This window comes from Massilia agri (genome assembly GCF_024753255.1).
Lineage (GTDB): Bacteria > Pseudomonadota > Gammaproteobacteria > Burkholderiales > Burkholderiaceae_D > Telluria > Telluria agri.
In genome coordinates this window covers 56,078-169,559 of sequence record NZ_JANUHA010000005.1, presented here as the reverse complement: position 1 = coordinate 169,559, position 113,482 = coordinate 56,078, and the positions used below count along the sequence as shown (strand labels likewise).

Below are 113,482 nucleotides of genomic sequence, written 5' to 3'. Positions count from 1 at the left end.
CGGAAGCCCATACTCAATGGGCGGAAGCGCATACTCAATGCGCGGAAGCCCATACTCAATGGGCTTCCTCCCAATTGTTCCCCACTCCCGTCTCGGCCACCAGCGGCACCTTCAGCTCGGCCACGCTCGCCATCAGTTCCGGCAGCTTCACACGCACCAGTTCCAGTTCGCCTTCCGGCACTTCCAGCACCAGTTCGTCGTGCACCTGCATGATCATGCGCGTGCCGAGCTTTTCGGCTTCCAGCCAGCCCTGCACCGCGATCATGGCCAGCTTGATCAGGTCGGCCGCCGTGCCCTGCATCGGCGCATTGATCGCCGCGCGTTCGGCGCCGGCGCGGCGCGGGCCGTTCGGCGAATTGATTTCCGGGAGCCAGAGTCGGCGTCCGAACACGGTCTCCACATAGCCGCGCGCCTTGGCCTGCAGACGGGTCTCGTCCATGTACTGCTTCACGCCGGCGAAGCGGGCGAAGTAGCGGTCGATGTAGTTCGCGGCGGCGGCGCGTTCGATGCCCAGGTTCTGGGCCAGGCCGAAGGCGCTCATGCCGTAGATCAGGCCGAAGTTGATCACCTTCGCGTAGCGGCGCTGCTCGCTCTGCACTTCCTCGGGCGGGATGCCGAAGATCTCGGCGGCGGTGGCGCGGTGGATGTCCTCGCCTTCCGCGAAGGCCTTCAGCATCGCCGGGTCGCCCGAGATGTGCGCCATGATGCGCAGCTCGATCTGCGAATAGTCGGCAGAGACGATCACGCTGCCCTTGGGCGCAACAAACGCTTCGCGGATGCGGCGGCCTTCGGCGGTGCGTACCGGGATGTTCTGCAGGTTCGGCTCGTTCGAGGACAGGCGGCCGGTGATTGCCACCGCCTGCGCGTAGTTGGTGTGCACGCGGCCGGTCTTCGGATTGACCATCTTCGGCAGCTTGTCGGTATAGGTCGACTTCAGCTTGGACATGCCGCGGTGCTCGAGCAGGATCTTCGGCAGCGGGAAGTCCTCCGCCAGCTTCTGCAGCACCTCTTCGTCGGTCGAGGGCGCGCCGGTGGCGGTCTTCTTGATGACGGGCAGGCCGAGCTTGCCGAAGAAGATCTCGCCGATCTGCTTGGGCGAGCCGAGGTTGAAGGGGCCGCCGGCCGCTTCATACGCCTGCTGCTCCAGTTCCTGCATGCGCGCGCCCAGTTCGCCCGACTGCTTCTGGAGCAGCTCCGCATCGATCAGGACGCCGTTGCGCTCGATCTTCTGCAGCACTTCCATGGTCGGCATCTCGATGTTGCGGTAGATGTAGGTGAGCCCTTTGTCGGCTTCGACGTGGGGCAGCATGGTCTGGTGCAGGCGCAGGGTGATGTCGGAATCCTCGGCCGCATATTCCGTGGCGCGGTTCAGCTCGACCTGGTCGAAGCAGATCATGTTCGCGCCCTTGCCGCATACGTCCACAAAAGGAATCGTGGTGTAGCCGAGGTGGCGCATCGCCATGGTGTCCATGTCGTGCGGCTTGTGCGACTCGAAGACGTAGGATTGCAGCAGGGTGTCGTGCACGATCCCCGCGAGCTTGACCCCGTGGTTCTCGAAGATGTGCATGTCGTACTTCAGGTTCTGGCCGAGTTTCGGCTTGGCCGGATTCTCGAGCCAGGAACGCATGCGCTCCAGCACGTGTTCGCGACCCAGCTGGTCGGGCGCGCCGGCATAGCGGTGCGCGACCGGGATGTAGGCGCCCTTGCCCGCTTCCACGGACAGCGAGATGCCAACCATTTCAGCCGTCATCGGATCCAGCGACGTGGTCTCGGTATCGACCGAGGTGAATTCCGCCGCGTCGACCAGCGCCAGCCATTTGTCGAGCTGCTCGTCGGTGAGGACGGTCTCGTACTCGCCCTTGATGATGGGCATGCCCGGCAGGGTGCCGGACGCGCCTTCCGGGGAATTGAGCGGCGCGCCGCCCGGACCGGCGCCGCGCGCAGGCGCCACCGCGCCGTCGGCACGGCCATTGCCACCGCCGAGTTCGCGCAGCATGGTCTTGAAACCGTAGCGCTGGAAGAAGTCACGCAGCGCTTCCGCGTTTTCCGGGCGGCCGACCAGGGTTTCTTCGAAGGAGACCACGTGGTTGACGAGGTCGCAGTCGGTCTTCACGGTGATCAGTTCGCGGCCCTTCGGCAGCCACTCCAGCGCGGCGCGCAGGTTCTCGCCGACCGCGCCGGTGATCGCATGCGCATTCTCGATCACGCCGTCGAGCGAGCCATGCAGGGTCAGCCACTTCACGGCCGTCTTGGGGCCGCATTTGTTCACGCCGGGGACGTTGTCGACGGTGTCGCCGATCAGGGTGAGGTAGTCGATGATGCGGTTCGGCGGCACGCCGAACTTGGCGATCACGCCGGCTTCGTCGAGCTTGTCGTTGGTCATGGTATTGATGAGCATGACCTTGTCGTTCACCAGCTGGGCCAGGTCCTTGTCGCCGGTCGAGATGACGGTCTTCATGCCGCGCGCCGCGGCCTGCACGGCCAGGGTGCCGATCACGTCGTCGGCCTCGACGCCTTCGACCATCAGGATCGGCCAGCCCATGTGGCGCACCACTTCGTGGATCGGTTCGATCTGCTTGCCCAGGTCTTCCGGCATGGAGGCGCGGGTGGCCTTGTATTCCGGATAGAGGTCGTCGCGGAAGGTCTTGCCCTTGGCGTCGAACACGCAGGCGATATAGGCCGCCGGGTAGTCGGCGCGCAGGCGGCGCAGCATATTGACCATCCCGTGCATGGCGCCGGTCGGGAAACCGTCCGGGCTGCGCAGGTCGGGCAGCGCGTGGTAGGCGCGGTAAAGATAGCTGGAACCGTCAACGAGCAGCAGGGTATTTTCCATAGAGGCGAAGAATCGAAAGTAGGTGCGCAAGAGTATTCGTCATTATCGCAGAATCGGCCCCTCCTCTCCCGGCTTGCATGTCGGACACGGCGGGGAGATTAAGTGCACTTTTCACAGGGAACGGTGCCTGTTTGTTACAATGGACTAAACGACACAAGGTGACCATCATGTTGCGCACATCTTCCCGCCTCAAACTCTTGACGCTGTCCCTGTTCATTCCCGCCGGACTGGCCCTGGCCCAGCAGCAGATGCCCGCGCAGCCGGGCCAGCAACCGGGTCAATCGACCGGTTCACAACAGACCCAGCAGCAGACCCAGCCGCAGCAACGCCCCAGCCAGCAGCCGCCCCAGCTCGAGCGCATCGAGCCGGGCAGCGACACGCCGGCCACCACCATCCCGCCGAAAGAACGCACCCGCATCACCGAAAAGCGGGACAACCGCGGACAGGTGACCGAGGTGGAAGTGGAAAGCGGCCCGAGCCGCTACACCCTGAAGCCGAACACCCAGGTCGGCACCGCCCTGCCTGGCGACGCCATGAGTTCGCAGCGCGGCCCGCAGTGGACCGTCAAGGAATTCGACTTCGGCAATCCGAAGAAGCAGCCCCCGGCCGATGGAAGCGTCTCCCCTGCCCCGGCCAAGCCGGGCGTGCCGCCCCGTGCCGACGCGCCGCCGCCGCCGCCCCTGGAACCCGTCGAGAAAAAATAAACCCGGTGCCGCCTGATTGGCGGCCGACCCTCACCTTTGTTGCTAGCACATGGCAGTTTTCACCGCGGTCTCGCTGGACGACCTTACCCAGTGGATCAAGCAGTTCCCCCTCGGACGCGCCCTGGCGCTCGACGGCATTTCTTCCGGCATCGATAACAGCAACTTCTTCCTGACGACGGAAAGGGGCGAATACGTCCTCACCATCTTCGAGAACCTGCGTTTCGAACAGCTGCCCTTCTACGTCCAATTGATGCGCCACCTGGCGCAGCAGGGCATCCCCGTGCCGGCGCCGGTCCCGAACGGGGACGGCGAACTGGTCGTCACCCTGCACGGCAAGCCGGCCATCATCGTCAGCCGCCTCTCCGGCGCTTCCCAGCTCGACCCGCAGCCGGTGCACTGCGCCGAAGTGGGCCGCATGCTGGCGCGCATGCACCTGGCCGGCCGGGATTTCGAACTGCATCAGCCGAATTTGCGTGGCCTGGACTGGATCCTGGCCACCGCGCCCGAGGTCCAGCCATTCCTGAGCATCGAGGAAGCCGCGCTGCTGCGCACGGAGACGGCTTACCAGGCGGACTTCGCGGCCGGCGCCACCTATGCCGCCCTGCCGCGCGGGCCGGTGCACGCCGACCTGTTCCGCAACAACGTCATGTTCGAAGGCGAGCGCCTGTCCGGCTGCTTCGACTTCTATTTCGCCGGCGTCGACACCTGGCTGTTCGACATCGCGGTCACCGTCAACGACTGGTGCATCGACCTGGCCACGGGCAGGCTCATTGATGCGCGCGTGCGCGCTTTGCTGGACGCCTACCACGCGGCGCGGCCCTTCACGCAGGAAGAAGGCGCCGCCTGGCAGCCGATGCTGCGCGCCGGCGCCCTGCGCTTCTGGCTCTCGCGCCTGTACGACCTCCATCTTCCCCGTGCGGCCGAACTGCTCACGCCGCACGATCCGACCCATTTCGAACGCATCCTGCGCGAGCGCATCGAACGCGCCGCGCCCCAGCTGCCCTTATGAACTCTATTCCCGCAATCACCGGCTGGCACTGGCTCAAGCAAGGCGCCGGCCTGTTCCGCAAGCAGCCCGCCGCCCTGACCACCCTGCTGTTCGCGAACATCCTGATCAGCATCGGCATCAGCGCCGTGCCCCTGCTCGGGCCCATGGTCGCCGTGGTCCTGATTCCTTCCTTCTCGATGGCCTTCATGAAGGCCTGCCTGATGATCGAGAACGGCGAACGGGTCACGCCCGGCGTGCTGCTCACCGGTTTTCGCAAACCCGTGCTGCCGGAGCTGTGCAAGGTCGGCCTGATCTACCTCGGCGTGTCGCTGCTGATGGCGCTCCTGATGCGCTTCGCGGTCGACCCGGGCTTCTGGGAACAGATGGCGCGCCAGGGCCGCGAAGGCGGCCAGCCGCAGGTGGCGGCCTCGGACCTGTTCGGCATGTTCGCCGTGTTCGGCCTGGACGTGATCATCCTGATGTCGCTGTGCTTCGCGGCGCCGCTGACCTACTGGCAGAAGATGACGCCGGGCAAGGCGATCTTCTACAGTTTCTTCGCCGTGCTGCGCAGCGCGCGCGTGTTCATCGTGCTGCTGCTGGCCTGGTTCGCGATTTTCCTGGGAATCTGCATGGTGATCACCCTGCTGCTGGGCGCCTCGAACATGACGCGCGTGGTGATCATGTGGCTGATCTTCCTGTTCGTGCTGCTGCTGCAGTGTGCGATGTATGCGGGCTACCGGCAGATTTTCGGCAAGCCGCAGGATGGCGGCGTGAACCTCGCAAAATAACGGTCGTGCGGGCGGCATTGCCGCCCACATCGATGCCAATCAACGCCCGACGCGTTCGAGTTTTGCGACGGACAGATCGAGCACTTTCATCCCCGCCGCGCCGAAGTTGATCTGCGCGCGCGCCGCCCCCGCCCCGCCTTCGATATTCACGATCACGCCCTCGCCGAACTTGGCGTGCGCCACCGTCTCGCCCACGCGCCAGCCGGTGCCGTTGCCGGCGGCCGACTTGTTCGTGATCTGCTGCGCGATGCGGTTGTCGGTGCCGTTGCGGAATTCGGCATCGTCCCAGGCGGTCTGCGATTTGCGGCCCGCGAACCAGTTGGTCTGCACCCGCGGCGACAGCCACTTGATCGACTCTTCCGGCAGTTCGTCGAAGAAGCGCGACTTCATGTTGAAGCGGGTCTGGCCATGCAGCATGCGCTGCTGGGTAAAGCTCATGTACAGGCGCCGGCGCGCGCGCGTGATCGCCACGTACATCAGGCGGCGCTCCTCATCGACCCCATCGAGCTCGCGCGCGCTGCTCTCGTGCGGGAACAGGCCTTCTTCCAGGCCGGTGATGAAGACCGCGTCGAATTCCAGGCCCTTGGCCGAGTGCACGGTCATGAGCTGCATGGCGTCCTGGCCGGCCTGGGCCTGGGCGTCGCCCGCTTCCAGCGAGGCGTGGGTCAGGAAAGCCGACAGCGGCGACATCACGCTCGGCAGCGGCGCGCCGCCTTCCAGCACCTCGATGCCGTCTTCCATCACGATCGCGTCGCCTGCCTGCGGCAAGGAAGGCGGCCCCAGGTGCGCGGGCGCGGCGATGCCGAAGCCTTCTTCCTGCACGAACTGGGTCGCCGCATTGACCATCTGCTCCAGGTTCTCGATGCGGTCGGCGCCTTCTTTTTCTTTCTGGTAGTACTCGAGCAGGCCGCTGCGCTCCAGCACCACGCGCACCAGTTCCGGCAGCGGCAGCTGCTGGGTTTCGAAGCGCGCCGACTCGATGATCTTCACGAACGCCCCCAGCGAGGAGCCCGCCTTGCCCGTCATGTAAGGCACGGCCGCGTACAGCGAGATGCCATAGGAATCGGCCGCCATCTGCAGCTGCTCGATCGAGCGCGCGCCGATGCCGCGGGTCGGGAAGTTCACCACGCGCAGGAAGGCCGAATCGTTGTGCGGATTGTCCATCAGCTGCAGGTAGGCGATCGCGTGCTTGACCTCGGCACGCTGGAAGTAGCGCAGGCCGCCGTACACGGTGTAGGGAATGCCGGCCGCGAACAGCGCATGCTCGATCACGCGGCTTTGCGCATTCGAGCGGTACAGGATCGCGATCTCGCTGCGCGGCACGCCCTCGTTCATCAGGCTCTTGGCTTCCTCGATGATCCACTGCGCTTCCTCGAGGTCGGAGGCGGCCTCGTAGACGCGCACCTGCTCGCCCTGGCCCGCGTCGGTACGCAGGTTCTTGCCGAGGCGCTTGCTGTTGTTCGCGATCAGGTAGTTGGCGCTGTCCAGAATGTGGCCGAAGGAACGGTAGTTCTGCTCCAGCTTGATCAGGTTCTTGACGCGGAATTCGCGCTCGAAGGCCTGCATATTGCCGACGTTGGCGCCGCGGAAGGCGTAGATGCTCTGGTCGTCGTCGCCCACCGCGAAGATGGCGCCGCCGCCCTCCTCGTCGTGGCCGGCGAGCAGCTTCAGCAGGTTGTATTGCAGGTCATTGGTATCCTGGAACTCGTCCACCAGGATGTGGCGGAAGCGCATCTGGTAGTGGTGGCGCAGCGGTCCGTTGCGCGCCAGCAGTTCGTAGGAACGCAGCAGCAGCTCGGCGAAATCGACCACGCCTTCGCGCTGGCACTGGCCCTCGTAGAGTTCGTAGAGCTCGATCATGCGGCGCTCGATCGGGTCGTTCGGCTCCAGCCGGTTCGCGCGCAGGCCCTGTTCCTTCGCGTTGTTGATGAAGTACATCAGCGCCTTGGCCGGGTACTTCTCGTCGTCCACATTGGCCGCCTTGAGCATGCGCTTGATCAGCGAGAGCTGGTCTTGCGAATCCAGGATCTGGAAGGTCTGCGGCAGCGCCGCATCCTTGTAGTGGGTGCGCAGCAGGCGGTTGCACAGGCCGTGGAAGGTGCCGATCCACATGCCGCGCGTATTGATGGGCAGCATGGAAGACAGGCGCGTCAGCATCTCCTTCGCCGCCTTGTTCGTGAACGTCACCGCCATGATGCCGGCCGGCGAGACCTGCCCGGTCTGGATCAGCCAGGCGATGCGGGTGGTCAGCACGCGGGTCTTGCCGGAGCCGGCGCCGGCCAGAATCAGCGCGCTCTGCGACGGCAGGGTGACGGCGGCGAGCTGTTCTTCGTTCAGGTTGTGGAGGAGATCGGTCTGCATGCGGCCATTATATACCGCCGGATTTACTGTATGTCCATCCAGTATGCTGCCGCGCTCAGCCTCCCTGGGCTGCCGTACGCGTTGTCTGGTATTCCGGCAGGCCGTCGGCCAGCTTTACCCAGTGCAGGCGGCTGCGCACGAAGGTATGGTCGCCAGGGGGCACGCTTGTCGGATCATCGAGGGAACAGGTCGTGATGTCGAGTTCCTCGGGCCAGCGGCCGTCCTCGAAGGTGAGCGTCGTGCCGCAGTGCGGGCAGAAGCCGCGCAGCACCTGTTCGCTGGAAGAAAAGCGCGCAGGCTCGCCTTGCGTGTAGCGGAAATCGGCGCGGCGCGCGCTGAACCAGGCCAGCGCGGGGGCGCCGGAAACCCTGCGGCAGTCCGTGCAATGACACAGCGTGCTGTTGAAGATCTCGCCCTTGACCTCGAAGCGAACTGCACCACAGAAACATCCTCCCTGCAAATCCATGCTCCCCCCTTTCACGCAGAAAACAAGCGTAGCCATGCGTACTCGGCAGTATAGGCGGCCCATCGTTTCGCGCGCCGCATGATTGTCTTTTCGCTTATTTTAATAACAGATTCGCGACAGATTCGCGTGGCCCGTCGTGCCAGTACCTCACGAAGCCATCTTGTCCGCATGCCTCGCTACGGGCCCATGTCACCACACATGCGGGCGGCTTCCATCCAAAGGAGAAACTTATGCTGAATCGCGTTGTTACCGTTGCCGCGCTCGCCGTTGGCGGCATGATGCTGTCGAAAAAACTCAAACAGAACCGTGGCTTCGGCGCCAGCTCCTCGGTGTCGGAATCGATCGAGATCAACGTCCCGGTCAAGACCGCCTACAACCAGTGGACCCAGTTCGAAGACTTCCCGCAGTTCATGAAGAGTGTCAAGGAAATCCGCCAGCTGGACGACAAGCACCTGCACTGGCGCGCCAACGTGGCCGGCGAAGAGAAGGAATGGGATGTCGAGATCACCGAACAGGTCCCGGACAAGCGCATCGCATGGCGCAGCATCACCGGCGTGAAGAACGGCGGTGTCGCTACCTTCCACAAGATCTCCGACAACTGCTGCCGCGTGATGGTCCAGATGGACTATGAACCGGAAAACGCGATCGAGTCCGTGGGTGATGCCATGGGCGCCGTGCGCATGGAACTGCGCGGCAACCTGCAGAACTTCAAGGAACTGCTCGAGAAGCGCGGCTCGGAAACCGGCGCATGGCGCGGCCAGATCGCCCAGCACTGATCCAGCCTGGCGGAGACCTTCCCCGCCATTGAGGCAAGCCCGGCCGCTCAGGCAGCCGGGCTTTTTTCGTTCAGCCCGCGCGCGGCACCGGCTTGGCCAGCCCCTTCTCCTGCGCCTCGCGGATCAGGGCGCGCACGGTCCTGTCGGCCGCATGGGTTTCGCGCTCCATGTCCTTGCCGAGGGCGCCCATCTTCTTGCCGATGGCATCCATGGGCTTGCCGGCCTCGCTCATGCGGCGGCCGATCTCGTCCATGGACTTCTGCGCCTGGCGCACACCCGGCGCCTGCCATTCCTGGCCGATGCGCTGGCCTTCCACCGACATCTGCTTGCCGAGTTCGCTCATGCGGCGGCTGAGGCGCTCGCGCTCGGCGTCGTCGGCCTTGGCAAACTGGGCGCCCAGCTCTTCCATTTCCTTGCCCAGTGCCTTCATGCGGGCCTCCGCGGCGCGGGTCTTCGACTCGTCGACCTTGATGCCGCGCGCCGCGACGTCCATTTCCTTGCCGAGGGCATCCATGCGCTTGCCGTGCACGTCCATCTCCTTGCCGTAGGCATCCATCTGCTTGCCCAGTTTCGTCACCGGCGCCCAGGCCGCGTCGACCTTGGCCATCAGGGCGGCGTCCTGGATGAAGTAAGCCTGGCCGTTTTCGCGGAACCAGAGGAAGTCGCCGCCGATCCGGCGCCTGGCCTGCTCGATCTCGTCCCAATCGTCGCTGCTGCCGCTCATGGACACGCCCTTGTCGCCGGCGCGCACCACGGCGTAGGGATGTTCGCTGCGCGAGGTATTGATGGTGACGTCCTTGTGCCTGGTAACGACGCGATCCGCATGCACTGTTGCCGTGGACTTCTCCTGCGGCTCGGCGGCGGCGTGGGCGGGACTCGCCCAGGCATAAAAGGCGGCGCTGACGGCGAGGCCCAGGATGGGAAGCGCGAGCTTCCAGTTCAGGGCTTCGGCTTCGGGGCGAACCAGGCGTTTGATACGGGACATGAGATTTCCTCCATGGGCAGCTGGAACAACTGTTGGGGTGAACTGGAACAGGTCCAGTTCGGACAATGCAAGTGCCAGGCGCCGCGGTTCGCCGAGCGTGCTTGCGGCTACATCATCTGCAATCTGTTCGCGCTCTTCGCGGATCCGGTTCGACAGCCACCACACGGCCGGGTGGTAGAACAGCAGGATCTCGATCGCGCTCTGGATCAAATTCACTACGTAATCGCAACGACGGACATGGGCCAGCTCGTGCGCCAGCAGCGCTTCCAGCAGCTGCGGCGGCATGCCCGACACCAGGCTTGCGGGCACCAGCACCACCGGGCGCCACCAGCCGGCCGTCACGGGGCTTTTCAAATCACCGACCAGGCCCAGCACGACACGGCGGCCGATGCCCATGCGGCGCGCCAGCTCGTCCAGCCGCGCCTGCCATACCGCATCGACCGTATAGCGGCCGGGACGGCTGCGCTGCCGCACCCAGGCCAGGCCCAGCATCATGCGCAGGGCCAGCAGGCCGGCGCCGGCGGCCCAGAACAGCACCACCAGAGGCAGGCGTTCCTGCAGGGCCGCCTCCCAGCCGGCGAAGCGTCCCGCCTCCAGCACCATCGACTGCACGGCGGCCGGGGCGGCATCCGCCCCCGCCACCGCCAGCGGCAGCAGGGTCGTCACGTTTCCATCATCCACCTGGGCGAGGCGCTGGACAGTGCCGGCCAGCGGCAGCGCCGCGCACAGCAGCAGCGCGCCGCAGGCCACGGCATAGCGGGCTTGCGGCCGCGCCTTGCGCATCGCCGCCAGCAGCAGGGCCGCCGCCCAGCCGACCAGCAGGCCCTGCCACAGGAAATCGATCAGCGCCCAGGCCAGGGCCGGCGCGGCACTCGCAAGCAGTTCGTTCAGGTTCATCAATGCTCCATCGTTGGCAACTAGATTAAAAGTTCTAGATAAAATTGTCTAGAACTTTTTTTCTACTTTCAGCCGAACCTCGCCGGCGATGATGGACTCTAGGCGCACACGGCAAAGCCGGCCAGCCCCGTGCGACAGGCGGCAGGAATCGCGGTACAGATGGAAAAAAGCGGGGAAGGAGGACTGGACGGGCCGGGCGGCCCGTCCGGAGGTTTTTTTAGAACACGACCACCGAGCGGATCGACTCGCCGGACTTCATCAGGTCGAAGCCTTCGTTGATGCGCTCGAGCGGCAGGTGGTGGGTGATCAGGTCGTCGATGTTGATCTTGTTTTCCATATACCAGTCGACGATCTTCGGCACGTCGGTGCGGCCGCGCGCGCCGCCGAAGGCGGAGCCCTTCCACACGCGTCCCGTCACCAGCTGGAAGGGACGGGTCGAGATTTCCTGGCCGGCCGCCGCCACGCCGATGATGATCGACTGGCCCCAACCCTTGTGGCAGCACTCCAGCGCCTGGCGCATGGTGTTGACGTTGCCCACGCATTCGAAGCTGTAGTCGGCGCCGCCGTCGGTCAGCTGGACGATGGTGTCGACCACGTTCTCGACCTTGGTCGGGTTGATGAAGTGGGTCATGCCGAACTTGCGCGCCATCGCTTCGCGTTCCGGGTTCAGGTCCACGCCGATGATCTTGTCGGCGCCGACCATCCTGGCCGCCTGGATCACGTTCAGGCCGATGCCGCCCAGGCCGAACACGACCACGTTGGCGCCCGCCTCCACCTTGGCCGTGAAGATCACGGCGCCGATGCCGGTGGTGACGCCGCAGCCGATGTAGCAGATCTTGTCGAAGGGCGCGTCCGAACGCACCTTGGCCAGCGCGATCTCCGGCACCACGATGTAGTTCGAGAAGGTCGAGGTGCCCATGTAGTGGTACAGGGGCTGGCCGTCCAGCGAGAAGCGCGAGGTCGCGTCGGGCATCAGGCCGCGGCCCTGCGTGGAACGGATCGCCTGGCACAGGTTGGTCTTCTGCGAGAGGCAGAATTTGCACTGGCGGCATTCCGGCGTGTACAGCGGAATGACGTGGTCGTCCTTGCGCAAACTGGTCACGCCCGGGCCCACGTCGACCACCACGCCCGCGCCCTCATGGCCGAGGATGGCGGGGAACAGGCCTTCGGGGTCGGCTCCCGACAGGGTGTAGTAGTCGGTGTGGCAAATCCCGGTGGCCTTCACTTCGACGAGCACCTCGCCCGCCTTCGGGCCCTGGAGCTCGACTTCCTCGATCGTGAGCGGGTGGCCCGCCTTCCATGCAACTGCTGCCTTGGTCTTCATGTCTTCCCTTCCTGAACCATGAGCGATGGGACGACGTCGCTCTTGCTACGCCGTAAAGTTTGAAATGATAACAAGGACCGGGCTCGCGCGTGGAAGATGGGGCAGATTGCGTGCCGGAATGACGATCTGGTGGGTTTGGGCGGCGAAAACGCCATCGGTCTCCGTGGATGTTTGGGGACAAAGATAGCACGACAGTCTCTTACTTTTTGAAGAGATCGCAAACGAATTGTGCTTCATCAAAAATTTCCTGCGCACAGTTGACGCGTAACTACATCCATAGATGTTTATGAAATACACTTAATTTTCCGCATATGCATGCGGGATAAAAAGCGCACAGGGCCAGCAGAGTCCCGGCGTCATCTATTTTCAAACGGAGAATATCAATGGTAGACAACAACACTCGCGCAACTTCTCTTCGCGTATGCCTGGCCGCCATGCTGGCTGCCGGCGTCTTCGGCCAGGCACAGGCCGCCGCACCCGGCACCACCCGCGTCATCGTCGCCTTCAAGCCCGGGGCAGCCGCCGCGATGAAAGCGGCGGTCACCCAGGCCAAAGGCGCGGTCAAGCACGAGATCTTCGGCATGAACGCCATGGCGATCGAGGTGCCGGCAGTCGCACTGAAGGGGCTCGAGCACAATCCCAACGTCGAGTACGTCGAGGAAGACGTGGTGCGCAAGCCCTTCGCGCTGACCAGCCCCTCGACCGGCACGCCCTACCAGAGCGGCCAGCTGGTCCCCTACGGCATCAAGCAGGTGCAGGCCGACCTGCTGTCGGACGCGAACGCCGCCAACCGCAAGGTCTGCATCATCGACTCGGGCTACGACCGCGCCCACGAAGACCTGTCGGCCAACCCGGTCACCGGCGAGTACGATGCCGGCACCGGCTGGTGGTACACCGACGAGAACCACCACGGCACCCACGTCGCCGGCACCATCGCCGCCATCAACAACAGCGGCACCGGCGTGGTCGGCGTGAACCCGAACCAGCAGCTCAAGCTGCACATCGTGAAGGTGTTCGGCAAGGACGGCTGGGCCTATTCCTCGACCCTGGCCTCGGCCGCCAACAAGTGCGGCGCCGCCGGCGCCAACGTGATCAGCATGTCGCTGGGCGGCGGCCGCAAGAGCGTCACCGAGCAGCGCGCCTTCGACAGCCTGTATTCCAAGGGCGTGCTGAACATCGCCGCGGCCGGCAACGACGGCAACACCGTGGTGTCCTACCCGGCAGGCTATTCCAGCGTGATCATGGTCGGCGCCGTCGACGAGAACAAGCAGTGGGCCACCTTCTCGCAGTACAACAGCCAGGTCGAGCTGGCCGGCCCCGGCGTGGCCGTGCTGTCGACCGTCCCGATGGGCGGCGGCCAGGAAGCGGTCCTGAACGTGGGCGGCGTGGCCTATGCGCCGGGCGCCATGGAAGGCTCGCCGGTCAAGACCGCCACCGCGCCGCTGGCCGACTTCGGCATCGGCGACAAGGTCAATACCGCGGTCTCGGGCAAGGTCTGCCTGATCCAGCGCGGCACCGTGGACTTCGCCGTGAAGGTCAGCAACTGCCAGAACAGCGGCGGCGTCGGTGCGGTCGTGTACAACAACGTGGCCGGCGCCTTCGGCGGCACCTTGGGCACCACCGTCACCAACATCCCGTCCGTCACCGCGACCGATACCGAAGGCGCGGCGCTGAAGGGACAGCTGGGCCAGAGCGCGACGGTCGGCATCAAGACCAGCAACTACGCCTACTACGACGGCACGTCGATGGCGACGCCGCACGTGTCGGCGGTGGCGGCGCTGGTGTGGAGCTACTTCCCGACCTGTACCGCGGCGCAGATGCGCGCCTCGCTCACCAAGAGCGCGCTCGACCTGGGCACGGCCGGCCGCGACACCAAGTACGGCTTCGGCCTGGTGCAGGCGAAGGCCGCGCGCGACCGCATCGCTTCGCTGGGCTGCGGTAACTGATCCCCTGCCCTGCATGAAAGACGGGACGCCGCGTGGCGTCCCGTTTTTTCATGGCGCTGTCACTATCAGGTGTGGAAAATTCCGATTGCCGCTCTCAGGAGACGCTCAGGTGATGCGATCCGTTCCCCATCCAGCGCCCAGCGCCAGCCGAGGTAGTTCGGCAAGTAGCGCGAGGCCACGCCGTGAAAGCGCGCCAGCCAGCTGCGCAAACGCTGGTGATAGGCATTCACGTTTTGCACGTGCACGGCGCCGCGCACACGCTCGCCCAGGCGCAGGTCGACGAAGGCGTGCGCGATCCGCGCTTGCCTGGCGAAGGTCTGGTAGGCCCGGTGTCCGTCCGTCACCAGAAGGACGTCCGGGTCGAGCACAGGAAGCAGATGCCGGTACAGCTGCCTGGCGGTGACGGCAGCCCGGCCGGTGACGAAGGAGCAGGTCTGGCCGCCGCGATCTCGTGCGACGAGGATGCAATCGTGTTCACGCGAGATTCCCCGGCTGTGTGCGACGCCACCACGCTTGCGGGCGGGCCTGTCCAGCTTGCGTGAACCCTTCTGTGATTCGAGCAGGAACAATTCGTCGGCTTCGGCAATGCCCGTCAGGCGCTCGGGCTGGTCACGCCGGATGCCGCCGAGAAAGCGATGGCGCCAGCGAAAGCTCGTATTGCGGTGTATTTCCACTGATTTCGCGGCCGCCCGCACGCTGCGCGAGTCGAGCATCTCTTTTGAAAAGTCGAGCCACTTTTCCCGGTGGCGCAGGCGCGCCAGCGGGGTGCCTGTCAAGGCGTTGAAAGTTCGGTGGCAGGCCCGGCAGCGGTAGCGTTGCAAGCCGCGGTTCACGCCATGTCGGTAATGGCGGCTGCCGCCGCAGTCCGGACAAGACAGCGGCGCTGGCCTTACCTGCTCGATCGTCTCGCATACGCTGTCCAGTCCGAGGGCCGGCCGCAGTGCCGCCAGCAACTGCGAGCGTTGCTGTCTGTTGAGCATGGGCACTTGCCGAAGCAAGCGGACAAAGCCTGGCGAGCGCATGATCCCTCCTGACGGTCCAGCTTGGACATCCGCTCAGCTCAACAGTTCAATTTCTACATCTGACGGTGACAGCGCCTTTTCATTCGCCTGCCGTGAGAAGCAGGCGCATCTGCTGCTCCATATTCGAAGAACCCTCGCGCATGGGTCGCGGCGCGCCGATCGCCTCGAAGCCGGCGCGTTCGTACAGCCGGACCACGTGGGTGTTCGCGCGATTCACGCCGAGGTGCACGGCGCGCGCTCCGCGCGCCCGCGCCCAGGCCAGGGCCTCGTCCAGCAGGGCGGACGCCACGCCGCGTCCGCGGCATTCGGGCGCCACCCAGACCTGGAACAGGTTCACGCGGTCCGGATGGTCCGCATCCACCTTCGCCCACAACAGGCCGACCGGCGCCCCGTCCTGTTCGGCCGCCAGTGGGCAGTCGATGCCGGACGTCGCCGCCCGCTCCAGGCGCGCCGCCCATTCCCCGATGTCCCAGGCCTGCGCTTCCGCCAGGGTCGCGCAGAACGCATCGGGCGCCTCCTCCAGCGCGCGCAGGCGGATCGCGCGATAGGCCTGCCACTCCTGAGGCTGCAGCCGGCGAATCACATACGCGTCCGCCATCATTTGGCGGACGCCGCGCCGACCTTCAGCTCGCGGCCCTTGGCGGCGTAGTTGGCCGCCTTCGGGACGGCCGTCCACTCGGGACGGACCGCATCGTTGGCGATGTCGTACACGCCGCCCGCCAGCATGCGCGTCACGCGCGCCATATTGTCGTAGTCGAGCTTGTCCCAGGTGTCATCCTTGCCGTGGTAGTCGGGGAAAGCGTAGGCCACCGACAGGGTGTGCGCCGGCACGCCGGCGTCGGCCAGGGCCTGGTTATCGGCGCGCGAGAAGAACATGTCGCTGAACGAGGCGTGCTTCCACAGGCGCACGCCGCTGCGTTCGGCGCTCTTCTTCATCATCTCGCTGACGGTCGAGTAGTCGAAGCCGGTCATCGCGACCGAGTTGATCTGTTTGCCCTCGCTGTCGTCGGTGCGGCCGGTCTGTTCCAGGTTGATCATGGCCACCGTGTCCTTGAGCGGGAACACCGGATGGCGCGCGTAGTATTTCGCGCCCAGCAGGCCGAGCTCCTCGCCCCACATGGTCATGAAGGCGATGCTGCGGCGCGGGCGTTCCTTGTTCGCGGCCAGGGCCCTGGCGATCTCGATCACCGAGACCACGCCGCTGGCGTCGTCGTTGGCGCCGTTGTACACCTCGCCGTCGCGGATGCCGACGTGGTCGTGGTGGGCCGTGACCAGCACGTAGCTGCTCTTCAGGCTCGCATCCGACCCCGGCAGCACGCCGATCACGTTGCGCAGCTTGACCGGACGCAGCGAAGCCGCGGCCACGCGCGCCGTGACCGTCGCACCGCCCTTCTCCAGCGCCTGCGCGGCGTCAGGCGCGTGCAGCACCAGCACCGGCACCGCCCCCTTTGCCGGCGGCTGCTCCGGATCGACCAGCCAGCCGCCGGTCCCGGCGCCATGGCGCTTTTCCTTGTCGAGCAGGATCACGAGCGATGGTTTACTGGTCAGCTTCTGCTGCAGCAGGCGCGCGGCGCCCGGCACCGGACCGGCCGGCACCACCAGCACCTTGCCGTCGGCGGCGGCGTTGTTCGCCAGCGCGTCCTTCCAGGGCATGAAGACGGTGGCGGCGCCGGCGACCGAGACCGCGTCGAGGAAGTTGCCGGTCACGCCGCCCGCGGGCACCTCGATGGCCGCGCCGCCGGCCTTGACGCTGAGGACGACGTCACCTTCCTTGCGCTCGGCGTACTGCCAGGTCGCGGTCTGGAAGTAGCCGTCGTCACCGGCCGGCTCCAGGCCCGCGGCGCGGAACTGGGACGCGATGTATTCGGTCGCCACGTCCTGCCCGCGCGAAGGCGTGCCGCGGCCTTCAAGCAGGTCGGAAGCCAGGAAGGAGACGTGGCCGCGCAGGACCTGCGGCGAAATGGTGTCGAGCTGGGTCGGGACGGAGGCGCAGCCGGCGGTGGCGAGCGCAAGGACGAGGGCAGTGACGTAAAGACGCATGCGATTGCTTTCGGTGATAGATGGCAAGAAAAGCAATATCGCATGGCGGGGCGAAGCGGTCAACGAAGGGCACCCCGGGGCATATGCATACATATTGCGTTTTACCCACACCGTATAAAAGCGGGACAGCCCGGCCACCGTCCCCGACTTGGCGGTAAGATCGTCCGATTCACCTGCACACACTAGAGGAAAACGATGATCGTCGGGATCGACCTGGGCACCACCAACAGCCTGATCGCGGTATGGGAGGACGGCGCCGCACGCCTGATCCCGAACAGCCTGGGCGAGGTCCTGACACCATCCTGCGTCAGCGTCGACGAGGACGGATCGATCCTGGTCGGCCGCGCCGCGCGCGAACGCCTGCAGACCCACCCGCAGCACAGCGCCGCCAACTTCAAGCGCCTGATGGGCAGCGACAAGACGATCTTCCTCGGCAAGCGCGCCTTCCGGCCGGAAGAACTGTCCGCGCTGGTACTGCGCTCGCTGAAGGAAGACGCCGAGGCGGCGCTCGGCCGGCCAGTCGAGGAAGCCGTCATTACGGTGCCCGCCTACTTCTCCGACGCCCAGCGCAAGGCGACGCGCGCCGCCGGCCAGCTCGCCGGCCTGAAGGTCGAGCGGCTGCTCAACGAGCCCACCGCGGCGGCGCTGGCCTATGGCATCCACCTGCGCGAGGGCGAATCGAAGTTCCTCGTGTTCGACCTGGGCGGCGGCACCTTCGACGTCTCGGTGCTCGACCTGTTCGACGGCGTCATGGAAGTGCGCGCCTCGGCCGGCGACAACCACCTGGGCGGCGAGGACTTCGTGGCCGTGCTGGTCGAGCGCTTCTTCGAGACCAGCAAGGCGCCTGCTACCCTGCGCCACGACGCCGCTTTCATGCAGCGCCTTGGCGCGCAGGCGGAACTGGCCAAGCGCGCGCTCAGCGACAGCCCGCGCGCCGAGATCGTGGCCGGCGACGGACGCCAGGACTACCGCATGGAGCTCGACGAAGCCACGCTGGAGAAAGCCTGCTCGCTGCTGTTGGCGCGCCTGCGCAGTCCGGTCGAGCGCGCCCTGCGCGACGCCAGCCTGCCCCTGGCGGAACTGGACAACATCGTGCTGGCCGGGGGCGCTACCCGCATGCCCATCGTGCGGCGCATGGCGGCGCGCATGTTCGGCCGCTTCCCGTCCTGCGAGATCAATCCCGATGAAGTCGTGGCCCTCGGCGCCGCGGTGCAGGCGGGCCTCAAGATGCGCGACGCGGCGCTGGACGAAGTGGTGATGACCGACGTGGCGCCCTATTCCCTGGGCGTGAGCACCACGGTGCGCATTAGCGGCGATCATTTCTCGCACGGCCACTTCGACCCCATCATCGAGCGCAACACGGTGGTGCCGGTCAGCCGCGTGAAGCGCTACTTCCCGATCCGCGACGATCAGCAGATCATCGAGCTGGTCGTCTACCAGGGCGAAGCGCGCATGGCCGGCGACAACATCAAGCTGGGCCAGCTGGAAGTGCGCCTGCCCCAGGGCGCGGCCGACCATGGCGTCGACGTGCGCTTTACCTACGACGTCAACGGCCTGCTGCAGGTGGAGGCGACGGTGGTCGCTACGAAAGAAGTGCACAGTCTCGTCATCGAAGGCAATCCCGGCCTCTTGAGCGAACAGGAGATAGCCCAGCGCTTCGTCGCCCTTTCCGAACTCAAGATCCACCCGCGCGACCGGATCGAGAACCGCACCCTGCTGGCGCGCGCCGAACGGCTCTACCAGCACCTGCGCGGCATGCCGCGCGAGCAGCTGGGCCGCGAGATCACCAGTTTCGAGACCGCGCTCGAATCGCAGGACCAGCGCGTCATCGTGCCGGCCGCGAAATCCTTCCGCGACGTGGTCGACTACTTCGACCACCAGAGCTTCCTGCTGCCCGACGCCTGAAGCATGGAGACTACCTACGAATTCCTCGAGCTGCTCGAGCTGGACGAAAGCGCGCAAGAACGCGACATCCGCCGCGCCTATGCGCGCAAGCTCAAGCGCATCGACCAGGAGGCGGATCCGGACGGCTTCCAGGCGCTGCGCACTGCCTACGAGGTCGCGCTGGACTGGGCGCGCTGGAAGCTGGCGCAGGATGGCCCTCAGGCGGAACCGCCCTCGCCCGCCATGCCGGCTCCGGCGGAAACACCGGTGCAGGAAGAGCGACCGCCTGTGCAGGAAGAGGAGCCGCCCGAAGCCATGCGCCTGGGCGGCGAAGTCTTCGGCCGTCTTGGCGAGAGCGCCAATGCCCTGGCCGCGGCCGGCAAGCTCGGCGACGTCGATGCCTGGCGCGCCGCCATCGAGGCGCGCTTCGCCGACGAAGAGCTGATCAACATCGACGCCCGCATCTACTTCGAGGCCTACGTCGCCTCGATGCTCGCTTCCGGCTGGCGTCCGGGACACGAAGCCCTGTTCGTGGCGGCGAAGGACGCATTTGCCTGGGACGGCGACCGGCGCCGCCTGTGGCAGCTGGGCCAGGGCGGTCGCTTCCTCGACCAGGCCATTGAAGAGCGTCACGTCTTCGACGCATTGCCGGCGGAAGAACAGGTGCGCATGCGCGAGCTGGCCAGGATGCTGCGGCAGCCGGACATCCCCGCCACGCGGCGCATCCAGGCGGCGATGCCGGACACGGAACGCATGCTGGCGCGCTTTCCGGCCCTGATGGCGGTCGTCGCCGACATGGAGAAGGTGGAGCGCTGGCGCACCGTTTACCGGGAGTCGGGCGGCGCCCCGACATCCTTCGACGTCCAGGAACCGCTTCTCCAGGCAGCTGAGCCGAAGCGCACGTTCACGACCTGGCAAGGCATCGTCCTCTTCCTGGCCCTGAGCGTCGTGCTGCGCTCGGTCTTCAACCATTCAGGCGGCGAGCAGGAGAGCGGCCGCGGCTTCGTTCCGCCGGCGTCGCAGCAGGCGTCGGCGCCCCAGCCACCGCCCGCCGTACCGCAGGCTGTCCTCGACCGCGTCGTGCCGCCCCTGCGCTATACCCCGCCGCCAGGCGCGCCATCCGGCAAGCTGGAAGTCGTCTACAAGGTGTTCCTGACCGAGGACAGGAAAGTGGAGCGGGTGCAGAACTGGCAGACCTCGGGCGAGCCAGGTTTCGATGCGGCCGTCGGCCTGGCGCTGCGCAATGCCGCCGCCTTCCCGCCTGCGACGCCCCGTCAGTTCGAAGTGCGCTACACGGCCGATATCGTCGGCGCGGCTGCGCCGGCCGGCGCGGGCAAGCGCACGACGCCGCCCGGGCCGGTGACGATCCCGGTGGAAACGCTGCGCGCCCATATCCCGCCGGTCCAGTTCCATCCAGCCCGCTCCGCCAGGGAGGGCAAATACACCGGACGTTACCGGGCCATGCTGGATGCCGGCGGGCGGGTGAAGGAGGTCAAGGTCATCGCGTCTTCCGGCAACCTCCTGCTCGACATGGCCGTGGAAAAGGCGGTGCTCGATGCCAAGCCTTTCCCGGGCGGGCTGCAATCGTTCGAGTTCACCTATTCGAGCTCGGTCGTGCGCAAGCAGCGCGATCTCGGGAAAGAGCCGGGGCAGGACGCACCGGACGACCCGCCGGCGCCGCCGGCGGAATGATCAGTCCTTCTCCCATTCCTCGCGCGGCGCGCCCGGACGGCGCCGGTGCACCCTGCCCTGGGTGGTGAAGCCGATCAGGCGCGCCACCACGGCCGCCAGGTACATCACGCCGACCAGCATCTCGATGCTGCACAGGGCGCGCGCGTGCACGGTCAGGGGAATCACGTCGCCGATGCCGGTGCTCGACAGCAGCGCGAAGCTGAGGTAATTCAGCTCGCTCCAGGAGCGTGGCGCGGAGGCGTTGACGGCGGCCGCGAAGGTCCCGGGGTGCAGTTCCTGCACCATCATGTACAGGTGGGTGAAGGCCCAGGCCAGCAGGGTGAAGGTGGCGCCGGCGGCGAACAGCTCGTCGGTGGTGGCCTGGCGGTCGCCCATCATGTAGGCGATCAGGCTGCCGGCCGCATAGAAATAGAACAGCGCCTCCAGCGCCGAGGACCAGGGCAACAGCGTACCGCGCAGGTCGAAGAAAGTCTGCAGGGCCAGCAGGACGACGATCGGCACCGCCAGCGTGGCGCTGATCCAGGTCTCGCCCGGCGTGCGCCGCACCATGCGGATGGTCAGCACCAGCACCGCCACGCCGAAGACATTGAAGGCCCCGTGCCCGGCGGGCTCCTGCTCGATGAAGGGATACAGCAGCATCCCGAGCAGCTGCACCAGCAGCAGGATGGCGGACGGGTGGCGGCGGGTATGGATCCAGAGGCGCAGCGGTCGCATGATGGGGTGGCGAAGTGGACGACGCCGCTATTGTAGGATCACCTGCCCGGGAACAGCGCGCAGAACTGGCGTACCGCGGCGTCCGGGTCGCTGGCCGCGTACACGCTCGTGATCGCCGCCACCATCGCCGCGCCGCGCGCCACCAGCGGGGCCGCGTTCCGCGGGGTCATGCCGCCGATGACCACCATCGGCAGGTCGACGCGGTCGCGCCAGACGTCGATGAGCTCCGGCGGCGTGACAAACGTGTACTTCTTGACCGGTGAAGGATAAAAGCCGCCGAAGGCGACGTAGCTCGCGCCCTGCTCGCGCGCCGATTCCGCCAGCTTCAGTTCGCCGTAGCAGGAGGCGCCGACGATCTTGCCGGGGCCCAGCAATGCGCGCACCTGCGAGACGGGTGCATCGAGGCCGCCCACGTGCACGCCGTCGGCGTCGAGCTCGCGGCACAATTCGACGTGGTCGTTGATGATGAGCGGCCGCCCGTAGCGCCGGCACAGGCCCAGCAGGGCGAGCGCCTGCTGCCGGCGCAGTGCGGGGCTCGCGCTCTTGTGGCGGTACTGCACGAGGGCGGCGCCCGCCGCCAGCGCGGTGCCGGTGACGGCCAGCAGGCAGTCGGTATCGTCCCAGTCGGGCGTGACGAGGTAGAGTCCCCGCAGATCGTGTGGTTTCAATGCTGTCCTTTCAATGCGTGTGCAGGATACGGCGCGGGATGCGCTGTCCCGGCGCGATCCAGAAGGCATGCGCCAGGGTCTGGTGGCAGTAGTCCTGGGCGTGCTCGAGCGCGTCGCCCATGCCGTCGCCCAGGGCCAGGCGCGCGGCGATGGCGGCGGCCAGGGTGCAGCCGCTGCCGTGATAGTCATGCGGCAGACGCGGCAGGCGCCAGCTGCGCTGCTCAAGGCCGGCGCTCAGCCAGCGGTTGACGATGATGTCGCCCTCCCCGTGCCCGCCGGTCACCAGTACGTGCTCGCAGGGGATCTCGCCGATCGCATGGAGCTCCGGCAGGTTGGGCGTGACGATGGTGGCCAGCGGCAGCAGCTCGGCGAGCGCCGCCAGCGCGTTGCCCTTGCCGAGCGCATCGCCATGGCCGCTGGCCAGCACCGGGTCCAGCACCACCGGCAAGCGGGGGTCGGCGGCGCGCAGCTGGCGCAGCAGGCGGGCGATCGCCGCGGCGTTCTCGCGGCTGCCCGGGATGCCAATCTTGACCGCGTCGATGCTGCAGGTGTCGATCAGGGCGTCGGCCTGGCGCGTGACGAGGCCGCAATCGACGGGCTGCACCTCGTGCACGCGGTTGTTGTCCTGCACCGTGAGCGCCGTCGCCACCGGCAGCGCGTGGCCGCCGAGGGCGCCGATGGCGGCGATGTCCGCCGCCAGCCCCGCGCCCCCGCCCGGATCGAGCCCGGCGAACACGAGGACGGTGGGCACCATCAGGTCGCCAGGCCCGTGGTCGGCGAAGATGGCGAACCGGCGAAGCGCTTCGGCATGCGCCCGGCCAGGTGGGCCTCGCGTCCCGCGATGACGGCGTGGCGCATGGCGCCCGCCATCCGCACGGGATCGCGCGCCGCGGCGATCGCGGTGTTCATCAACACCCCGTCGCAGCCCAGCTCCATCGCGATGGCCGCGTCGGAGGCCGTGCCGACGCCGGCGTCGACCAGCACCGGAACGCTCGCCTGCTCGATGATGAGCGAGAGATTCCAGGGGTTCAGGATGCCCATGCCCGAGCCGATCAGGGAAGCCAGCGGCATCACGGCCACGCAACCGATCTCCTGCAGGATGCGGGCCTGCACCGGGTCGTCGCTGCAGTAGACCATCACGTCGAAGCCGTCGCGCACCAGGACCTCAAGCGCCTTGATCGTCTCCGGCATCTGCGGGAACAGGGTCTTCTCGTCGCCCAGCACCTCCAGCTTGACGAGCTTGCGCCCCCCCAGCAGCTCGCGCGCCATCTGCAGCGTGTAGACGGCATCCTTGGCGGTGTAGCAGCCGGCCGTATTGGGCAGGATGGTGAATTCGTCGGGCGGCAGCACGTCGAGCAGGCTCGGGGCGTTCGGGTCCTGGCCGATGTTCACGCGGCGAATCGCCACCGTGACGATCTCGGCGCCCGCCGCCAGGGTGGCCTCGCGCGTCTGCGCCAGGTCGCGGTACTTGCCGCTGCCGACCAGCAGGCGCGAGGCGTACTGGCGGCCGGCGATGGTCAGAAAGTCGTGTTCAGCAATTGCATTCATGTCGTCTTCTCCTTGTCAGCCGCCACCGATGGCGCGCACGATGTCCACCTTGTCCCTGGCCTGCAACTGCCGCTGCGGCCACTGCTGGCGCGGCACGACTTCGCGGTTGACCGCGACCGCCACCGCCTGCTCCGCCAGGCCAAGCTGGCCAGCGAGTTCGTGCAGCGAGGCCCCGGCCGGCAAGAGATAGGGTGAGCCGTTCAATTCGATCTCCGTCATCACACCTCCCGGTACAGCTTGGCGCCGCCGCGCACGAACTCGATCGCCTTTTCCTGCATGCCCTGCCTGAGCGCCGTCTCTTCGCCCACGCCGCTGGCGGCCGCGTACTCGCGCACCTCCTGGGTGATCTTCATCGAGCAGAAATGCGGGCCGCACATCGAGCAGAAGTGGGCCACCTTGGCGGAATCCTTGGGCAGGGTCTCGTCGTGGAAGGCGCGCGCCTTGTCCGGGTCGAGGCCCAGGTTGAACTGGTCTTCCCAGCGGAACTCGAAGCGGGCTTTCGACAGGGCGTTGTCGCGCAGCTGGGCGCCCGGGTGCCCCTTGGCCAGGTCGGCCGCGTGGGCGGCGATCTTGTAGGTGATGATGCCGTCCTTGACGTCCTGCTTGTCCGGCAGGCCCAGGTGCTCTTTGGGCGTGACGTAGCACAGCATGGCGGTGCCGTACCAGCCGATGGTGGCGGCGCCGATACCCGAGGTGATGTGGTCGTAGCCGGGCGCGATGTCGGTGGTGAGCGGGCCCAGGGTATAGAACGGCGCCTCGCTGCATTGCTCCAGCTGCAGGTCCATGTTCTCCTTGATCAGGTGCAGCGGCACGTGGCCCGGGCCCTCGATCATGGTCTGCACGTCGTGCTTCCAGGCGATCTGCGTGAGTTCGCCCAGGGTCTTCAGTTCGGCCAGCTGGGCTTCGTCGTTGGCGTCGTAGATCGAGCCGGGACGCAGGCCGTCGCCCAGGCTGAAGGAGACGTCATAGGCCTTCATGATCTCGCAGATTTCCTCGAAATGCGTGTACAGGAACGATTCCCGATGATGCGCCAGGCACCACTTGGCCATGATCGAGCCGCCGCGCGAGACGATGCCGGTCAGGCGCTTGGCCGTCATCGGCACGTAGGCGAGGCGCACGCCGGCGTGGATGGTGAAGTAGTCGACGCCCTGCTCCGCCTGCTCGATCAGGGTGTCGCGGTAGATGTCCCAGGTGAGTTCCTCGGCCTTGCCGCCGACCTTCTCCAGCGCCTGGTAGATCGGCACCGTCCCGATCGGCACCGGGGAATTCCGGATGATCCACTCGCGGGTCTCGTGGATATGCTTGCCGGTGGAAAGGTCCATGACGTTGTCGGCGCCCCAGCGGATCGCCCAGGTCATCTTCTCCACCTCTTCGCCGATCGAGGAAGTGACGGCCGAGTTGCCGATGTTGGCGTTGATCTTCACCAGGAAGTTGCGGCCGATGATCATCGGTTCGATTTCCGGGTGGTTGATGTTGGCGGGGATGATGGCGCGGCCGCGGGCCACCTCCTCACGCACGAACCCGGGCGTGATTTCAAGCGGGATGCTGGCGCCGAAGGACTGGCCCGGGTGCTGGCGCCCCAGCAGGCTGGCCACGCGCGCGCCCATGGGACCGGAATCGACGAGCGAGGCCAGGTATTCCTTGCGGCGCAGGTTTTCGCGCAGGGCGATGAATTCCATCTCCGGCGTGATGATGCCCTGCCGCGCGTAGTGCATCTGGGTGACGTTGCGCCCAGGCTTCGCGCGGCGCGGGGTGCGCTGCAGTTCGAAGCGCAGGGCGGCAAGCGCCGGGTCGGCCAGCCTCGCCTTGCCGTAGTCCGAGGTGGGGCCCGGCAGCTCTTCGGTGTCCCCGCGTTCGAGAATCCAGGGCAGCCGCGGCGTATTCAGGCCGCGGCGCACGTCGATGCTGGCAGCCGGGTCGGTGTAGGGCCCCGAGGTGTCGTAGACGAACAGCGGCGGATTCGGCTCGCCGCCGAAACTGTCGGGTGTCGGGGATTGCGAGATCTCGCGCATCGGCACGCGGATGTCGGGCCGGCTGCCTTCGATATAGACCTTGCGCGAGTTGGGGAAGGGTTCGATCGCCGCCTGGTCGACCGTGGCGGTCGCAGCTTCGAATTTGAGTGGTGCGTTCATGTGGCTCCTTTGCGGAGCCAGCAAAGGAGTGTGCCAGATACGAGGAGGCGCGCGCGGCTGCGCACGACCATGCTTCTGACTGCTTCCCTTCGCTGGCATTATCCAGATCAGGTTCGGAGGGTATTTCTCACCCGCGTGTCGCTTTTGCGACAGCAGGACCCCTAGCGTGTGCCGCCCTGGAAGTTCCAGAAGCAGCGGGCCGGATTATAGCGCCATCTACTCTATAATGGTTCTTTTCGCAAAACGCTTTGTGCGTTTTTAACGCATTTAACACCCCTTTCACTGACCACACCATGGAACTTGCCAAGTCTTTCGAGCCCGCAGACATTGAACAATACTGGCGCACCGAGTGGGAACAGCGCGGTTACTTCACCGCCACCATGGAAGACGGCAAGCCGTCCTTCGCCATCCAGCTGCCGCCGCCGAACGTCACCGGCACCCTGCACATGGGCCATGCCTTCAACCAGACCATCATGGATGGCCTGACCCGCTACTACCGCATGCGTGGCTACAACACCGCCTGGGTCCCGGGCACCGACCACGCCGGCATCGCCACCCAGATCGTCGTCGAGCGCCAGCTCGACGCCCAGAAGATCTCGCGCCACGACCTGGGCCGCGACGCCTTCGTCGAGAAGGTCTGGGAATGGAAGGAAAAGTCGGGCAGCACCATTACCGGCCAGATGCGCCGCATGGGCACCTCGCCCGACTGGAAACGCGAATACTTCACGATGGACGAGCCGCGCTCGAAGACCGTGACCGAAGTCTTCGTTCGCCTGTTCGAACAGGGCCTGATCTACCGCGGCAAGCGCCTGGTCAACTGGGACCCGGTGCTGGGCACGGCCGTGTCGGACCTGGAAGTCGACTCGCAGGAAGAAGACGGCTCGATGTGGTACATCAAGTACCCGCTCGCCGACGGCTCGGGCCACCTGACGGTCGCCACCACCCGTCCCGAAACCATGCTGGGCGACGTCGCCGTGGCGGTCGATCCGACCGACGAGCGCTATACCCACCTGCACGGCAAGCTGCTCACGCTGCCGCTCACCAAGCGCCAGATCCCGGTCATCGCCGACAGCTACGTGGACAAGGAATTCGGCACCGGCTGCGTGAAGATCACCCCGGCCCACGACTTCAACGACGCCGCCGTCGGCCAGCGCGCCGGCCTTGCGCCGATCAACATCTTCACCCTGGACGCGAAGATCAACGAGAACGGCCCGGCGCAGTACCAGGGCCTGGACCGCTTCGCCGCGCGCAAGCAGATCGTCGCCGACCTGGAAGCGCAAGGCCTGCTGGAGCAGGTCAAGCCGCACAAGCTGATGGTGCCGCGCGGCGACCGCACCGGCGTCGTCATCGAGCCGATGCTGACCGACCAGTGGTTCGTCGCCATGAGCAAACCGGCGCCGGAAGGCACCTTCAATCCGGGCAAGTCGATCACCGAAGTGGCGCTGGAAAAAGTCGCCAGCGGCCAGATCAAGTTCGTGCCGGAGAACTGGACCACCACCTACAACCAGTGGCTGGGCAACATCCAGGACTGGTGCATCTCGCGCCAGCTGTGGTGGGGCCACCGCATCCCGGCCTGGTACGGCGAGAACGGCGAGATCGTCGTCGCCCGCAACGAAGAGGAAGCGCAGGCCAAGGCCGCCGCGCAGGGCATCACGGGACAGCTGCGCCGCGACGACGACGTGCTCGATACCTGGTTCTCCTCGGCCCTGGTGCCTTTCTCGACCATGGGCTGGCCGGAAGAAACCCCGGACATGAAGCACTTCCTGCCTTCGTCGGTGCTGGTGACGGCCTTCGACATCATCTTCTTCTGGGTCGCCCGCATGGTGATGATGACGACCCACTTCACCGGCAAGGTGCCGTTCGAGACCGTGTACGTGCATGGCCTGGTGCGCGACTCGCAAGGCCAGAAGATGTCGAAGTCGAAGGGCAATACCCTCGACCCGATCGACCTGATCGACGGCATCGACATCGAGTCGCTGGTCGCCAAGCGCACCACCGGCCTGATGGACCCGCGCTCGCTTGATAAGATCGCCAAGGCGACCCGCAAGGAATTCCCGGAAGGGATCCCGGCCTTCGGCACCGATGCCGTGCGCTTCACCATGGCGAGTTACGCTTCGCTGGGCCGCAACATCAACTTCGACCTCGGCCGCTGCGAGGGTTACCGCAACTTCTGCAACAAGATGTGGAACGCGACCCGCTTCGTGATGATGAACACGGAAGGGAAAGACTGCAGCGCCCCGAATCCGGAAGACCTGTCGCCCGCCGACCGCTGGATCATCTCCCTGATGAACCGCGCCGAGCTGGAAGTGGCGAAGGGCTTCGCCGACTACCGCTTCGACAATATCGCGAGCAGCATCTACAACTTCTTCTGGTACGAGTACTGCGACTGGTACCTGGAACTGGCCAAGGTCTCGGTCCAGCAGGGTACGGAAGCGCAACAGCGCGCCACCCGCCACACCCTGCTGCGCGTGCTGGAAGTGGCACTGCGCCTGGCGCACCCGATCATTCCGTTCGTGACCGAAGCGCTGTGGCAGGCGATCGCGCCGCTGGCAGGCAAAACCGGCGACACCATCATGCTGCAGCCCTACCCGCTGGCTGATACCTCTCTCGTGAGCGAAGAAGCGGAAAGCTGGATGGAACAGCTCAAGGCCCTGATCGACGCCACCCGCAACCTGCGCGGCGAGATGTCGTTGTCGCCGTCGGTGCGCGTGCCGCTGATCGTCGAGCCGGGCAATGAGGAAGACCGCGCCCGCATGGCCGTCTTCGCGCCCTACATCCAGGCGCTGGGCAAGCTTGCCGAAGTGCAGATCGTCGATGCGCTGCCGGAGTCGCCGGCCGCCGTGTCGATCGTCGGCACCACCAAGCTGATGCTGAAGGTCGAGATCGACGTCGCCGCCGAGCGCGAGCGCCTGTCGAAGGAGATCGCCCGCCTGCAGGGCGAGATCGCCAAGGCCAGCGGCAAGCTGTCCAACGAGAGCTTCGTCGCGCGCGCCCCGGCCGCGGTGGTGGAGCAGGAGAAGGAACGCGTCGCGAACTTCTCGGCGACGCTGGCCAAGATGCAGGAACAGCTGGCCAAGCTGCCGGCTGCCTGATCCGGCACGGCTCCATGAAAGACGCGGCTCTCGAGCCGCGTTTTTTTATTTGGCGCTTGCGGCATGCGCCTTGCGCAGCCGCTCCACCGACGCCAGCACTGCCGTGCGCGCGCTCGCGCAATCGAGCTTCGCCATCTGCTGCATGCTCATGGTCTTGCCGATGTCTTCCGCCACCAGATAGCCCAGGTAATAGCCGCGCCGCGCCGGCAAGCCGGTGTCGTCGCCACCGCGTCCCTGGAACAGGCCGGCATAGGCGGTGCGATCGTCGCTATCCAGCTTTCCGTGCAGGTCCTCGAAGGCGCGCCCCAGCTGCTTTTGCGTGTCGGCCACCAGGTTGCGCGGTATGTCGAGCAGCAGTTCGCTATTGTTCGCCGCCGGATTCATGCGCTTGGCCACATAGGTGGCCAGGCCCTCGTTCCACAAGGATGCCCAGATCGGCTCGCCGGAGCATTCCATCTCGTGGTAGTCGTGAAACAGCTCGTGGTGGAAGAAAGCCGCTTCATCGCCGTCCCCGTGGTACTTGACCATCGCATCGGCGCCGAACACGAAGTAGGTTTTTCCATCCAGGGTGCGGGTGCCGCCGTCCATCTCGCCGAGCGAGTGCAGGAACCAGATGTCGGTCTTGGCCGCGTAATCCGGAAAGCTCGCGCGGAAGCTGGCGATGTGGCCCGGCAGTTCCTGGGTGAAGCGCGCCACCTTCTTCTCGTAGGCCGCGCGCATGGACGGGAATTCGGCGCGGGCCTTGACGATCATGTTCTCGTACTGGGCCGGGGTGAACATGCCACTGAAACGCTGCGCGTCGTAGAAGCCCGGGAAGCGCGCGCCGATCGTGGACCTGAAGTCGCGCAGGAACTCGGCGTCCGGCTTGCCCGCGTTGCGCTCCCACACCTGCACGAAGGGGGTGGCCAGATCATGGACCTGCATGCTCAAGCCCTTCACCTCGGTGGCGCCGGCAGAGGCGGACAGCATGGCGGCCAGCAGGGGGAGAAGTACGGGACGGAAAAGACGCTTCACTGGGTGTTACCTCTATAAAAGGGAAAAGGTATCGACATAAAAATCGGCAACATGTCATCAGAGTGACGCAGGATTGTCAAGATGACCAGCCCATGGAGCGATCCCGGATTGGAAGAAGTCCTCGGATTCCGCCGTCCACTTGGCGGGAAGGGTTTGCTACACTCTGCCATACCAATAACGATTCTGGAGACCCAAGATGCGACACTTGAAGAAGGCTGCCCTGATTGCCACGATGCTTGCGATGCCCCTGGTGGCGATGGCGCAGAACGCCTCGCCGGTGGGCGTGTGGAAAACGATCGACGACGAGACCGGGAAACCGAAGTCGCTGGTGCGCATCACCGAGGAAGGCGGCGCCCTGACCGGCAAGATCGAGAAGCTGTTCCGCCCAGCGGACCAGGACCAGAACCCGAAATGCACCTCCTGCGAAGGCGCGCGCAAGGACCAGCCGATCATCGGCATGACCATCCTGTGGGGCCTGAAGAAGGACGGCAACGAGTACACCGGCGGCGAGATCCTCGACCCGGCCAAGGGCAAGACCTACAAGAGCAAGGCGACCCTGAAGGACAACGGCAGCAAGCTCGAAGTGCGCGGCTACATCGGCGCGCCGATGTTCGGCCGTTCCCAGACCTGGGTCCGCGAACAGTAAGCACGGGGGGACGGCAGCCATGATCCACAAGCATATGTTTGTGCTGGCCGTCCCCGACCTCGATCGCTCGGCAGGCTTCTACCGCGACGTGCTGGGTTTCACCATCCACGAGATGGGCGACCCGGGCTGGCGCATGTTCGAGCGCGACGGCTGCCGCATCATGGCGGGCGCCTGTCCCGACGCCCTCCCGGCGGCCCAGCTGGGCGACCACAGCTGGTTCGCCTACCTCGAAGTCGACAACGCCGACGCCTGGCATGCCCGCGCCGCGGCCTGCGGCGCCGAGATCACCAAGCCGCTCGCCACCGAGCCCTGGGGCATGCGCGAGTTCGGCCTGCGCACCGTCGACGGCCACCGCATCATGATCGGGCACGCCCTGCCCGAGGGATGAATCCGCCGGCGTGCGCCTGTATCATGGGAGCATGACCCAGACCCAAGCCTACCTTTATCTCGCCTTCGCCATCGGCGCCGAAGTGATCGGCACCACCGCGCTCAAGGCGTCCGACAGCTTCACCCGTCCCTGGCCCAGCCTGCTCACCGTGGGCTGCTACGCCCTCTCCTTCTACCTGCTGACCTTCAGCCTGCGCGTGCTGCCCACGGGGATCGCCTACGCGATCTGGTCCGGAGTCGGCATCGTCCTGATTTCCGCGATCAGCTGGGTGGTCTACGCGCAGCGCCTCGACCTGCCCGCGATCCTCGGGCTGGGCCTGATCATCGCCGGTGTCGCGGTCATCAACCTGTTCTCTAAAAGCGTCGGCCACTGAGCGCGTTCAATTGCGCGACAAGAAACTTGTCATTCCGATATCGTCACTCCTTACTGCTGAGTCAACCCCTTGCGTAAGGAGGAAGTCCCCGTGCTTTACCTGCGTCTTGCCTGTCTGCTGGCCGGCTTCCTCGTGCTGCTCGCGCCGCCAGCCATGCTCTACCCGACGGGCGCATCGTCGAATGAGCTGGCCCCGGCCGCCGGGATGCTGATCGCGCTGCTGCTGGCCGCCGCGAGCTTCTTCCATATCGCCCTGACCGGCCACCGCATCCGCCACTCCCCGGCCCTGCGCCGCCTGTGCGCCCTGCTGCTGTGCGCCCCCTTCCTGGCCGGCGCCGCCGCCCTGTGGCGCAGCGCCACCCCACCCGCCCTGTGGCTGAGCGGCCTGCTGCTCGGCTTCACCCTGATCGTCTCGGCCATCCTCGCCTATCCCCTGCTGCGCGGCCCCAGCCCCCGCCGCATCCGCGCCCGCGAAGTCCGCCTGCACCGCCGCCAATTGGGGGCAGAGTCGAATTATTTGCCAATATCCCACCACCAAGGCGCACCGCGCAATTAATCCTTATCCTGACCAATTGATCGGAAGACCGTACCCAACAATTCGACTCTGACCCTCATTTTTCTCCCCGGCAAGCGAGGCAAAACTAATGAGGGTCAGAGTCGAATTATTCGCCAAGAACTTCACGTCAGCTGAGCTGAGGCCATGTTTTGTGATCGAAGGACAGATCGCAAAGGATATTGGCAAACAATTCAACTCTGACCCTCATTGGGGGTGTGGTGTGCTATTGTCGGGACATGTCCAGCCTGGATCGTTAGCGTACCGATGAGCGTTCCGAATCCGGCGCGGCCCGTCGTGCGGGGGCGTGCCTTGCGTTATCTCCGCCTGTTCAGCCTGTTTGCGGGCGTGCTGGCGCTCATCCATCCGCCCCTGCTGCTGCGCTCCATCGCCCACGTGGTGCCGGACATGGCCGAGCCTTTCGTCATGCTGGGCGGGATGCTGCTGGCGGCCGGGGGGTACTTCGTGATCGGGCTGGCCGGGCACCGCATGCGGCGCTCGCCGGAGCTGCGTTCGCTGGCGGCGCTCCTGATGATGATGCCCTTCGCGGCCAGCGCCACCGTGGTCTGGCATGGGGTCAGCAGCCCGACCCTGATGCGCATCTGCGGCTTCCTGCTGGCCTTCACGCTGGTGCTCTACATGACCTTCATCTACCCGCTGATGCACACGCCGAAGCCGCGCCAGGCCAAGGACTACAGCCAGCCGGCGTCGCGCGCCATGCGGTAGGCTTCGACGCGGTTGCCGGCACCCAATTTGCTGATAGCCTCGGACAGGTAGTTGCGCACCGTGCCCTCGGACAGGTGCACCTGGCGCGCGATCTCGGCGCTGGCGCGGCCCTCGCCTGCCAGGCGCAGCACCTGGCGCTCGCGTTCCGTGAGCGGGTCCGCGCCGCCGCTCCAGCTTTCCATGGCCAGTTCGGGCGCGATCGCCCTGCCGCCACCGTGCACGGCGCGGATCGCCGCGGCCAACGCATCCACCGGCGCATCCTTGAGCAGGTAGCCACGCACGCCCGCCTCCAGGGCCCGCCGCAGGTAGCCGCTGCGCCCGAAGGTCGTCACCACGACCACCTTCGCCGGCGAACGCTCTTCCTTCAGCCGGGCCGCCAGTTCCAGGCCCGTCATCAGGGGCATCTCGATGTCGGTCAGGACGATGTCCGGCGCCAGGCTCGCACACAGGGCGAGCGCCTCGCGGCCGTTGGTGGCGGTGCCCACGACCTCGAAGTCGGGCTCGAGCCGCAGCAGCGCGGCCAGGGCGCCCAGGACGAGGGTCTGGTCTTCAGCCAGGAGGATACGGATCATGCGGTGGCCCCGAGTGGAATGCGCAGTTCGAGTTCGAGGCCGGCGCCTGCGCGCAGCGCCAGCCGGCCGCCGACCGATGCCACCCGCTCGCGCATGCCCGTCAAGCCGTTGCCGTGCTTGAGGTCGGCGCTGTTGCGCGCCCGGCCATCGTCGGCGATGCGCAGCACGGCCACGCCGTGTTCCAGCGCCAGGGACACGCTGCAGCGCTTTGCGTCCGCATGCCGCACGACGTTGGTGACGGCCTCGCGCAGCGCCAGCGCCACCACGTTCTCGGCGGCCGGCGCCAGCGCGAAGCGTTCGACCTGCTCCTCGAAGGCCACGTCGGCCGCGGCCAGGCTGGCGCGCGCGCTGGCCAGGGCGTGGGCCAGGCCACTCTCGCGATAGCCGCTGACGGCGGCGCGCACTTCGGCCAGGGCCTGGCGCGCGCTACGTTCGATGTCGGCGATTTCGCTCGCGCAGGCGTCGGCGTCACGGTGCACGAGTTTGCGCGCCAGTTCCGCCTTCAGGGCGATCAGCGACAGCGAGTGCCCCAACAGATCGTGCAGGTCGCGCGAGATGCGTTCGCGCTCGGCGATGGTGGCCAGGTGCTCGACCTCTTCCTGCTTGCGCAGCAATTCCTGGCGCGAGCGGCGCAGGCGCGCGTCCATGACGGCGCCGAGACCCACCGGCAGGCTCACGCACAGGATCGGCATCAGGAAGGTGAATTGCATATTGCCGCCGACCTGCAGGGAGGCCAGCAGCGCCAGCACGACCACGCCGCCGATCGCGAGCATCGCATGCTTCATGCGTGTGATGCCGGCCGCCATCGCGCAGGCGAAGATGAAGAAAACCGCCGCACCCGGATTCCAGCTTACCCAGGCCGCACCCAGCAGGCAGCCTGCCAGCATGCAGCCGACCGACCGCCAGCCGCGCGCCCGGTAGCTCGCAAAATACAGTGGCAGGAATACCAGGAGTGTGAGCGCCAGCATGGCCGCTTCCAGCGGAGAAGGTGCGACGTAGGCGTACTTCCAGCCCATGTAGCCGAGGCTCAGCAGCCAGAAGTACGGCATCCTGCCCTGTTCCGGCGGAAGCCACGGCCCCGCCAGGATGTCCCTGATCCTGTTCATCGCTCTCTCAATCCGAATGGAAGACCGGCTTACTTGTCGAGCAGGCGCACGTCGGCGATCTCGAAGCGGTAGTCGCCGGGTTCGGGACCGGCATTGAATCCTATCATGGTGAGCAAGGCCGGATCGATGCCGGGGAACCTCGACAGCGGCACCGACACTTCCTTCCATTCAGGACCGGCGATGAAGTGGACGGTGGCGGGGATCGTCACGCCGCGCGACATCATGCTGAGGGCATAGCGCTGGCCGTCGCCGCGCACGCGGAACGCGATCGTCTTGACCGCGCTGAGGTTGGCCGGCTGCATGGGCTGCGCGCCCGGTCCGAAGGCCAGGCCGGCCCATGGATAGGGGAAGTTCGCCTTCACGACGCGCGCACGCACCGCCAGCGCCGCCGGCGCTCCGGCGTCAAGGGGCAGCAGCTCCAGCGTCGCGCTCGAGGCGCCGCCCATCATGCCATCGTGGGTCGGGCTCCAGCCCATGCCGAAGGGGCTGGCGAGCTTCTCCTTCGTGAACAGGCTGATGCGCCCGTCCGCCGGCAGTGTCACAGGCGCCATGCCCGGCTCCGCGTTTTCCCGGGCTACCCGTTCGCGCTGGCGCACACGGAGCGGCTCGGTGCTCTCGCCGTCTTTCCACACCTCGACGATGCGCCGCGTGCTGGCGATATCGACCAGCGGGTTCCCCTCCACCAGCACCAGGTCGGCCTTGTAGCCGCTTGCGACTCTTCCGCGCTTGCCGAGCCCGAAAGCCCTGGCTGGCGCGCTCGTGGCGGCGGCCAGCGCCTCGCCGGGGCGCATTCCGGCCGCTACCAGCGCCGCGAGTTCCTGGTGCATGCTGATGCCATACTGGGTGCCCGCATTGCCGGCATCGGTCCCGGCCAGCACCGGCACGCCGGCACGGTGCATGGCCGCGATGACCGCCTTCGGCGCCACCAGCTGCTCCGGCATCGGCGACTGCCCGTAGCTGGCGCGCAGCGACTGCCGCTGCTCGCGGTCCAGCAGGCCGGCAAGCGCAGGATCGGACAGCACACCGTCCGTCTTCACGCCCGCCATGCTTTCCAGGACCACCCAGGTCGGAATCACGAAGGCGCGCTTGGCCTTGGCCAGCCGCGCCAGCGCATCGGCGTCCGCGGCGGCGATGTCCTTGCCGATGAAGAGGTGGACCAGCCCGTCCGCGCCCATCTCGAGCGCCGCACGCGCATGCGCCAGGGTGCTGATGTGCACCACGGCCAGCTTGCCGCGCCGGTGCGCGGCCTCGATCAATGCCGTGACGGTGGCGGCGTCGAGGCTGTTCATGCGATGCGCGCCATGTCCCTCCTCCCAGGCGATCTTGATGAAGTGCGAGCCTTCGGCGATGCGCGCGTCGACGAAGGCCTGGGCCTCGCCCGGCGTGGCCAGCGTCGGAATCGGCATGCCGAACTGGGTGCCATGGCCGCCTTTCGCCGTCGCCAGGGTGCCGGCCGAGAACATGTCGGCGCGCCCGCCATTCTTCCCGGCGGTCATGGCGGTCTTGAGCTCCTGCATGATCTGCACGCTGTTGAACATGTCGACCTGGGTGGTGACGCCGAACAGCAGCGGCAGCTCCAGGTAGCGGAAGGCGTGGACGTGCGCATCGATCAAACCCGGCAGCAAGGTACGCCCGGCGCCGTCGACGATGCGGGCGCCTGCCGGCGGGGCGCCGCGGAAATCGGCATCGACGATGACGGCCCCGTCGAACAGGACCGAGCGGCGTTCGTGCACGCGCTCGCCGTCGAAGACGCGCGCGTCCCGGACCAGGGTCGGAGCGGCGTGGGAAGAAGCGGCCATCAGGAGGACGGCGGCGGCGGCGACTGCTTTCAGGACGATAACCTTCATGTGTTCCTCGCATGGATTAGTGTGAAGCCAGTATGCGAAAAACACGATGGCGGCTGTAGACGCAGGCGCCATTAAATTAAGATGACATTTGTCATGCGGTCAGTGGAAATGCCCAATGGACGTGACTGAAATCTCAGGGGTGGGGCGGCATGCCATTAAGCGCACAATGTGCTGCTTAGTATTGGGTTGACCATTGGGACGTAAAATGCCCTACACTTTTCGGTATCGAACTCAACAAGCTGCAACAGGTACCGGACTGTTGGGCTTCAACGATAGCAGTGGGCCAGTCTGGACAGAAGCTACGGCTCTCGAGCATTGCGAGACCTTCTCTATGGAGCGTCATCACTGCCGAAAACTAAGGTTCAAGGGGTCAATAGAATTTCGTGCAGGCAGAGTAAAGCGCTAATCTTGCGGCCGCTGATCGCATACGTCCCAAGTGACTGCTTTGGGTCGGCGGTTACCTATGCTAAACGGCCCAGATGGGCCAGAAGCGGACAATGAAACGAAAGGAGCGCTAGGTGGCTGTAAAACTTGTCGCATCGATCTCAGGATTTCTATTCATTGCTCTCGCGGTCATGTTCGGTGAAGCGTTTAGCCCCGACGCATCAAACGATCTCATGACCGTAGGCTCGATATGCGGTTTTGTAGGCGGCACTGCCTTTGTGCTTGGTGCCGTATTCGGCCGTACGGGCCTAATCGCCGCATCGATTTCCGGATGTATTGCGTTAGTAGTAGTCAGTTTGCCTCTACAGCTTTACTACGCAACGACTGCGTCATTGGGCAAGTACGCGGCTGTTCTATTGCTCCTTTTCGCTCTGGTGAATACGGCAATTTTCTTGGGAATGCGTCTCCGCAAAACGGAATCGAGCTGATATCGAACGCCCGTTTTTGTTCGGGTCCTGCCCTTTGTGACAGTCCGGGATTTTTCAGTCTTGACGACCTGCTATGCTGAGCTCCAACGGCGGCGTTCGGCCAGGAGCAGACGTTCCGATAAATTACAAGAGAGCCAGGTCAATGAGTAGAGAACTTGTGGCGAACAAGGTGTCGTTCGAGGAGGACGACGCCACGGCGGTTTTTGCATTCTGCGCTGATGATGGACAGTCTTCGGAATACCTAATGCTTCAGTATCCTCTGCAAACAGACGAGCAAGACAGGCGTCTTGGCCTGGACGGTCTGTACATCGAACGAGATGACCAAGCGTTCGGGTGCTACCGCGGTGTCAAGTCAATACGGAGGATCGGTGATCGCATCGAAATCGATCTCAATGCGGAAGGCAAGCGGCGGCTGAAAGTGGAGCGAATGGTCATCGTTCCTGTGCATTGGAGCTCTACAATCGATCAAGGACTTGACCGCCTCGCCGCATTGTCAGATGGCGAATACGACGTCCAGGTACAGTGAGGATACGAACGTCCGCTTCGGGTCCGATCTCGGCCAGTCCTGACAGTCGCTGATTTTCCGCGCTGGCAACATGCTATGCTGGCTCCAACGGCAGGGTTCGGCCAGAAGCAGACATACAAAATAATGGTGGAGTATGGAACCAGATCTGTCGCAGATATCGAGGGGCCTTGGGTGGAACCGGCATTCGAGTCAAGTTTGATTCAGCGGTGTCGCGAAAACTGGTCAATACCTATTCACCAGGTCACAAACCATGTTCTTGCCACTTTCCTTCGTCAGCGTGCAGGCCTTTCGCTTGTGGTTCCGGAAGCAAATCGCAGGATCATGGCTCAGTACTGCGACGGAAGCGAAATGTACGACGAAGAGTTGTCCGTAGCCTTAGCTGATCTAGCCTGATTGTTCAGTTGCAATACGCACTGCGCCACTCTTGACCGTCTGATATCGGTCGGTTCTGCTGGTCGTGACAGTCTGCGAATTTTGCAGAGCGACAATCTACTATGCTGGGTCGAACGGCCGCGTTTGGCCAGGAACGGGCATCGGAAACAGCTATTTTTATCGTTGAAAACTACGTGAACTTCAGCTCGCTACCACTTCATGACGCCTCACTCGCAGCTATCTACATCAGCTGGGAGGCGGCACGATGTGATTTGCGCTTGAGGCCTGTCGGCTTGCCATCTCACCTGCTTGTGTTTGAGGGGTTCACGAACATTGAGCTTCCGCGACGTGAAAGTTGGGGACCGTCTTCTTCGGTTAATTCGTTAGCGCAGCTGCACGAGGTCCTATTCGAAATAGAACTGCAATCGGGCGACACGATCCGGATCGAGGCTTCCCACTGGACATTCCGTCCAGAGAGCGCATAGGCCTGTTTTCGGCAGTTGCTATCTTGGTCCGCTTTAAGTCGCTTCGCGCCTGCGTGATAGTCCACGATTTTCCACGCTGACGACCTGGTATGCTGAGCTCAACAGTCGACCCCCGGCCAGAAGCGGCCTCTCATGAATTCTGGGTGACGCAATGACGCATGAAGTCCGAACGCTTTCGGAACCTCGTCTGCTCAGCCCTGCAGAGCGCGAGCTTACGGCTTGGTTACTAAACCATGGATGTAGCGACGCACCACAGTTTTTGACTCAGCTCGATCGGGCAGAAGTGGTGGCGCATTGCCAATGCGGCTGCGCAAGCGTCGATTTCTCCGTCGCCGGACGGCAGCCACTGACGTTTGCGATGCGTGTGCTTTCGGACTATCAGTGGAAAGACGATAGAGGTTATCACTTCGGGGTAATGGTCTTTGAACAAGACGACCTACTGGCTGGCTTGAATGTCTGGTCGATCGATGGGCAGGCCACTCCACATGAACTCCCACCCATCCATTTACTTGTGCCCTACGGCACTCCAAACGAGTAACTCAACGAAAGACGGCGATGGTCCGCTTTGGCTCGATAGCGCACGCATACTGTGACAGCGCGAGCATCAAGAATCCGCGGATACGCAGACGAGCCCATACCCAAAACACACCCACATTCGTGTCCTCCCAGCGCCTACAGCAGCGCAGTCCTTCGCTACTCGCTTGGCATCCGGCGTAGCAAAGGCATATCGAGATATTGAACCAGACGCTCAGGCAGGCGGCAGGTTGTCCCAGAGGTCCCCGGTCGGGCTGATGCGCGGCGCGGTGACGCCGAAGTGCTGGTAAGCCAGCGGCGTGGCGATGCGGCCGCGCGGGGTGCGCTGCAGATAGCCCTGCTGGATCAGGTAGGGCTCGAGCACGTCCTCGATGGTGTCGGCCGCTTCGCCGATCGCCGCCGCCAGGTTGCCGATGCCCACCGGGCCGCCGGCGAACTTGAACAGCACGGCCTCCAGCAGCTTGCGGTCCATGACGTCGAAGCCGACCGTGTCGACATCCAGCATCTTCAGCGCGCGGTCGGCCATGTCCTTGGTGATCTCGCCATTGCCCTTCACTTCCGCATAGTCGCGCACGCGGCGCAGCAGGCGGTTGGCGATACGCGGCGTGCCGCGCGCGCGCTTGGCGACCTCGCGCGCGCCCTCCTCGTTGATCGGGGCCTCCAGCAATGCGGCGCTGCGGCTGACGATCTTGGTCAGCTCGTCGACGTTGTAGAACTCCAGGCGCGCCACGATGCCGAAGCGGTCGCGCAGCGGATTGGTCAGCATGCCGGCGCGGGTGGTCGCGCCCACCAGGGTGAACGGCTGCAGGTCGAGCTTCACGGAACGCGCGGCCGGGCCTTCGCCGATCATGATGTCGATCTGGTAGTCCTCGAGCGCCGGATACAGGATCTCCTCGACCACCGGGGATAGACGGTGGATCTCGTCGATGAAGAGCACGTCGTTCGGCTCGAGGTTGGTGAGCAGCGCGGCCAGGTCGCCCGGGCGCTCCAGCACCGGGCCGGACGTCTGGCGCAGGTTCACGCCCATCTCGCGCGCGATGATGTGGGCCAGCGTGGTCTTGCCGAGGCCCGGGGGGCCGAACAGCAGCGTGTGGTCGAGCGCCTCGCGGCGCTTGCGCGCGGCGCTGATGAAGATCTCGAGCTGGTCGCGGATCTTGGCCTGGCCGACGTACTCGTCCAGCTGCTTGGGGCGCAAGGCGCGCTCGATCGCCTCCTCGTTGGGCGAGGCGGGCGCGGCGTCGATGACGCGGTGCTCGGTGAAGTTGTCGGTCTGGATGCTCATGGTTTATCAGGCTTTGGAGAGTGCCTTCAGTGCGAACTTGATGCCGTCGGAAACGCTGCTACCGGCCGGCACGTTCTTGATCGCGAGGAGCGCTTCCTTGTCAGAATACCCCAATGCGAGCAGCGCGTTGAGCACGTCGGCCTGGGCGTCGTCGCGCGGGCTGCCTCCGACCACGCCGATGTCGGCGCCGAGCTTGCCCTTCAGTTCCAGCAGCAGGCGCTCGGCGGTCTTCTTGCCGATGCCGGGGATCTTGACCAGGCGGCCGGTTTCCTGCAGGGTGACGGCCTGCGACAGGTCGGCCACCGACATGCCCGACAGGATGGCCAGGGCCATGCGCGCGCCGATGCCGGTGATCTTGATCAGCTGGCGGAACAGGGCACGCTCCGAGGCGGTGCCGAAGCCGAACAGCAGGTGCGCATCCTCGCGCACGACCAGGTGGGTGAACAGCACCACCTTCTCGCCCGTGTGGCCCAGGTTGTAGAAGGTGCTCATCGGGACGTCGACTTCGTAGCCGACGCCGTTGCAGTCCACCAGCACGTGCGGCGGCGCCTTTTCGAGCAGGATTCCAGAGAGACGACCGATCATCGGTTTATTCCTTATTAAACGAGACGGCTGCGTTTCATGCGCAGCGTGGGTGCGCCCGGCGTCAGGGCGCCGATCATCGACAAGGTGTCGAGGCTGTGGGCATGGCAGATGGCGACGCCGAGCGCATCGGCGGCGTCGGTGCCGGGCAGGCCCGGAAGCTTCAGGAGGCGCGACACCATGTCCTGCACCTGGGCCTTGGCCGCCTTGCCGGTGCCGACCACGGCCTGTTTCACCTGCACCGCCGTATACTCGGCCACGTCGAGGTCGGCGCCGACCAGCGCCGTGATCGCGGCGCCGCGCGCCTGGCCGAGCAGCAGGGTCGACTGCGGGTTGACGTTGACGAACACCTTTTCGATGGCCGCGCAGGCGGGCTGGTAGGCGGCGATGATCTCGCCGACGCCGTTCAGGATGACCTTGAGCCGCGGGGGCAATGCGCCTTCCAGGCCGGTCTTGATGGTGCCGGACGCGATGTAGCGCAGTTTGCTGCCGTGTTTTTCAATGACGCCGAACCCCGTCGTACGCAGGCCCGGGTCGATGCCGAGAATAATCATTGTGGAATGATATACGGCGGGAGGCTATTCGTGGGAAAAATACTGTGCAAAAACACAGTAGGGTGGGCGATCCCTCGTCCACGCGTTCAAATCATGTGTGAAAATTGTTGCGCGTTCATACCTAGACTGGTTGAACGCGTGGGCAGGAGACCTGCCCACCCTACAAAGTCAACAGCAGCTTAGTGACGGAAGTGACGGGTGCCCGTGTACAGCATCACGACGCCGCGCTCGTCCGCCGCGTCGATGACTTCCTGGTCGCGCATCGAGCCGCCCGGGTGGATGATGCAGGTCGCGCCCGCATCCACCACCACGTCGAGGCCGTCGCGGAAGGGGAAGAAGGCGTCCGAAGCCACTGCCGAACCGCTGAGCGACAGGCCGGCGTTCTGCGCCTTGATCGAGGCGATGCGCGCCGAGTCGATGCGGCTCATCTGGCCCGCGCCCACGCCCAGGGTCATGCCGTTGGCGCAGAACACGATGGCGTTCGACTTGACGAACTTGGCCACGCGCCAGGCGAACATCAGGTCCTGCAGCTGCTGCTGGGTCGGCTGCTTCTTGCTGACCACGCGCAGTTCGCCCAGGCCCACGTTCTTGGCGTCCGGCGCCTGCACCAGCACGCCGCCGCCCACGCGCTTGAGGTCATAGGCGTTCTGGCCTTCGCCCAGCGGGATTTCCAGCAGGCGCACGTTCTGCTTGGACGACATGATGCGGCGCGCTTCTTCGGTAAAGGATGGCGCGATCAGCACTTCCACGAACAGCTTGGCCACCGCTTCCGCAGCGCGGGCATCGACTTCGACGTTGAAGGCGATGATGCCGCCGAAAGCCGAGGTCGGGTCGGTCTGCAGGGCGCGCGAGTAGGCGTCCAGGGCGTCGACGCCGATGGCCACGCCGCAGGGATTGGCGTGCTTGACGATCACGCAGCCGGCCGGCTGGCCCAGGCCACCCAGGGACTTGACGCATTCCCAGGCCGCATCGGCGTCGGCGATATTGTTGTACGACAGTTCCTTGCCCTGCAGCTGGCGGTAGTTGGCCAGTGCGCCCGGGGTCGCGGTCAGGTCGCGGTAGAAGGCGGCGCCCTGGTGCGGGTTCTCGCCGTAGCGCATGTCCTGGACCTTCTCGAAGCTCATGTTCAGGGTCTGCGGATAGCTCGAACGGGTTGCGTGCAGGCGGTCTTCGCCCAGGCTGGTCAGGTAGTTGGTGATCGCGCCGTCGTACTGCGCGGTGTGCGCGAACACTTTCTTCGCCAGGCGGAACTTGGTTTCATAGCTGACCGGGCCGGCGGCAGCGCCCGTGCCTTTCATTTCCGCCAGCACGACGCCGTAGTCGGCCGGGTCGACGATCACGACCACGTCGCGGTGGTTCTTGGCCGCCGAGCGCAGCATGGTCGGGCCGCCGATGTCGATGTTCTCGATCGCGTCTTCCAGCGAGCACTCATCCTTGGCGACGGTCTGCTGGAAGGGATACAGGTTGACCACGACCATGTCGATCTGCGGGATGCCGTGTTCGTCGAGCTTGGCGACATGTTCCGGCAGGTCCCGGCGCGCCAGGATGCCGCCGTGGACCTTCGGGTGCAGGGTCTTGACGCGGCCGTCGAGCATTTCCGGGAAACCGGTGTAGTCGGCGACTTCGGTCACTTGCACGCCGTTTTCCTGCAGCAGCTTCGCAGTGCCGCCGGTGGACAGGATGTTGACGCCGAGGGCAGCCAGGGCCTTCGCGAAATCGAGGACGCCGGTTTTGTCGGAAACGGAAATCAGTGCTTGTTTGATCATGGTGAGGCCTGTTGTTGAAGAATTCGGGCGTCCGGGCGGACGGACGGCGTACCGGCCGCGCCCCAGACGCACGGCCACGCCATGCGATCGTTTAGAGCAGACCGTGCTCTTGCAGCTTCTTGCGCAAAGTATTCCGGTTGATGCCCAGCATCTGCGCCGCGTGGGACTGGTTGCCGTCGGCGCGCGTCATCACCACTTCAAGGACCGGTTTTTCCACCGTGAGGACCATCATGTCGTAGATGTTCGTCGGTTTCTGCTCGCCCAGATCGTTGAAATAGTCCTCGAGGCTCTTCTGGACGACTTCCTGGATACTTTCTTTGCTCATGTTCTCTGCTGCTTCATCCTGGTTAATGATTGCCGCTGCTAGGCAGCGTGTCCCCGATAATTCTTATTATTCTGCTACTGCCATGTGGTCCGCTTCATGCCGCCATCGCCTCTTCAGCAGAAAGCGCGGGCCGGTATTGTAACCGCTCGCCATGCCGGAGTTGCGATTTGAAAAAGGCGTCGACCGCGTTTAGTTGTTCGGCAGTCGACTCCAGCAGGTTCATGCGCTGGCGGAATTCTTCGCCGCCGGGCAGGTCCTGCACATACCACCCGATGTGCTTGCGGGCGGTGCGCACGCCGACGTACTCGCCATAGAAGGCATAGTGCGCCGGCAGGTGTTCGTTCATCAGGCTGCGCACTTCTTCGACCGTCGGCGCCGGCAGATGCTCGCCAGTACGCAGGTAATGGTCGATCTCGCGGCAGATCCAGGGGCGGCCCTGGGCGGCGCGGCCGATCATGACGGCGTCGGCGCCCGTGTAGTCGAGCACGAACTTCGCTTTTTCCGGGGTGGTGATGTCGCCGTTGGCGACCACCGGAATGCCGACCGCCGCCTTGACGGCGCGGATGGTGTCGTACTCGGCCTCGCCCTTGTAGCCGTCGGCGCGGGTGCGGCCGTGCAGGGTCAGCATCTGGATGCCGGCCTGTTCCGCCATGCGGGCAATCGTCAGGGCATTCTTGTTCTGGCGATCCCAGCCGGTGCGGAATTTCAGGGTGACGGGCACGTCGACGGCCTCGACCACGGCGTGCAGGATGCGCTCGACCAGGTCCTCGTGCTGCAGCAGCGCGGACCCGCACCAGCTGTTGCACACCTTCTTGACCGGGCAACCCATATTGATGTCGATGATCTGGGCGCCGCGCTCGACGTTGAACCTGGCGCAATCGGCCAGGTCTTTCGGGTCGGCGCCGGCGATCTGCACGGCCTTCGGTTCCATTTCCCCGGCGTGGTCGGTGCGGCGCGAGGTCTTTTCGCTGGCCCACAGGCGCGGATTCGAAGCCGCCATCTCGGATACGGCGTAGCCCGCGCCGAGCTGCTTGCACAGCTGACGGAACGGGCGGTCCGTCACCCCGGCCATGGGGGCGACGAAGACATTGTTACGCAGGATATAGGGGCCGATTTGCACAGCGGAAAATCTCGAAAGTTTCTCGGGGAACCTATTATTTTACCTCATTCGCTGCTCAAAATAGCGGCAGAATTTTTTCGGATTGTTGCGCGTGTGATATTGGCAGGGGGTGGGAGTGGGGGTAGGCGCCGCATGCGGCACGGGGGATTGCGTAAAAAACGCTCAGCCCAGGTCATCCAGCACGGCGGGTTTCAGGTGCTCCACCTCGCCCCAGCTCAGCAGGCGCAAACCGCCCTCCTCCACCACGAAACGGTTCACGCTCGCATTGAGCACCTTGAAGTCGCGCGGCGTCTCCAGCGGCAGCCCCACTGCCTTCCGGTAGGCGCATTCCAGCACCCCGCCATGCGCCACCAGCGCGATCGTCTTGCCAGGATGCGCCGCCGCATGCTCCAGGATTGCGCCGGTCGCGCGGTCGTAGAATTGGCGGAAGGTCTCGCCCTGGTTCGCCCCCGCCGGCAGCACGGCATCGACGTCGCGCGCCTGCCAGGCGGCGAATTCGAGCGGGAAGCGCGCCGCGATCTCGCTGTACAGCAGGCCTTCGAAACCACCGTAGCAGCGCTCGCGCAGGGCCGGATCGATGCCGACCGTCATGCCGCGCGAGGCCGCGATGGCCTCGGCGGTCTGGCGGGCGCGCAGCAGGTCGCTGGAAACGACGTAGTCGATGCGTTCCGGCGCCAGCGCGGCGGCCAGCAGCGCGGCCTGGCGCGCACCCTCGGCGTTGAGGGCGATGTCGAGATGCCCCTGGAGCCGTCTTTCGGCATTCCAGGCGGTCTCGCCATGGCGGATCAGGAGGATGTTGGTGGTTCTGTTCTTGTCGTTCGATGGCATGAGGTTCGTTCGCGCCCGAACCTCGGGGCGGTATGTCCGTGCTTGATTACTTGTCCAGGGTGGCCGCGACGGCCGGATTGAGCGAATACACGCCGAAGGTGCGCGCTTCGTCCAGGATGTGGCCGCGGATGGCCAGGCGCAGCTCGGCGCCGGTAAAGCGGCCTTCGAGCGGCAGGCGCGGGATGTCGAGTGCGTACAGCGTGAAGACGTAGGTATGCACCCGCTCGTCATTCCACGGCGGACAGGGGCCGTCGTAGCCATAGTATTCACCGGCCATGTCGGGGTCGCCCGCGAACCAGCCGGTATAGTCGTTGACGCCCTGGCGCAATTGGTGTTCGGTGCCGTTCTTGATGGTGAAGGGTACCAGCGGGCCGGGCTTGCCGTGGGGCGTAACCATATCCGAGAACATGCCCTCGCTCAAGGACTTGAGGCAGACCGGGATGTCGACCAGCAGCCAGTGGAAGAAATCGACACGCGGCAGGGAGTCGGGCACCGTGCGCCCTTCCTGGTTCACGTCGTCGCCCTTCGACGGGACGTCCGGATCGTGGCAAATCAGGACCAGGGACTTGGCGCCCGATGGCACGTCGTCCCAGGCGATATGAGGACTACGGTTGCTGGACAGCTTGACGTGGCTGGCCGGGTCGCTGACGGCAAACGCACATCGGTCCGGGACCACCCCGCCTTCCTTGAATGAATCGCTCCAGATACGCATACGTCCTCCCATCCCCTGCTCCTATTGACTCTCGTTCAATCCAAGAAATTCAGTGGATTTCAGCGCACAATGCCGATCGGATCAACCTGCAGCCAGAAAGTCACCGGACCATCGTTGACCAGGCCAACTTTCATGTCGGCGCCGAATTTGCCGGTCTCGACAATGCCATGGCGGGACCTGGCTTGTCGCACGACATGGTCGAACAGGCGGCGCCCGTCTTCCGGCGCGGCCGCCGGCGAAAACGAGGGCCGCGTGCCCGATCTGGTGTCCGCCGCGAGCGTGAACTGCGGCACCAGCAGCAGGCCGCCCTGGGTATCGGTGATGCTGCGGTTCATCTTGCCGGCCTCGTCCGAAAACACCCGGTAGCCGAGCAGCTTGGCCAGCAGCGCATCGGCTTCGCGCTCGGTATCGCCCTTCTCGGCGCATACCAGCACCATCAGGCCGGCGCCAATGGCGCCGACGACTTCGCCGTCGACGCTCACGCTCGCTTCGCTGACCCGTTGCAGCAAGCCAATCATTGCGAACCGGCCAGGGTCACGCGAGCGAACTTGCGCTTGCCGACTTGCATCACGAAAGTGCCGGCTTCGACCTGCAGGCCCTTGTCGCTGACCACGGCGCCGTCGATGCGCACGCCGCCCTGGTCGACCATGCGCATCGCTTCCGAGGTGGAAGCGCACAGGCCGGCCGCCTTGAGCAGCTGGGCCACGCCCATCGGCGCGCCCGCCAGGGCCACTTCCGGCACCTCGTCCGGGATGCCGCCCTTGGAGCGGTTGACGAAGTCGGCCAGCGCATCGTCGGCCGCCTGGGCCGAGTGGAAGCGCGTGACGATTTCCTTGCCCAGCGCCACTTTCGCGTCCCGGGGGTTGGCGCCGGCTTCCACCTCGGCCTTGAGCTTGGCGATGTCGGCGATCGAGCGGAAGGACAGCAGGTCGTAGTACTTCCACATCATGGTGTCCGAGATGCTCATCAGCTTGCCGAACATGGTGTTCGGCGCTTCTGTGATGCCGATGTAATTGTTCTTGGACTTGGACATCTTCTCGACGCCGTCCAGGCCCTCGAGCAGGGGCATGGTCAGGATGCATTGCTGTTCCTGGCCATAATCTTTCTGTAATTCACGGCCAACGAGGAGGTTGAACTTCTGGTCGGTGCCACCAAGTTCAAGGTCCGCCTTCAAAGCGACCGAATCATAGCCCTGCATCAAAGGGTAAAGGAACTCATGCACGGCAATCGGGGTCCCACTCTTGTAGCGCTTGGTGAAATCGTCGCGCTCCATCATGCGGGCCACGGTGTAGCGCGAGGCCAGCTGGATCATGCCGCGCGCGCCCAGCGGGTCGCACCATTCGGAGTTGTAGCGGATTTCCGTGCGCGCGGCGTCCAGCACGAGGGATGCTTGGCGGAAATACGTCATGGCGTTTTCCTCGACCTGCTCGCGGGTCAGGGGCGGGCGGGTGGCGTTGCGGCCCGAGGGGTCGCCGATCATCGAGGTGAAGTCGCCGATCAGGAAGATCACCTGGTGGCCGAGGTCTTGCAGCTGGCGCATCTTGTTCAGCACCACGGTGTGGCCCAGGTGCAGGTCGGGCGCTGTCGGGTCCAGGCCCAGCTTGATGCGCAGCGGCGTGCCGCTTTGTTCGGAACGCGCCAGCTTCTGGGCGAATTCGCTTTCGATCAGGAGTTCATCGACACCGCGCTTGGCAATGGCCAGCGCCTCCTGCACCTTGTCCGTCAACGGCAGAGGGGCGGAAGAATTCACCGGGGCGCCGTTACCGGACGAAACAGTAGAGGTCATAAAATTCGTGTAGGAAATTGGCTAAAGCGGTTGTAGGACCACATCTTTTGGTATAATTCACGATCCTTGTTCTGTTGCCTGTAGAAAACTTTGCACAACGATAAGAAGCAAGGGCCCTGAAAGTTCAGCCGCAAATTTTAACTGATTGCATGAACCCTATACAGAAAATCACCCGTCAGAGCCTGCTCCAGCTGCTGCCACGAACCCGCAAGGCGCGCATCGTCAGCGCCGGCGCCGTGTTCATGAGCGTGTGCGCCTTCGGAGCCATCGGCGTGTCGCCGATCGCACCGGATGCGTCCGATCTTCCGGTCAAGTCGATCGAGCAAGACCTGGAACTGCCGAACCTGGCAGACCAGATCGCCGCCCTCCAGCAAGACGAGCAGCAATTCATCCGCGAAGAGCGCATCCGCCCCGGCGATTCGCTCGGCTCCCTCTTCACCCGCCTTGGCGTCGACGATGCCGATGCCCAGAAATTCTTCCGCTCCGATAAAACCGCCCGCCGCCTGCTGTCGCTCAAGACCGGCAAGCGCGTCCAGGCGGAAACCGACGAGAATGGCCTGCTGCTGTCGATGCGCGCCACGATCACGGACGGCAAGGGTGGCGAAGCGCGCCAGATCACGGTCGAGCGCGAAGGCGACAAGTTCGTCGCTTCGGACGCCCCGGCCAAGCTGGAGCGCCGCGTCGAAATGCGTTCGCGCGAAATCAAGAGCTCGCTGTACTCGGCCACCGACTCCAACGTCGACGGCGGCAGCATGCCGGATTCGATCGTGAGCCAGATGATCGAGATGTTCTCGACCAATATCGACTTCCGTTCGGACATCAGGCGCGGCGACCGTTTCAACGTCGTGTACGAAACCTTCTGGCTGGATGGCGAGCTGGTCAAGACCGGCCGCGTCCTCGCCGGCGAGTTCGTCAACCGCGGCGTCGCCTACCAGTCGGTCTGGTACGAAGACCCCGTCACCAGGCAGGGCGGCTACTACACCCTCGACGGCAAGGCCATGAAGAAGGCCTTCCTGAAGTCGCCGCTGGAATTCTCCCGTATCTCCTCCGGCTTCTCGATGCGCGTGCATCCGATCTCGGGCAAGTGGAAGGCGCACAAGGGCGTCGACTATGCCGCCTCGACGGGCACCCCGATCCGCGCCGCCGCGGACGGCGTCATCGATTTCGCCGGCAACAGCGGCGGCTATGGCAACCAGGTCGTCGTCAAGCACTGGTCGAAGTACAGCACCGCCTATGCCCACATGAGCCGTATCGCGCCGGGCATGCGCAAGGGCGCCAAGGTCAGCCAGGGCCAGGTGATCGGCTACGTCGGCTCGACCGGCTGGTCGACCGGACCTCACCTGCACTACGAGTTCCGCGTTGCCGGCCAGGCCCAGGATCCGAACAAGTTCAAGTCGCTGGCCCAGCAGCCGCTGACCCCGGCCGAACTCTCGCGCTTCCGCATGGCGGCTGCCGAGATGAACCACCGCTTCTCGCTGCTCGCCCCGAGCGGCAATGCGATGGCAGCCCGCTGAGCCAGGCACGTCCCTTCAACGCCCCGCCGCATCGTCGATGCCGCGGGGCGTTTGCTTTTCCGCCTCCCCTGATTCATGCAGTAGGAATAACTTCCACAGGATAGCAAAATTTTTGCCACAAAACAGCAATCCTAATGCTAGAGTGATTACAACAATCACAGCATAGGGAGGCAATCTTGTTCAGGCTTATCGCGGTTTTCCTGCTCGTCTTCTTCAGTAGCTCGGCCGGCGCCCAGCAGGCCTTCCCCTTCCATAACAAGCCGGGCGCCTACGCCGTGGGCTTCCGGACCGTCCAGCAATCCGACCCCAGCCGCAGCTATAAGGGCAAGCCGCGCCCGATCCAGACCGCCATCTGGTACCCGGCCCAGAAAGACGGGCAGCCGATGCGCTACGACGACTACCTGCAGCTGTTGGGTTGGGACGACGATTTCACGCGTCCGCCGGCCGAGCGCGACAAGGTGCTGGCGGAGTGGCTGAAATTCGTCAACGAAGATAAGCCGGCTGCGGAAGTCGCCGCCGAACGCAAGGCCGTGCTCTGGGCGGTACGCGATGCCAAGGCGCTGCCGGGCAAGTTCCCGGTGGTGATCTACTCGCCTAGCATCAGCAGCAATGTGTTCGAAAACGCGGAGATGATGGAATTCCTTGCCAGCCATGGCTACCTCGTGATCGCCAGCCCGGCGCTGGGCGTCGACGAGCGCTGGCAGAAAGACGATCTGGCCCATGCCGAACTCCAGGCCGCCGATATCCGCTTCCTGGTCGGCTACGCGCAGACACTGCCCGAGGCCGACCCTTCCCGGCTCGCCGCTGCCGGCTTTTCATGGGGCGGCATGGCCAATGTGCTGGCCGCGGCCCAGGACGATCGCATCAAGGCCCTGGTCTGCCTGGACGGCACCGTGCGCTACCGCCACGAGATGCTCTCGAAAGTCCCCTACCTGAAGCCTGAGCAATTGCGCACGCCCCTGCTCTACCTGGCCCAGCGTCCGCCGCCCTTCGAGCGCGGGCTGAAGTTCAAGCCGGACCACTCCGGCAGCATCCTGTTGAAGATGACAGGCGCCGACGTCTATCTGCTGACGATGTATGCGATGGAGCACGTCCATTTCGGCACCAGCTACCTGCGCCTCGATCCGCTGACCTTCGAGGAATACAGCCGCGAAGAAGTGGCGCAATCGTATGCCTTGAGCGCGCGCTATGTCCTGAACTTCCTGAACGGCGCCCTGAAGGGGGACAAGGCCGGCTTCGACTACCTGTTGAAGAAGCCCGGCCAGGTGGGCGTTGCGCCGCACACCGTCCACAGCCAGCACTTCCCGGCCAAGCTGTGACACGCCCGCCACCCGCCATCCATATATGGAAAGTAGATCGATGAAACCCGTCCTCGCTGCCGCCGCGCTGTGCCTCGGCCTGTTGGCCGCCCTGCCCCAGCCCGCCCTTGCGGAAAACCCGGCCGAAAGCCGGCAGAAGATCGAAGCGGTGGTCAAGGCCTTCGGCAAGGCCCTCGCCGAGAAGGACAAGGAAGGTTTCCTGCGCCTTTTCCTCCGTGAAGACATCACCTGGGTCGGCGTCTACACGGACGGCAGCGTGGCGCGTTACCGCGCCGGCCTGAAGGATCCGAAAGAGCCGACGCCCAAAACCTCGGGCGGCACGCCGCGCATGTTCATCGAATCCATGGCGCGCAAACCGGAAGCGCGCACCGAGACCTTCGAGAACGTGCGCATCGATACCGACGGGGAGATGGCCCAGGTGCTGTTCGACTACAGCTTCATGATCGGAGACTACCGTAGCAGCTGGGGCAAGGAAAGCTGGCAGATGGTACGGACCGAGAACGGCTGGAAGATCGCCGCGGTGGTGTGGTCGGCGGAAGAGAATCCGGAACCGCGGCCTAAACAGTGAGCCGGCGGGCGGCGCCTGCATCGTGGGGCAGGCGCCGCCGAGGCCTTGATCTATGTGCTAGCGAGCGACAGGCGCGTCGCCTCCTGGCCGCGCAGGCGGGCGGGCGCGCCCTGGGCCTCACCCACCACCTTGAAGGTGCTCACCAGCTGCGACAGGACGGCGGCCTGGTCCTGCATGGAGGCGGCCGCAGCCGCCGCTTCTTCGACCAGGGCGGCGTTCTGCTGGGTGACGCCGTCCATCTGGGTGATGGCGGCATTCACCTGCTCGATACCGACCGCCTGTTCGGCGCTGGCGGAGGTGATCTCGGCCATCACGTCGGTCACGCGGGCGATGCCCTGCACGATTTCCTGCATGGTCGCGCCGGCTTCCTCGACCAGGCGTCCGCCCGCATCGACCTTGGCCACCGAGTCCATGATCAGGGTGCGGATTTCCTTGGCCGCGGCGGCCGAGCGCTGGGCCAGGTTGCGCACTTCCGAGGCCACCACGGCGAAGCCGCGGCCCTGCTCGCCGGCGCGTGCGGCTTCCACCGCAGCATTGAGCGCGAGGATATTGGTCTGGAAGGCAATGCCGTCGATCACGGCGATGATGTCGCCGATCTTTTTAGAGGATTCGTTGATCGATTCCATGGTCGACACCACCTCCGACACGACACTCCCGCCGCGTGCGGCGATTTCGGAGGCCGATTGCGCCAGGGTATTGGCCTGGCGTGCATTGTCAGCGTTCTGGCGGACCGAACCGGTCAGCTCTTCCATCGACGAAGCCGTTTCCTCGAGGGCGCCGGCCTGCTGCTCGGTGCGGGCGGACAGGTCGAGGTTGCCGGTGGCGATCTGCTGCGAGGCGGTGACGATGGTTTCGGTGCCGGCGCGCACCTGGCTCACCGTCGTGAGCAGGCTATCGTTCATGCGCTTGAGCGCGGCGAGCAGCTCGCCCACTTCATCCTTCGAGGCCGCCTGGATGTCGGCGGTGAGGTCGCCCGAGGCCACTTGCTGGGCCAGGCCGACGGCGCGGGCCAGTGGACGGGTAATGCTGCGGGTCAGCAGGAAGCCGAATACGGCGCCGCAAGCGAGCGCGATGGCCCCCAGCGCCACCAGCAGATTACGGGCGCTTGCCTGCAGCGCGTCGATGCGCTGGTCGGCTGCGGCGAACAGGCTTTCCTGGAACGCCACGACCTCTTCCACGGTCTGCACGTATTTTTTCATTGCGGGCAGCAGCTTGTCAGCCAGCAGCGCCTTCAGCTCGGGGTGATCGACCTCCAGCGCTTCCTTGCGCTTGAAGAAATCGTTGCGCACGCCCGTATACGTCTTGCGTTGCTCGGCCACCGCAGCGAGCAGGGCCCTGCCCTGCTCGCTGGTCGCGCGCTCCTCGAGTTCCTTCTGCAAGCGGCTGACTTCCGCGCTCACCGCCTTCATTTCTTGATCGTAATAGGCTTCATCGAGCGGATCTGCGCTCTTCGCCTTCGCCAGCGTGCGGACGCTGTTGGTCGCAATGCCCTGCAGCCAGCTTGCCGCCAGCTTGGCCTTGTGACTGGTTTCAGCCATGGTGTTCTTGGCCTCGGCGATCCGGCCGAGCTGCCAGAGCGCCGTCGCCAGCATGATCGCCATCAGGACGAGGATGGCAGCAAAGGCGCTGCCGAGACGGGTGCCGATCTTGAAGTTACTGAGGTTCATATTGTTCTCTAATCAAAAAGTCGGGAGCAAGCTTGACCTGCGACAAGGTGTCTTCCGAAACTCGTCAAGGTCTTAGAAACTTTACTCTAGAGAAGAATATTTGCCCTCAATAAATAAATTTAAATAGGCTCCGGATTAATCGTTCGATAACATAAAGACGTTTATACACAACGGCTTGTTAGCATTTCCTTAGCTTAGTTGGCGGGAAAATACTGCCTGTTGAAATAATTGAACGGTCTCCTCAGGCCATGAAATCGAAGGCCGACATCGGCGGCCCCTGCAGCATGCCGAACAGGGAGCTGGCACCGCTGCCGGCCGCCGAATACTGCTGCATCAGCAGCATGGCCTGGCGGCTGGCCGTCTCCGTGATCTGGCTGCGCTGCGCTGCCAGGGTTTCCATGTCTTTTTCGAGCGCATCGGCTTGCTTGTAGAGGGCGCTGCCGGAGGCGAACTGGCCCGCTATCGCGCCCGACAGCTGATCGGCCACGCCGTCCGTGCCGTTGCTGAAGAATGTGGCTACACCTTCCGGATCGGCGGCGATAGCGGCTTTCAGTTTCGTCTCGTCCAGTTGCAGCTTGCCGCCCTTGAAAGAAAGGCCCATATCGGCCAGCTTCGTGGCATCGAGCTTGTCCAGCGCCTTGCCGATCTGCCCCTGCACCTGCTGCACGGCCGCGCTCGCATCCGCATCCTTGCCGCCGAGCTCGGCCAGGCTGGCGTGCATGACATTGAAGGTCTCGACCACGCCCTTGACGTTGCGGGTAATAGCGTCATTGGAACGCGTCACCGTCACATCCACCTTGCCGGTGGCTGCCAGCGTCAGCGCGACGCCGGGGATGGCGGCGTCCACATTGTTCGTGCTGCTGGTGATGGACTTGCCGTCGACCGTGAGCTTGGCGTCCTGGGCGGCCACCTGCTGTCGCATGCCGCCGCCGCCGCCCGGCTCATAGCCCAGCAGCGCCTGCAAGGCGGGGTCGCCCGCCACCTGGACCCGCATGCCGTTGGCCGCCCCCGGCTTGCCGGACAGGCTGAGCGAGTAGCCCTTGCCGTCCTGGACCACCTTGGCGTCCAAACCCGCTTCGCGCATGGCGGCGGCGATGCCCTCGAGCGTGTTATCGCCGGGACCGATCTTCACCGTGGTCGTCAGCGCATTGCCGCCCTGGCCCGACTCGATGCGGATCAGGGTGGTGCCGCCGGCGCCCAGCGGCGTGTCCTTGCCCGGCAAGGCCCGGGTCGCCAGTTGCTGGGCCTGCGCCAGCTGCGCGACATCGATGCTGTGCACGCCGGGCGTCGCCGTCCCCGATGCCAGCCGCGCGCCAACGCCCTTGCCGCTGCTCGTTGCCGCCATGTCGAGGGCGCCCGCGGCCACCTTGCCGGCGGAAGCGGCGAAGCCGTCGAGTGCCTGCGCGATCTTGCCGAGGTTCGACAGGCGCGCCTCGTCGCGGCGCCACTGGGCGTCGATGGTTTTCAGGGCCGGGTTCTGGTTCATCAACGATTTGGCCGCGGTGGCGTACAAATCGGACACCTGGGTGCCGGCCTGGGACGTGAACAGGGATGAGGGAATGGTCGTCATGCTGCAAAGTATGCCGCCAGCGACCGCCGGTTATTCGGCGAAGCACACCGGTTTTCGCAGCCCAGTTTCCGCTTTTGCAAATCCCTGGCAAGCTTTCTCTTTTCCGCCCGGCGGTTTAGACTGCCTTGCTGCAATCTATGGACCACGAGAACCCATGCGCGACACTTCTTCCCTGATCATCGGCCTGATGTCCGGCACCAGCCTCGACGGCGTCGACGGCGTCGTCGCCGATTTCTCCGGCGGCGCCATCCGCACCGTGGCGGCGGCCTTCACGCCCTTCCCGCCTGAACTACGCAGCGAACTGATGGCCCTGCAGGCCGCCAGCGAGAACGAACTCGAGCGCGAAGCCCTGGCCGCCAACGGCCTGGCCCTGTGCTACGCCGACTGCGTGCGCCAGCTGCTGCCCCTGGCCGGCGGCCCGGTAGCTGCCGTGGCCGTGCATGGCCAGACCATCCGCCACCGCCCGGAGCTCGGCTTCACGCGCCAGACCAACAACCCTGCCCTGCTGGCCGAACTCACGGGGATCGACGTCATCGCCGACTTCCGCACGCGCGACATCGCGGCCGGCGGCCAGGGCGCGCCCCTGGTGCCGGCCTTCCACGAGGCCGCTTTCGGCAAACCCGGCCTGGCGCGCGTGGTGGTGAACATCGGCGGCATCGGCAACATCAGCGTGCTGCACGGCGACGGCCGGGTGACGGGCTTCGATACCGGGCCGGGCAATGTCTTGATGGACTTGTGGATCGGCCGCCAGCTGGGCAAGGCCTATGACGAGGGCGGCGCCTGGGCTGCAAGCGGCAAGGTCGACGAGGCCCTGCTGGCCGCCCTGCTGGACGAGCCCTATTTCCGCCAGCCGGCGCCCAAGAGCACGGGTCGGGACCTGTTCCACGAACAATGGCTGGATGCGAAGCTGGCCCGCTTCGGCGACGTGGCGCCGCAGGACGTGATGGCCACCCTCACCCGCCTGACGGCCACGACGATCGCCGATGCGATCCGCGACGAACATGCGGGCGTGGAGGCGGTGTATGCCTGTGGTGGCGGGGCCTATAACACTACCTTGCTGCGCGGCATTGGGGACGCGCTGGGCGGCGTGAAGGTGGAATCGACGGCGGCGCTGGGGATTGCGCCGAACCGGGTCGAGGCGCTGGCCTTCGCCTGGCTGGGCTACCGCTTCATGCGGCGCGCGCCGGGCAATCTGCCGGCGGTGACCGGCGCGCGCGGGCTGCGCATCCTTGGCGCACTGTATCCGGCATGAACGCGGGGCCCGAAAAGGAACGGCCCGGATCAACCGGGCCGTCGACTGCCCGGCTTGTCCGGGCTGCCTGGGGGAGTGATTACCGCACGGAGGGCATCACGCGGAGAACGAGGAACCGCAACCGCAGGTCGAGGTGGCGTTCGGGTTCTTGATCACGAACTGGGCGCCTTCGAGGTCGTCCTTGTAGTCGATCTCTGCGCCCACCAGGTACTGGTAGCTCATCGAGTCGATCAGCAGCTGGACGCCGTTCTTTTCCATCGTGGTGTCGTCTTCGTTGACGATTTCGTCAAAGGTGAAGCCGTACTGGAAGCCGGAGCAGCCGCCACCCTGCACGAAGACGCGCAGTTTGAGGTCGGGGTTGCCCTCTTCCTCGATCAGCTGTGCAACTTTCTGTGCGGCGCTGTCGGTGAAGTTGATCGGGGTGGGGATCGTGTCGAGGTCTTGGACTTCGGCGACTGCGGTCATGGGAATACTCCTGATGAATTTCGAATTGCGCCCATTATAGACCGTTAGCACGAGTCATGCTGCCGACCCGATCTCGGCGTCGGCCAGATGAAACACCGGCTCGCTGGCTGGTTCGTGGGTCAGTTTCCCGGTTACCAGGGCGCCGCCGTGCATTTCAAGCAAACGGTAGTGGACATCACCATGTATGCGGCCTTTCGGCTGTAATTCAAGGAGTTCCGAGGAATAGACGGAGCCGGCGATATAGCCGTTGACCACCAGGCTGGCGCAGCGCACCTCGCCCTCGATGCGCGCGTGCTCGGACACGATCAGCATGCTGTCGGCGCCGTCCGCCGCCACCACATTGCCGTGCACCTCGCCGTCGATGCGCAGGCCGCCGGTGAAGCAGAGGTCTCCCTCGATCCGGGCCGAGATCCCGACCAGGCTGTCTATTTCGCTCTTGGCTTGTCGACCGAACATGATTTTCCCCCGTCAAATGAGCCCCCGCCCATTGATCAATTTACCGTGCTCAACAATGGTGGCCTTGATCTAGATCGGGTCGGCAAGAAGCAAAACGGCCGCTTCGAAAGCGGCCGTCGTGTTCCGAGGCGGAAAGAAACTTAAGGCAGCAGGGCAACCTGCTTCAGGCCGGTGGCTTCGTCCAGGCCGAACATGATGTTCATGCACTGCACGGCCTGGCCGGATGCGCCCTTGACCAGGTTGTCCTGCACCACCAGGATGACGACCGTATTGCCGCCTTCCGGACGGTGCAGCGCCAGGCGCAGCATGTTGGAGCCGCGGGTCGAGCGGGTTTCCGGGTGCGAGCCGAAAGGCATGACATCAACGAACTGGCTGTCCTTGTAGGTGTCCTCGAACAGGGCCTGCAGGGCCGCGTCGTCGATGTCCCTGGTGAGGCGCGCGTACAGGGTCGCGTGCATGCCGCGAATCATCGGCACCAGGTGCGGGGTGAAGATCAGGCCGACTTTCTGGTCCGTGTAGCGCGCCAGCTGGGCCGAGGTTTCCGGGGTGTGGCGGTGGCCGTGCACGCCGTAGGCCTTGAAGTTGTCGCTCGCTTCCGAGAACAGCGTGCCGATCTCGGCCTTGCGGCCGGCGCCCGAGACGCCCGACTTGCAGTCGGCGATCAGGCTGCCCGCGTCGACCAGGCCGGCCTTGAGCAGGGGCACGAAGCCCAGCTGCATGGTGGTCGGGTAGCAGCCCGGGTTGGCGATCAGGCGCGCGCCCTTGATGTCTTCGCGGTTCAGTTCCGGCAGGCCATACACCGCTTCTTCGATCAGCTCGGGCGCGGTGTGCGGGATCTTGTACCACTTTTCGAAGGTCGCCTGGTCCTTCAGGCGGAAGTCGGCCGCCAGGTCGATCACTTTCACGCCCGCCGCCAGCAGGGCCGGGGCTTGCGCCATGGCGACGCCGTGCGGGGTGGCGAAGAACACCACGTCGCATTGCGTCAGGTCGGCCTTGTCCGGGCTCGAGAAGGCCAGGTCGACGACGCCGCGCAGCGAGGGGAACATGTCGGCCACGGGCAGGCCGTCTTCCTTGCGCGAGGTGATCGCGGTCAGCTGCACGTCGGGGTGCACGGCCAACAGCCGCAGCAATTCCACGCCCGTATATCCGGTTCCGCCAACGATACCAACTTTGATCATGTTCTGTTCCTCGTGATGTAAGAATGACCTTTTCAGGACGAGGCTGCATTTTAACAGCGGTGAAAAATGCGTGCGCCCATGGGGTATTCAGGGAGCGTGCGCCTTCACGTACTTGGCGGCGTCGGCGTGCTGTGGGTCGATGGCCAGCACGCGGCGGTAGTTCGCCAGGGCTTCTTCCTTCTGGCCCGTCTTTGCCTGCATTTCCGCCAGCCCCTCGACCAGGAACGCCTTGTCCGGATACAACTGTGCCCCCAGGCGGAAGATCTCGCGGGCACGCACGAAGGCCTCTCTCTTCAGGAGTTCCAACCCCCAGGAAAACAGCTCGTCCGCGCTCAGCCTGAAGCCGGGATGCTGGGTCGTGAAGCGCGCGTAGCTGTCGATCGCCTTCTCGAAGCCCTCCTGTGCAAGAAACCGCACGAAGCTTTCCAGGGTCGGCGGGACCGCATCGGTCTTGCGGCGCACGTCCAGGCTCAGCATGCGCGGCGGCGCGCCGTTCGCAGCGGGGGTATTGTTCAGGAAAGCCAGGCCGGCCGCATCGTTCTTGAGGTAGGCATCGAGGAAGTGGCGGGTATAGCGCGCCGCCCAGCTGTGCGCCACCGACACCTCGGCCCGCGTGTAGTCGCCGAACCAGTCGTCAGGCACGGTGCGCATGCCGAAGGAAGAGAAATTGGCATGGCGCATGGACTGGAAGGACACGATGTAGACGTCGGAATACTTCATCTCATTCATGAACGAGTAGTTCAGGGGGTTGGGCATGCGCAGGTTCTCCTCGACTGTCCTCGGACGCGCACCCAGGTAGAGCAAGGGCACCGTTACGCGTGCCGGCGTCACGTAATGGGCCGCCTCCCTGCTGCCGTCAACCAGCTTGCTCCAGTAGCGCAGCGAGCCGTCCAGGCTCACCAGGGCCTTGATGCGGGCGTCTTTCGCCGCGGCGAACACGTTGGTCAGGCCGCCCCAGCTGAAGCCGACCACCCCTACCCTGCCCGTATCGGCCTGCGGCAGGGTCGCGGCAAAGCCGATCAGCCAGGCGATGTCGGCGGCCTGGGCCTCCGCGCCTTCCAGGTCGACGGTCATCGACCGGGTGCGTGCACCGATCGATGCGCTGGAGAGCACGATATATCCGTGGCTGGCGAGGTATTCGCACAGGTCGGCGTTTTCCATGGCATTGGCGGAATAGCTTGGCGCATAGATCACCACGGGGAACTTGCCCTCGACGGGACGCGCATCACGCACGGCGCGCATGGCGCCGGCCATCTCGCGCAGCACGGCCTCGCGGCGGCCGCCGGCGTTGCTCTCGATGCGCGCATCGGTCAGGCGCTTGATCTCCGACGCGCCGAGCGTGAAGCTGTCCTCGGTCGCGGCCGTCTCCAGGTATTGCCGGTAGTTCAGCGGCTTGCCGCCGCGCGCTGCCGGATACCATAACAGGGTCTGGATCGGCCGCGCACGCTCGCCCTCCACCTTATCGCCAGTGGCGAGGTCGATATCCGCCTTGTAGAGGCGGCTGTGGTCGTATTGCTGGATGAGCTTGAGCCCGACCGCGTGCGGGCCCGGCGCATTGGAGAAGACAAAGGTGTCCGAGGCATGGCTGGCCGTGCTCGTGACGAGTAGGAGGGAGAGGAAGAAGCGTTTGAATGGCATGGCAGGAATCATGTTGTCCAGGGAAAGGACATCCTGCCCGCCGATTGTGGAGAAAATATGGTGGGAACCGGGTGAAGGATATTTGCATGCAGGGCGAATAATGCAAATATCCTTTGCCGCGGCTGCGGCGTCAGCCCGCCTTGCCGGGTATCGCGGCCAAGGCCTGCTCGGCAACCGCCTCCAGCATCTCGCGACTGAAACCCGCCTTGGCCTGCACGGCGATCCCATGCATCACCGCCATGAGGAAGGCGGCCAGCGCGGCCGGCTTGCTCGAGGCCGGCAGATCCCCCTCCGCCAGCGCACGTTCGAAGCGCTCGCGCAACTGCGCCTCACCCTGGGCGCGAAATTCGATCAAGGCCTGGCGCACCGGTTCCGCGCTGTCCGATCCCGCCAGCACGCCATTCACGCCGAGGCAGCCGCGCTGGTCGTCGAACATGGTGTTCAATTCCACCGCCCGGCGCAGGGCGTAGGCCGCGACCTCGCGCGCGGTCGGCAGGGCCAGCGCTTCCGGAATATAGGAGAGGAAGCGCTCGTTATAGCGGGCCAGGGCCTGGCGGAACAGGGCTTCCTTGTTGCCGAAGGCGGCATACAGGGCCGGCCTTTCCACGCCGGCGGCGTCGGTCAGGTCGACATAGGACGTGCCTTCATAGCCCTTGCGCCAGAACACGCACAGGGCCGCGTCGAGCGCCTTGTCCACGTCGAATTCGCGATGGCGTCCCATCTCAAGTCCCTTTTTTCATAATGGTTGTTACAGAAAATCCTTGACAGGCCTGCAGGGCAAAATTATATACTGATCGTTATCGTAACGCTCGTTACGAAAAACTCGCACATTGAAAGGAATATCATGACCGGAGCATTGAAAGGAAAAGTCGCACTCGTCACCGGCGGCTCGCGCGGCCTGGGGGCCGCCACGGCGCTGGCACTGGCGGACCAGGGCGCAGACGTCGCGATCAGCTATGTCGCCTCGAAAGACAAGGCCGAAGCCGTCGTGGCGAAGCTGCGTGAAAAAGGCGTGCGCGCCCTCGCCGTCCAGAGCGACCAGGCCGACACGGCGGCCGCCTCACCGCTGGTCGGGCAGGTAATGGAAACCTTCGGCCGCCTCGACATCCTGGTCAACAATGCCGCCATCGCGGTGCAGGGCCAGACCGTCGACGACCCGGCCCTCGACACCGCCAACCTCGACCGCCAGTGGCAGGTCAACGTGCTCGGCCCGGTGGCCCTCACCCGCGCCGCGGCCCAACGTTTGTCAGAAGGCGGACGCATCATCTACATCGGCTCGCGCCTCGGCACCGTGGTGCCCTGGCCCGGCGCCGCCGACTATGCGGGGACCAAGGCCGCCCTGATCGGCTACGCGAAAGGGGTTGCGCGCGACCTCGGCCCACGCAACGTCACCGCCAACGTGGTCCAGCCCGGCGTGATGCCGACCGATATGTCGGCCGCCGTCCTGGGCGAAAACGTACCGGATGCCGTGCTCGGCCAGCATCCGATCCGCCGCATCGCCACCCTCGAGGAGGTGGCGGGCATGGTCTGCTTCCTGGCCGGCCCGCAGGGCGGCTACATCACGGGGGAAGTGATCAGCATCTCGGGCGGCATCGGGCTCTAATACGCTCTACAGACTGGCGGCGGCGCTTTCGAACACCTGAATCAGCGCGTTGGCCGTCGTCCGGATGCGGGGCGAGCGCCGCACATCCTCGTGCATGACAAGCCAGAGTTTCCTGGCGATGTCGCACTCGATAGGCAGGCGTACCAGGCCTGGCGCATGCATGGCGACGTAGGAAGGCAGCAGCGCCACCCCATGGCCCGCCAGCGCCGCCCCGGCCAGCGCGCACAGGTCGTTGGAACGCATGACGACGCGGCGCCCGTCGGCAAAGCGATCCAGCCAGAGCGCGTGGGGCAGCTCGGCCAGGCTGCTGTCGAAACCGAGGAATTCCCATGCGCCGGCAGGACGTGTCGCCTCGTAGCCCGGGCAGGCGTACAGCGCATAGCTGACCGTGGCAAGCATCTTGACAGCGACCTGCGGCGAGTCCGGACGGCGAAAGCGCAATGCGATGTCGGTTTCGCGCCGCAGTATGTCCGTATTGTGGGCTTCGCCGATCATCTCCAGCGCGATGCGCGGATAGGGAGCAAGCGCTGCAGGCAGGACGCGGGACAACAGGCAGGACGCAAGGGCCGGCGGGGCTGATACCCTCACCGGCCCCGCCAGCGGGACTTCGGCGTTCGCGGCGCGCAGCAAGGCGTGCAGCTCGGACTCGATGCGCCGCGCCGGATGGACGAGCGCCTTCCCTTCCTCGGTCAGCTGCCATCCGCGCGGCAGGCGGTCAAAGAGCCGCAAGCCGAGATTCTTCTCGAGGGCGTCGATGCGCCGTGCCACGGTCGAATGTTCGACCGCCATGGCGCGTGCGGCAGCCGAGACCGAGCCGGCATCGATCACGCCCAGGAAAAACCGCAAGTGATCCCAGTCTTCAATTTGCATAACGCAATTATGCATGCCGATCGCGCATGGCCCTGGTTTCATGCACAGGCATGGTCCCGGCCGGGACCGCTGTCAAGGCCGCGCCGCCTGCCCCGCCAACCTGCGCCATACGGATACCGGGACGGTGCCGTCCGAGCGCGCCGGCACCAGGTAGCGAAGCTGCTCTCCCGTGAACTCGAAGTTGCGCTTTTGCACCGTGCCCTCCCAGTTCGGGAACGATGCGCCTTCGATGTGGAAATGCAGCTGTCCCCCATCGAGCCGCATCTGGCCGCAATGGGTGCTCGATCCGAGCACGGCCGACCTGAACTCGGCATCCGTGCCGGCGCCCTTGTCGGCGCTGGCGAAGTGGACGCGCTCCGCCTTGAAGATCTGGAGCGAATAGCGGCCGCCGGAATCGATGACGAGCAGGCCCTTGGGCGCATTGCCGTAGTCGCGGACGACGCTGCCATCGGTCTTGATGAGGTCGGCCGCCACCAGGGTCCAGGTACCGGCCAGCTCGTCGATGCTGGACAGCTGCGCGGGGGCGGCAGCCACCGAGGCGGCCAGCATGGCTGAGGTGAATACTTCGTGCATGGGTTCTCCCAGTTCTTGATGGAGACCAGACGATACGGGCGCCGCGCACGGCCGGGAACCCTGAAAAAATGCACCTGTCCGGGGCGCCGATGCAAGCGGGCGCTGCCGCTTCAGCTTTTCATGTCGGGCGTGATGGACCTGGTCACCTTGCCCTGCTCGTCGAGCATCTGGATCTCGGCCTTGCCGTCGGCGGACACCAGCAGCATCATGCGCACCCGCCCTTTTGCGTCCTTGAGCTGGAGGCTCGAGGCTTTGCCGGCGGTATTGCCGAGCCAGATGCGGTTCTGCATCAGGCGTGCGCCATCGGCCAGCTTGTCCCAATAGGCGCGGCGCTCGGCTTCCGGCAGCTTGCGGCTCTCTTCGCGGAAGCGCTCGCCATCTTTCAGGGAGGCGAGTCCGTAATACGGCACGTCGTTGATCTTGATGCCCGTCATCTGGTGCTCGGCGCTGTCGTTATTCATGAGCTGCAGGGCCTGGTCCTGGCGGAAGCGGTCGAAGGTCAGCGACAGGCCCGAGGAGATCTTGCCATCCGGGCCGATGCTGCCCTTCTGGATCAGTCCGCCGTTTTCCGTGCCTTTTTCATTGATGAACAACATGCCGGCAACGCTGCGCCGGTCCGGACGCGCACCTTCCTTGCCTTGCAGGAAATCACCGGGGAACTGGGCTTTATTGGACACGATGATGCGCTTGGTGCCGTCCGGCTCCACGATATTGATGCGGCCGACGGTGATCTCGTCGAAGGTTTCGTGACGCGCGGGGCCCTTGGCGCCGGTCAGGGTGACGATGGCGGCCAGGGCGGCAGCCATGGTGGTGGCGCCGGCGAGGAAGGTGCGAAGCTGAGACATGTTTTCCTTTTTATTGGTGAATCAAGGCTTGGACTTCAGGCGGCGCAGCCGCCACTCGATGAACAGGGCGGCGAAGCCGGAGACGAGCACGACCGCTCCCAGGTATTGCAGGATGCGGTTGCCCGGCGCCTGGACATATTCTTTGCGGACCAGCTCGAAACGGCGGTGCCCGCCTTCGGCCGGCTCGGCATAGGCCGCACCGCGGCTCTCGGGCCATTCCACGCTGCTAGGGCGGGCCCGCGTCGACTGGAACTCGGCCAGCTCGCGGGCCGCCTCCTCGTCGGTGATGACCTTCGCGGCCTGGCGCAGCATGACGATCTCGCGGTGGGTCGCATGGATGTTTTCCGCCTCGCCGTCGCGGATCACGCCGGGCGATTGGTAGTGGTAGCGCCATTGGGAAAAGAAGATGCCGTCGTTCGCCGCCAGCATCATGGCGAAGCCCAGCACCCAGGCCCCGGCCGCGCCGAACAGCCAGCGCTTGCTGTGGTTCGCCTGGGTCACGGCCACCTGGGTGGTGAACTGGCTGACGGCAGGGATATGGCGCAGCGTGGTTTCCAGCACCTCCCGGTCCACGTCCTGCAGAAAGGTTTTTTCATCCATGCCGATGCCGGCCAGGATGGTGGAGAACATCTCGGCCGACGGGACCGATTTGTCGTTCTCCAGCTTGGACAGATAGGACTGCTCGATACCCGCCATCTGTGCGAACTGCGGCTGGGTGAGCCCTTTATCCAGCCGAACCTGCTTGAGTCTTTCGCCAAAATTCATGAGAACTTTCCTGAACGTCAATGGAATGACCGTATTCTTCGGCATTCATGCAGGAATCGGAAGATGAATATGTGCGAATAACAATGAATTTGACGGGATGGGCGCAAAAACTGGTCCGGAAAAACAAAAAGCCGCCCACCTTGCGGAGGACGGCTTTCCTGCAGCAGCGCCCGCAGGCGCTGACCGGTAGAAACGAATTAACGCTTTGAGAACTGCTTTGCGCGACGTGCTTTACGCAGGCCGACTTTCTTACGCTCGACTTCACGGGCGTCACGGGTGACGAAACCGGCACGTGCCAGGTCGCCCTTGAGGCCTGCGTCGTAGTCGATCAGAGCGCGGGTGATGCCGTGACGGACGGCGCCAGCCTGGCCCGACTCGCCACCGCCGTGCACGTTGACCTTGATGTCGAAACGCTCGACGTTGCCGGTCAGTTCCAGCGGCTGACGGATGACCATCAGGCCGGTTTCGCGCGAGAAGTATTCCGATGCCGGCTTGCCGTTCACGATGATCTGGCCGGTGCCGGCCTTGATGAACACGCGAGCGACTGCACTCTTGCGACGGCCGGTGCCGTAGTTGTAGTTACCGATCATGTCAGTTCCTTAGAGGGTCAGTGCTTGGGGTTGCTGTGCTGCGTGCGGGTGGGTGCCTTCCGCGTACACTTTCAGCTTCTTGATCATTGCATAGCCCAGCGGGCCCTTCGGCAGCATGCCTTTGACAGCCTTTTCCAGGGCACGGCCCGGGAAGCGCTGTTGCATTTTCAGGAAGTTGGTTTCGTAGATACCGCCCGGATAGCCCGAGTGACGGTAGTAGGTCTTCTCGGTGGCCTTGGTGCCGGTCACGCGGAGCTTGCCTGCATTGACGACGATGATGTAGTCGCCGGTATCGACGTGCGGAGTGAACTCCGGCTTGTGCTTGCCGCGCAGTCGGAGTGCCACTTCGCTGGCAACACGTCCGAGGACCAAGTCCGTCGCGTCAATCACAAACCAGTCGCGCTGGACTTCATGGCCCTTAGCGGAAAAAGTTTTCATGTTGACTTCCTAATAGGTTAAGTGCTCACTGTGGTGGTTCCGCCCTTGCTGCAGCGGACTCTGCCTTATTGTCTTCCCCGAGCAAAGGGAAAGCCCACGATGATAGCCGAAGAGCAGGGTCCCCGTCAATGCGCACTGACCCTTGCTGTCGCATTTTCCGTTCTTCATCAGGCCGCCTGTCATTCCGCATGAATAAGAACGTCTCCCGGTCGCATAATTTCGTGCTTCGTCGCAATTAATCCGTTGACCGCCAAAACGATGCCACTCTAGTATGGAACTATCCATCGAGGAGATTGTGTGAAGACAAGATCAATGTTCCGCGTTTCATTGCTTCCCCTTGCCGCGCTCTGGCTGTCCACCTCCGCGGCGAGCGCCGCTCCCACCGCCGCCACCCGCAGCTGCCACCTCCCCGGGGCGGTCGATGCCCTGCGCTGCGTCAACATCGACGTTCCGCTCGACCATGCCAAACCCGAAGGCGACAAGCTCAAGCTGCACGTCACGGTCGCCCCGGCGCACCGCGCCGGCACGCGCGGCGACCCGCTGTTCGTGCTGGCCGGCGGACCCGGCGAAGCGGGCAGCGACGTGGTCGGCGTGCTGTCGACGGCCTTCAGCCGCGTGCGCGCCACCCGTGACATCGTGTTCATCGACCAGCGCGGCACGGGCCGCTCGGGCAAGCTCGATTGCAAGAACAAGCCCGAACACGAACACATGACGGAAGACCAGCTCGAGGCCGAGCTGTTCGCCTGCATCGGCGCCACCAAGGCCTCCTGGGGCGCCTACACCACCGAGGCCGCCGCCCGCGACACCGAACTGGTGCGCCGCGCGCTCGGCTACGGCGCCGTGAACGTCTTCGGCGGCTCCTACGGCACCCGCCTGGGCCAGGTCTATGCCCGCCTGTACCCGTCCAGCGTGCGCAGCCTGATCCTCGACGGCGTGGCCGCGCCCGACCAGGTGATCCCGGCCGCCGCGAAGGACGCCCAGGCCGCGCTCGAGAAGCTGTTCGCGCAGTGCGAGAAGGACGCCGGTTGCAGGAAGGCCTTCCCGCAACTGCGCGCGGAATACGACGGCCTGGTCGCCAGGCTCGAAGCGGGGCCGATCAAGCTGTCGATGGCCGACCCGCGCACCGCCCAGCCGATCACCCCGACCATGACCTCGGCGCGCTTCCTCGGCACCGTGCACAACATCCTGTACTCGCCGGCCGACGCGCGCCGCCTGCCCTTCCTGATCCACAACGCCGCCCAGGGCCGCTGGCAGCCCTTCGTGGCGCGCCAGAACCTGGCGGGCGACTTCGGCATGCAGGGCAGTATCGCGATGCTGCTGCACTTCGCCGTGGTCTGCGCCGAAGACGTGCCGCGCATGACGCCCGAACTGCTGGCGCAGGACGCCGGCAAGCTGACCAAGTCGCTGGCCGACCAGATGCCGCGCATCTGCAAGACGATGCAGGTGCCGGCGGTCGCCTGGAAGGCGCCGACGCCGATCCAGGCCCCGGCCCTGCTGCTGTCCGGCGCCCTCGATCCGGTCACGCCGCCGCACCGCGCCGAGACGGCGGCGAAGTTCATGCCGCGCGCCCAGCACCTGGTGGCGGAGAACGTCGGCCACGGCGTCTCCCAGCTCGGCTGCGCGCCGCGCCTGCTGCGCAGCTTCCTCGACAAGCCACAGGACAAGCTGGACGCCAGCTGCCTGAAAGAGATCCCGCCCCCGACCTTCCAGCTCGGCAGCGCCGGCCCGCAACCATAAGGCAAAGAACATGATTGAAGTCCACGATGTACGCAAGAAGTTCGGCGACGTCCAGGCGCTGGGCGGCGTCACCTTTACCGCCCGCGACGGCCAGATCACCGCGCTGCTCGGTCCCAACGGCGCCGGCAAGACCACCCTGCTGCGCACTCTGGTGGGGCTGCTCAGGCGCGACCACGGCAGCATCTCGATCGACGGCGTCGACCCGGAAAAGGACCCGATGACGGTGCGCCGCTCGATCGGCTTCCTGACCGACCAGTTCGGGCTCTACGAGCGCCTCAGCACGCGCGAATACCTGGCCTACTTCGGTGAGCTGAACGGCATGGACCGTCCCGCCATCGGCAAGCGCATCGACGAAGTCTCGGAGCTGCTCGGCATGGAAGAGATCCTGGAGCGCCGCAGCAAGGGCTTCTCGCAGGGCCAGCGCATCAAGGTGGCCCTGGCCCGCACCCTGCTGCACCGTCCGCGCCACCTGCTGCTCGACGAACCGAGCCGCGGCCTCGACGTGATGAGCACCCGCGCCCTGCGCACCGCCCTGAACGCCCTGCGCGCCGACGGCTGCTGCGTGATCATGGCGACCCACGTGATGCAGGAAGTCACCGCCCTGTGCGAGGACGTGATCGTGATCGCCGGCGGCCACACCGTGGCCCAGGGCTCGCCCGAAGAACTGTGCCGGCGCACCGGCATCGCCAACCTGGAAGACGCCTTCGTGAACCTGGTCGGCACCGAGGAAGGGATCGCATGAAATCGAAACTCTGGATCGTCCTGCGCAAGGAATTGCGCGAGACCCTGCGCGACCGGCGCACCCTGGGCATGCTGGCCCTGGTCTCCCTGCTCTACCCGCTCATGATCGGCCTGATCCTGCACCAGCTGATCGACAAGAGCACCAAGACCGAACGCGAAGGCATCGAACTGGCCGTGATCGGCGCCGCCAAGGCCCCGACCCTGATGGCCCAGCTGGGCCAGCGCAACATCACGGTGAAGGACACCGCGCCGATGGACGAAGACGCGATCGGCCAGCTGCTGCACGCCAAGAAGACCGTGGCCGTGCTGCGCCTGCCGGAGGACTTCGTCGAGAACTACCAGGCGATGCGTCCCGCGCGCGTCGAGGTGTGGTTCGACTCGGCTTCCGAGAACGGGGCGCAGCGCCGCGAGGTCGAAGAGGTGCTGGACGCCTACAGCAGGAACGTCGCCAGCGCGCGCCTGCTGGCGCACGGCGTGTCGCCTGCGGCGCTGGCGCCGGTGGTGGTGCAGCGCTACGACACCGGCACCAATGCCTCGCGCTCCGCGGTCCTGATCGGCAGCCTGCTCGGCCTGCTCTTCCTGCCCGCCTTCATCATGACCATGTCCGGCGCGGTCGACAGCACGGCCGGCGAGCGCGAACGCCGCTCGCTCGAAGTGCTGATGGCCCAGCCGGCGACGACCTGGGAGCTGATCGGCGGGAAGATCCTGGCCATCAGCCTGCTGGGCGTCGTCGGCGTCACCGTCGAACTGCTGCTCGGACACGTCGTGCTCAAGTGGCTGCCGCTCGAGGAGATCGGCATGTCCTGGAGCGTGGGCTGGGGCCATCTGCTGCTGGTCTGCCTGGTGACCGCGCCGCTGTCCCTGCTGGCTTCCGCGCTCTACGTGACCCTGGCCATGAACGCCAAGACCTTCAAGGAAGCCCAGACCATCCTGAGCATCGTGATGCTGGTGCCCTTCATTCCGAGCATGGTCGTGTCCTTCATGGACCTGAAGACCGCGCAGTGGATGTACCTGGTGCCGATGCTGTCGAACCAGACCCTGGCCAAGGAACTGTCCAAGGGCGGCGACATCGGCTCCCTGCCCTTCCTCTTGACCTTCCTGTGCTCGGCGATCCCGGCCCTGCTGCTGGCGGCCTTCGCGAGCTGGCGCATGAAGACCGAGCGCTACGTGCTGGCGGTCTGACCCTGCCAATGCCGGGGCGCCAGCGAAGGCGCCCCGCCTGCCTTACAATCTTCGCTATTCAAGTCAACCGCGGAGTATCCAATGGAAGTGAAAGTCAGCTGGAACGGCCCCTCGGGCATGAGTTTCCGTGCCCAGACCGGCAGTGGCCACATGGTGTCGATGGACGGCGCGCCCGATGGCGGCGGCCATAACCTGGCGCCGCGCCCGATGGAGATGGTCCTGGTCGGCACCGGCGGCTGCACCGCCTACGACGTGGTCCTGATCCTCAAGCGCGGCCGCGAGGACGTGCGCGGCTGCGACGTCACGCTGCAGGCCGAGCGCGCGGAGACCGAACCGAAGGTGTTCACCAAGATTAACTTCCACTTCACGGTCACGGGCCGCAACCTGAAACCGGCGGCGGTGGAACGCGCGGTGACCCTGTCGCACGACAAGTACTGCTCGGCGTCGATCATGCTGGCCAAGACGGCGGAGATCACGCACTCGATCGAGATCGTCGAGGTGTGAGAGGTAGTCCGGTTGGCGTTCGCCCGGAAGGCTGTGCTCGTCATAGTACGCTTTCGAGGCAACCGCCAGCAGATACGCAAGGCTTCGGCGTCTGATCAGCGCCGTCACCTGGGCTGGTTCGCCAGGGTGCGCGCAAGACGCGCAATCATTCCCAATTCCCCGTCATGTCGACGTGCAAGCGCTCTCCAAGGATAGCGCGACGCCGCCGCATGCTCCCCATCGGCTCAGTCGTCAATTTCATCAAATGTTGCATCAAGGCAACCAACTGCGTTAAATCTTATTGATGATTATTTAAAGAAATGTAGGAGGGGTCTTACTTGACAGTAGTATGAATTGTAGAGGCACACCTCGCTCCGCGACTGGATGCGGGTTCAATATGGTCGTCGGCGGCGTATCAGGTCCTGTCAAGCCGAAGGCACGCCGACCATGAAGAACAGTGGCGGCCTCCGCTTTTTATATGAATGGATTAGAAATGTTTGCGAATATGAAAGTTGGCACCAAGTTGATCGCCGGATTTCTCACACTGGCGCTGATCGGCGCCATCGTGGCGGTCATCGGCATCCTCAATATGAGCCGGATTAACGATCTGGCTGACGCGATGTATGAAAAAGAGCTGCTTGGCCTTTCACACATCAAGGAAGCCAACATCAACCTCATCTATGCCGGACGCGCACGCGCCAACTTCTTGCTGTCCACAACTGAACAGGAGCGCGAAACAAACCGCAGTAACATCCAGAAGTACGTTGCGGCTATCAAGGAACACCTCGACATCGCAAAGCCTTTGTTCGTCAGCGCAGAGGCCAAGAGACTATTTGGCGAGTTCGACACGGTTTCGGCGCTTTACCATCAAGAGCTTTCCCGGACGATCGCCCTGGCTGGCAAGGAACCCCTGTCTCAACGCAGTGAGGAACTGAATGCTGCGTTGATCGAAGCCCGCAAGCATGCGAATACCTTGGACGACCTGCTTACCGCCTTGTCCAGGCAAAAGGAAGCACGCGCGCAGACTGCGTCCGTGGAGACGACTCAGCTATTCGAATCGAGCCAGTCCCTGATGATCATCCTGACGATCGGCAGCGCCCTTGCCGGCGTGGGACTGGGTGCGTTCATCACACGAAACCTGACTCGCCAGCTGGGCGGGGAGCCGGGCACGGCGGCGAGCATCGCCACCAGGATCGCCAGCGGCGACCTGGATGTGGCGATCACGACCAGGCCGGACGACCGCTCGAGCATGCTGTATGCCATGAAGAAGATGCGTGACAGCCTTGCAATGATTGTTGGTCAAGTCCGTACCGGGACGGAAGCAATCGCTACGGCATCCGCGCAAGTCGCCGCCGGCAGCATGGACCTGTCCTCGCGCACCGAGCAGCAAGCCAGCTCGCTCGAGGAAACCGCTTCCTCCATGGAAGAGCTGACCTCGACCGTCAAGGAAAACGCCGACAATGCACGGCAAGCCAACGCGCTCGCGGCGAAAGCATCGGTGGTCGCCGTCAAGGGTGGCACGGTGATCGATGAGGTTGTCGAAACAATGGTAGAGATTAATGATTCGGCGAACAAAATCGTGGACATAATCGCAGTCATCGACAGTATCGCCTTCCAGACCAACATCCTGGCGCTGAATGCAGCGGTCGAGGCCGCGAGGGCGGGCGAGCAAGGCAGAGGATTTGCTGTGGTGGCGTCGGAAGTACGTACCCTGGCACAGCGTTCGGCCAGCGCTGCAAAGGAAATCAAGCAACTGATCGGCAATTCGGTCGAGAAAGTCGAAGCCGGCAGCAAGCTGGTAACGAATGCCGGTGCAACCATGCACGAAATCGTGGAAAGCGTGCAGCACGTGACCAATATCATGGCCGAGATTTCGTCGGCGAGCCAGGAGCAGACCATGGGAATCGAACAGATCAACCAGGCTGTCGCCCAGATGGATCAGGTCACCCAGCAAAACGCGGCGCTGGTGGAAGAAGCGGCAGCGGCGTCCGAATCCATGCAAGAACAGGCAGCCCGCCTTGCCAGCGTCGTCAGTGTATTCAAGCTTGCCCCTGTGAAGCAAGCCGCAGCCCCTGCCAGCGTCCAGCAGGCGGGAACCACGCCAGTCAAGCAGTCCGGCGGGACTGCAAGGGCCGCCCTCCAGCGCCCGGGCAAGCCCTCCGGCAAGCCGGTCGTGGCTGCGGCTGAAGAATGGGAAACCTTCTAGAGTCGCGCTGCCTTGCAATGCATGCCGGGCGGCTTCAGCGGAGTGCGGCTCAACGAAGGCCTCAGATCCGATACGCCGTCGTCGTCATCACCTTCGACATCGCCGTCATCAGCATCCTGACGGGCAGCGGCGTCTCCGCCGCGCCCAGCGCCTGCGCCGATGCGCCGTGCGCGATCTCGTCCACCCGCATCTGCTCGACGATGGCGCGCGACTTGGCGTCCTGGGGCGGCAGGGTCGTGAGGTGGCTGTTCAGGTGGGCCTCGACCTGCCGCTCGGTCTCGACCACGAAGCCGAGGCTCTGCGGATCGCCCAGCTTGGCGGCGATGCTGCCCAGCACGTAGGAACCGGCATACCACAGGGGATTCAGGACGCTCGGCTGCGAGCCGAGTTCCGCCAGGCGTTCGGCGGTCCAGGCCAGGTGGTCTTCTTCCTCGCGGGCCGACTTCTCGAACTGGGCGCGGATCGCCGGGCTCTTGCCGAAGCGCGCCTGCGCGTCGTACAGCGCCTGGGCGCAGACTTCGCCGACGTGGTTCACCCGCATCAGGCCCGCGCTGTGGCGGCGTTCTTCATCCGAGAGTTCGCAGTCGGTCGCGTGCGCGCCGGGGTTCGGGCGCGAGGACGATGCCACGCCGCCGACCACGCGCAGGGCCTTGTCGAAACCGGTGATCAGGCTGTCAAAAGGAGTATGGGAACGGTAAGCGCTCATGGGATGGCCAATTCGATATCGAAAACGCCATTATAGGCCTTGCGCGGCCTTGCGCTGCGCCACCCAGTCCGCCAGGGGACCGGAAGGATCCAGCCCCGAAATGTTCTTCGCCACGCCCAGGTTCAGCTCGAGCAGAAAAGGGATCGACTCGGCCGGCACTTCCGGGCAGTGGCGCCCGAAGGCTTCCTGGAAGCGGCTTGAGCTCACCGTCGGCATCACCTTCTCCCCGCTCATGAACTGCAGCACGCTGGCGATGCTGTGGCCCTTGCCCAGCGTGTGGTAGATGAAGCGGTTGAAGGCGCGGTCGACCTTCTTGAAATCGATGGTTTCCTTGGTCATCAGGCCGGCCAGGTAGACCAGGCCCAGGCCGACCCGGAACCAGTCCGTCGCCTCGGCCCGGCTATGGGCCTCGCGCATCAAGAGCAGCAGTTTGTCCTGGAGGGCCTCGTTCATCCTGCCATTATCCATGTTTCCGCCTATGTTTCCACAGATAAACTTCTGAATATTTACAAGGGGCAAATGCTGATGCGTTCTGTCACCGGATTATGCAGTCCAGCCCATCAAACCTCCCGTGCGTCGCAGAGTCGCCACAGCTTGCGTGACAATTTAATACAATGCAAGTGTTGATAAGGCTGACACGGGAGGACCGACGGGTCCGCAGGAGCATGGCATGGAACTGAAAATACGCAATCTGTCGAAGACCTACGCCAATGGCGTGGTCGCCCTCGACCGCGTCACGCTCACCATCCCGGCCGGGATGTTCGGCCTGCTCGGCCCCAACGGCGCCGGCAAGTCGACCCTGATGCGCATCCTCGCCACCCTGCAGGAATGCGATTCCGGCTCGGTCTTCCTGGACGATATCGACGTCCTCGACGAAAAGGACGAGGTGCGCCGCATGCTCGGCTACCTGCCGCAGGACTTCGGCGTCTACCCGAAAGTGACCGCTTACGAACTGCTCGACCATTTCGCGCAGTTGAAGGGTCTGTCGCACAAGCACCGCCGGCGCGAAGTGGTCGACGGCCTGCTGCAGCAGACCAATCTCTGGGAAGTGCGCAACCAGCGGCTCGGCACCTTCTCGGGCGGCATGCGCCAGCGCTTCGGCATCGCCCAGGCCCTGCTGGGCGACCCGCGCCTGATCATCGTCGACGAGCCCACCGCGGGCCTGGATCCGCAGGAGCGGGTGCGCTTCCACAACCTGCTGTCGGAGATCGGCGAGGACAAGACCGTGATCCTGTCGACCCACATCGTGTCCGACGTGGCCGACCTGTGCTCGAACATGGCGATCATCAACAAGGGCCACGTGCTGCTGTGCGGCGACCCGCAGGAACTCACCTACGAGATCGAAGACTATATCTGGGCGCGCTTCGTCACGCGCCAGGAACTGCCGGTGTTCCAGAAGCGCCACCAGGTCATCTCCACCCGCCTCCTGACAGGTAAAACCCTGATCCACGTGTATGCCGAGAGCGATCCGGGCGACGGCTTCGAGCCCGCCCGCGCCAGCCTGGAAGACGTGTACTTCGCCACCATCGCCGGCCGCTTCGCCGACCGCGCCGAATCGGCAGGGACCTGCTAGTCCATGCGACTGCTCTTCGCCATCGCGCGTTTTGAGGCGGGACAGCGCCTGCGCCTGCTGTCCACCTGGATCTACTTCGGCATGTTCCTGGCCCTGGCCATGCTGTGGATGGCGGCGGCGGGCGGCGTCTTCCGCGACGCCATGGTGACCTTCGGTGGCCTCCTCCTGATCAACGCCCCGCGCCAGATCGCGCTGACCGCCTCCTTCCTCGGCTGCTTCGGCGTGGTGGTGGTGGCGGCCGTGATGGGTCGCTCGGTGCAGCAGGACTTCGAGTACGAGACGCAGCACTTCTTCTTCAGCGCCCCGATCCGCAAGCACCATTACGTGCTGGGGCGCTTCCTCGGGGCCTTCGCCACGCTGGCCGTGATCCTGTCGAGCATCGTGCTGGGCACCTGGCTCGGCACCCTGATTCCCGGCATCGAGCCGGACCGCCTGGGGCCGACGCCGCTGGCGACCTGGATCCTGCCCTACCTGTTCACGCTGCTGCCCAACACCTTCATCTTCGGCGCCCTGTTCTTCGTGCTGGCCGCGCTGTCGCGCCGCATGCTGCCGGTCTACGTGGCCAGCATCGTCATGATGGTCGGCTACATCGTCGCCCCCTCGCTGGCGCGCGACCTCGACTACAAGACCCTGGCCGCCCTGATCGACCCCTTCGGCACCACGGCCCTGATCCGCCTTACCGAATACTGGCCGATCGCCGAGCGCAATACCCGCCTCGTGACCCTGGAAGGCGTCTACCTCGTCAACCGCCTGCTGTGGATAGCCTTCGGCCTGGTGGTCCTGCTGCTCGGCTACTGGCGCTTCCAGACGGTCGGCAACGTCGATCCGCGCAAGCGCCAGGGCGCGGCGCCCATCGCCGACACCCCGCCGCCCCTGTCGCACGCCGCCGTCGATACCCGCGAGGCCCCGGACTTCCAGCACCGCAGCCTCACCGTCCTGCTGGCCAAGTCGGCCTGGTACAACCTGCGCGAAGCGACCAGGAACGTCTACTTCCTGGCCCTCGCCATCGCCGGCGCCCTGATCCTGGCCGCCAGCTCGATCGACCTGGGCAGCATCTACGGCACCAATACTCAGCCCGTCACCTATATGGTGCTGGACCTGATCCGCGGCGTCTTCGAACTGTACATGCTGGTGGTGACGACGCTGTTCGCCGGCGAGATGATCTGGCGCGAGCGCGAGGCGCGCATGGCGCAGATGCTGGACGCCATGCCGGCGCCGACCTGGCTGCCGCTCGCCGGCAAGTTCCTGGCCCTGGTCGGCCTGCAGGCCGTGCTGCTCTTCATGGCCATGGTGGTGGGCATGCTGGTCCAGCTCTTCAAGGGCTACTTCGGTCTCGAACCCGGCCTCTACATCCGGGTGCTGTTCACGGTGCTGCTGCCGCAGTACGCGCTCCTGGCGGCGGTGGCGATCGCCATGCAGGTGGTGGTCAACAACCGCTACCTCGCCTACTTCATCCTGATCGCCCTGTATCTGGTCGCCGGCACCGCGCGCGGCTACGGCTACGACCATCCCCTGCTCAGCTACGGCGTGTGGCCGCAGACCACCTACTCGGCGATGAACGGCTTCGGCCACTACCTGGTCCGCGAGCGCCTGTTCCAGCTCTACTGGTCGGGCCTGGCCCTGATGCTCCTGGTGTCGGCGCGGGTGCTGTGGGCGCGCGGCGTCGACGACACCTGGCGCGAGCGCCTGCGCCTGGCGCGCCGCAACCTCTCGCGCACCGTGCTGGCCGGCTTCGCCCTGGGCATGCTGGTGTTCGCGGGCACCGGCGCCCTGCTGGCCTGGGAACTGCATGCCGGCGACTACCAGACCAGCGCCCAGGTCGAGCGCCAGCGCGCCGAATACGAGCTGCGCTACCACCGCTACGCCAGGCTCCCCCAGCCGCGCATCACCGACGTCAACCTGCAGGTGTGGATCGAGCCCGAGCGCCGCTCGCTGCAGGTGAAAGGCTTCTACCAGCTGGAAAACCGGAGCGGCGTGCCGCTCACCGACATCGTGCTGTACCAGCAGCGCGGCGCCACCTTGACGGCCCGCTTCGCACAAACCGCGCGCCAGGTGAAGGCCGACCCGGCCCACGGTTTCTATCATTACCGCCTGCTGCAACCCCTGCAGCCGGGCATGCGCACCGCCCTCGAATTCGATCTCGCCTACAAGCCGGGCGGCTGGCTCGGCATCGGCCGCGACACCCCGGTGGTGGGCAACGGTAGCTTCTTCACCAACGAGGTCCTGCCGCGCATCGGCTACCAGCGCAGCATCGAACTCACCGATGACCGCGACCGCAAGCGCTTCGGCCTGGGCCCGAAGGACCCGCTGCCCGCGCGCGACGACCCGGCCGGGCGCACGCGCAACTTCCTCGGCCAGGACGCCGACTGGATCAATTTCGACGCCGTCGTCGCCACCAGCCCGGACCAGATCGCGATCGCCCCCGGCACCCTGGAACGCGAATGGATGGACCGGGGCCGGCGCTACTTCCACTACCGGATGGACAAGCCGATCCTGAACTTCTACGCCTTCCAGTCGGCCAGGTACGAGGTGCGCCACGACCGCTGGGAAGACGTGACCATCGACGTCTACTACCACCCGGGCCACGACTGGAACGTGGAGCGCATGATCCGCGGCGCCCAGGCCAGCCTCGACTACGCTTCGCGCCGCTTCGGCCGCTACCAGTTCCGCGAACTGCGCATCGTCGAATTCCCGCGCTACGGCCAGTATGCCCAAGCCTTCCCCGGCACCATCCCCTTCTCGGAAAGCGCCGGCTTCATCGCCCGCATCGACGACGATTCGCCGAAGGACATCGACTATCCCTTCTACGTGAGCGCCCACGAGGCGGCGCACCAGTGGTGGGGGCACCAGGTGGTGGGCGCGGATACCCGTGGCGCCACCGTGCTCTCCGAGAGCCTGTCCGAGTACACCGCGCTGATGGTGATGAAGCGCGCGGTCGGCGCCCAGAAGATGCGCCGCTTCCTGCGCTACAACCTGGACGCCTACCTGATGGGCCGCGCCGTCGCGCGCCGCCCCGAGCTGCCGCTGGCCGAGAACGAAAACCAGGGCTACGTCCACTACCGCAAGGGCAGCCTGGCCCTCTACCTGCTGCAGGACCTGCTGGGTGAGGACGCGGTCAACGGCGTGCTGCGCAAGCTGGTGGCGGAGCATGCCTTCCAGGGCGCGCCCTACCCCACCGTCGACGCGCTGGTGGAGGCGCTGCGCGCGGTCACGCCGCCGGACAAGGCCTATCTGATCGATGACCTGTTCGAATCCATCGTCCTGTACGAGAACCGTGCGGTCGGCGCCAGCGCGCGCCAGCGACCGGACGGCAAGTACGAGGTGACGATCAAGGCCCACGCCGGCAAGGTGCGTGCGGCCGCGGCGGGTGAAGAGCAGCCGATGGCTTTGCGCGACTACATCGAATTCGGCGTCGACGACCGCAACGGCAAGCCCCTGGTGCGCGAACGCCGCCTGGTCGACAAGGCCGAGCAGAGCATCACCCTGGTGGTCGACACGCGTCCCGGAAGGGCCGGGATCGACCCCGACAATAAGCTGATTGATAGAAAACCAACGGATAACATGGTTCCTGTCGACAACCTTTAATTCCCAAGCTATTATTTCAAAAATATTACTGGGGGGACCACCATGTCGAATCAGGTTGCCGAGATCGCCGAGAAGATCCAGCTGCTGAATGCGGACGACAAGCACGCGCTGCTGCGCATGCTGCTCCAGGATATCGATGGTCCCGACCAGGATGCCGACGAGGCCTGGCGCAACGAAGTGGTGCGCCGCGTCAAGGCAATCCGCAATGGAGAAGCGGCGATCCGCGCGCTTCAGGAGTGGCAGGGGTAAATACGGAACGGCGCGTTTCGCGTCACCCAAAAAGAACCGCGGCTCATCCCGCGGTTTTTGCTTTTCAGGCCACCAGGATTCTTCATGAAACGACGCTCCCTTTTGCTGCTACCGCTGTCCTTCGGCCTGCCCGCGCTGGCCGGCGGCCCGCCGCCGCCGCCCCTGACCGACAGGCTCGCGGCGCTGCAGAAGCGCTCGCTGCTGCCGGGCTTCGCGGTGGCCGTGGTATCGCGCAAGAAGGTGCTCTACCAGCACGGCTTCGGCCAGGCCGATGTCGCCGGCCAGCGCCCCTATACCGAGGACACGCTGCAGAACGTCGCCTCGGTCAGCAAGACCGTGGTCGGGGTCGCGCTGGTCAAGGCGATCGAGCTCGGCTACTTCGGCCTGGACACCGAGATCGAGCGCATCCTGCCCTTCAAGGTGCGTAATCCCCACGTGCCCGGCGCGATCACGGTGCGGCACCTGGTCACGCACACGTCCTCCATCGTCGACGACGAGGACATCTACGGCCATTCCTACACCCTCCTGCCGGACGCGGACAGGAAAGGCCCGCTGTACAAGGCGTTCGAGCGCGACGCCACGGTGCCGGGGCGGCTCGACGCCTCGCTGGGCGCCTTCCTGAAGAATTACCTGGCGCCGGGCGGCGCCCGCTACCGCAAGAGCAACTTCGCCAAGGCGGCGCCGGGCAGCGCCTACCGCTACTCGAACATCGGCTCGGCGCTGGCCGCCTACCTGGTCGAACTGAAAAGCGGCATGGGCTTCGACACGTTCACCAAACGCCACATCTTCGAGCCGCTCGGCATGCATGCCACGCGCTGGCACGCCGACCCGGCGCTCGCGCATCGCCAGGCCAGCGTCTACAACCGCAAGGGACAAGCCTATCCGCGCTACGGCCTGGTGACCTATCCGGACGGCGGCCTGACGACCTCGGTGTCCGACCTGGCGCGCTTCCTCATGGCGATGGTGGATGGCTTCCACGGCGGCGCCGGCATCCTGAGCAAGGCCGGTTTCGCCCTGCTGTTCAAGCCGCAGTTCGCACCCGATGCCCTGCCGGCGGGCAGCCCGCCGGGAGAGCCGAACAGCGGCGTGTTCTGGCGCATCCGGAAGAATGGCCAGGTCGGCCACACCGGCGGCGACCCGGGCGTCGCGGCCTTCATGTTCATCGACCCGGCCAAGGGGACCGGGCGCATCCTGATGACGAACACCGAATTCAGCGGCCCCGGCGAGGACGACGATCCGCGCATGGTGCAGCAGGTGCGCGAAATCTGGTCCGCACTGGCCGGGGTGCGCTGAGCAGGGAGCGGCTGCTCCGTTCGCTGGTTGAGCATTTTTGTTCAATACGTGGCGGCGGCATCCCGGTACGCTGGGAGCTTTCTACTTCATGGGGAAAGCAGGCATGCACGAACAAGGAATCGCATTGGCCAGCCAGGCCGCCGACGCGCTGCGCGCGCTTGCGCTGGACGAAGCCGCGAAAGAGCGCATCCTCCACGATCCGCTGCTCGGCGCCTTCGCCAGGCGGGTCGCCTCGCGCTATACGGCCGGACGGACGATCGACGCGGTACTGGAAACGGTACGGGGCATCCACCTGCGCGGGCACGCCGCCTCCGCCGAATACATGGGCGAGAGCTGCCGCGACCCTGCCCTGGCCGACGCCGAGGCCGGCGTTTTCCTCGACCTGATCGAGGCGCTCGATGCCGCGCGCCTGCCCTGCTCGATCTCCTTCGACCTCTCGCATGTCGGGTCCCTGGTCAGCCCGCAGCAGGGCTTCGCCAATGCCCGGCGCATCGCCGCCGCAGCAGCGAAGACCGACCGGGAAGTGATGATCTCCATGGAAGGCTCCGATCGCGCCGACGACATCTATGCCATTTACGCCCGCCTGCACACCGAGGCGGGCCTCGCCAATGTGGGCATCACGGTGCCGGCAAGACTGCATCGCACGGCCCGGGACCTGCCGCGCCTGCTGCAGTATCCGGGACGGATCCGGCTCGTGAAGGGTGCGTTCGCGGAGCCGCGGGAGGTGGCATTGCACCGCGACGATCCCGAACTCGCGCAGCGCTACCGCGACCATGCAAGGCTACTGATCGACAGCGGACACCAATGTTCGATCGCGACCCATGACCGGAGCATCCAGCGCGACCTCACCGATTACCTCGCCGGGGCTGGCGCGCGCTGCGGGCAGGTCGAATTCGAGTCGCTGATGGGCCTGGGGACGGACCGGATCGACGATCTGCGGCGCCGCGGTTTCCAGACACGCGAATATGCGGTCTTCGGGGAAGAGTATTTCCTGTACGTGCTGAACCGGATCGCGGAAGAGCCGGTGCGGCTCTTCCAGGCGGTCATCGACCTGCTGGCGCCAGGGCACGCCGGTACTGGCCCGGCGTAGCGGCGACATGGCGCTTGAAGGCGCGCTGGAAGTGCGCCTGGTCGGCAAAGCCCGCGTTCGATGCCACCTCGGCGATCGGCAGGCCGCGCCTGAGCTGGCTGCGGCCGACCTGGATGCGGCGGTTGACCAGGTAGGCATGCGGCGTCATGCCGAAGCGGCGTTTGAACGACCTGATGAAGTGCGCGGGGGATAATCCTGCCGCTGCGCTGATCTCCGCAAGACTGAGGTCAAGGGAGAAGTTATCGTTGATGAACTCCGCGGCACGCGCGAGTCTCGGGTCCGCAGCCGGCGCAGTCACCTGCCCGGGCGCCAGCGCCGCCAGCATCCCGGAGAAAAACCCGATGGCCGCGCCCTGCTTCTCCAGCTGGCCTGCTCCTTCGTCGACCAGGACCGCTTGCAGGGCTTGCAGCCCGCTGAACAGCGCCGTCGTCGCCGTCTCCGCGAAGGGGCGGAAACTGCCGTCGACGCTGTATCCAAGTTCATCCTGGATAGCGGCGAGCCACGCCGCATCGACGTGGAGCATCGAGTACGACCATGCTTGCGCATCGGTGGGGTTGCAAGCGTGCATATCGCCTGGGTTCATCAGGGCCACCGTTCCCGGACCGACCAGCTGGCTTGCCCGGCCATTGAGATAGCGGGTGCTTCCTTGCGTGATGGCGCCGATCGAGAAGGTCTCGTGCGCGTGCCTGGCGTAGCAGACGCCCTGGCCACGGCTGACCGACCGCAGTTCCAGGAAGGGCAGCGCCTCGTCGCGCCAGAAGCTCGGCATGCCGGTCGCCATGGTGCGGACAGGTCTAGGACTGCGCCAGGTAGTCGAGCACCAGCGAGCGTTTCAGGCAGCTGCCCAGCGTTTTCACGAAGGCTTCGTGCGCCGGGTGCACCAGGTAGCCGTCGCGCTCCTCCTTGCCCGCAAACGTCAGGGTGAAGCAGTGGGTGAAGCCGTCGTTCAGGCCCTCCGGGCTGACGTTGGTGCCCCATTCGTAGGACACGATGCCCGGGATCTGGCCCGGCAGCTTGCCGAAGTCGGCGACGACCTTGTCGACCGCCTCGGTGCTGGCCTCGTCCTTGAACGAGAACAGCACCACATGACGTAGCGGGGTCTTGGCGGAAGCGTTGGATGACATGGGACTCCTCGTGAATGGTTGGGCTCAGCGCGCCCAGGCGAGCGCCTTGATGTAATCGGGGCTATTCGAGATCGTATTATGCCCCGCTCCATCGATCACCCGCATGGTCGCGACGTTCGGAGAAAATCGCGTGAGCAGCTGGTCCGCGCTGTCGCGCGGGATGAGTTCGTCGTTTCCGGCGACCAGCAGGAGCGTGGGCGCCGTCACCTTCGGCGCGTGGCGCCAGGAATCGTAGCGGTCGCGCAGCAGCCAGCGCACCGGGAAATACGGGAACTGCCGGGCCGCCAGGTCGCGCAGGCTGTCGAAGGGCGTGACCAGCACCAGCCGGCGCACCGGGCGCTGGGTGGCCAGCTGCACGGCCACGCCCGTGCCCAGGCTGCGCCCGACCACGACGATGTCCCCATGCTCGGGCGCGACCTTGTCGAACAGCGCCAGCGCGTCGTGCACCAGCTCTTCCTCGGCCGGCTTGCCGGTGCTGCCCGCATAGCCGCGGTAATGCAGCAGGTAGAGGGCCCGGTCCGGATAGGCGGCGTCCAGCAGCGGCAGGCTTGCCGTGACGTCTTCCGCATTGCCGCCCAGGTAGATCACGGCGCCATGCCCTTTTGCGGGCCGTTCCGACACCTTCAGGGAGGCGCCGGGCACCTCGAGCGTCGAGGTATGCGGCGCGGGAAAGGCCGCGCTCGCGGGCGGGTAGTAGATCAGGGAGCGCTGCATGACGAAGAGCGCGAGACAGGCGGCAGCGTAGGCGCCGAGCGCCAGCATGACGAGGAACACCAGGAACTTCTGCATCGGTGGGGGCTGCTCCTTCAGCCAAGGCGGGTCATGCGGTGCACGTACTGCTGCTCCTTGCCCTCGGCCGTCCAGTACTGGGCGGTCTCGAGGGTGTCGTCATCGACGCGGCGCCAGATGAAGCGGCTCGGCGCATTCACCGGTTCGAATTCCGCGAAGTCGGACGCGATGCGCGAGGCGCGCCAGCTGTATTCGTTCCACTGCGAGACCACCTCGCCGTCCTGGAACGAAATGGTGGCGCCGTCGCTATGCCCAGTGAAGCTGGCGTCGTGAAAGCTGCGTAACTTGAACACGCCGGGCTCGCGACGCTCGTACTGCTCGAACAGGGCCTTGCCCTGGGGGGTCTCGCCTTGCCAGCGGCCTTCCAGGAACTGCAACTGCGCAAAGTCGTCCATGCTGAACATCGCAAACCTCCGTGAAAAGAACAGGCGCTCTCGATAGCAGAACGGAGCATACCTTTCTTTTCGGCGACGTGCGCTGCTTGCGTCAGGCGAATCGCGCCATCCTGCGCACGTCCAGGGTCACGCGGCTTCTTCGCTGACCGATTCCACCGTGCTCGCCGGCTTGCGCGCCGCAGGCTGGCGAGGACCGGGGCGCTGCGCCAGGGCGGGCCGCCTGGGCAGCGCCAGCGCGGTGGATGGCGGCGCCGAGGCCAGCTGGAAGGTGCCCACCAGCCGCGCCAGCGCGGCCGCCTGCTCGCGCATGGCTTCGGCGGCGGCGGCCGCTTCCTCCACCAGGGCCGCGTTCTGCTGCGTCCCCTGGTCCATCTGCACGATGGCGCCATTGACCTGCTCGATGCCTTCGCGCTGCTCTTCGCTCGCCGCGGCGATCTCGCCGATGATGTCGGCCACCCGCTTGACGCTCTGCACCACCTCTTCCATGGTGCTGCCGGCCTGGTCGACCAGGCGCGAGCCCGTGTCCACGCGCGCCACCGAGTCCTTGATCAGTTCCTTGATCTCCCTGGCCGCGTTGGCCGAACGCTGCGCCAGGTTGCGCACCTCGCCCGCCACCACCGCGAAGCCGCGTCCCTGCTCGCCGGCGCGGGCCGCTTCCACGGCCGCGTTCAGGGCCAGGATATTGGTCTGGAAGGCGATGCCGTCGATGACGCCGATGATGTCGCTGATCTTGCGCGAGGCTTCGTTGATCGAGGCCATCGTCGTCACCACCTCGGCCACCACCGCGCCCCCGCGCAGGGCGGTGTCAGCGGCGCTGGCGGCCAGCTGCTTGGCCTGGCGCGCATTGTCGGCGTTCTGGTTGACGGTCGAGGTCAGTTCTTCCATCGAGGATGCGGTTTCCTCCAGCGCGCCGGCCTGCTCTTCGGTGCGCTGCGAGAGGTCCTGGTTGCCGGCCGAGATCTCGTGGGCGGCGGTCTCGATGGTCGTGGTGCCGGCGCGGACCTGCGACACGATGTCCACCAGGGAGGCGTTCATGGTCTTCAGCGCCGCCATCAGTTCGCCCGCCTCGTCGCCCGTGCGCACCTTGACCTCGGCGGTCAGGTCGCCCTGCGCGACGCGCCCGGCCAGGGTGACGGCGCGGCGCAGCGGAATGCTGATGTTGCGGCCCAGCTGGTAGGCCATGAAGACCGCCAGCACGGCCGCGATCAGGCCGCCGCCGACCAGGGTGCGGCGCATGGCCGACTTGCGGGCCAGGACGTCGGCCTCGCGCCCGGCCAGCAGTTCCTGCTCGCGTGCGCGCAGCTGCTCGACGAGGCCGCGCATGGCGTCCATGCCGGCCTTGCCTTTGCCGGCCTGCACGGTCGCGACGACCTGGGACAGGTCGCCATCGACCGCCGCGCGGCGCTGGGCGATCACGGGATCGATCGCCTGGGCCAGCCAGTTGCGTTGCTGTGCGAGCAGTTCGCGCAGGCGGGCCTGCTGGGCATCGTCGCCCGCCGACAGCGCGAGCGCCTTGTCGACATGCTGCTGGAAGGCCTGCTTGCCCGCGGTATAGGGATGGAGCATCGCTTCCGTGCCGGTCAGTGCGAAGCCGCGCTCGCCCGTCTCGATATCGGTGAGCGCCTGCATGGCGGCGTCGACTTCGGCCAGCGCCTGGTGGCTGCGCGCGTTCAGGGCATTGGCCGTGTCCAGGGCGGAGAAGTTGGCGTAGGCGATGGCGACGACGATGCCGGTGATCCCGACGAGGATGCCGTAGCCGAGGTAGAGACGGGTGGAGATCTTGAGATCGGAAAGCTTCATGGTGTCCAGACGGGCGAATTAGTTATAGGTATGGCCGGCAGTGCCGGGCGGGCCGAATGACGAAACTTGTTCGATTATTACCGGAAGTTGTGCTTAATGAAAAGCAATTTGTCATGCACCTGAAAAAGGCATGCGGCAGGGATAGACGATGGGCGAAAAAAAACGCGAACCCGAGGGTTCGCGTTTTTCACTGGAGGCCGGTCGGCTTACTTCTTGTCCGCCGCCGATGCGATCTTCTTCGCCGCAGGCTTGCGCGCCGCCGTCTTGGCGGCCGCCTTCCTGGCCGGCGCCTTCGCCGCGGCTTTAGCGGCTGGCTTCGCCAGCCCCTTGCGCGCCGCCTTCACCGGTTCGGCCGCGCCGTCGGCGCCGTCGGCGCCGTCGGCGGCGCCGTCAGCCGCCTTGCCTTTCGCGGCCGGCTTGCCCTTGCGCTCCTCGAACTCGAAGCTGATCTTGCCGTCCTTGCCGCGCACCAGGAAGGCCTTGAAGGCGCGGCGGGTGCGCTGCGAGACGAAGCCCGGCAGCAGGTCGGTCTTGCCCTCGTTGAGCAGCTTGGCCATCTGCTCCGGCAGGATTTCCTGCTGCAGGATGATGCGGCCGCTGCGGAAGTCGCAGGTCTTGGGCTTGGCGACCTGGTGTTCGCATACATAAGCGAGACCCATCTCGTAGACGCCGCCGTTGCACTTCGGGCAGGGTCCGAGCGGGGTCTGGCCGGTGAAGTCCACGCCCTCGCCTTCTTCGCCTTCGTCCTGGTCCTGGCCGAAGTCGAATTCGAGCTTGAAGTTCTTGATCTCTTCGTCGCGCACGATGCGCAGGATCGCCGCGAACGGACGGCCCATCTTCGAGCGGAAGCCCTGCAGCGGACCGATGGTGCGGTTCTTCAGGAGCTCTTCGACCTCTTCGATCTCGAACTGGCGGCTGCCCGGCGTCTTCGACATCGAGAAGTCGCACTTGGTGCAGGCGAAGCGGCGGTAGTTTTCCTTGACCATGCCCGAGCAGTTCGGGCAGGGGGTCTGCAGGGTCGCGTAGTCGCCCGGGATGGTCTCGTTGTCGTATTCCTTGGCGCGCTTGACGATCACCTGGGTCATCTGCTGGATCTCGCGCATGAATTCGTCGCGCGAGATCTTGCCCTTCTCCATCTGGGCCAGCTTGTATTCCCATTCGCCCGTCAATTCAGGCGCGGTGAGTTCGTTCACGCCCAGGCCGCGCAGCAGGGTCATGAGCTGCGACGCCTTCGCGGTCGGGATCAGTTCGCGGCCTTCGCGCACCAGGTATTTTTCGGTCAGCAGGCCCTCGATGATGGCCGCGCGCGTGGCCGGGGTACCGAGTCCCTTGCCGGCCATGGCATCGCGCAGCTCGTCGGAGTCGACCAGCTTGCCCGCGCCTTCCATGGCCGACAGCAGGGTCGCTTCGGTATAGCGTGCGGGCGGCTTCGTCACCAGGCCGTTCGGCGTGACCTTGTCGGCCAGGACCTTCTCGCCCTTCTGCACCGGCACGAGATTCGCGCCGTCCTTGTCGTCCGTCTGCGACTCCTTGCCGTAGATCTGCAGCCAGCCGGGGTTGGTCATGACCTTGCCCTCGGTCTTGAACTGGTGGCCCGAGACTTCGGTGAAGCGGGTCGTGACCAGGAACTCGGCCGGCGGGAAGAACACGGCCAGGAAGCGGCGCGTGACCAGGTCGTAGAGCTTCTGTTCCGGCTCGGAGAGGTTCTTCGGAATCACACCGGTCGGGATGATGGCGAAGTGGTCCGAGATCTTGGTATTATCGAAGATGCGCTTGTTCGGCTTGACCCAGCCGTTCTTCAGCACCTGCTTCGAGAACTGCTGGTAGTTGTTGGTGTCGTTCAGCGCCTCCATCGTGCTCTTGACGGTGCCGATGTAGTCTTCCGGCAGGTGGCGCGAATCGGTACGCGGGTAGGTCAGCACCTTGTGCTTCTCGTACAGCGCCTGGGCCAGGCCCAGGGTGTTCTTGGCCGAGAAGCCGAAGCGGCCGTTGGCCTCGCGCTGCAGCGACGTCAGGTCGAACAGGGCCGGCGCCATCGAGGTGGTCGGCTTCGATTCCTCGGTGACGACACCCTGCTTGCCGCGGCAGGCGGCGACGATGGAGTCGGCCGCGGCGCGGCTCCACAGGCGCTCGGCGCGCTTCTCGGGGTCGTTCTCGTCCTTCTTGAAGTTCTGGTCCAGCCAGCGGCCTTCATAGACGCCGGCGGCGCACACGAACTCGGCGCGCACCTCCCAGTAGTCGCGCGGGACGAAGCGCTTGATCTTCTCCTCGCGCTCGACCACGATCGACAGGGTCGGCGTCTGCACACGGCCCACGGTGGTCAGGTAGAAGCCGCCCTCCTTCGAGTTGAAGGCGGTCATGGCGCGGGTGCCGTTGATGCCGATCAGCCAGTCGGCCTCGGAGCGGCAGCGCGCGGCGTCGGCCAGCGGCAGCATCTCTTCGTCGCTGCGCAGGTGGGCGAAGCCGTCGCGGATCGCGGCCGGGGTCATCGACTGCAGCCACAGGCGCTTGACCGGCTGTTTCGCCTTCGCGTTCTGGGCGATCAGGCGGAAGATGAGTTCTCCTTCGCGTCCCGCGTCACATGCGTTGATCAGGGTGGTGACGTCCTTGCGCTTGATCAGCTTGTTCAGCACCTTGAGGCGCGATTCGGTCTTGGCGATCGGGTTCAGCGCGAAGTACGGCGGGATCATCGGCAGGTGGGCAAAGCTCCATTTGCCGCGCTTGACGTCGTATTCTTCCGGCACCGCGATCTCGAGCAGGTGGCCGACCGCGGACGACAGGATGTATTCGTCGGACTCGAAGTACTCATCGTGCTTGGTGAAGCCGCCCAGCGTCTTCGCGATGTCGTTCGCGACCGACGGCTTCTCGGCGATGATGAGGGATTTGGTCATAGTGATTCTCGGGTGCTCTATATATAAGTGGCTTTTTCCCGCGCATCATACATGCTTGCGGGCTCGACGGTTTTAAAAGCCGTAGTGTCTGAAGAGTAACAGTCTGGATTAAGCGGCCAATGATAAGCGCGATGACCGGCGCACTGCAAGTGTGCGCGCCTGCACTGTCGTTGTCTTCCGGAACTATCCGCATGGTGCGTGACGGGCTCTCGATATGCGGGGTAAATATGGCGGCCAGCCTGGATGCGCAGCTGCCCTATCCGCTCTCGAGTACGCTGGCCAATGCGATCGAGGCCCTGGAAGCCGAATCGTTCGGCGAGCGGATCCGCGCGGCTAATCGCATTCGCGCAGCCAGCGTGTGAAGGCCTGAACGCGCGGGTCAGCTTCCAGGTGATGGGGATGGACGATCCAGAAGGCATAGGGATTGTCCAGGCTGTGCGGGAAGGGTGCGACCAGGCGCCCCTGCCGCAGGTCGTCGCGCACCAGCGGCTCCGGCGCGAGGGCAAAGCCCTTTCCCGCCCGGGCCGCCTCGAGCGCCAGGTAGACGCTGGAATAGCGCAGGCAGGGGTGACCCGGGGGAAGCGTCAGCTGTTTCCGCCTGAGCCATTCCTCCCATCCCGGCGGCTTGCCCGGAAGGTGGATGGTACTGTCGTGTATCAGCGTGTGCTCCAGGACGTCCGCGGCAGGCAGCAGGGCCGGGCTGCAAACAGCGAGGACCTGGGCGCGCATCCAGGGATGGACGGCGACGCCGGGATAGTTCCCGTCCCCGTAGCGCAAGGCGATATCGAATGCGCCGTCCCCGAAGTCGACGACGCGGTCATCGTCACTCAGCTCGACGGGAAACGCCGCCTGCAAGGCATACTCCGCCACCCGATGGGCCAGCCATTTCGCCGCCAGGGAAGGCATGGCGGTGATACGCAGCGGTTTCGCTTGCGCAAAGGCGGCAGGGTCGAGGGTCTGCTCGAGCGCGGAAAACAGCTCGCCCAGCCTGGCGCACAAGGCCTGGCCATCCTCGGTCAGCGTGACCTGCCGGTTCTTGCGGACGAAGAGCCGGGTGCCCAGGTACGCTTCCAGGCGCTTGACCTGGTGGCTGATCGCCGTTGGCGTCACGTTGAGTTCCTGCGCCGCCCGCTGGAAACTGGCGTGCCGGGCCGCCGCCTCGAAACTGCGCGCGGCGATCAGGGGTGGATTCGCTCTGGCTTTCATGCCGCCATCTTATCAGCTGAATTCCATTCATCCGAACCGCAAAAGCTTTCGTTTGTCCGGCTGCCGCCTGCTCCCTAGACTCCAGCTTCGAACCAAACGGAGACACAATTGGACACCCTGCTCAGAAGCGCCGCACCGAGCGATGCGCCCGCCATGCTCGCCCTCTTGCAGTCCACCTCGGACGAGGGCGATGCCCTTCCCTTCCTCGGCCCCCTCGACCAGGAATTCATCCGGAACCAGTGGCTTGGGGCGCAGGGCTGCGTGCTCGCCTGCCGGGACGGCGAGGTGCTCGGCATGTACCGCTACGGGGCCAACATGCCTGGACGCGGCGCCCATGTTTCGACCGCCACCTTCGTCGTGAACCGGCATGCGCGTGGACAGGGAATCGGCCGCGCCCTCGTCGCGCACTGCCTCGCCACCGCGACGGCGGCGGGCTATCGGGCGATGCAGTTCAACCAGGTGGTGAGCACCAATCTCGCCGCACTGGCGCTCTACCGCAGCCTGGGATTCACCGAAGCCGGCTGCATCCCCGACGCGTTCAGGCACGACCGGCTCGGCTATCTATCGGCCTACATCCTGTTTCGCAGGCTCGCCTGAAAAAGCATCGTCATGCTCGCCGCGCCGCACGACCTGCAGGGACAGGATGGTCACGGGCCCCGCGCGCAGCAGGTTCATCGACGAGACCAGCATCTCGGCAGCGCGCGCCGGAGCGACTTCAGGGCCCGGCAGGTCGAGCAGGAAGTCCTTGCCCGCGAGGTAGCCGCCGTTGGTGAAGGCCATGCGGAAGGCCAGCTTGACGCGCCAGGTGGAACGCGGGTCGGCGACATAGGGCGCGGCATCCTCGGCCGGCAGGAAGCAAAGCGGCAAGGCGGCGTTCATTGGCGCGCTCCCACCAGGCCGACGTACAGGCGCGCACCGAACAGGTTGATGCACAGCCCCAGGATCACGAGGGCGAAGGCGATCAGCTTCCAGGGTTGCAGTTCCTCACCCAGCACCAGGCTCGATGAACTCATGCCGAACAGCGGCACCATCAGGGTCAGCGGCGCCACGCTGGCGGCCGGGTAGCGCGAGAGCAGCCAGTTCCAGACCGCGAAGCCCAGCAGGGTGGACATGTAGACCAGGTAGGCGATCGCCGCCACCGTTTCCCAGCGCAGGAAGGACAGGCTGGCCACGATGCGCGCCGGGCCCTCCACTGCGAAGGACAGCGCCAGCATGGGCCCCGCCGCCGCCAGGCTGCCCCACACGACCAGGGCGAACATGTTCACCCGCCCCATGCGCTTGGCCAGCAGGTTGCCCGCCGCCCAGGCCGCGGCCGACAGGATCACCAGCCCCAGGCCGACGGCCGTCACGTCCTGTCCGAGATGGGCCGCCACCACGAGGATGCCCGAGAACGCGACCACGGCGCCGAACACCTGGAAGCGGGTGGGACGCTCTTTCAGGAGGAAGGCCGCCAGCGCGATGGTCATGAAGGATTGCAGCTGCACGGTGAGCGAGGCCAGGCCGGGCGAGACGCCCAATCCGATGCCGGAAAAGAGCAGGGCGAACTGCAGGCCGAACATGACGAGGCCGTAGAGGGCGATGTGCCGCAGGGGTACGTCGGGACGCTTCACGAAAAAGACCGCGGGCAGCGCAGCCAGCGTGAAGCGCAGCGCACACAGCAGCAAAGGCGGCAGGTGGTTCAGGCCGAGCTTGATGACGACGAAGTTAAAGCCCCAGACGGCAACGATGCCGAGGGCCGCGAGCAGGTGCAGTGGATTCACATTGACTCCTTGAACATGGTGACTTTATACCTGCGAATGCGGGGCAGGAAAAACGCTTTATACTCACAGCTACTTGAATGTCATTCACATGTCCCTGCCACCCCTCCATACCCTGCGCGCGTTCGAAGCCATCGGCCGTCTCGGCAGCTTCACCCTCGCCGCCCGCGAGCTGCACCTGACCCACAGCGCCGTCAGTCACCAGATGCGGGCGCTGGAATCGTCGCTGCAGACGACGCTGATCGACCGCTCGCGCCGCGAGGTCGCGCTCACGCCCCAGGGCCGGCAGTTCCTCGCCACGGTGCGCCCGCTGCTCCAGCAGTTGTCCAGCGCGGCCGAGGCCCTGCGCCAGGCCGGGCGCCGGCGCCTTCGCATCAATGTGCTGCCCTCGTTTGCGGCGCGCTGGCTGCTGCCGCGCCTGGGCGACTTCTTCCTGCGCCATCCCGACATCGAGGTCGAAGTCGCCGCCACCCAGGCCGTCGTCGACCTGCATGCGGCGGGCGCCCACCTGGCGATCCGCACCGGCCGGGGCCAATGGGCCGGCGTGCACAGCGAGCTGCTGTTCGAGGAAGACCTGTTCCCGGTGGCCAGCCCGGCCTACCTGCGCGAACACGGCATCGCCACCCTGGCCGACCTGGGGCGCGCCACCCTGCTGCGCGACGACGACAACGACTGGGACGCCTGGCTGCACATAAGCGCGCTGGACCCGGCCCCCGCCAGTTTCGGCGCCGTCTACCGCGATTCGGCGCTGGTGCTGCAGGCTGCGGAAAGCGGCCAGGGCGTGGCGCTGGCGCGCAGCTGGCTGGCGCGCGATGCACTGCGCACGGGCCAGCTGCGCCGCATCGGCGAGCTGGCGATTCCCTCGCCCGCCTCCTACTTCCTGGTGACGCCGCGCGAGGCCCCCGTGAATCCCGAGGTCGGCGAATTCGCCGCGTGGATACGCGGCTGCGCGGCTACACCAGCTTGATCGACACCACGCCGGCCAGCAGCACTGTCGCCCCCAGCAGGCGCGTGCGCGAGACCGCGCCGCCGGGCAGGCCGAACAGGCCGAAACGGTCGACCAGGATCGACACCAGCTGCTGGCCGGCGATCGTGAAACCGACGGTGGCGGCGGCGCCGATGCGCGGCATGGCCGTGAACACGCTGGTCACGTAGCAGGCGCCCACCAGGCCGCCCAGCCAGCCCCACCAGGGCATGCCTGCCAGTCCCGCCGCATGCGGACGCTCGGCCAGGCCAGCACCCCGCGCCACGAGGAAGACGGCCAGCATCCCGAGCGCCGCCACGGCGAAGCTGGTGAACGCCACGGCCAGCGGCGCTTGCAGCACCTGCATGAAGGAAGCGTTGACCGCGCCCTGCACCGGCAGCAGCGCGCCCGACAGGGCCGCCAGCGCCATCCAGCCGGCGCGGGACTCGCGCGCCGCAGGCGCGCCTGCCTGCCCGCGCACGATCAGCAGGATGCCCATTGCGACAGCGGCGGCGCCGATGCAGGCCTGCAGGCCGTAGTCGCGCGCGGCGATGCCGAGCAGGCCGAAGCCGTCCAGCAGCAGCGAGGCGCCGGCCTGGCCCGCGATGAAGAGGCCCACGGTGACGACGGCGCCGAGCCGCGGGAAGAGCACGATGCCGGCCACGACGTAGGCTGCGCTGGCCAGGCCGGCCGCGGGCTGCCACCATGCGGCCTGGCCGAGCCGCTGGAGCGCGCCCAGTTGTCCCGTGGCGCTTGCAGCCAGCAGGAGCAGGACGGCGGCGATCAGGAGCTGCACGGTCGCCGCCGCGAAGGGGCTGGCCAGGGCGCGGCTCAGGCGTGCGTTGGCGGCCGCCTGCAGGGGCAGGCCGCAACCCGCCAGGAAGGCGATGAGGATGTGGAAGGCGTTCATGAGCAAAAAGCGGATCAGGGTGGAGACAGGGCTTTCAGGCCCGCGATGCCGGCGAAGACCAGCGCGATGCGAGCGGCGCATTCACTCAGCGTTCCTCCATCCTGCGCAGGGCCTCCCGCAACGCCGGGCGCGCCGCGATGCGATCCAGCCAGTCCTTGATGCGCGGATAGGCCTGCAGGTCGATGCCGAGTTCCGCGTGCGTTTCCATCCAGGTGTACCAGGCGATGTCGGCTACCGTGTACTCCTGCGCAGCGACCCAGGGCGACTCGGACAGGCGCTGTTCAAGCACGGCATGGATGCGCAGCGCTTCGCGCGTGTAGCGCTCCAGCGCCTGCGGGTTCGGCGCCGGGGCCGCATGCCTGAACCACCACAGCTGTCCCAGCATCGGGCCCGTGCTGGCCGCCTGCAGGAACAGCCATTGCAGCACCAGCTCGCGTCCCTGCGTATCGGCGGGAATCAGGCGGCCGGTGGCGCAGGCCAGGTGGTAGAGGATGGCGCAGGATTCGAACAGGCTGAGGCCCGTGTCTTCGTCGACCAGCACGGGAATCTTGTGGTTGGGGCTGAGGCGCACGAAGTCGGGCTGGTGCTGTTCGCCCGCGCCGAGGTCGACGTGGCGCAGGCGGTAGTCGAGGCCGAGTTCTTCGAGGGCGATCGGGATTTTCTTGCCGTTGGGGGTGCCGGCGATGTAGGCGGTGTACATGGCAAAAGCTCGCAAGTTGAAGGAGCTTCAGCGTAGCTTGTGCAAGAATGGATGAACATTCGACGTTTTCGCAAAACCTTTATCGATTTTTGGACAGGCCATGGATTGGGATGATTACCAGTACTTCCTCGCGGTCGCGAGCGGCGGCTCGGTATCGGCGGCGGCGCGCAGGCTGGGCCAGAGCCACTCGACGGTGATCCGGCGCCTCGACAAGCTGGAGGCCGCCCTCGACGTGCGCCTGTTCGAGCGCTTCCAGAGCGGCTATGTCCTCACGCCGACCGGCGAAGAGCTGCTTGCCCTGCTCGGCCCGATCGACGAAGGCATGCAGGACGTGGCGCGGAAGATCGCCGGGCGCGATGCGGCGCTGCAGGGCAGCATCCGCGTCACCACGACCGACACCCTGCTCGACAAGCTCGTGCTGCCGGCGGTCGCCGCCTTCCGCCTGGCCTACCCGGGCGTCCAGATCCAGCTCACGATCGACAACCGCTTCGTCAACCTGTCCCGGCGCGATGCCGACGTCGCCATCCGGCCCTCGAATGCGCCGCCGGACAACCTGGTCGGACGCAAGCTGGGCAGCCTGCGCACGGCGCCGTATGCCGCGCAAGCCTATCTGGCCAGGCGCGAGGAAGACGGTAATGCGTGGGACAGCTACGACTGGGTGGCGCCCGACGAAGCCCTCGGCCACCTGCGCCAGGCCGCCTGGCTGCGCCAGCACGTGCCGCCAGAACGCCAGGTCGCCAGCGTGGATTCGCTGCTCGGCATGGCGGGCGCCGTCGAGGCGGGCATGGGCGCCGGCATGCTGCTTTGCCTGCTGGCCGATGGCCGTCCCGGCCTCGTGCAGCTGGCGCCGCCCGACGCCGCGCTCGATACCGAGCTGTGGATTCTCAGCCACCCCGACTTGCGCCGCGTGAAGCGCATCCGCGCCTTCACTGACTTCCTGCACGGGGAACTGTCGCGGCACCCTGCCCTCACCTGAACCAACGAAAGGCACACATGACCGTTGTCGATCCACGCATGTTCGATGCGATGCAGCTGCGCGAAGCGGGCCGCTACGAGGAAGCATTGACGCTGCTCGGGCAGCTGTTCGACGAAGCCGACAGCGAGCCCGCGCCGAGCAGGAACCGCTACTTCATGACGATGCTCGAGTGGCAGTTCCTGCTCGAGGTCCATCCGCCGGCGCAGGCGCCCCTGCGCGCGCGGCGCGATGCGCAGGTCGAGCGCCTGCTGGGGGGCGCCGAGTACGCCGGCAGCACACCGGGCGAGGCAGGCGACTTCCGCCGCGCGCCGCGCTTCTTCCTCATCGCAGAAATGAACGAACTGCTCGGCGACGAGCGCTCGACCTGGGAGACCTTCAAGAAGCTGGATGCGGTGTACCCCGCGCAGGCGCACAGCTACGCCCACGTTGCCCTCGACGCCGCCGTGGCGATGCGGGACTACGCGCTGGCAGAACGCTATTGTGGTGAGCCGTTGGATCTGCTCGACGCCGTCAATGCTGGCGCACGGGAGCACCCGCTGTTCCCGCCGCAGCGACACCCACCACGGCTCGCCATGGACCTGAGCAATCTGGCAAAAGCGGTGCGCATCGGCATGGCCATTCTGCGCGGCCGCGGCGAGGATGCCGAAGCCGACAAGCTGCGCGAGGCGCTGCTCGCCGGCCTCGAGTCCGCCGAGCTGATGAACCTCGCCCGGCGCGAGCTCGATGAACCGGGCACCATCACCCGCGTCGTGGTGGAACACCAGATGGCCGAGGAAGACCGCGAGCGGGCCTTGTAATCATCCGGTCATGCGAAAGTGCCACCATCCCGGCACTTTTCAATGACCGGAGTCTGCATGTCCCGTTTCCTCCTTTCGTGCGCCAGCCTCGCCGCGCTGGCCCTGCTGTCCGCTTGCGGCAGCGACGATCCCGCCGCGCCCGTCCAGACCGCGCCGGAGCCGCAGCAGCCGGTGCCGGCCGCCAACACCAGCGTCGCCTTCATGTCCGACGTCCACTTCCATAATGTGTACGGCGACTTCAAGAGCAGCCAGTTCGCGGGCATCCCCACGAAAGACGGCAAGAACGCGACCATCCGCACGATGTACGCGCAGCTGACCTCGACCCGCCTGTTCAACGAAAACTATTTCGCCTTCCGCGCCGCGCTGGACGATGCCTATGCGAAGGGCATCCGTCACGTCGCCTTCCCGGGCGACTATTCGGACGACGCGCAGCCGATGAACATCGACGGCATCGCCGAAGTGCTCAAGGAGTACCAGGCCAAGGGCATGCGCTTCTTCCTGGCCCCGGGCAACCACGATCCGAACGAGCCTTTCGATGACCAGGAGGCCGGCAAGAACGACTTCCTGACCAAGGACGGCAAGGAACAGAAGGTCTACGGCACCTCGAACGCGGCCTGCGTCGCCAGGGATCCGGGCGTGGTCTGCACCGACCAGCTGATGGAGCAAGGCTACGAGAAGCTGATGGCCAAGCTGGGCGACTTCGGCTTCAATCCGAACAAGGCCGACCTGCACTGGGAGACCCCGTTCAGCAAGTACACGGGCAACAAGTACAGCTACGAGGAAGCGGCGGCGCAATCGGCCGTGAGCAAGCGCGAGTTCGAGATCTGCGCCGAAGGCTCGGGCGGCGCCTACAAGGCGGCCGGCGAAGCGAAGCTGGGCAAGCCGTTTACCAGGTGCGCGAAGATGATGGACGCCAGCTACCTGGTGGAGCCGGTCAAGGGCCTGTGGCTGCTGGCGATCGACGCCAACGTCTTCGTGCCGAACGCGAAATTCGACCCGGCCAACCCGACGAAATTCAGCGGCTACGACGGCGCCGGCAATGCGGGCTGGAACAAGGTGCTGACCCACAAGATGCACCTGGTCGACTGGATCAAGTCGGTGACCGCGCGCGCCAGGGCGGAGGGCAAGCAGCTGATGGCCTACTCGCACTACCCGACCATGGACTTCTACGCCAACCAGACCGAGGCCATGAAGGCGGCCTTCAAGCCGGGCGCCTTCCAGACCGCGCGCGTGCCGGATGCCGCCACCGCGGCCGGCGTGGCGGCGACGGGCCTGCGCTGGCACGTGGGCGGCCACATGCACTTCAACGGCACCAACGATTTTTCGGACGCCGCCGGCAACTACCTGGTCAACGTGCAGTCGCCGTCGCTCGCGGTCTACGGCGCGGCCTACAAGATCATCAGCTACAAGGACCTCGACACCGTCGACGTCCAGACCGTGGCCCTGAATTCGGTGTCGCGCTTCAACGAACTCTTCCCCTACTACCAGGTCGAGAACGACTACCTGAAGGGCAGCACCATCGCCTCGGATGTGGCCAAGCGCTGGGATCGCGGCATCCTCGACACCCGCTCCTACGGCGAATTCACCCGCACCTATTTCGGCGAGCTGTCGCGCCTGCGCTTCATGGACGAGTACTGGCCGTGCGAAATGAAGGAAGCGGCGATGAACCTGAACGGCAGGCAGATGCTGATCCTGTCGCAGCTGCAGACGAAAGTGACGCTGGCCCAGCTGAAGGACAACGCAAGCGTGGTGCCGCTCACCGCGAACTGCGCCGCAACGGCGGCGGCCACCGGCATGCCGGTCGCGGCCACGCAGCTGACCGCCGACTGGCTCGAGGCTACCGCGCGCGCCGAGAAGCTGGCCGCATCAGCCGGCCTGACCCTGGATTCGTTCGCGAAGATCACCCCCTATGACTTCTACGGCGACTTCCACCGCACCGTGTATGCGGGCGAACTGGCCCTGCGCGACATGGGCACGGAGCGCGTCAGCCAGTACAAGGTCCTGATGGGCGCCTTCCCGGCAGCGACGACCGCGCCGGTGAAGGTGGGTGACAAGCCCTCAAGCCAGAACCCGGTGCACGTCGCCTTCCAGCACCAGTTCAAGCAGGTCTTCTCGATCTTCAAGGGCCTGGGTTCGGCCAAGCCGAGCGACCGCTTCACGATCGACCTGAAGGGCAGGAAGATCAACAACGCCAACGGCGCCGGCTTGAGCTTCAACTGAGCCATGCGTGACAATTCCTGAGAATCCGGGGCGGTGCGGGCGGGTACACTGGTGCCCCTCGCAACCGCCCCGATTCTCATGAAGCAGCTCCTGTTCGCCCTCTTCTTCTGCGCGGTCCTGCCGGCGCAGGCCTCCGACGAATTCACCTTCTCCAATCCGCCCGGCCGCCACGGCGTCGGCTTCAAGGTCGTGCAGCAGTACGACTACACGCGCCAGTACAAGACCCGCGTCGACATGCATACCGGCGAGCCCACCTCGGGCGAACGCGCGCGTCCCATGCAGGTCCTCATCTGGTACCCGGCGGCGCGCGGCGGCAAGCGGGTGACCTTCCGCGACTACATCGCGACCACCTTGAGCGAGGACGACTTCACCCTCGGCGCGCTCGACGCCAAACGCCAGCTCGAGGCGCGCATCGCAGGGCAAGCGAGCAGGCGCGGCGACGCGCTGCTGCGCGAATACGCCAAGCCGATGCTGGCCGTGCGCGATGCGACACCGGAGAACGGCCGCTTCCCGGTCGTGATCTATGCACCGGGCTTCTCCGAGAGCGCCATGGAAAACAGCGACCTGTGCGAGCTGCTGGCCAGTCACGGCTACATCGTGCTGGCTACTGCCTCGAGGGGTCCGCATACCCGGGCCATGAGCTCCGACCTCGACGGCCTGGAGGCCCAGGCCGCCGACATCGCCTGGCTGATCGGCCATGCGCGCACCCTGCCCCAGGCCGATACGGAGCAGGCGGCGGTGGTGGGCTTTAGCTGGGGCGGCCTCTCGAACGTGCTGGCCGCAGCCAAGGACGACCGCATCAAGGCCATCGTCAGCCTGGACGGCTCGGTGCGCGGCACGCGCGAATACGTCGATGGCGGAAAGGATGCGGCGAAGTACGTGACACCTAGCAGGCTCGCGATCCCGATGTTGTTCGTGGGACGCCGTCCGCCCACGATCGAGGAGCTGAACCGCGCCGAAGTCGACACGCGCTTCTCCTTCCTGAACGAGATGCGCTGGTCCGACCTCTACATCACCGTCATGCTGCCGATGAAGCACATGGACTTCTCTTCCTACAACGTGCGCGTCGATCGGGCGGGCAACTTCGGCGACTACACGCGCGCCGAGATCGCGCTCGCGCACAGCTGGGCCGCGCGCTATGTGCTGCGCTTCCTCGACGCCCATATCAAGAAGGACGCCGCCAGCCTCGCCTTCCTGAACAACACGCCCGCGGCGAACGGCGCGCCGCCGCACATGATCCTCACCGACGTGCGGCGCAATGGCGGCAAGACGGCGCCGACCCTGGAGAACTTCGTGGCGCGCTTGCGTAGCGAAGGCTTCGAGAGGGCGATTCCCGTGTACCAGCAGTTTGCTGCGCAGAGCGCGGGCTTCAGGCTGGGGCCGGAAAAAATCTATCGCTGGGGTTCAGAACTGGCATCGCTGGAGCGCCATGCCGAGGCGCGCGAGATCTTCCGCCTCGGCACCCACCTGCACCCAGGCGAGATCATCCTGGTCGAATGCCTGGCCGAGATGCAGGCGAAGACGGGACAGACGCTCGACGCCGTGCGCAGCTATCGGCGCGTACTGGAGAACAATCCCGGGCATGCGCTTGCTGCGGCCTTCGTGAAGGAGCATGGCGGCGCCCAGCCATGAGATGTTCTTGGCGCAGAAATGCAAACGGGGCCTTGCGGGCCCCGTTGTGTTTCGGTCGTGCGTGTGTTCAGTGCAGCAGGCGCGGTTCCTGGTCGTCGTCGTCGCCGAACAGGTCGTCGAACATGAGCGCGTCGGGCTCCTTGCCCTGGCTCCACAGGACCATCAGCACGATGATCTTGAGCTTGCCCAATGCGACCGGCGATTCATCGCAGGCCAGTGCGCGTTCGATGACGATCTCGCGCTGCGTGGGGCTGAGCACCTTGGCGCTCTCGAGGAACTGGATGAAGCCGATGGCGGCGCTGCCCAGTTCGATGTACTCCTCGTCCACGTAATAGCGGATGCTGGTGGAGGCATCGATTGCATCGGAAACTGCCGCTTCGGTCAGCCCGGTCAGCCAGTCCAGCGCCTCGGAAATCTCGATGTCATCGAAACCGACGGCGGACAGCTTGCGTGCCAGGGCCGCCGGCTCGGGGCAGGCGTCAGGACGATAGTACGTCTCGTAGAGGTAGACCAGGATGTCGAACATAGTGACGCTACTGTAGCAGTTAAGCTCGTCGCGGCACAAGTCTGGCACGCGCGGACACGCGGTGTATGTGGGTTTCCTTGGATTTTCGTTGTATGGCGGCCTTATCCGTTCATTCAGTTTTCTCGATTTCCAATGAAATCAAGGGCATACGTTTCATTAAAACATCTCAGGAAGGAAATCTTTTTTCGCACTGCCCATGCAGTCGGCATATGCCAGCATGCCCATGCTACGGCCTTCAGGCGGCGCGCACTACCCGCTGCACGCGGCCGCCGGGCAGGCGTTCGAGCACGCCCGCCAGTTCCAGCGCCAGCAATTCGCCGGCAAGCAGCGCGGCATCGCCACCGAAGCATTCCAGCAAGGCATCCGGTTCGATGGGGTCGTAGCCCAATGCGTCGAGCAGGACGCCGTCTTCCACCGGCGCGGTCGATGTGCCCTGCCGCACCAGCGGCGAGACGCGCATTGCTTCCAGTACCTCGTCCACCGTCTCGACCAGGCGCGCACCTTCGCGTATCAAGTGATGGCAACCCTTCGACAGTGCCGAATGGATCGAGCCTGGCAGCGCGAACACTTCCCTGCCCTGCTCGGCCGCCATCTGCGCGGTGATGAGAGAACCCGATTGCGCGGCCGCTTCGACCACCAGCACGCCGGCCACCATGCCGCTGATGATGCGATTGCGGCGCGGGAAGTTGTTGGCGACGGGCGGCGTGCCGAGCGCGTACTCGCTGACGATGCAACCCTCTTCGGCAATGCGATGCGCAAGCAGCCGGTTGCGCGCGGGGTAGACACGGTCGATGCCGGTGCCGATGACGGCGATAGTGGAAGCCGGCCCCTCCAGCGCGCCTTCGTGGGCCGCGGTATCGATGCCCAGCGCCATGCCGGAGACCACGCACAGCCCCGCTTGCGACAGGGCGCGTGCAAAATTTTCCGCATTGGCGCGGCCCTGGGTACTGGCATTGCGGCTGCCGACCACGGCGACCAGGGATTGCTGCAGCAATGCGCGCCGCCCTTTTATATAAAGCAGCAGCGGCGGATCGGGAATGTGCCGCAGCGCTTCCGGGTAATCGGCATCGTGCAGCGTGAGGATGTGGTGAGCGGGTCTGGCGAGCCAGTCGACAGTCAGGTCGAGGAGACGCGCGGTCTCGGAAGGAAGCGGTGCGCACAAGGCCGCGGCGACATTGGCCGGCACATGGGCCGCGAGTGCTGCGCGGCCGGCGCTCAGGATGGCGGCCGGCGAGCCGAAGGCATCGAGCAAGACCTGTGCAGTCCGGCACCCCACACCCGGCGCCTCGGCGAGGCGGATCCAGTCGGCAATGACGGCAGGGTTGCTGCACTGAGTGGCTGGCGGTGTGGGGTCCGTGTCCTGCACGGCGGCTTTACTCCGTTGCGGCCTCTGGCGAACGGGCCACGTCGCCGATTTCGACCGGCGCCGTGACCTGCATGATCAGGCCGTAGGAGACCTTGTTAAACACGCGGAAGATGAACAGGCTGCCATATTGTTCGTCCGGCAGCTTGATGCGCTCCTTGTTGCGGAAGATGCCCCGGCGCGCCGGGTCCGCAACCTTCTTCCCGAGATGATAGAGCTCCAGCACGGAGCCGACATCGAGTCCGTCAAGCGAACCCCGGTTGACAGTCACGACCTGGCTCTGTCCGGCGTGCGTGACGCCCGAGTGGATCGACATCACGCGCGCGTCGACGGCTTGCAAGGGTGCATGCGGCATGTAGTTGCGCACAGGTGGCGGCGGCAGCGGCACCAGCAGGTCGCCGACGCCGATCTCCTGTTTCGTCTCGGTGACGCGGAAGGCGTGCGCATCGACGCCCGGCTTGGCTTCGATGTCGAGGGACACGCTGCCGAGGTAGGTCGCTTCGTGGGCCAGCACCTTGCGGGTCACGGGATCGCGCAGGGCGCCGCCCGGGCGGAACACCTGGAAGTTGCGCACGCCACCCAGCTGGCCCACCACGTAGACGCGGTCGCCGGTGCCGAGGTAGACCCGGCCTTCCTGCGCGGCCACGATGCGCGGCGCACGCGCCAGGACGCCGGGCTCGACCACCAGCGGCTGGGTCAGGTAGGGTTCGATCTGGCCGGCCGGGATCGCCTGGATGGCGTCGCGGTCGAGCGACTCGGTACGCAGCTGGGGCGACAGCTTCGTCAGCGGCAGGTTGGCGCCGTCGCCGCTGTTGCTTCCCTCACTGCCCGGACGGTTCAGGGACAGGCGGCCACGTGCACGGTCGAAATAAATGATCTGGCCGGGATAGATCCAGTGCGGATTGCGGATCTCGTCGCGGTTCATGCCCCAGACCTGGGGCCAGCACCAGGGGTTCTGCAAGAAGGTGCCGGAAATATCCCAGAGGGTATCGCCCTTGACCACGACATGCTGGTCGGGTGCATTCGGGCGGAATGCGCACGTGGCGGCCTGGGCCGGGCTGGCCGCTGCGGCCGCGAGGAGCGCCACGGCAGCGGCACGGCTCACGACTGTGCTAAAATTTTTCATTGAGACGTCCGTTATTGCGTCGTTTTGCGTTTTGGAGCCGGTTCTGCTGGCCAACTCGCTGACAGTGCGTCATCGCGCCCCGTTTCGGGAGTACGAAGAATCGCTTCCTGATCGACAAAGGTTGCCGTACTGAATCAAATTCTGCACACAATTCCCCGAAACAGCAAGACAAACCGCGTCCCGGCAGGGCCGGCGAGTGTTGCATTTCCGTTCGTGCATGAACTCTTATTGAACTGCTATCTACCCCTGAATCCGTCCTGATATGGCCTTACTGAAGATCCTCCGCTACCCCGATCCGCGCCTGCACAAGGTCGCCAAACCGGTCACCGAATTCGGCACCGAGCGCCTGCGCAAGCTGGTCGCGGACATGGCCGAAACGATGTACGACGCCCCCGGCGTGGGCCTGGCAGCAACCCAGGTCGACGTGCACGAGCGCGTCATCACGATCGACGTCTCGGAGACCAGCGACAATCTGCTCGTCCTCGTCAATCCGGAAATCACCTGGGCCAGCGACGAGAAGCAGGTCTACGACGAAGGCTGCCTGTCGGTGCCCGGCATCTACGACGGCGTCGAGCGTCCGGCCCGCGTCAAGGTCAAGGCCCATGACGTCGAAGGCAAGGAATTCGAGTTCGACGCCGACGGCCTGCTGGCCGTGTGCGTCCAGCACGAGATGGACCACCTGATGGGCAAGGTCTTCGTCGAATACCTGTCGCCGCTCAAGCGCAACCGCATCAAGGCCAAGCTGCAGAAGGAAGAGCGCGGCATGGAACGCGACGCCGCCGCGCGCAGCGCCCGCCGTTGATGAAGGTCGTTTTCGCGGGTACGCCCGAGTTTGCCGCGGTGGCGCTGCGCGCCCTGCACGAAGCCGGCTTCGAGATTCCCCTGGTCCTGACCCAGCCGGACCGCCCGGCCGGGCGCGGCATGCAGCTGCAAGCCTCCGCAGTGAAACAGTATGCGCTGGCCCACGGCATGGCGGTGGCCCAGCCGCTGTCGCTGCGCATGGATGCCAAGGATCCGCAGCGCGCCGAGGAAGCGCGCGCCGCGCATGAACGCTTGATGGCGCTGGACTATGACGTGATGGTGGTCGCGGCCTACGGCCTGATCCTGCCGCGCAGCACCCTCGACATCAAGCCTTGCATCAATATCCACGGCTCCCTGCTGCCGCGCTGGCGTGGCGCGGCGCCGATCCACCGTGCGATCGAAACGGGGGATGTGGAAACAGGCGTGACCATCATGGGCATGGAAGAAGGCCTGGACACCGGCCCGATGATGCTGATCGAACGCGTGGCGATCGAAGACAGCGACACCACCGGCAGCCTGCACGACAAGCTGGCCGCGCTCGGCGGCCGCATGATCGTCGAGGCGCTGCGCAAGATGGAAGCGGGCCAGTTGGAAGCAGTGTCGCAGCCGGAAGAAGGCGTGACCTATGCGGCCAAGATTGCCAAGGAAGAAGCCAGGCTCGATTTCAGCCTGCCGGCCGAGGTGTTGTGGCGCCGGGTGCGTGCCTTCAATCCCTTCCCGGGCGCGCAAGGCCAGGTCGACGGCGTGACCGTCAAGCTGTGGAATGCGGAACTGGCGCCGGGCCAGGGCGAGCCGGGCCAGGTGCTGGCGCTTGACGCGCAAGGCATCGTCGTTGCTTGCGGTGTAGGCGCATTGCGTCTGCTGGAGCTGCAGAAGCCGGGTGGCAAGCGCTTGGCGGCGCAGGAGTTCCTGAAAAGTTTCCCATTGGCTGGAAAAGTCTTTTCGTAGGGTGGTCGGCTCTGCCGACCGCGCGTTCAGCCAGCAGCAGCGCAAACGAGCGGGCAGCATTCCCGAAGTTTGAACGCGCGGACGGCGAAGCCGGCTAGGCGCCCCCGTCCACCCTACCAAACCCACAAAAGAAAATCGGGGCAGCGCCCCGATATAACTTACTCCGCCTTTGCGGCGCGCTGCGCTTCCATGTACTCGCGCAGCACCTGGTTGATACGGGTCTGGTAACCCGGACCAGCCGACTTGAACCATTCCAGCATGTCCACGTCCAGGCGGATCGTCACGATCTGCTTCACGCCGTTGATCGTTTGCGGCTTTACGGCGACAGCCGACTCTTCGATGCGGTTCACCGGTTGATCCCAATCCGGTACATATTCTTTGTTCATGCAATCATCCCGTTAAAAGCTTCGCCAGCGTTGTGGCGATGAAGTAATTGTCGTCCGTGTATGTAACGTAAAGATTGCGATTCGGCCGGGTTTTGTAACGTCGTGTAACAGTTTGCGATTTCCATACATAAAGATACATACACAAAAACGCATTTCCACACCTCCAGAATGAAGGCGGCGTCATGACGTATAATTTCAGACCGCCCAACCATAACGGCCTGTCAAGCCGGTATCGAGAACACCACCATGAACGCCCGCCATCCGAACATTTCCCCCGTCGACAATCAGCTGCGCGATATCCTGAAACGCCGCATCATGATCCTGGATGGCGCGATGGGCACCATCATCCAGCAGTACAAGCTCGACGAAGCGGCCTACCGCGGTGAGCGTTTCGCGGATTTCGCCCCGCCCGAGGGCGCGGCCCAGCGTGAACTCTTCGTGAAGGGTAACAACGAGCTCCTCACGCTCACCCAGCCGCAGGTGATCCAGGAGATCCACGAGCGCTACCTGGCCGCCGGCGCCGACCTGATCGAGACGAATACCTTCGGCGCCACCAGCGTGGCGCAGGAGGACTACCACATGGCGCATCTCGCCTACGAGATGAACGTGCAAGCCGCGAAGCTCGCGCGCGCCGCCTGCGACAAATACAGTACGCCGGACAAGCCGCGCTTCGTGGCCGGCGCCCTCGGCCCGACGCCGAAGACCGCGTCGATCTCGCCTGACGTGAACGACCCGGCCGCGCGCAACATCACCTTCGACCAGCTGGTCGCGGGCTACCATGAGCAGGTGCGCGGCCTGGTCGATGGCGGCGCCGACGTGCTGCTGGTCGAAACCATCTTCGACACCCTGAACTGCAAGGCCGCGCTGTTCGCGATCGACCTCTACTTCGAAGAGCACCCGGAAACGCCGCGCCTGCCGATCATGATCTCGGGCACCGTCACCGATGCCTCGGGCCGCATCCTCTCGGGCCAGACCGTGGCCGCCTTCTGGAACTCGGTGCGTCACGCCAGGCCGCTGACCATTGGCCTGAACTGCGCGCTGGGCGCCGCCCTGATGCGCCCCTATGCCGAAGAACTCTCGCAGATCGCCGACACCTTTGTCTGCATCTACCCGAACGCCGGCCTGCCCAACCCGATGAGCGATACCGGCTTCGACGAGCTGCCGGCCGATACCTCGGCCCTGCTGGCCGAATTCGCCGACGCCGGCTTCGTCAACATCGCCGGCGGCTGCTGCGGCACCACGCCCGACCACATCGCGGCCATCAGCAAGATGCTGGAAAACCGCGCGCCCCGCCAGATCCCGGAAGTCCCGGTCGCGATGCGCCTGTCGGGCCTCGAGCCCTTCACGGTCGATGACAATTCGCTGTTCGTGAACGTCGGCGAGCGCACCAACGTCACCGGTTCGAAAGCCTTCGCGCGCATGATCCTGAACGAGCAGTTCGACGAGGCGCTGTCGGTGGCGCGCCAGCAGGTCGAGAACGGCGCCCAGGTCATCGACATCAATATGGACGAGGCGATGCTCGATTCGCAGGCGGCGATGACGCGCTTCCTGAACCTGATCGCCTCCGAACCGGACATCTCGCGCGTGCCGATCATGATCGACTCGTCCAAATGGACGGTGATCGAGGCCGGCCTGAAGTGCGTGCAGGGCAAGGCCATCGTCAACTCGATCTCGCTGAAAGAAGGCGAAGAGGAATTCATCCGCCAGGCCAGGCTGTGCCGCCGCTACGGCGCCGCCGTCATCGTCATGGCCTTCGACGAACAGGGCCAGGCCGACACCTTCGCGCGCAAGACCGAGATCTGCGGCCGCGCCTACAAGGTGCTGACCGAGCAGGTCGGCTTCCCGCCGGAAGACATCATCTTCGACCCGAACATCTTCGCCATCGCGACCGGCATCGAAGAGCACAACAACTACGCGAACGACTTCATCGAAGCCACCGCCTGGATCCGCCAGAACCTGCCGCACGCGAAGGTCTCGGGCGGCGTGTCCAACGTCTCCTTCAGCTTCCGCGGCAACGACCCGGCGCGCGAGGCCATCCACACGGTCTTCCTCTACCACGCGATCAAGGCCGGCATGACCATGGGCATCGTCAACGCCGGCATGGTCGGCGTCTACGATGACCTGCCCGCCGAGCTGCGCGAGCGCGTGGAAGACGTGGTCCTGAACCGCCGCGAGGACGCCACCGAGCGCATGATCGAATTCGCCGGCACACTGAAAGCCGGCGGCGGCAAGCAGGAGCAGAACCTCGAGTGGCGCAACGCCTCCGTCGAGAAGCGCCTCGCCCACGCCCTGGTGCACGGCATCACGCAGTGGATCGTCGAGGACACCGAAGAGATGCGCCAGCAGGTCCTGGCTTCCGGCGGCCGTCCGATCCACGTGATCGAAGGTCCGCTGATGGACGGCATGAACATCGTCGGCGACCTCTTCGGACAGGGCAAGATGTTCCTGCCCCAGGTGGTCAAGTCGGCGCGCGTGATGAAGCAGGCCGTGGCCCACCTGGTGCCCTTCATCGAGGAAGAAAAGGCGGAAGAAGAACGCCGCACCGGCATTGTCGCCAAGCCGAAGGGCAAGATGGTCATCGCGACGGTGAAGGGCGACGTGCACGACATCGGCAAGAACATCGTCTCGGTGGTCCTGCAGTGCAATAACTTCGAGATCGTGAACATGGGCGTGATGGTGCCCTGCTCCGATATTCTGGCCAAGGCCAAGGAAGAGAATGCCGACATCGTCGGCCTGTCGGGGCTGATCACGCCCTCGCTGGAAGAGATGGCCCACGTGGCGCGGGAGATGCAGCGCGACCCCTACTTCCGCGAGAAGAAGATTCCGCTGCTGATCGGCGGCGCCACCACCAGCCGCGCGCACACGGCCGTCAAGATCGCGCCGCACTACGAGGGCCCGGTGGTCTACGTGCCGGACGCCTCGCGCTCGGTGTCGGTGGGCCAGTCGCTGCTGACCGACGAGACCCGCGACGCCTACATCATCGAACTGGCCCAGGACTACGAACGCATCCGCGTCCAGCACGCCGGCAAGAAGGCCCTGCCGATGCTCACCCTCGAGCAGGCGCGCGCCAACAAGGCGAAACTCGACTACGCGCCGGTGAAACCGAAGTTCATCGGCCGCCGCGTCTTCAAGAACGTCGACCTGGCGACCCTTGCGCGCTACATCGACTGGGGTCCTTTCTTCCAGACCTGGGACCTGGCCGGCCCCTACCCCGCCATCCTCAAGGACGAGGTGGTGGGCGAAGCCGCCTCCAAGGTCTTCGAGGAAGGCCAGGCCATGCTCAAGAAGATCATCGAGGGCCGCTGGCTCACCGCCAATGGCGCCATCGCCCTGCTGCCGGCGAACAGCGTCAACGAGGACGACGTCGAGATCTATACGGACGAATCGCGCAAGGACGTCGCCTTCACCTGGTACGGCCTGCGCCAGCAGGGCGTCAAGCCGGTGGTCGACGGCGAGCAGCGTCCGAACCAGTGCCTGGCCGATTTCGTGGCGCCGAAGGAATCCGGCATTGCGGATTACATCGGCATGTTCGCCGTCACCGCGGGCCTGGGCATCGAAAAGCACGAGCAGCGCTTCGAGGCGGCGCACGACGACTACTCCTCGATCATGCTCAAGGCCCTGGCCGACCGCCTGGCCGAAGCCTTCGCCGAGTACCTGCACGAGCGCGTGCGCACCGACCTGTGGGGATACGCAAGCAACGAGGACCTGTCGAACGAGGCGTTGATCGCCGAGCAGTACGTGGGCATCCGTCCGGCGCCGGGCTACCCGGCCTGCCCGGAGCACACGGTCAAGGCCGAGCTGTTCCGTACCCTGCAGGCCGAGGAGATCGGCATGCAGCTGACCGAGTCCTATGCCATGTTCCCGGGCGCCGCGGTGTCGGGCTTCTACTTCGCCCACCCGGAATCGAAGTACTTCGTGGTCGGCAAGATCGGCGAAGACCAGCTTGCGGACATGGCCGAACGCCGCGGCATGGACAAGGCCGAACTCGAACGCCACCTGGCGCCGAACCTCTAAGCCTCATCCGGCCGCCGGCGCCTGCCGGCGGCACCCATATCCGGCAAGCTCTCACCTCTCCACATCGCCTAAGGTTTTGCTCTCAGCATTGAAGCAGATCCATTGAGGATAGTTTCAACGATTAACTTGAAACTAATTCATTCTTGACTTGTCGTACTAGGGCTAACGGTCTCGCCTAATCACTTGGCATAAGCGCTACAGCCATCGATCTTCGAGATTGAAAGCATCGCGGTGAGTTCCACCGTGACTGCCTGTGGAGGGGCAAGCGCTGGCTTTGCGCGCAAGTGCGAAGTGAAACTGGCCCCGGCGAAGCAGGAATCCAACAGTACGGCGAGCTCAATAGGCATTGGCTGGCTTTACGTGAGTTTGGAAGAACGGAGTTGCGCAGCGATCCTGAGCTGCGTAGTAATTGAAGCGGGAGAGTGGTGAGGTATGTGGCCGGCTCGTGAACTGGTTCCAATGTCTCAGTTCACGAGCAAGCTACTTACGGTATAGAAGGTAATCCTAGATCGCGTAGCGAACGACCTTGTCGCTCCACTCGAAGGCCGACACTTCGAGCTCGGCGAGGTCGTCGCCATTCATCGACAGCTCGTTCAGCGCCGGCATCACCTCGTCCTGCGCGTCTTCCATGCGCTCGATCGACTCCGCCAGGCGCAGCAGCTCGCCGAAGAAGCCGCGGCGCACCAGCAGCGCGTGGCGCACCTCGTCGATCACGGGAATCTGTTCCACGATGTCCTGCATCGGGATGCAGAACAGCGTGTCCATCAGCGACATCATGCCGACCGTGAAGGCCACGTCGGCGACGTTGCGCTGCCCGGGGCGCAGGCGCTGGGCCAGCAGCTCCATCAGGCGCGCGCGCGTGGTGGCCAGCATCAGCAAGGGGCTCAGATTGTGGCCGCGCACGCCCGGCTCCGCATACAGCAGGATCTGCAGCCAGCGCTGCAGCTGGCGGCGGCCCAGCAGCACCAGGGCCTGGCTCACGGATTCGATGCGGCGCCCTGCCCCCGCGGCCGGGGTGTTCACCAGGCGCAGCAGGTTCAGGCCGAGCGTGACGTCCTTCTTGACCGCGCGCTCGATCTCGATATTGTCGGCGTCCGAGGTCACCAGGTTCATCAGGTCCAGCACCGCCGCCTGCGAAGGCGAGAGCTTGCGGCCCGCGATGACGGTCGGCTTGGCGAAATAATATCCCTGGAAATAGTCGAAGCCGATGTCCAGGCAGGTGCGGTATTCGGTATGGGTCTCGACCTTTTCGGCCACCAGGCGCTTGCCGGTGCCGCGCAGGCGCGGGGCCAGCGACAGCAGGGTCACGACCGGCAGTTCGCGCAGGTCCATTTTGACGAAGTCGATCACCGGCAGCAGGCGCGCCAGCGCGTTGCCGTGGGCCGAGGCTTCGGCGGCGAAGCGGAAGCCGTGGCGCGAGAGTTCGGTCATGCGCCCGATGACGGCGTCGCTCGGCTCGACCGAGCGGACGATCTCGAGCACCGTGCGTTCGCGCGGCAGGAAGGCGAACATATCGCTTCGTAAGACTTCTTCGTCGACGTTCAGGAAGGCGGTGGCGTCGCCGATGGCGCGCGCCAGGCCCAGCTGGGAAGCGTGGTGGATCACGCCGGCGCTGGCCGACAGGCCGGATTCGATCTCGGCCGGCCCCTGGGCGCTGCCGCGGAACAGCAGCTCGTAACCGTACAGCGCCTGGTTACGGTCGAGCACCGGCTGGCGCCCGAGGTAGAAGTTGCGCAGTTTCAGTGGCTGGGAAGCCTGGTCGTGGCTGGCGGAATCGGTCATGTCGTCAGGTTTGTCTCGCGAACCCGCCTACTTTACCGCATCTGCCCGAAATAATGGCTTTCCAGGCATTAATTTAATGACGAATCGATAATAAAAGATGTCGAACCGTGTTTATTGTGGCAAGCCATCCACGAATACCTTCAGCTCGCCGGGCTGGAACTGGGTCCAGCTTTCATTATTGGTCAGCGGCTCGGTGACGATGATGGCGACCCGGTCGTTCGGCGTCGTCACCTGGGAAAAGTCCACCGACAGGTCTTCGTCCGAGAGGCAGGCGGAAGCAAAGGGATACTGGCGCACGATGTAGCACAGCTTGGTCGAGCAGTGCGTGAACAGCGCCGTGCCGTCCGAGAGCAGCATGTTGAAGGTGCCGTGGGCGGCGACTTGCGGCACCAGGCGTTCGAGCGCGGTGCGCAGGTCGGCGACTGCGGGCGGCGTGTCGCCGAAGGTATTGCGCAGCTCCTGCATCAGCCAGCAGAAAGCCAGCTCGCTGTCGGTGTTGCCGACCGGGCGGAAGGGACCGTGCAGGCTTGGTGCGAAGTCCTTCAGGTCGCCGTTGTGGGCGAAGACCCAGTAGCGGCCCCACAGTTCGCGCACGAAAGGATGGCAGTTCTCGAGCGCCACCTGGCCCTGTGTGGCCTTGCGGATGTGGGCGATGACGTTGGTGGACTTGATCGGATAGCGCTTGATCAGTTCGGCGATCGGCGAATCGATGGCGGCCTGGTGGTCGACGAAATGGCGTACGCCGGAACCTTCGAAGAATGCGATGCCCCAGCCGTCATGGTGGGTGTCGGTGCGTCCGCCGCGGTGGGCGAAACCGGTGAAGGAAAAGACGATGTCCGTGGGGACGTTGCAGTTCATTCCGAGGAGTTGGCACATGCGCGAGAGCTTACCACGCCAGAGGTGCCGGTGTCGGCCACTGTCCCCTCGAAACGGACAGTGGCGTTTACCCGATCAGTGCAGCAAGGTTAATGCAGCACTACGGGCTGGCTCATCAGGGTGTCGTAGGAACCCAGGAAGTCGTCGATTTCTTCCATGGTCGGCTCGCTGGCGATGAGGTTGTTCACATCGCGGCGGAAAGATTGAGCCAGTTTGCCGCCGATGAACGCTTCGCGCCGGCCGGCCTTGTCGACGATCTCGTACCCGCCGAAGCGCAGGGCTTCGAGGTCGCGATCCACGCCGAATTCGACGACGCTGTACTGTTCGCTGTTATAGATCATGTTCATGATGACTCCTTCTCTTGATCAGAGTAATTGTGCGCGCCAGGCGCTTGGCGGCAGGCGCCTGGCTGATCACTTCGGTTAAGAGGTGGGGCTGGCTGGACCGATTTCAAGCCCGTTTGCTCGAAGGACCGACAAGGGTGGACATCAAGCGCGTACTACGGGTTCCAGTGCCAACAGCTGATCGTATGGCCCTTCCTGCAGCCACGATCGCAACTGATCAAGGTGTTCGCTGCTCGCCAGACCGATGAACAAACGTTCCGGTCCCTGGCGCAACAGACGATTCAATGTTACACGCAAAACCAGGTTCCCGGCGCAGCACGGACACCCGACTGCGAGTCGGACAAGTCTTACGGAAGAGGATGCGAGGAGGGGCGAGCTGCCTGACGCCAGCCCTTCGAGGATGACGGCGCTGAAGGCGCCACTGGAAGAAGGAGGAGAAGCGGCAAGCAAGGCCGCGATGGCCTCCTCGCGCTGCGCCGCGCTCGCGCCCGTGACCAGGGTGGTCGGCAGACGCGCAGCCGGCAGAGCCAATCAGACGCCCTTCTTGGCGAGCTTGCCCGGCTCCACGCCGAGTTGCTTGAGCTTGCGGTACAGGTGGGTGCGTTCCAGGCCGGTCTTCTCGGCCACGCGCGTCATGCTGCCGCCTTCGCGGCCCAGGTGGTGTTCGAAATACATGCGCTCGAAGGCGTCGCGCGCCTCGCGCAGGGGCAGGTCGAAGGACAGGGTGTAGCCGGTGCCCTCGCCCTGCGAGATCGCATGCACCAGGCGCGAGCCGTTCGGCGCCAGGGGCGCCGCCTGCGGCGCGTACATCGGCGCCGGCGCTGCCGCGGTGGCGGCCTCCATGGCCGGCATGGTGGTGTTCTGCACCACGGCCGGGCGCGGCGGCGCCATCGGGGCGCGCGCCACTTCCTGGGCGCGGGTCAGGCCCTGCTGCACGGCCTTGAGCAGCTTTTGCAGGGCGATCGGTTTTTCGAGGAAATTCAGGGCGCCGATGCGCGTCGCCTCGACGGCGGTATCGATGGTCGCATGGCCGGACATCATGATGACCGGCATGGTGAGCAGGCCGTCGCGCTGCCACTCCTTGAGCAGGGTGACGCCGTCGGTATCCGGCATCCAGATGTCGAGCAGCACCAAATCAGGGGCGCCTGCGGCACGCGCCTCGCGCGCCTGCTGCGCGTTCTCCGCCAGCGTGATGGCATGGCCTTCGTCGCCCAGGATTTCCGAGAGTAACTCCCGGATGCCCATTTCATCGTCCACTACGAGTATGTTCGCCATCTGTCTGCCTTCCTGATCTCTTACCCGTTTCGTGTGCAGCCCCATCGAAACGAAGCGCGTCACTGTTTAGTGAGATTTTATGCGTGTTTTATATTTCGGCCAAGTTCGCCTCGGGAGCTAACTTTAACAGCAAAATGAATACCGACGCGCCACTTCCGTCCGCCCGGTTGCCGATGTCGATGCGTCCGCCATGTTCGTCGATGATCTTCTTGACCATCGGCAGGCCCAGGCCGGTGCCGCGCGCCTTGGAAGTGACATAGGGTTCGAAGGCGCGCGCCAGGATGCGCGGCGAAAAGCCGGGGCCGTTGTCCGTGATCGCCAGGCGCACCGCGGTGCCGGCGGCGCCGTCCGCGCCCTCGTAGTGGATGGCCTCGGTGACCACGTCCACCCGCGCCGGCGGCGCGTCCGGGCCGCGGTCGGCCAGGGCGTCCTGGGCGTTCTGCACCAGGTTGTGGATCACCTGGCGCAACTGGGTCGGGTCGCCCATCACCTGCGGCAGGTTCGGGGCCAGCGCCGCATGGATGATGTCCGAGCCGTCCTCGGCCAGGTACAGCTGCAGGATCTCGTCGATCAGGCCGTTCAGGTCGAGCGGCTCGAGCACCGCCGGCGGCGTGCGCGCGTAGTCGCGGAAGTCGTCGACCATGCGTTTCATGGCGTCGACCTGGTTGACGATGGTGGCGGTGCTCTTCCTGAGCAGTTCCGCTTCCTGCGGCGGCAGGCTCGACTCCAGCTTCATCTGCAGGCGTTCGGCCGAGAGCTGGATCGGGGTCAGCGGGTTCTTGATCTCGTGCGCCAGGCGGCGCGCCACCTCGCCCCAGGCCACCGAGCGCTGGGCCGAGATCACGTCCGAGATATCGTCGAACACCACGATGAAGCCGTTGCCCGAGCCGACCGGCAGGCGCGAGCCGCGCGCCAGCAGCGTGATGTCGTGGTCGTGCTCGTCGCCGCTGCCGCGGCGCGGGATCTCGATCTGCTGCTGCCAGTGGGCGCGGCGGCGCCGGTCGGTGCTCGGCGCGGCGGCCGCCGACTGTGCGCTCTGCGCCGAGATCGCGCGCGTGACGCAGTTGTAGAAGGTCTCCAGGCCCGCGATGCTGGCCAGCGGCCCCGCCAGCGCGCCCGGCTCGACCTGCAGGATGCGGTAGGCCGCGTCGTTCGAGTTCACCACCCGCCCTTCCGCATCGAGCACGATCACCCCCGCCGACATGTTCGCCAGCACGGACTCCAGGTGGGCCTTGGCGTTCTGCAGCGCGGCGCGGTTGCGCTCGACGGCGCTCCTCGCCTCGAACAGCTGGCCGGTCATGGCGTTGAAGGAGCGCGTCAGCGTGCCCAGTTCGTCGTTGGTCTCGACCGTCGGCCGCGGCGACAGGTCGCCCTCGGCCACGGCCTGCGTGCCCTCTGCCAGCACCAGCAGCGGCTGCGCCAGGTTGCCCGCGATGAGGAAGGCGCTGCCGATCGCGCCGAAGATCGCCAGCAGCAGGGTCAATGTCAGCGTCTCGATGTACATCTTGCGCAGTCCCAGCCTGGCCTGGGCACGACTTCGGTATTCGTCGGAGGCGCTCCTGAGCACCACGGCGTTCGACGCCAGGTTGACCGGCACCGACTGCAGCAGCTGCAGGTAGCGCGGCTCCAGGCCGGCAGATTCGGGCACCGCCAGCACCACCCGCAATCGCAGGCCGGTGGCGGCGTCGAGCGCATTGGGGCCGTTGGCCACCCCTTCGCTGCTGCCCTCGGGCCGCGCATAGCCGCCCGGCAGCGCGGCGGACTTGAGCATGTCCGGCGTGGGTTTGTCGAGCTCCAGGTTGGCATTGCGGTCCTGGGCGCTGGAGGCGAGCACGGTCCCGTCGGCAGTGAGCAGCATGGCGCTTTGCATGCCGCGCACGTCGTTGGTCAGCCCGC

103 protein-coding genes and 1 riboswitch (1 of these 104 only partly in view) are annotated in these 113,482 nt (G+C 65.4%); of the genes, 40 read left to right on the top strand and 63 right to left on the bottom strand.

The annotated features are described in order from the left end of the window. Nucleotides 1-55: 55 nt before the first annotated feature. Entirely contained in the window at nucleotides 56-2,833 is a 2,778-nt protein-coding gene (polA, locus tag NX780_RS09420; RefSeq protein WP_258827605.1) for a DNA polymerase I, read from the bottom strand. Nucleotides 2,834-3,000: 167 nt separating this feature from the next. Here polA and NX780_RS09415 point away from each other — a divergent pair, with 167 nt between their 5' ends. Genes NX780_RS09415 through NX780_RS09405 form a run of 3 tightly spaced genes read left to right on the top strand, consistent with a single transcriptional unit; the run spans nucleotide 3,001 to nucleotide 5,313 of the window. Beyond that, a complete protein-coding gene (locus tag NX780_RS09415) occupies nucleotides 3,001-3,537 on the top strand; it encodes a hypothetical protein (protein WP_258827604.1) in 537 nt (178 codons plus the stop codon). 49 nt (nucleotides 3,538-3,586) lie between these two features. Next, a complete protein-coding gene (locus tag NX780_RS09410) occupies nucleotides 3,587-4,546 on the top strand; it encodes a homoserine kinase (RefSeq protein WP_258827603.1) in 960 nt (319 codons plus the stop codon). After that, nucleotides 4,543-5,313: a BPSS1780 family membrane protein gene (locus tag NX780_RS09405; protein ID WP_258827602.1), complete on the top strand. Its 771-nt coding sequence runs from the start codon at nucleotides 4,543-4,545 to the stop codon at nucleotides 5,311-5,313. Before NX780_RS09410 ends, NX780_RS09405 begins: the two co-directional genes overlap by 4 nt. Nucleotides 5,314-5,352: 39 nt before the next feature. Here the strand turns inward: NX780_RS09405 and NX780_RS09400 are convergent, their stop codons facing one another. Then, entirely contained in the window at nucleotides 5,353-7,674 is a 2,322-nt protein-coding gene (locus NX780_RS09400) for a UvrD-helicase domain-containing protein (protein WP_258827601.1), read from the bottom strand. A 55-nt stretch (nucleotides 7,675-7,729) separates the two neighbouring features. Continuing rightward, on the bottom strand, nucleotides 7,730-8,140 hold the full coding sequence (locus NX780_RS09395) for a GFA family protein (RefSeq protein WP_258827600.1): 411 nt from the start codon (nucleotides 8,138-8,140) through the stop codon (nucleotides 7,730-7,732). A 230-nt stretch (nucleotides 8,141-8,370) separates the two neighbouring features. Between NX780_RS09395 and NX780_RS09390 the strand changes: the two genes are divergently transcribed. After that, nucleotides 8,371-8,916, top strand: a complete 546-nt coding sequence (locus NX780_RS09390) for an SRPBCC family protein (protein WP_258827599.1) — start codon at nucleotides 8,371-8,373, stop codon at nucleotides 8,914-8,916. Between the two features lie 70 nt (nucleotides 8,917-8,986). On the opposite strand, the gene NX780_RS09385 is transcribed toward NX780_RS09390, so the two are convergent. After that, nucleotides 8,987-10,798 (bottom strand): M56 family metallopeptidase, encoded by a 1,812-nt coding sequence (locus NX780_RS09385; RefSeq protein WP_258827598.1) that lies wholly within the window; start codon nucleotides 10,796-10,798, stop codon nucleotides 8,987-8,989. A 217-nt stretch (nucleotides 10,799-11,015) separates the two neighbouring features. After that, nucleotides 11,016-12,122 carry an S-(hydroxymethyl)glutathione dehydrogenase/class III alcohol dehydrogenase gene (locus tag NX780_RS09380; RefSeq protein ID WP_258827597.1) on the bottom strand — a complete coding sequence of 369 codons (1,107 nt, stop codon included), beginning with the start codon at nucleotides 12,120-12,122 and terminating at the stop codon, nucleotides 11,016-11,018. A 383-nt stretch (nucleotides 12,123-12,505) separates the two neighbouring features. Between NX780_RS09380 and NX780_RS09375 the strand changes: the two genes are divergently transcribed. Beyond that, nucleotides 12,506-14,068, top strand: a complete 1,563-nt coding sequence (locus NX780_RS09375; protein ID WP_258827596.1) for a S8 family serine peptidase — start codon at nucleotides 12,506-12,508, stop codon at nucleotides 14,066-14,068. Nucleotides 14,069-14,133: 65 nt separating this feature from the next. On the opposite strand, the gene NX780_RS09370 is transcribed toward NX780_RS09375, so the two are convergent. The 3 genes from NX780_RS09370 to NX780_RS09360 form a co-directional block, all read right to left on the bottom strand. Then, the gene (locus tag NX780_RS09370; RefSeq protein ID WP_441294994.1) at nucleotides 14,134-15,090 is read right to left on the bottom strand and encodes an IS1595 family transposase; all 957 of its coding nucleotides are present in this window, start codon (nucleotides 15,088-15,090) and stop codon (nucleotides 14,134-14,136) included. Nucleotides 15,091-15,169: 79 nt separating this feature from the next. Beyond that, entirely contained in the window at nucleotides 15,170-15,673 is a 504-nt protein-coding gene (locus NX780_RS09365) for a GNAT family N-acetyltransferase (RefSeq protein ID WP_258827595.1), read from the bottom strand. A gap of 14 nt (nucleotides 15,674-15,687) precedes the next feature. Next, nucleotides 15,688-17,130: a M28 family metallopeptidase gene (locus NX780_RS09360; protein WP_258827594.1), complete on the bottom strand. Its 1,443-nt coding sequence runs from the start codon at nucleotides 17,128-17,130 to the stop codon at nucleotides 15,688-15,690. Between the two features lie 195 nt (nucleotides 17,131-17,325). Here NX780_RS09360 and NX780_RS09355 point away from each other — a divergent pair, with 195 nt between their 5' ends. Both NX780_RS09355 and NX780_RS09350 read left to right on the top strand, forming a co-directional pair. After that, nucleotides 17,326-19,035, top strand: coding sequence for a molecular chaperone HscC (locus NX780_RS09355; protein ID WP_258827593.1), 1,710 nt, complete (start codon nucleotides 17,326-17,328; stop codon nucleotides 19,033-19,035). 3 nt (nucleotides 19,036-19,038) lie between these two features. Next, entirely contained in the window at nucleotides 19,039-20,706 is a 1,668-nt protein-coding gene (locus tag NX780_RS09350) for a TonB C-terminal domain-containing protein (protein ID WP_258827592.1), read from the top strand. Here NX780_RS09350 and NX780_RS09345 read toward each other — a convergent pair whose 3' ends face one another. The 6 genes from NX780_RS09345 to thiC are packed head-to-tail and all read right to left on the bottom strand — an operon-like array spanning nucleotide 20,707 to nucleotide 25,768. Then, nucleotides 20,707-21,420 carry an ion channel gene (locus tag NX780_RS09345; protein ID WP_258827591.1) on the bottom strand — a complete coding sequence of 238 codons (714 nt, stop codon included), beginning with the start codon at nucleotides 21,418-21,420 and terminating at the stop codon, nucleotides 20,707-20,709. A gap of 38 nt (nucleotides 21,421-21,458) precedes the next feature. Beyond that, nucleotides 21,459-22,073 (bottom strand): thiamine phosphate synthase, encoded by a 615-nt coding sequence (thiE, locus tag NX780_RS09340; RefSeq protein WP_258827773.1) that lies wholly within the window; start codon nucleotides 22,071-22,073, stop codon nucleotides 21,459-21,461. Between the two features lie 25 nt (nucleotides 22,074-22,098). Then, entirely contained in the window at nucleotides 22,099-22,842 is a 744-nt protein-coding gene (thiD, locus tag NX780_RS09335) for a bifunctional hydroxymethylpyrimidine kinase/phosphomethylpyrimidine kinase (RefSeq protein WP_258827590.1), read from the bottom strand. Continuing rightward, a complete protein-coding gene (locus NX780_RS09330) occupies nucleotides 22,842-23,636 on the bottom strand; it encodes a thiazole synthase (RefSeq protein WP_258827589.1) in 795 nt (264 codons plus the stop codon). Before NX780_RS09330 ends, thiD begins: the two co-directional genes overlap by 1 nt. Nucleotides 23,637-23,651: 15 nt before the next feature. Beyond that, nucleotides 23,652-23,855 carry a sulfur carrier protein ThiS gene (gene thiS, locus NX780_RS09325; protein ID WP_258827588.1) on the bottom strand — a complete coding sequence of 68 codons (204 nt, stop codon included), beginning with the start codon at nucleotides 23,853-23,855 and terminating at the stop codon, nucleotides 23,652-23,654. Continuing rightward, nucleotides 23,855-25,768, bottom strand: coding sequence for a phosphomethylpyrimidine synthase ThiC (thiC, locus tag NX780_RS09320; RefSeq protein ID WP_258827587.1), 1,914 nt, complete (start codon nucleotides 25,766-25,768; stop codon nucleotides 23,855-23,857). Before thiC ends, thiS begins: the two co-directional genes overlap by 1 nt. Nucleotides 25,769-25,835: 67 nt before the next feature. Then, nucleotides 25,836-25,941: riboswitch (TPP riboswitch) on the bottom strand. Nucleotides 25,942-26,061: 120 nt separating this feature from the next. On the opposite strand from thiC, the gene NX780_RS09315 reads away from it, so the two are divergent. After that, the gene (locus NX780_RS09315) at nucleotides 26,062-28,860 is read left to right on the top strand and encodes a valine--tRNA ligase (protein WP_258827586.1); all 2,799 of its coding nucleotides are present in this window, start codon (nucleotides 26,062-26,064) and stop codon (nucleotides 28,858-28,860) included. 45 nt (nucleotides 28,861-28,905) lie between these two features. On the opposite strand, the gene NX780_RS09310 is transcribed toward NX780_RS09315, so the two are convergent. Further along, nucleotides 28,906-29,874 (bottom strand): hypothetical protein, encoded by a 969-nt coding sequence (locus NX780_RS09310; protein WP_258827585.1) that lies wholly within the window; start codon nucleotides 29,872-29,874, stop codon nucleotides 28,906-28,908. A 196-nt stretch (nucleotides 29,875-30,070) separates the two neighbouring features. On the opposite strand from NX780_RS09310, the gene NX780_RS09305 reads away from it, so the two are divergent. From NX780_RS09305 to NX780_RS09285, 5 genes are all read left to right on the top strand, one after another. Continuing rightward, complete coding sequence (locus tag NX780_RS09305; RefSeq protein ID WP_258827584.1) at nucleotides 30,071-30,520, top strand: DUF2147 domain-containing protein; 450 nt, start codon at nucleotides 30,071-30,073, stop codon at nucleotides 30,518-30,520. Nucleotides 30,521-30,539: 19 nt separating this feature from the next. Then, the gene (locus NX780_RS09300; protein WP_258827583.1) at nucleotides 30,540-30,908 is read left to right on the top strand and encodes a VOC family protein; all 369 of its coding nucleotides are present in this window, start codon (nucleotides 30,540-30,542) and stop codon (nucleotides 30,906-30,908) included. Nucleotides 30,909-30,939: 31 nt separating this feature from the next. Then, entirely contained in the window at nucleotides 30,940-31,281 is a 342-nt protein-coding gene (locus NX780_RS09295; RefSeq protein WP_258827582.1) for an SMR family transporter, read from the top strand. Between the two features lie 90 nt (nucleotides 31,282-31,371). Continuing rightward, complete coding sequence (locus NX780_RS09290) at nucleotides 31,372-31,836, top strand: hypothetical protein (protein WP_258827581.1); 465 nt, start codon at nucleotides 31,372-31,374, stop codon at nucleotides 31,834-31,836. Between the two features lie 264 nt (nucleotides 31,837-32,100). Continuing rightward, entirely contained in the window at nucleotides 32,101-32,559 is a 459-nt protein-coding gene (locus NX780_RS09285) for a hypothetical protein (RefSeq protein ID WP_258827580.1), read from the top strand. Here the strand turns inward: NX780_RS09285 and NX780_RS09280 are convergent. Genes NX780_RS09280 through NX780_RS09270 form a run of 3 tightly spaced genes read right to left on the bottom strand, consistent with a single transcriptional unit; the run spans nucleotide 32,526 to nucleotide 36,084 of the window. After that, nucleotides 32,526-33,131, bottom strand: coding sequence for a response regulator transcription factor (locus NX780_RS09280; protein ID WP_258827579.1), 606 nt, complete (start codon nucleotides 33,129-33,131; stop codon nucleotides 32,526-32,528). The two genes, NX780_RS09285 and NX780_RS09280, sit on opposite strands and share 34 nt — an antisense overlap. Continuing rightward, nucleotides 33,128-34,237 carry a sensor histidine kinase gene (locus tag NX780_RS09275; RefSeq protein ID WP_258827578.1) on the bottom strand — a complete coding sequence of 370 codons (1,110 nt, stop codon included), beginning with the start codon at nucleotides 34,235-34,237 and terminating at the stop codon, nucleotides 33,128-33,130. The genes NX780_RS09280 and NX780_RS09275 overlap by 4 nt, the downstream gene beginning before the upstream one ends. 29 nt (nucleotides 34,238-34,266) lie before the next feature. Beyond that, nucleotides 34,267-36,084, bottom strand: a complete 1,818-nt coding sequence (locus NX780_RS09270; protein ID WP_258827577.1) for a CIA30 family protein — start codon at nucleotides 36,082-36,084, stop codon at nucleotides 34,267-34,269. Nucleotides 36,085-37,098: 1,014 nt separating this feature from the next. Here NX780_RS09270 and NX780_RS09265 point away from each other — a divergent pair. After that, nucleotides 37,099-37,482: an Imm10 family immunity protein gene (locus NX780_RS09265; RefSeq protein WP_258827576.1), complete on the top strand. Its 384-nt coding sequence runs from the start codon at nucleotides 37,099-37,101 to the stop codon at nucleotides 37,480-37,482. 1,008 nt (nucleotides 37,483-38,490) lie between these two features. After that, complete coding sequence (locus NX780_RS09260; RefSeq protein WP_258827575.1) at nucleotides 38,491-38,877, top strand: hypothetical protein; 387 nt, start codon at nucleotides 38,491-38,493, stop codon at nucleotides 38,875-38,877. Between the two features lie 210 nt (nucleotides 38,878-39,087). Here the strand turns inward: NX780_RS09260 and ruvB are convergent, their stop codons facing one another. From ruvB to tyrS, 10 genes are all read right to left on the bottom strand, one after another. Continuing rightward, nucleotides 39,088-40,155 (bottom strand): Holliday junction branch migration DNA helicase RuvB, encoded by a 1,068-nt coding sequence (gene ruvB, locus NX780_RS09255; protein ID WP_258827574.1) that lies wholly within the window; start codon nucleotides 40,153-40,155, stop codon nucleotides 39,088-39,090. A gap of 6 nt (nucleotides 40,156-40,161) precedes the next feature. After that, entirely contained in the window at nucleotides 40,162-40,740 is a 579-nt protein-coding gene (ruvA, locus tag NX780_RS09250) for a Holliday junction branch migration protein RuvA (RefSeq protein WP_258827573.1), read from the bottom strand. Nucleotides 40,741-40,754: 14 nt separating this feature from the next. Further along, nucleotides 40,755-41,291, bottom strand: a complete 537-nt coding sequence (gene ruvC / locus NX780_RS09245) for a crossover junction endodeoxyribonuclease RuvC (RefSeq protein ID WP_258827572.1) — start codon at nucleotides 41,289-41,291, stop codon at nucleotides 40,755-40,757. Nucleotides 41,292-41,470: 179 nt separating this feature from the next. Next, nucleotides 41,471-43,057, bottom strand: a complete 1,587-nt coding sequence (purH, locus tag NX780_RS09240; protein ID WP_258827571.1) for a bifunctional phosphoribosylaminoimidazolecarboxamide formyltransferase/IMP cyclohydrolase — start codon at nucleotides 43,055-43,057, stop codon at nucleotides 41,471-41,473. Between the two features lie 91 nt (nucleotides 43,058-43,148). Further along, entirely contained in the window at nucleotides 43,149-43,382 is a 234-nt protein-coding gene (locus NX780_RS09235; RefSeq protein ID WP_027865797.1) for a helix-turn-helix domain-containing protein, read from the bottom strand. Nucleotides 43,383-43,476: 94 nt separating this feature from the next. Further along, complete coding sequence (gene dusB / locus NX780_RS09230; protein WP_258827570.1) at nucleotides 43,477-44,502, bottom strand: tRNA dihydrouridine synthase DusB; 1,026 nt, start codon at nucleotides 44,500-44,502, stop codon at nucleotides 43,477-43,479. Nucleotides 44,503-44,664: 162 nt separating this feature from the next. Next, the gene (locus tag NX780_RS09225) at nucleotides 44,665-45,330 is read right to left on the bottom strand and encodes a histidine phosphatase family protein (RefSeq protein ID WP_258827569.1); all 666 of its coding nucleotides are present in this window, start codon (nucleotides 45,328-45,330) and stop codon (nucleotides 44,665-44,667) included. A gap of 46 nt (nucleotides 45,331-45,376) precedes the next feature. Beyond that, nucleotides 45,377-46,042, bottom strand: a complete 666-nt coding sequence (locus tag NX780_RS09220; protein WP_258827568.1) for a YbhB/YbcL family Raf kinase inhibitor-like protein — start codon at nucleotides 46,040-46,042, stop codon at nucleotides 45,377-45,379. 59 nt (nucleotides 46,043-46,101) lie between these two features. Beyond that, nucleotides 46,102-46,560: a D-aminoacyl-tRNA deacylase gene (dtd, locus tag NX780_RS09215; protein ID WP_258827567.1), complete on the bottom strand. Its 459-nt coding sequence runs from the start codon at nucleotides 46,558-46,560 to the stop codon at nucleotides 46,102-46,104. Beyond that, a complete protein-coding gene (gene tyrS, locus NX780_RS09210; RefSeq protein WP_258827566.1) occupies nucleotides 46,557-47,828 on the bottom strand; it encodes a tyrosine--tRNA ligase in 1,272 nt (423 codons plus the stop codon). Before tyrS ends, dtd begins: the two co-directional genes overlap by 4 nt. A gap of 149 nt (nucleotides 47,829-47,977) precedes the next feature. On the opposite strand from tyrS, the gene NX780_RS09205 reads away from it, so the two are divergent. The 3 genes from NX780_RS09205 to NX780_RS09195 all read left to right on the top strand — a co-directional run bounded on the left by NX780_RS09205 (nucleotide 47,978) and on the right by NX780_RS09195 (nucleotide 51,229). Then, on the top strand, nucleotides 47,978-49,342 hold the full coding sequence (locus NX780_RS09205; protein WP_258827565.1) for a M23 family metallopeptidase: 1,365 nt from the start codon (nucleotides 47,978-47,980) through the stop codon (nucleotides 49,340-49,342). 176 nt (nucleotides 49,343-49,518) lie between these two features. Continuing rightward, the gene (locus NX780_RS09200) at nucleotides 49,519-50,661 is read left to right on the top strand and encodes a dienelactone hydrolase family protein (RefSeq protein ID WP_258827564.1); all 1,143 of its coding nucleotides are present in this window, start codon (nucleotides 49,519-49,521) and stop codon (nucleotides 50,659-50,661) included. A gap of 40 nt (nucleotides 50,662-50,701) precedes the next feature. Continuing rightward, nucleotides 50,702-51,229, top strand: a complete 528-nt coding sequence (locus NX780_RS09195) for a nuclear transport factor 2 family protein (RefSeq protein ID WP_258827563.1) — start codon at nucleotides 50,702-50,704, stop codon at nucleotides 51,227-51,229. 50 nt (nucleotides 51,230-51,279) lie between these two features. Here the strand turns inward: NX780_RS09195 and NX780_RS09190 are convergent, their stop codons facing one another. Next, nucleotides 51,280-52,896, bottom strand: a complete 1,617-nt coding sequence (locus NX780_RS09190; RefSeq protein ID WP_258827562.1) for a methyl-accepting chemotaxis protein — start codon at nucleotides 52,894-52,896, stop codon at nucleotides 51,280-51,282. Between the two features lie 241 nt (nucleotides 52,897-53,137). Continuing rightward, a complete protein-coding gene (gene fliD / locus NX780_RS09185; RefSeq protein WP_258827561.1) occupies nucleotides 53,138-54,466 on the bottom strand; it encodes a flagellar filament capping protein FliD in 1,329 nt (442 codons plus the stop codon). 154 nt (nucleotides 54,467-54,620) lie between these two features. On the opposite strand from fliD, the gene NX780_RS09180 reads away from it, so the two are divergent. After that, the gene (locus tag NX780_RS09180; RefSeq protein ID WP_258827560.1) at nucleotides 54,621-55,718 is read left to right on the top strand and encodes an anhydro-N-acetylmuramic acid kinase; all 1,098 of its coding nucleotides are present in this window, start codon (nucleotides 54,621-54,623) and stop codon (nucleotides 55,716-55,718) included. Between the two features lie 96 nt (nucleotides 55,719-55,814). Here the strand turns inward: NX780_RS09180 and erpA are convergent, their stop codons facing one another. The 5 genes from erpA to NX780_RS09155 all read right to left on the bottom strand — a co-directional run bounded on the left by erpA (nucleotide 55,815) and on the right by NX780_RS09155 (nucleotide 60,176). Beyond that, on the bottom strand, nucleotides 55,815-56,183 hold the full coding sequence (erpA, locus tag NX780_RS09175) for an iron-sulfur cluster insertion protein ErpA (RefSeq protein ID WP_258827559.1): 369 nt from the start codon (nucleotides 56,181-56,183) through the stop codon (nucleotides 55,815-55,817). Between the two features lie 54 nt (nucleotides 56,184-56,237). After that, the gene (locus tag NX780_RS09170; protein WP_258827558.1) at nucleotides 56,238-56,639 is read right to left on the bottom strand and encodes a bactofilin family protein; all 402 of its coding nucleotides are present in this window, start codon (nucleotides 56,637-56,639) and stop codon (nucleotides 56,238-56,240) included. Between the two features lie 140 nt (nucleotides 56,640-56,779). Next, nucleotides 56,780-57,817: an N-acetyl-gamma-glutamyl-phosphate reductase gene (argC, locus tag NX780_RS09165; RefSeq protein WP_258827557.1), complete on the bottom strand. Its 1,038-nt coding sequence runs from the start codon at nucleotides 57,815-57,817 to the stop codon at nucleotides 56,780-56,782. An 87-nt stretch (nucleotides 57,818-57,904) separates the two neighbouring features. Then, a complete protein-coding gene (locus NX780_RS09160) occupies nucleotides 57,905-59,455 on the bottom strand; it encodes a CocE/NonD family hydrolase (protein WP_258827556.1) in 1,551 nt (516 codons plus the stop codon). A gap of 130 nt (nucleotides 59,456-59,585) precedes the next feature. Next, a complete protein-coding gene (locus NX780_RS09155) occupies nucleotides 59,586-60,176 on the bottom strand; it encodes a TetR/AcrR family transcriptional regulator (protein ID WP_258827555.1) in 591 nt (196 codons plus the stop codon). Between the two features lie 123 nt (nucleotides 60,177-60,299). Between NX780_RS09155 and NX780_RS09150 the strand changes: the two genes are divergently transcribed. Next, nucleotides 60,300-61,058, top strand: a complete 759-nt coding sequence (locus NX780_RS09150) for an SDR family NAD(P)-dependent oxidoreductase (RefSeq protein WP_258827554.1) — start codon at nucleotides 60,300-60,302, stop codon at nucleotides 61,056-61,058. Nucleotides 61,059-61,064: 6 nt separating this feature from the next. Here the strand turns inward: NX780_RS09150 and NX780_RS09145 are convergent, their stop codons facing one another. From NX780_RS09145 to rplM, 6 genes are all read right to left on the bottom strand, one after another. After that, nucleotides 61,065-61,928, bottom strand: coding sequence for a LysR family transcriptional regulator (locus tag NX780_RS09145; RefSeq protein ID WP_258827553.1), 864 nt, complete (start codon nucleotides 61,926-61,928; stop codon nucleotides 61,065-61,067). A 72-nt stretch (nucleotides 61,929-62,000) separates the two neighbouring features. After that, nucleotides 62,001-62,501 carry a lipocalin-like domain-containing protein gene (locus tag NX780_RS09140; RefSeq protein ID WP_258827552.1) on the bottom strand — a complete coding sequence of 167 codons (501 nt, stop codon included), beginning with the start codon at nucleotides 62,499-62,501 and terminating at the stop codon, nucleotides 62,001-62,003. 110 nt (nucleotides 62,502-62,611) lie between these two features. Further along, the gene (locus NX780_RS09135; protein WP_258827551.1) at nucleotides 62,612-63,346 is read right to left on the bottom strand and encodes a hypothetical protein; all 735 of its coding nucleotides are present in this window, start codon (nucleotides 63,344-63,346) and stop codon (nucleotides 62,612-62,614) included. 21 nt (nucleotides 63,347-63,367) lie between these two features. Further along, nucleotides 63,368-64,111 carry a helix-turn-helix domain-containing protein gene (locus NX780_RS09130; RefSeq protein ID WP_258827550.1) on the bottom strand — a complete coding sequence of 248 codons (744 nt, stop codon included), beginning with the start codon at nucleotides 64,109-64,111 and terminating at the stop codon, nucleotides 63,368-63,370. Nucleotides 64,112-64,308: 197 nt separating this feature from the next. Next, nucleotides 64,309-64,701 (bottom strand): 30S ribosomal protein S9, encoded by a 393-nt coding sequence (gene rpsI, locus NX780_RS09125; protein ID WP_005667904.1) that lies wholly within the window; start codon nucleotides 64,699-64,701, stop codon nucleotides 64,309-64,311. A 9-nt stretch (nucleotides 64,702-64,710) separates the two neighbouring features. Next, the gene (rplM, locus tag NX780_RS09120) at nucleotides 64,711-65,139 is read right to left on the bottom strand and encodes a 50S ribosomal protein L13 (RefSeq protein ID WP_036210443.1); all 429 of its coding nucleotides are present in this window, start codon (nucleotides 65,137-65,139) and stop codon (nucleotides 64,711-64,713) included. 297 nt (nucleotides 65,140-65,436) lie between these two features. Between rplM and NX780_RS09115 the strand changes: the two genes are divergently transcribed. The 5 genes from NX780_RS09115 (at nucleotide 65,437) to NX780_RS25195 (ending at nucleotide 71,488) form a co-directional block, all read left to right on the top strand. Further along, nucleotides 65,437-66,876, top strand: a complete 1,440-nt coding sequence (locus NX780_RS09115; RefSeq protein WP_258827549.1) for an alpha/beta hydrolase — start codon at nucleotides 65,437-65,439, stop codon at nucleotides 66,874-66,876. A 10-nt stretch (nucleotides 66,877-66,886) separates the two neighbouring features. Next, entirely contained in the window at nucleotides 66,887-67,618 is a 732-nt protein-coding gene (locus NX780_RS09110) for an ABC transporter ATP-binding protein (protein ID WP_258827548.1), read from the top strand. After that, nucleotides 67,615-68,799 carry an ABC transporter permease gene (locus NX780_RS09105; protein WP_258827547.1) on the top strand — a complete coding sequence of 395 codons (1,185 nt, stop codon included), beginning with the start codon at nucleotides 67,615-67,617 and terminating at the stop codon, nucleotides 68,797-68,799. Before NX780_RS09110 ends, NX780_RS09105 begins: the two co-directional genes overlap by 4 nt. 81 nt (nucleotides 68,800-68,880) lie before the next feature. Further along, nucleotides 68,881-69,303: an OsmC family protein gene (locus NX780_RS09100; RefSeq protein WP_258827546.1), complete on the top strand. Its 423-nt coding sequence runs from the start codon at nucleotides 68,881-68,883 to the stop codon at nucleotides 69,301-69,303. Nucleotides 69,304-69,787: 484 nt separating this feature from the next. After that, entirely contained in the window at nucleotides 69,788-71,488 is a 1,701-nt protein-coding gene (locus NX780_RS25195; protein ID WP_307732730.1) for a methyl-accepting chemotaxis protein, read from the top strand. A 61-nt stretch (nucleotides 71,489-71,549) separates the two neighbouring features. Here NX780_RS25195 and coq7 read toward each other — a convergent pair whose 3' ends face one another. Together coq7 and NX780_RS09080 are read right to left on the bottom strand one after the other, a co-directional pair. Continuing rightward, entirely contained in the window at nucleotides 71,550-72,194 is a 645-nt protein-coding gene (gene coq7 / locus NX780_RS09085; protein WP_258827545.1) for a 2-polyprenyl-3-methyl-6-methoxy-1,4-benzoquinone monooxygenase, read from the bottom strand. 30 nt (nucleotides 72,195-72,224) lie between these two features. Then, on the bottom strand, nucleotides 72,225-72,647 hold the full coding sequence (locus NX780_RS09080; RefSeq protein ID WP_258827544.1) for a hypothetical protein: 423 nt from the start codon (nucleotides 72,645-72,647) through the stop codon (nucleotides 72,225-72,227). A gap of 217 nt (nucleotides 72,648-72,864) precedes the next feature. Between NX780_RS09080 and NX780_RS09075 the strand changes: the two genes are divergently transcribed. The 5 genes from NX780_RS09075 (at nucleotide 72,865) to NX780_RS09055 (ending at nucleotide 79,984) form a co-directional block, all read left to right on the top strand. Next, nucleotides 72,865-73,767: an ABC transporter ATP-binding protein gene (locus NX780_RS09075; protein WP_258827543.1), complete on the top strand. Its 903-nt coding sequence runs from the start codon at nucleotides 72,865-72,867 to the stop codon at nucleotides 73,765-73,767. A 3-nt stretch (nucleotides 73,768-73,770) separates the two neighbouring features. Continuing rightward, complete coding sequence (locus NX780_RS09070; protein ID WP_258827542.1) at nucleotides 73,771-77,352, top strand: ABC transporter permease/M1 family aminopeptidase; 3,582 nt, start codon at nucleotides 73,771-73,773, stop codon at nucleotides 77,350-77,352. A gap of 42 nt (nucleotides 77,353-77,394) precedes the next feature. Then, entirely contained in the window at nucleotides 77,395-77,601 is a 207-nt protein-coding gene (locus NX780_RS09065; protein ID WP_258827541.1) for an addiction module protein, read from the top strand. Nucleotides 77,602-77,685: 84 nt separating this feature from the next. Beyond that, nucleotides 77,686-78,894 (top strand): serine hydrolase domain-containing protein, encoded by a 1,209-nt coding sequence (locus NX780_RS09060; protein ID WP_258827540.1) that lies wholly within the window; start codon nucleotides 77,686-77,688, stop codon nucleotides 78,892-78,894. A 103-nt stretch (nucleotides 78,895-78,997) separates the two neighbouring features. After that, nucleotides 78,998-79,984, top strand: coding sequence for a proline dehydrogenase family protein (locus tag NX780_RS09055; protein ID WP_258827539.1), 987 nt, complete (start codon nucleotides 78,998-79,000; stop codon nucleotides 79,982-79,984). Here NX780_RS09055 and NX780_RS09050 read toward each other — a convergent pair. The 6 genes from NX780_RS09050 to NX780_RS09025 all read right to left on the bottom strand — a co-directional run bounded on the left by NX780_RS09050 (nucleotide 79,938) and on the right by NX780_RS09025 (nucleotide 86,983). After that, nucleotides 79,938-80,753: an AraC family transcriptional regulator gene (locus NX780_RS09050; protein ID WP_258827538.1), complete on the bottom strand. Its 816-nt coding sequence runs from the start codon at nucleotides 80,751-80,753 to the stop codon at nucleotides 79,938-79,940. The genes NX780_RS09055 and NX780_RS09050 overlap by 47 nt on opposite strands. A gap of 25 nt (nucleotides 80,754-80,778) precedes the next feature. Next, on the bottom strand, nucleotides 80,779-81,108 hold the full coding sequence (locus NX780_RS09045; protein ID WP_258827537.1) for a Dabb family protein: 330 nt from the start codon (nucleotides 81,106-81,108) through the stop codon (nucleotides 80,779-80,781). A 24-nt stretch (nucleotides 81,109-81,132) separates the two neighbouring features. Further along, entirely contained in the window at nucleotides 81,133-81,897 is a 765-nt protein-coding gene (locus tag NX780_RS09040) for an alpha/beta hydrolase (protein ID WP_258827536.1), read from the bottom strand. Between the two features lie 17 nt (nucleotides 81,898-81,914). Further along, complete coding sequence (locus tag NX780_RS09035; protein ID WP_258827535.1) at nucleotides 81,915-82,301, bottom strand: hypothetical protein; 387 nt, start codon at nucleotides 82,299-82,301, stop codon at nucleotides 81,915-81,917. A gap of 117 nt (nucleotides 82,302-82,418) precedes the next feature. Further along, nucleotides 82,419-84,092 carry a methyl-accepting chemotaxis protein gene (locus NX780_RS09030; protein ID WP_258827534.1) on the bottom strand — a complete coding sequence of 558 codons (1,674 nt, stop codon included), beginning with the start codon at nucleotides 84,090-84,092 and terminating at the stop codon, nucleotides 82,419-82,421. A 206-nt stretch (nucleotides 84,093-84,298) separates the two neighbouring features. Further along, a complete protein-coding gene (locus NX780_RS09025) occupies nucleotides 84,299-86,983 on the bottom strand; it encodes a DNA topoisomerase III (RefSeq protein WP_258827533.1) in 2,685 nt (894 codons plus the stop codon). 131 nt (nucleotides 86,984-87,114) lie between these two features. Here NX780_RS09025 and NX780_RS09020 point away from each other — a divergent pair, with 131 nt between their 5' ends. Then, on the top strand, nucleotides 87,115-87,345 hold the full coding sequence (locus NX780_RS09020; RefSeq protein WP_258827532.1) for a hypothetical protein: 231 nt from the start codon (nucleotides 87,115-87,117) through the stop codon (nucleotides 87,343-87,345). Here the strand turns inward: NX780_RS09020 and NX780_RS09015 are convergent. Further along, complete coding sequence (locus NX780_RS09015) at nucleotides 87,317-88,189, bottom strand: LysR substrate-binding domain-containing protein (RefSeq protein ID WP_258827531.1); 873 nt, start codon at nucleotides 88,187-88,189, stop codon at nucleotides 87,317-87,319. The two genes, NX780_RS09020 and NX780_RS09015, sit on opposite strands and share 29 nt — an antisense overlap. A gap of 108 nt (nucleotides 88,190-88,297) precedes the next feature. Between NX780_RS09015 and NX780_RS09010 the strand changes: the two genes are divergently transcribed. Beyond that, nucleotides 88,298-88,786: a GNAT family N-acetyltransferase gene (locus NX780_RS09010; RefSeq protein ID WP_258827530.1), complete on the top strand. Its 489-nt coding sequence runs from the start codon at nucleotides 88,298-88,300 to the stop codon at nucleotides 88,784-88,786. Here NX780_RS09010 and NX780_RS09005 read toward each other — a convergent pair. After that, the gene (locus NX780_RS09005) at nucleotides 88,751-89,068 is read right to left on the bottom strand and encodes a hypothetical protein (RefSeq protein ID WP_258827529.1); all 318 of its coding nucleotides are present in this window, start codon (nucleotides 89,066-89,068) and stop codon (nucleotides 88,751-88,753) included. The genes NX780_RS09010 and NX780_RS09005 overlap by 36 nt on opposite strands. Further along, nucleotides 89,065-89,949 (bottom strand): EamA family transporter, encoded by an 885-nt coding sequence (locus tag NX780_RS09000; protein WP_258827528.1) that lies wholly within the window; start codon nucleotides 89,947-89,949, stop codon nucleotides 89,065-89,067. Before NX780_RS09000 ends, NX780_RS09005 begins: the two co-directional genes overlap by 4 nt. Nucleotides 89,950-90,037: 88 nt before the next feature. On the opposite strand from NX780_RS09000, the gene gcvA reads away from it, so the two are divergent. Further along, entirely contained in the window at nucleotides 90,038-90,913 is an 876-nt protein-coding gene (gene gcvA, locus NX780_RS08995; RefSeq protein WP_258827527.1) for a transcriptional regulator GcvA, read from the top strand. On the opposite strand, the gene NX780_RS08990 is transcribed toward gcvA, so the two are convergent. Together NX780_RS08990 and NX780_RS08985 are read right to left on the bottom strand one after the other, a co-directional pair. Then, a complete protein-coding gene (locus NX780_RS08990; RefSeq protein WP_258827526.1) occupies nucleotides 90,900-91,820 on the bottom strand; it encodes a DMT family transporter in 921 nt (306 codons plus the stop codon). The genes gcvA and NX780_RS08990 overlap by 14 nt on opposite strands. A gap of 85 nt (nucleotides 91,821-91,905) precedes the next feature. Further along, a complete protein-coding gene (locus tag NX780_RS08985) occupies nucleotides 91,906-92,520 on the bottom strand; it encodes a glutathione binding-like protein (RefSeq protein WP_258827525.1) in 615 nt (204 codons plus the stop codon). A 100-nt stretch (nucleotides 92,521-92,620) separates the two neighbouring features. Between NX780_RS08985 and NX780_RS08980 the strand changes: the two genes are divergently transcribed. The 4 genes from NX780_RS08980 (at nucleotide 92,621) to NX780_RS08965 (ending at nucleotide 98,145) form a co-directional block, all read left to right on the top strand. Then, entirely contained in the window at nucleotides 92,621-93,496 is an 876-nt protein-coding gene (locus NX780_RS08980; RefSeq protein WP_258827524.1) for a LysR family transcriptional regulator, read from the top strand. Nucleotides 93,497-93,513: 17 nt separating this feature from the next. Continuing rightward, a complete protein-coding gene (locus tag NX780_RS08975) occupies nucleotides 93,514-94,293 on the top strand; it encodes a hypothetical protein (protein WP_258827523.1) in 780 nt (259 codons plus the stop codon). Between the two features lie 57 nt (nucleotides 94,294-94,350). After that, a complete protein-coding gene (locus NX780_RS08970; protein WP_258827522.1) occupies nucleotides 94,351-96,513 on the top strand; it encodes a metallophosphoesterase family protein in 2,163 nt (720 codons plus the stop codon). Between the two features lie 78 nt (nucleotides 96,514-96,591). Beyond that, on the top strand, nucleotides 96,592-98,145 hold the full coding sequence (locus tag NX780_RS08965) for a CocE/NonD family hydrolase (protein WP_258827521.1): 1,554 nt from the start codon (nucleotides 96,592-96,594) through the stop codon (nucleotides 98,143-98,145). A gap of 67 nt (nucleotides 98,146-98,212) precedes the next feature. Here the strand turns inward: NX780_RS08965 and NX780_RS08960 are convergent, their stop codons facing one another. The 3 genes from NX780_RS08960 to NX780_RS08950 all read right to left on the bottom strand — a co-directional run bounded on the left by NX780_RS08960 (nucleotide 98,213) and on the right by NX780_RS08950 (nucleotide 101,160). Further along, nucleotides 98,213-98,671, bottom strand: coding sequence for a Smg family protein (locus NX780_RS08960; RefSeq protein ID WP_258827520.1), 459 nt, complete (start codon nucleotides 98,669-98,671; stop codon nucleotides 98,213-98,215). A gap of 235 nt (nucleotides 98,672-98,906) precedes the next feature. Next, the gene (gene dprA / locus NX780_RS08955) at nucleotides 98,907-100,037 is read right to left on the bottom strand and encodes a DNA-processing protein DprA (RefSeq protein ID WP_258827519.1); all 1,131 of its coding nucleotides are present in this window, start codon (nucleotides 100,035-100,037) and stop codon (nucleotides 98,907-98,909) included. A 7-nt stretch (nucleotides 100,038-100,044) separates the two neighbouring features. Next, nucleotides 100,045-101,160 (bottom strand): LysM peptidoglycan-binding domain-containing protein, encoded by a 1,116-nt coding sequence (locus tag NX780_RS08950; RefSeq protein WP_258827518.1) that lies wholly within the window; start codon nucleotides 101,158-101,160, stop codon nucleotides 100,045-100,047. 262 nt (nucleotides 101,161-101,422) lie between these two features. On the opposite strand from NX780_RS08950, the gene def reads away from it, so the two are divergent. Both def and fmt read left to right on the top strand, forming a co-directional pair. Then, the gene (gene def / locus NX780_RS08945) at nucleotides 101,423-101,962 is read left to right on the top strand and encodes a peptide deformylase (protein WP_258827517.1); all 540 of its coding nucleotides are present in this window, start codon (nucleotides 101,423-101,425) and stop codon (nucleotides 101,960-101,962) included. After that, nucleotides 101,962-102,909, top strand: a complete 948-nt coding sequence (gene fmt / locus NX780_RS08940; protein WP_258827516.1) for a methionyl-tRNA formyltransferase — start codon at nucleotides 101,962-101,964, stop codon at nucleotides 102,907-102,909. The genes def and fmt overlap by 1 nt, the downstream gene beginning before the upstream one ends. Nucleotides 102,910-103,067: 158 nt before the next feature. Here fmt and NX780_RS08935 read toward each other — a convergent pair whose 3' ends face one another. After that, nucleotides 103,068-103,295, bottom strand: a complete 228-nt coding sequence (locus tag NX780_RS08935) for a BrnA antitoxin family protein (RefSeq protein ID WP_231059577.1) — start codon at nucleotides 103,293-103,295, stop codon at nucleotides 103,068-103,070. Nucleotides 103,296-103,541: 246 nt separating this feature from the next. Here NX780_RS08935 and metH point away from each other — a divergent pair, with 246 nt between their 5' ends. After that, the gene (gene metH, locus NX780_RS08930) at nucleotides 103,542-107,309 is read left to right on the top strand and encodes a methionine synthase (RefSeq protein WP_258827515.1); all 3,768 of its coding nucleotides are present in this window, start codon (nucleotides 103,542-103,544) and stop codon (nucleotides 107,307-107,309) included. 504 nt (nucleotides 107,310-107,813) lie between these two features. Here metH and NX780_RS08925 read toward each other — a convergent pair. The 5 genes from NX780_RS08925 to NX780_RS08900 form a co-directional block, all read right to left on the bottom strand. Beyond that, a complete protein-coding gene (locus NX780_RS08925) occupies nucleotides 107,814-109,091 on the bottom strand; it encodes an EAL and HDOD domain-containing protein (RefSeq protein WP_258827514.1) in 1,278 nt (425 codons plus the stop codon). A 111-nt stretch (nucleotides 109,092-109,202) separates the two neighbouring features. Beyond that, nucleotides 109,203-109,967, bottom strand: a complete 765-nt coding sequence (locus NX780_RS08920; protein ID WP_258827513.1) for a class II glutamine amidotransferase — start codon at nucleotides 109,965-109,967, stop codon at nucleotides 109,203-109,205. Nucleotides 109,968-110,056: 89 nt separating this feature from the next. Beyond that, on the bottom strand, nucleotides 110,057-110,314 hold the full coding sequence (locus tag NX780_RS08915) for a BTH_I0359 family protein (RefSeq protein WP_027865841.1): 258 nt from the start codon (nucleotides 110,312-110,314) through the stop codon (nucleotides 110,057-110,059). Between the two features lie 528 nt (nucleotides 110,315-110,842). After that, nucleotides 110,843-111,586: a response regulator gene (locus NX780_RS08905; protein ID WP_258827512.1), complete on the bottom strand. Its 744-nt coding sequence runs from the start codon at nucleotides 111,584-111,586 to the stop codon at nucleotides 110,843-110,845. Between the two features lie 88 nt (nucleotides 111,587-111,674). Continuing rightward, nucleotides 111,675-113,482, bottom strand: the 3' portion of a protein-coding gene (locus NX780_RS08900; protein WP_258827511.1) for a sensor histidine kinase. The gene runs 493 nt beyond the window's last position; the window shows 1,808 of its 2,301 coding nt (coding positions 494-2,301); its start codon lies off the right edge, out of view; it ends in the stop codon at nucleotides 111,675-111,677.

Coding starts and splice junctions, on each gene's coding strand:
- polA (WP_258827605.1), bottom strand. CDS start 2,833: ATGGAAAATACCCTGCTGCTCGTTGACGGTTCCAGCTATCTTTACCGC.
- NX780_RS09415 (WP_258827604.1), top strand. CDS start 3,001: ATGTTGCGCACATCTTCCCGCCTCAAACTCTTGACGCTGTCCCTGTTC.
- NX780_RS09410 (WP_258827603.1), top strand. CDS start 3,587: ATGGCAGTTTTCACCGCGGTCTCGCTGGACGACCTTACCCAGTGGATC.
- NX780_RS09405 (WP_258827602.1), top strand. CDS start 4,543: ATGAACTCTATTCCCGCAATCACCGGCTGGCACTGGCTCAAGCAAGGC.
- NX780_RS09400 (WP_258827601.1), bottom strand. CDS start 7,674: ATGCAGACCGATCTCCTCCACAACCTGAACGAAGAACAGCTCGCCGCC.
- NX780_RS09395 (WP_258827600.1), bottom strand. CDS start 8,140: ATGGATTTGCAGGGAGGATGTTTCTGTGGTGCAGTTCGCTTCGAGGTC.
- NX780_RS09390 (WP_258827599.1), top strand. CDS start 8,371: ATGCTGAATCGCGTTGTTACCGTTGCCGCGCTCGCCGTTGGCGGCATG.
- NX780_RS09385 (WP_258827598.1), bottom strand. CDS start 10,798: ATGAACCTGAACGAACTGCTTGCGAGTGCCGCGCCGGCCCTGGCCTGG.
- NX780_RS09380 (WP_258827597.1), bottom strand. CDS start 12,122: ATGAAGACCAAGGCAGCAGTTGCATGGAAGGCGGGCCACCCGCTCACG.
- NX780_RS09375 (WP_258827596.1), top strand. CDS start 12,506: ATGGTAGACAACAACACTCGCGCAACTTCTCTTCGCGTATGCCTGGCC.
- NX780_RS09370 (WP_441294994.1), bottom strand. CDS start 15,090: ATGCGCTCGCCAGGCTTTGTCCGCTTGCTTCGGCAAGTGCCCATGCTC.
- NX780_RS09360 (WP_258827594.1), bottom strand. CDS start 17,130: ATGCGTCTTTACGTCACTGCCCTCGTCCTTGCGCTCGCCACCGCCGGC.
- NX780_RS09355 (WP_258827593.1), top strand. CDS start 17,326: ATGATCGTCGGGATCGACCTGGGCACCACCAACAGCCTGATCGCGGTA.
- NX780_RS09350 (WP_258827592.1), top strand. CDS start 19,039: ATGGAGACTACCTACGAATTCCTCGAGCTGCTCGAGCTGGACGAAAGC.
- NX780_RS09345 (WP_258827591.1), bottom strand. CDS start 21,420: ATGCGACCGCTGCGCCTCTGGATCCATACCCGCCGCCACCCGTCCGCC.
- thiD (WP_258827590.1), bottom strand. CDS start 22,842: ATGGTGCCCACCGTCCTCGTGTTCGCCGGGCTCGATCCGGGCGGGGGC.
- NX780_RS09330 (WP_258827589.1), bottom strand. CDS start 23,636: ATGAATGCAATTGCTGAACACGACTTTCTGACCATCGCCGGCCGCCAG.
- thiS (WP_258827588.1), bottom strand. CDS start 23,855: ATGACGGAGATCGAATTGAACGGCTCACCCTATCTCTTGCCGGCCGGG.
- thiC (WP_258827587.1), bottom strand. CDS start 25,768: ATGAACGCACCACTCAAATTCGAAGCTGCGACCGCCACGGTCGACCAG.
- NX780_RS09315 (WP_258827586.1), top strand. CDS start 26,062: ATGGAACTTGCCAAGTCTTTCGAGCCCGCAGACATTGAACAATACTGG.
- NX780_RS09305 (WP_258827584.1), top strand. CDS start 30,071: ATGCGACACTTGAAGAAGGCTGCCCTGATTGCCACGATGCTTGCGATG.
- NX780_RS09300 (WP_258827583.1), top strand. CDS start 30,540: ATGATCCACAAGCATATGTTTGTGCTGGCCGTCCCCGACCTCGATCGC.
- NX780_RS09295 (WP_258827582.1), top strand. CDS start 30,940: ATGACCCAGACCCAAGCCTACCTTTATCTCGCCTTCGCCATCGGCGCC.
- NX780_RS09285 (WP_258827580.1), top strand. CDS start 32,101: ATGAGCGTTCCGAATCCGGCGCGGCCCGTCGTGCGGGGGCGTGCCTTG.
- NX780_RS09280 (WP_258827579.1), bottom strand. CDS start 33,131: ATGATCCGTATCCTCCTGGCTGAAGACCAGACCCTCGTCCTGGGCGCC.
- NX780_RS09275 (WP_258827578.1), bottom strand. CDS start 34,237: ATGAACAGGATCAGGGACATCCTGGCGGGGCCGTGGCTTCCGCCGGAA.
- NX780_RS09270 (WP_258827577.1), bottom strand. CDS start 36,084: ATGAAGGTTATCGTCCTGAAAGCAGTCGCCGCCGCCGCCGTCCTCCTG.
- NX780_RS09265 (WP_258827576.1), top strand. CDS start 37,099: ATGAGTAGAGAACTTGTGGCGAACAAGGTGTCGTTCGAGGAGGACGAC.
- NX780_RS09260 (WP_258827575.1), top strand. CDS start 38,491: ATGACGCATGAAGTCCGAACGCTTTCGGAACCTCGTCTGCTCAGCCCT.
- ruvB (WP_258827574.1), bottom strand. CDS start 40,155: ATGAGCATCCAGACCGACAACTTCACCGAGCACCGCGTCATCGACGCC.
- ruvA (WP_258827573.1), bottom strand. CDS start 40,740: ATGATCGGTCGTCTCTCTGGAATCCTGCTCGAAAAGGCGCCGCCGCAC.
- ruvC (WP_258827572.1), bottom strand. CDS start 41,291: ATGATTATTCTCGGCATCGACCCGGGCCTGCGTACGACGGGGTTCGGC.
- purH (WP_258827571.1), bottom strand. CDS start 43,057: ATGATCAAACAAGCACTGATTTCCGTTTCCGACAAAACCGGCGTCCTC.
- NX780_RS09235 (WP_027865797.1), bottom strand. CDS start 43,382: ATGAGCAAAGAAAGTATCCAGGAAGTCGTCCAGAAGAGCCTCGAGGAC.
- NX780_RS09225 (WP_258827569.1), bottom strand. CDS start 45,330: ATGCCATCGAACGACAAGAACAGAACCACCAACATCCTCCTGATCCGC.
- NX780_RS09220 (WP_258827568.1), bottom strand. CDS start 46,042: ATGCGTATCTGGAGCGATTCATTCAAGGAAGGCGGGGTGGTCCCGGAC.
- dtd (WP_258827567.1), bottom strand. CDS start 46,560: ATGATTGGCTTGCTGCAACGGGTCAGCGAAGCGAGCGTGAGCGTCGAC.
- tyrS (WP_258827566.1), bottom strand. CDS start 47,828: ATGACCTCTACTGTTTCGTCCGGTAACGGCGCCCCGGTGAATTCTTCC.
- NX780_RS09205 (WP_258827565.1), top strand. CDS start 47,978: ATGAACCCTATACAGAAAATCACCCGTCAGAGCCTGCTCCAGCTGCTG.
- NX780_RS09195 (WP_258827563.1), top strand. CDS start 50,702: ATGAAACCCGTCCTCGCTGCCGCCGCGCTGTGCCTCGGCCTGTTGGCC.
- NX780_RS09190 (WP_258827562.1), bottom strand. CDS start 52,896: ATGAACCTCAGTAACTTCAAGATCGGCACCCGTCTCGGCAGCGCCTTT.
- fliD (WP_258827561.1), bottom strand. CDS start 54,466: ATGACGACCATTCCCTCATCCCTGTTCACGTCCCAGGCCGGCACCCAG.
- NX780_RS09180 (WP_258827560.1), top strand. CDS start 54,621: ATGCGCGACACTTCTTCCCTGATCATCGGCCTGATGTCCGGCACCAGC.
- erpA (WP_258827559.1), bottom strand. CDS start 56,183: ATGACCGCAGTCGCCGAAGTCCAAGACCTCGACACGATCCCCACCCCG.
- NX780_RS09170 (WP_258827558.1), bottom strand. CDS start 56,639: ATGTTCGGTCGACAAGCCAAGAGCGAAATAGACAGCCTGGTCGGGATC.
- argC (WP_258827557.1), bottom strand. CDS start 57,817: ATGATCAAAGTTGGTATCGTTGGCGGAACCGGATATACGGGCGTGGAA.
- NX780_RS09160 (WP_258827556.1), bottom strand. CDS start 59,455: ATGCCATTCAAACGCTTCTTCCTCTCCCTCCTACTCGTCACGAGCACG.
- NX780_RS09155 (WP_258827555.1), bottom strand. CDS start 60,176: ATGGGACGCCATCGCGAATTCGACGTGGACAAGGCGCTCGACGCGGCC.
- NX780_RS09150 (WP_258827554.1), top strand. CDS start 60,300: ATGACCGGAGCATTGAAAGGAAAAGTCGCACTCGTCACCGGCGGCTCG.
- NX780_RS09145 (WP_258827553.1), bottom strand. CDS start 61,928: ATGCAAATTGAAGACTGGGATCACTTGCGGTTTTTCCTGGGCGTGATC.
- NX780_RS09140 (WP_258827552.1), bottom strand. CDS start 62,501: ATGCACGAAGTATTCACCTCAGCCATGCTGGCCGCCTCGGTGGCTGCC.
- NX780_RS09135 (WP_258827551.1), bottom strand. CDS start 63,346: ATGTCTCAGCTTCGCACCTTCCTCGCCGGCGCCACCACCATGGCTGCC.
- NX780_RS09130 (WP_258827550.1), bottom strand. CDS start 64,111: ATGAATTTTGGCGAAAGACTCAAGCAGGTTCGGCTGGATAAAGGGCTC.
- rpsI (WP_005667904.1), bottom strand. CDS start 64,701: ATGATCGGTAACTACAACTACGGCACCGGCCGTCGCAAGAGTGCAGTC.
- rplM (WP_036210443.1), bottom strand. CDS start 65,139: ATGAAAACTTTTTCCGCTAAGGGCCATGAAGTCCAGCGCGACTGGTTT.
- NX780_RS09110 (WP_258827548.1), top strand. CDS start 66,887: ATGATTGAAGTCCACGATGTACGCAAGAAGTTCGGCGACGTCCAGGCG.
- NX780_RS09105 (WP_258827547.1), top strand. CDS start 67,615: ATGAAATCGAAACTCTGGATCGTCCTGCGCAAGGAATTGCGCGAGACC.
- NX780_RS09100 (WP_258827546.1), top strand. CDS start 68,881: ATGGAAGTGAAAGTCAGCTGGAACGGCCCCTCGGGCATGAGTTTCCGT.
- NX780_RS25195 (WP_307732730.1), top strand. CDS start 69,788: ATGAAAGTTGGCACCAAGTTGATCGCCGGATTTCTCACACTGGCGCTG.
- coq7 (WP_258827545.1), bottom strand. CDS start 72,194: ATGAGCGCTTACCGTTCCCATACTCCTTTTGACAGCCTGATCACCGGT.
- NX780_RS09080 (WP_258827544.1), bottom strand. CDS start 72,647: ATGAACGAGGCCCTCCAGGACAAACTGCTGCTCTTGATGCGCGAGGCC.
- NX780_RS09075 (WP_258827543.1), top strand. CDS start 72,865: ATGGAACTGAAAATACGCAATCTGTCGAAGACCTACGCCAATGGCGTG.
- NX780_RS09070 (WP_258827542.1), top strand. CDS start 73,771: ATGCGACTGCTCTTCGCCATCGCGCGTTTTGAGGCGGGACAGCGCCTG.
- NX780_RS09065 (WP_258827541.1), top strand. CDS start 77,395: ATGTCGAATCAGGTTGCCGAGATCGCCGAGAAGATCCAGCTGCTGAAT.
- NX780_RS09060 (WP_258827540.1), top strand. CDS start 77,686: ATGAAACGACGCTCCCTTTTGCTGCTACCGCTGTCCTTCGGCCTGCCC.
- NX780_RS09055 (WP_258827539.1), top strand. CDS start 78,998: ATGCACGAACAAGGAATCGCATTGGCCAGCCAGGCCGCCGACGCGCTG.
- NX780_RS09050 (WP_258827538.1), bottom strand. CDS start 80,753: ATGCCGAGCTTCTGGCGCGACGAGGCGCTGCCCTTCCTGGAACTGCGG.
- NX780_RS09045 (WP_258827537.1), bottom strand. CDS start 81,108: ATGTCATCCAACGCTTCCGCCAAGACCCCGCTACGTCATGTGGTGCTG.
- NX780_RS09040 (WP_258827536.1), bottom strand. CDS start 81,897: ATGCAGAAGTTCCTGGTGTTCCTCGTCATGCTGGCGCTCGGCGCCTAC.
- NX780_RS09035 (WP_258827535.1), bottom strand. CDS start 82,301: ATGTTCAGCATGGACGACTTTGCGCAGTTGCAGTTCCTGGAAGGCCGC.
- NX780_RS09030 (WP_258827534.1), bottom strand. CDS start 84,092: ATGAAGCTTTCCGATCTCAAGATCTCCACCCGTCTCTACCTCGGCTAC.
- NX780_RS09025 (WP_258827533.1), bottom strand. CDS start 86,983: ATGACCAAATCCCTCATCATCGCCGAGAAGCCGTCGGTCGCGAACGAC.
- NX780_RS09020 (WP_258827532.1), top strand. CDS start 87,115: ATGACCGGCGCACTGCAAGTGTGCGCGCCTGCACTGTCGTTGTCTTCC.
- NX780_RS09015 (WP_258827531.1), bottom strand. CDS start 88,189: ATGAAAGCCAGAGCGAATCCACCCCTGATCGCCGCGCGCAGTTTCGAG.
- NX780_RS09005 (WP_258827529.1), bottom strand. CDS start 89,068: ATGAACGCCGCCTTGCCGCTTTGCTTCCTGCCGGCCGAGGATGCCGCG.
- gcvA (WP_258827527.1), top strand. CDS start 90,038: ATGTCCCTGCCACCCCTCCATACCCTGCGCGCGTTCGAAGCCATCGGC.
- NX780_RS08990 (WP_258827526.1), bottom strand. CDS start 91,820: ATGAACGCCTTCCACATCCTCATCGCCTTCCTGGCGGGTTGCGGCCTG.
- NX780_RS08985 (WP_258827525.1), bottom strand. CDS start 92,520: ATGTACACCGCCTACATCGCCGGCACCCCCAACGGCAAGAAAATCCCG.
- NX780_RS08980 (WP_258827524.1), top strand. CDS start 92,621: ATGGATTGGGATGATTACCAGTACTTCCTCGCGGTCGCGAGCGGCGGC.
- NX780_RS08975 (WP_258827523.1), top strand. CDS start 93,514: ATGACCGTTGTCGATCCACGCATGTTCGATGCGATGCAGCTGCGCGAA.
- NX780_RS08970 (WP_258827522.1), top strand. CDS start 94,351: ATGTCCCGTTTCCTCCTTTCGTGCGCCAGCCTCGCCGCGCTGGCCCTG.
- NX780_RS08965 (WP_258827521.1), top strand. CDS start 96,592: ATGAAGCAGCTCCTGTTCGCCCTCTTCTTCTGCGCGGTCCTGCCGGCG.
- NX780_RS08960 (WP_258827520.1), bottom strand. CDS start 98,671: ATGTTCGACATCCTGGTCTACCTCTACGAGACGTACTATCGTCCTGAC.
- NX780_RS08950 (WP_258827518.1), bottom strand. CDS start 101,160: ATGAAAAATTTTAGCACAGTCGTGAGCCGTGCCGCTGCCGTGGCGCTC.
- def (WP_258827517.1), top strand. CDS start 101,423: ATGGCCTTACTGAAGATCCTCCGCTACCCCGATCCGCGCCTGCACAAG.
- fmt (WP_258827516.1), top strand. CDS start 101,962: ATGAAGGTCGTTTTCGCGGGTACGCCCGAGTTTGCCGCGGTGGCGCTG.
- NX780_RS08935 (WP_231059577.1), bottom strand. CDS start 103,295: ATGAACAAAGAATATGTACCGGATTGGGATCAACCGGTGAACCGCATC.
- metH (WP_258827515.1), top strand. CDS start 103,542: ATGAACGCCCGCCATCCGAACATTTCCCCCGTCGACAATCAGCTGCGC.
- NX780_RS08925 (WP_258827514.1), bottom strand. CDS start 109,091: ATGACCGATTCCGCCAGCCACGACCAGGCTTCCCAGCCACTGAAACTG.
- NX780_RS08920 (WP_258827513.1), bottom strand. CDS start 109,967: ATGTGCCAACTCCTCGGAATGAACTGCAACGTCCCCACGGACATCGTC.
- NX780_RS08915 (WP_027865841.1), bottom strand. CDS start 110,314: ATGAACATGATCTATAACAGCGAACAGTACAGCGTCGTCGAATTCGGC.
- NX780_RS08905 (WP_258827512.1), bottom strand. CDS start 111,586: ATGGCGAACATACTCGTAGTGGACGATGAAATGGGCATCCGGGAGTTA.